The 113,175-nt window shown below is 67.7% G+C and carries 96 protein-coding genes and 2 pseudogenes; 53 read left to right on the top strand and 45 right to left on the bottom strand.

What is annotated here, in order from left to right; translation table 11 throughout:
- Window positions 1-445, bottom strand: a 445-nt coding sequence (locus GORHZ_RS28625) for an SLC13 family permease (protein ID WP_006339461.1), incomplete at its 3' end; no start/stop codon positions are given.
- A gap of 169 nt (window positions 446-614) precedes the next feature.
- Complete coding sequence (gene dinB, locus GORHZ_RS28620) at window positions 615-1,823, bottom strand: DNA polymerase IV (protein ID WP_040533944.1); 1,209 nt, start codon at window positions 1,821-1,823, stop codon at window positions 615-617.
- A 44-nt stretch (window positions 1,824-1,867) separates the two neighbouring features.
- Between dinB and GORHZ_RS28615 the strand changes: the two genes are divergently transcribed.
- A complete protein-coding gene (locus tag GORHZ_RS28615; RefSeq protein ID WP_006339458.1) occupies window positions 1,868-2,539 on the top strand; it encodes a class I SAM-dependent methyltransferase in 672 nt (223 codons plus the stop codon).
- 6 nt (window positions 2,540-2,545) lie between these two features.
- Here the strand turns inward: GORHZ_RS28615 and GORHZ_RS28610 are convergent, their stop codons facing one another.
- Complete coding sequence (locus tag GORHZ_RS28610) at window positions 2,546-3,820, bottom strand: GAF domain-containing protein (RefSeq protein WP_006339456.1); 1,275 nt, start codon at window positions 3,818-3,820, stop codon at window positions 2,546-2,548.
- 178 nt (window positions 3,821-3,998) lie between these two features.
- Between GORHZ_RS28610 and GORHZ_RS28605 the strand changes: the two genes are divergently transcribed.
- The gene (locus GORHZ_RS28605) at window positions 3,999-5,798 is read left to right on the top strand and encodes a DUF2207 domain-containing protein (protein WP_040533942.1); all 1,800 of its coding nucleotides are present in this window, start codon (window positions 3,999-4,001) and stop codon (window positions 5,796-5,798) included.
- A 76-nt stretch (window positions 5,799-5,874) separates the two neighbouring features.
- On the top strand, window positions 5,875-6,441 hold the full coding sequence (locus GORHZ_RS28600) for a LemA family protein (protein ID WP_006339452.1): 567 nt from the start codon (window positions 5,875-5,877) through the stop codon (window positions 6,439-6,441).
- 18 nt (window positions 6,442-6,459) lie between these two features.
- Here the strand turns inward: GORHZ_RS28600 and GORHZ_RS28595 are convergent, their stop codons facing one another.
- Window positions 6,460-7,305 (bottom strand): helix-turn-helix domain-containing protein, encoded by an 846-nt coding sequence (locus GORHZ_RS28595; protein WP_006339449.1) that lies wholly within the window; start codon window positions 7,303-7,305, stop codon window positions 6,460-6,462.
- Between the two features lie 37 nt (window positions 7,306-7,342).
- Here GORHZ_RS28595 and GORHZ_RS28590 point away from each other — a divergent pair, with 37 nt between their 5' ends.
- Window positions 7,343-7,921 (top strand): TIGR03086 family metal-binding protein, encoded by a 579-nt coding sequence (locus tag GORHZ_RS28590; protein ID WP_006339447.1) that lies wholly within the window; start codon window positions 7,343-7,345, stop codon window positions 7,919-7,921.
- A 43-nt stretch (window positions 7,922-7,964) separates the two neighbouring features.
- Here GORHZ_RS28590 and GORHZ_RS28585 read toward each other — a convergent pair whose 3' ends face one another.
- Complete coding sequence (locus GORHZ_RS28585; RefSeq protein ID WP_006339445.1) at window positions 7,965-8,210, bottom strand: hypothetical protein; 246 nt, start codon at window positions 8,208-8,210, stop codon at window positions 7,965-7,967.
- Window positions 8,211-8,388: 178 nt separating this feature from the next.
- Here GORHZ_RS28585 and GORHZ_RS28580 point away from each other — a divergent pair, with 178 nt between their 5' ends.
- The 7 genes from GORHZ_RS28580 to GORHZ_RS28550 all read left to right on the top strand — a co-directional run bounded on the left by GORHZ_RS28580 (window position 8,389) and on the right by GORHZ_RS28550 (window position 14,698).
- Window positions 8,389-8,793, top strand: a complete 405-nt coding sequence (locus GORHZ_RS28580; RefSeq protein ID WP_040533964.1) for a YccF domain-containing protein — start codon at window positions 8,389-8,391, stop codon at window positions 8,791-8,793.
- 52 nt (window positions 8,794-8,845) lie between these two features.
- Entirely contained in the window at window positions 8,846-10,186 is a 1,341-nt protein-coding gene (locus tag GORHZ_RS28575; RefSeq protein WP_006339443.1) for an NAD(P)/FAD-dependent oxidoreductase, read from the top strand.
- A gap of 188 nt (window positions 10,187-10,374) precedes the next feature.
- On the top strand, window positions 10,375-11,169 hold the full coding sequence (locus GORHZ_RS28570) for a DUF1365 domain-containing protein (RefSeq protein ID WP_051999121.1): 795 nt from the start codon (window positions 10,375-10,377) through the stop codon (window positions 11,167-11,169).
- The gene (locus GORHZ_RS28565; RefSeq protein ID WP_006339440.1) at window positions 11,166-12,467 is read left to right on the top strand and encodes a class I SAM-dependent methyltransferase; all 1,302 of its coding nucleotides are present in this window, start codon (window positions 11,166-11,168) and stop codon (window positions 12,465-12,467) included. Before GORHZ_RS28570 ends, GORHZ_RS28565 begins: the two co-directional genes overlap by 4 nt.
- The gene (locus GORHZ_RS28560) at window positions 12,464-13,279 is read left to right on the top strand and encodes a DUF1295 domain-containing protein (protein ID WP_006339438.1); all 816 of its coding nucleotides are present in this window, start codon (window positions 12,464-12,466) and stop codon (window positions 13,277-13,279) included. Before GORHZ_RS28565 ends, GORHZ_RS28560 begins: the two co-directional genes overlap by 4 nt.
- Complete coding sequence (gene sigK / locus GORHZ_RS28555) at window positions 13,276-13,938, top strand: ECF RNA polymerase sigma factor SigK (RefSeq protein ID WP_006339436.1); 663 nt, start codon at window positions 13,276-13,278, stop codon at window positions 13,936-13,938. Before GORHZ_RS28560 ends, sigK begins: the two co-directional genes overlap by 4 nt.
- Window positions 13,931-14,698, top strand: a complete 768-nt coding sequence (locus GORHZ_RS28550; protein ID WP_006339434.1) for an anti-sigma factor — start codon at window positions 13,931-13,933, stop codon at window positions 14,696-14,698. Before sigK ends, GORHZ_RS28550 begins: the two co-directional genes overlap by 8 nt.
- 7 nt (window positions 14,699-14,705) lie before the next feature.
- Here GORHZ_RS28550 and GORHZ_RS28545 read toward each other — a convergent pair whose 3' ends face one another.
- From GORHZ_RS28545 to GORHZ_RS28510, 8 genes and pseudogenes are all read right to left on the bottom strand, one after another.
- Window positions 14,706-16,226: an ATP-dependent DNA ligase gene (locus tag GORHZ_RS28545; RefSeq protein WP_006339432.1), complete on the bottom strand. Its 1,521-nt coding sequence runs from the start codon at window positions 16,224-16,226 to the stop codon at window positions 14,706-14,708.
- Window positions 16,223-17,986, bottom strand: a complete 1,764-nt coding sequence (locus GORHZ_RS28540; protein WP_006339430.1) for a SulP family inorganic anion transporter — start codon at window positions 17,984-17,986, stop codon at window positions 16,223-16,225. The genes GORHZ_RS28545 and GORHZ_RS28540 overlap by 4 nt, the downstream gene beginning before the upstream one ends.
- A 53-nt stretch (window positions 17,987-18,039) precedes the next feature.
- The gene (locus GORHZ_RS28535) at window positions 18,040-18,672 is read right to left on the bottom strand and encodes an MBL fold metallo-hydrolase (RefSeq protein WP_006339428.1); all 633 of its coding nucleotides are present in this window, start codon (window positions 18,670-18,672) and stop codon (window positions 18,040-18,042) included.
- Window positions 18,669-19,764: pseudogene (locus GORHZ_RS28530) on the bottom strand (S-(hydroxymethyl)mycothiol dehydrogenase). Before GORHZ_RS28530 ends, GORHZ_RS28535 begins: the two are co-directional and overlap by 4 nt.
- 186 nt (window positions 19,765-19,950) lie before the next feature.
- On the bottom strand, window positions 19,951-21,267 hold the full coding sequence (locus GORHZ_RS28525) for a helix-turn-helix transcriptional regulator (protein WP_006339424.1): 1,317 nt from the start codon (window positions 21,265-21,267) through the stop codon (window positions 19,951-19,953).
- Window positions 21,268-21,339: 72 nt separating this feature from the next.
- Window positions 21,340-22,404 (bottom strand): NAD(P)-dependent alcohol dehydrogenase, encoded by a 1,065-nt coding sequence (locus GORHZ_RS28520; protein ID WP_006339418.1) that lies wholly within the window; start codon window positions 22,402-22,404, stop codon window positions 21,340-21,342.
- A gap of 14 nt (window positions 22,405-22,418) precedes the next feature.
- A complete protein-coding gene (gene acmB, locus GORHZ_RS28515; protein ID WP_006339416.1) occupies window positions 22,419-23,624 on the bottom strand; it encodes a methyl acetate hydrolase AcmB in 1,206 nt (401 codons plus the stop codon).
- 42 nt (window positions 23,625-23,666) lie between these two features.
- The gene (locus GORHZ_RS28510; protein ID WP_006339414.1) at window positions 23,667-25,268 is read right to left on the bottom strand and encodes a flavin-containing monooxygenase; all 1,602 of its coding nucleotides are present in this window, start codon (window positions 25,266-25,268) and stop codon (window positions 23,667-23,669) included.
- A gap of 193 nt (window positions 25,269-25,461) precedes the next feature.
- Between GORHZ_RS28510 and GORHZ_RS28505 the strand changes: the two genes are divergently transcribed.
- A complete protein-coding gene (locus GORHZ_RS28505; protein WP_006339412.1) occupies window positions 25,462-27,246 on the top strand; it encodes a sigma-54-dependent Fis family transcriptional regulator in 1,785 nt (594 codons plus the stop codon).
- 23 nt (window positions 27,247-27,269) lie between these two features.
- Here the strand turns inward: GORHZ_RS28505 and GORHZ_RS28500 are convergent, their stop codons facing one another.
- Both GORHZ_RS28500 and GORHZ_RS28495 read right to left on the bottom strand, forming a co-directional pair.
- Window positions 27,270-27,974 (bottom strand): hypothetical protein, encoded by a 705-nt coding sequence (locus GORHZ_RS28500; RefSeq protein ID WP_006339410.1) that lies wholly within the window; start codon window positions 27,972-27,974, stop codon window positions 27,270-27,272.
- Window positions 27,975-28,065: 91 nt separating this feature from the next.
- A complete protein-coding gene (locus GORHZ_RS28495) occupies window positions 28,066-29,232 on the bottom strand; it encodes an LLM class flavin-dependent oxidoreductase (RefSeq protein WP_006339408.1) in 1,167 nt (388 codons plus the stop codon).
- 190 nt (window positions 29,233-29,422) lie between these two features.
- Here GORHZ_RS28495 and GORHZ_RS28490 point away from each other — a divergent pair, with 190 nt between their 5' ends.
- The gene (locus tag GORHZ_RS28490; RefSeq protein WP_006339406.1) at window positions 29,423-30,196 is read left to right on the top strand and encodes a helix-turn-helix transcriptional regulator; all 774 of its coding nucleotides are present in this window, start codon (window positions 29,423-29,425) and stop codon (window positions 30,194-30,196) included.
- A 28-nt stretch (window positions 30,197-30,224) separates the two neighbouring features.
- Here the strand turns inward: GORHZ_RS28490 and GORHZ_RS28485 are convergent, their stop codons facing one another.
- A complete protein-coding gene (locus GORHZ_RS28485; protein WP_006339405.1) occupies window positions 30,225-31,040 on the bottom strand; it encodes a LuxR C-terminal-related transcriptional regulator in 816 nt (271 codons plus the stop codon).
- A gap of 133 nt (window positions 31,041-31,173) precedes the next feature.
- Here GORHZ_RS28485 and GORHZ_RS28480 point away from each other — a divergent pair, with 133 nt between their 5' ends.
- The gene (locus GORHZ_RS28480) at window positions 31,174-32,751 is read left to right on the top strand and encodes an AMP-binding protein (RefSeq protein ID WP_040533941.1); all 1,578 of its coding nucleotides are present in this window, start codon (window positions 31,174-31,176) and stop codon (window positions 32,749-32,751) included.
- An 87-nt stretch (window positions 32,752-32,838) separates the two neighbouring features.
- Window positions 32,839-33,390: a DinB family protein gene (locus tag GORHZ_RS28475; RefSeq protein ID WP_006339403.1), complete on the top strand. Its 552-nt coding sequence runs from the start codon at window positions 32,839-32,841 to the stop codon at window positions 33,388-33,390.
- A 29-nt stretch (window positions 33,391-33,419) separates the two neighbouring features.
- Here GORHZ_RS28475 and GORHZ_RS28470 read toward each other — a convergent pair whose 3' ends face one another.
- The 3 genes from GORHZ_RS28470 to arsD form a co-directional block, all read right to left on the bottom strand.
- The gene (locus GORHZ_RS28470; RefSeq protein WP_006339402.1) at window positions 33,420-35,666 is read right to left on the bottom strand and encodes a molybdopterin-containing oxidoreductase family protein; all 2,247 of its coding nucleotides are present in this window, start codon (window positions 35,664-35,666) and stop codon (window positions 33,420-33,422) included.
- 149 nt (window positions 35,667-35,815) lie between these two features.
- Window positions 35,816-37,708: an arsenical pump-driving ATPase gene (gene arsA, locus GORHZ_RS28465; RefSeq protein ID WP_006339401.1), complete on the bottom strand. Its 1,893-nt coding sequence runs from the start codon at window positions 37,706-37,708 to the stop codon at window positions 35,816-35,818.
- Between the two features lie 33 nt (window positions 37,709-37,741).
- On the bottom strand, window positions 37,742-38,140 hold the full coding sequence (arsD, locus tag GORHZ_RS28460; protein WP_006339400.1) for an arsenite efflux transporter metallochaperone ArsD: 399 nt from the start codon (window positions 38,138-38,140) through the stop codon (window positions 37,742-37,744).
- Window positions 38,141-38,290: 150 nt separating this feature from the next.
- Between arsD and GORHZ_RS28455 the strand changes: the two genes are divergently transcribed.
- The 3 genes from GORHZ_RS28455 (at window position 38,291) to GORHZ_RS28445 (ending at window position 40,599) form a co-directional block, all read left to right on the top strand.
- Window positions 38,291-38,707, top strand: coding sequence for an arsenate reductase ArsC (locus GORHZ_RS28455; protein ID WP_006339399.1), 417 nt, complete (start codon window positions 38,291-38,293; stop codon window positions 38,705-38,707).
- Between the two features lie 117 nt (window positions 38,708-38,824).
- The gene (gene arsB / locus GORHZ_RS28450) at window positions 38,825-39,916 is read left to right on the top strand and encodes an ACR3 family arsenite efflux transporter (protein WP_006339398.1); all 1,092 of its coding nucleotides are present in this window, start codon (window positions 38,825-38,827) and stop codon (window positions 39,914-39,916) included.
- Between the two features lie 14 nt (window positions 39,917-39,930).
- Window positions 39,931-40,599 carry an arsenate reductase ArsC gene (locus GORHZ_RS28445; protein WP_006339395.1) on the top strand — a complete coding sequence of 223 codons (669 nt, stop codon included), beginning with the start codon at window positions 39,931-39,933 and terminating at the stop codon, window positions 40,597-40,599.
- A 113-nt stretch (window positions 40,600-40,712) separates the two neighbouring features.
- Here the strand turns inward: GORHZ_RS28445 and GORHZ_RS28440 are convergent, their stop codons facing one another.
- A complete protein-coding gene (locus tag GORHZ_RS28440) occupies window positions 40,713-41,279 on the bottom strand; it encodes a TetR/AcrR family transcriptional regulator (RefSeq protein ID WP_245551545.1) in 567 nt (188 codons plus the stop codon).
- Window positions 41,280-41,618: 339 nt separating this feature from the next.
- Here GORHZ_RS28440 and GORHZ_RS28435 point away from each other — a divergent pair, with 339 nt between their 5' ends.
- From GORHZ_RS28435 to GORHZ_RS28395, 9 genes are all read left to right on the top strand, one after another.
- Window positions 41,619-43,175 carry a flavin-containing monooxygenase gene (locus GORHZ_RS28435; protein ID WP_006339391.1) on the top strand — a complete coding sequence of 519 codons (1,557 nt, stop codon included), beginning with the start codon at window positions 41,619-41,621 and terminating at the stop codon, window positions 43,173-43,175.
- Between the two features lie 34 nt (window positions 43,176-43,209).
- Window positions 43,210-44,712 carry a carboxylesterase/lipase family protein gene (locus GORHZ_RS28430; protein WP_006339390.1) on the top strand — a complete coding sequence of 501 codons (1,503 nt, stop codon included), beginning with the start codon at window positions 43,210-43,212 and terminating at the stop codon, window positions 44,710-44,712.
- 122 nt (window positions 44,713-44,834) lie between these two features.
- Window positions 44,835-45,488 carry a fasciclin domain-containing protein gene (locus GORHZ_RS28425; protein WP_006339388.1) on the top strand — a complete coding sequence of 218 codons (654 nt, stop codon included), beginning with the start codon at window positions 44,835-44,837 and terminating at the stop codon, window positions 45,486-45,488.
- Between the two features lie 209 nt (window positions 45,489-45,697).
- Window positions 45,698-46,051: an L-rhamnose mutarotase gene (locus GORHZ_RS28420; protein ID WP_006339386.1), complete on the top strand. Its 354-nt coding sequence runs from the start codon at window positions 45,698-45,700 to the stop codon at window positions 46,049-46,051.
- 84 nt (window positions 46,052-46,135) lie between these two features.
- The gene (locus GORHZ_RS28415) at window positions 46,136-47,494 is read left to right on the top strand and encodes an MFS transporter (RefSeq protein ID WP_006339384.1); all 1,359 of its coding nucleotides are present in this window, start codon (window positions 46,136-46,138) and stop codon (window positions 47,492-47,494) included.
- A gap of 99 nt (window positions 47,495-47,593) precedes the next feature.
- Window positions 47,594-48,769, top strand: a complete 1,176-nt coding sequence (rhaI, locus tag GORHZ_RS28410; RefSeq protein ID WP_006339383.1) for an L-rhamnose isomerase — start codon at window positions 47,594-47,596, stop codon at window positions 48,767-48,769.
- Window positions 48,770-48,809: 40 nt separating this feature from the next.
- Window positions 48,810-50,849 carry a bifunctional rhamnulose-1-phosphate aldolase/short-chain dehydrogenase gene (locus GORHZ_RS28405; protein ID WP_006339382.1) on the top strand — a complete coding sequence of 680 codons (2,040 nt, stop codon included), beginning with the start codon at window positions 48,810-48,812 and terminating at the stop codon, window positions 50,847-50,849.
- On the top strand, window positions 50,846-52,324 hold the full coding sequence (locus GORHZ_RS28400; protein WP_006339381.1) for a rhamnulokinase: 1,479 nt from the start codon (window positions 50,846-50,848) through the stop codon (window positions 52,322-52,324). The genes GORHZ_RS28405 and GORHZ_RS28400 overlap by 4 nt, the downstream gene beginning before the upstream one ends.
- A gap of 74 nt (window positions 52,325-52,398) precedes the next feature.
- Window positions 52,399-53,397 carry a LacI family DNA-binding transcriptional regulator gene (locus tag GORHZ_RS28395; RefSeq protein ID WP_040533940.1) on the top strand — a complete coding sequence of 333 codons (999 nt, stop codon included), beginning with the start codon at window positions 52,399-52,401 and terminating at the stop codon, window positions 53,395-53,397.
- A 75-nt stretch (window positions 53,398-53,472) separates the two neighbouring features.
- On the opposite strand, the gene GORHZ_RS28390 is transcribed toward GORHZ_RS28395, so the two are convergent.
- Window positions 53,473-54,174, bottom strand: coding sequence for an NUDIX hydrolase (locus GORHZ_RS28390; protein WP_006339379.1), 702 nt, complete (start codon window positions 54,172-54,174; stop codon window positions 53,473-53,475).
- Window positions 54,175-54,320: 146 nt separating this feature from the next.
- Here GORHZ_RS28390 and GORHZ_RS28385 point away from each other — a divergent pair, with 146 nt between their 5' ends.
- Both GORHZ_RS28385 and GORHZ_RS31905 read left to right on the top strand, forming a co-directional pair.
- The gene (locus tag GORHZ_RS28385; RefSeq protein ID WP_006339378.1) at window positions 54,321-55,826 is read left to right on the top strand and encodes an ArnT family glycosyltransferase; all 1,506 of its coding nucleotides are present in this window, start codon (window positions 54,321-54,323) and stop codon (window positions 55,824-55,826) included.
- A 480-nt stretch (window positions 55,827-56,306) separates the two neighbouring features.
- Window positions 56,307-56,633, top strand: a pseudogene (locus tag GORHZ_RS31905) (phosphatase PAP2 family protein); the annotation flags it as partial.
- Window positions 56,634-56,849: 216 nt separating this feature from the next.
- Here the strand turns inward: GORHZ_RS31905 and GORHZ_RS28375 are convergent.
- From GORHZ_RS28375 to GORHZ_RS28340, 8 genes are read right to left on the bottom strand one after another with little or no spacing between them, the layout of a single operon-like run.
- Window positions 56,850-57,830: a 2-hydroxyacid dehydrogenase gene (locus GORHZ_RS28375; protein WP_006339375.1), complete on the bottom strand. Its 981-nt coding sequence runs from the start codon at window positions 57,828-57,830 to the stop codon at window positions 56,850-56,852.
- Between the two features lie 15 nt (window positions 57,831-57,845).
- Complete coding sequence (locus GORHZ_RS28370) at window positions 57,846-59,180, bottom strand: enolase C-terminal domain-like protein (RefSeq protein ID WP_006339374.1); 1,335 nt, start codon at window positions 59,178-59,180, stop codon at window positions 57,846-57,848.
- A 28-nt stretch (window positions 59,181-59,208) separates the two neighbouring features.
- Complete coding sequence (locus tag GORHZ_RS28365; protein WP_040533938.1) at window positions 59,209-59,925, bottom strand: sulfite exporter TauE/SafE family protein; 717 nt, start codon at window positions 59,923-59,925, stop codon at window positions 59,209-59,211.
- Complete coding sequence (locus GORHZ_RS28360; RefSeq protein WP_006339372.1) at window positions 59,922-60,956, bottom strand: ABC transporter ATP-binding protein; 1,035 nt, start codon at window positions 60,954-60,956, stop codon at window positions 59,922-59,924. Before GORHZ_RS28360 ends, GORHZ_RS28365 begins: the two co-directional genes overlap by 4 nt.
- Window positions 60,949-61,968: an ABC transporter ATP-binding protein gene (locus tag GORHZ_RS28355; RefSeq protein ID WP_006339371.1), complete on the bottom strand. Its 1,020-nt coding sequence runs from the start codon at window positions 61,966-61,968 to the stop codon at window positions 60,949-60,951. The genes GORHZ_RS28360 and GORHZ_RS28355 overlap by 8 nt, the downstream gene beginning before the upstream one ends.
- Complete coding sequence (locus tag GORHZ_RS28350; RefSeq protein WP_006339370.1) at window positions 61,965-62,963, bottom strand: ABC transporter permease; 999 nt, start codon at window positions 62,961-62,963, stop codon at window positions 61,965-61,967. Before GORHZ_RS28350 ends, GORHZ_RS28355 begins: the two co-directional genes overlap by 4 nt.
- A 24-nt stretch (window positions 62,964-62,987) precedes the next feature.
- Window positions 62,988-63,914, bottom strand: a complete 927-nt coding sequence (locus tag GORHZ_RS28345) for an ABC transporter permease (RefSeq protein WP_006339369.1) — start codon at window positions 63,912-63,914, stop codon at window positions 62,988-62,990.
- A gap of 17 nt (window positions 63,915-63,931) precedes the next feature.
- The gene (locus tag GORHZ_RS28340) at window positions 63,932-65,506 is read right to left on the bottom strand and encodes an ABC transporter substrate-binding protein (protein WP_006339368.1); all 1,575 of its coding nucleotides are present in this window, start codon (window positions 65,504-65,506) and stop codon (window positions 63,932-63,934) included.
- Window positions 65,507-65,874: 368 nt separating this feature from the next.
- Between GORHZ_RS28340 and GORHZ_RS28335 the strand changes: the two genes are divergently transcribed.
- Together GORHZ_RS28335 and GORHZ_RS28330 are read left to right on the top strand one after the other, a co-directional pair.
- Complete coding sequence (locus GORHZ_RS28335; protein ID WP_006339367.1) at window positions 65,875-66,912, top strand: 2-hydroxyacid dehydrogenase; 1,038 nt, start codon at window positions 65,875-65,877, stop codon at window positions 66,910-66,912.
- A complete protein-coding gene (locus GORHZ_RS28330; protein ID WP_006339366.1) occupies window positions 66,912-67,307 on the top strand; it encodes a universal stress protein in 396 nt (131 codons plus the stop codon). Before GORHZ_RS28335 ends, GORHZ_RS28330 begins: the two co-directional genes overlap by 1 nt.
- A gap of 21 nt (window positions 67,308-67,328) precedes the next feature.
- Here GORHZ_RS28330 and GORHZ_RS28325 read toward each other — a convergent pair whose 3' ends face one another.
- Window positions 67,329-68,222, bottom strand: coding sequence for a LysR family transcriptional regulator (locus GORHZ_RS28325; RefSeq protein ID WP_006339365.1), 894 nt, complete (start codon window positions 68,220-68,222; stop codon window positions 67,329-67,331).
- Window positions 68,223-68,461: 239 nt separating this feature from the next.
- Between GORHZ_RS28325 and GORHZ_RS28320 the strand changes: the two genes are divergently transcribed.
- Complete coding sequence (locus GORHZ_RS28320; RefSeq protein ID WP_217998365.1) at window positions 68,462-69,646, top strand: APC family permease; 1,185 nt, start codon at window positions 68,462-68,464, stop codon at window positions 69,644-69,646.
- A gap of 62 nt (window positions 69,647-69,708) precedes the next feature.
- On the opposite strand, the gene GORHZ_RS28315 is transcribed toward GORHZ_RS28320, so the two are convergent.
- The 5 genes from GORHZ_RS28315 to GORHZ_RS28300 form a co-directional block, all read right to left on the bottom strand.
- Window positions 69,709-70,974: a glucarate dehydratase family protein gene (locus GORHZ_RS28315; RefSeq protein ID WP_006339363.1), complete on the bottom strand. Its 1,266-nt coding sequence runs from the start codon at window positions 70,972-70,974 to the stop codon at window positions 69,709-69,711.
- Window positions 70,974-71,909 (bottom strand): 5-dehydro-4-deoxyglucarate dehydratase, encoded by a 936-nt coding sequence (locus tag GORHZ_RS28310; protein ID WP_006339362.1) that lies wholly within the window; start codon window positions 71,907-71,909, stop codon window positions 70,974-70,976. Before GORHZ_RS28310 ends, GORHZ_RS28315 begins: the two co-directional genes overlap by 1 nt.
- A gap of 32 nt (window positions 71,910-71,941) precedes the next feature.
- Complete coding sequence (locus GORHZ_RS28305) at window positions 71,942-73,552, bottom strand: aldehyde dehydrogenase (NADP(+)) (protein ID WP_006339361.1); 1,611 nt, start codon at window positions 73,550-73,552, stop codon at window positions 71,942-71,944.
- A gap of 114 nt (window positions 73,553-73,666) precedes the next feature.
- Window positions 73,667-73,801 carry a hypothetical protein gene (locus tag GORHZ_RS32050; protein WP_280986666.1) on the bottom strand — a complete coding sequence of 45 codons (135 nt, stop codon included), beginning with the start codon at window positions 73,799-73,801 and terminating at the stop codon, window positions 73,667-73,669.
- A 16-nt stretch (window positions 73,802-73,817) separates the two neighbouring features.
- The gene (locus GORHZ_RS28300) at window positions 73,818-74,315 is read right to left on the bottom strand and encodes a Fic family protein (RefSeq protein ID WP_051999120.1); all 498 of its coding nucleotides are present in this window, start codon (window positions 74,313-74,315) and stop codon (window positions 73,818-73,820) included.
- Between the two features lie 252 nt (window positions 74,316-74,567).
- Between GORHZ_RS28300 and GORHZ_RS28295 the strand changes: the two genes are divergently transcribed.
- The 8 genes from GORHZ_RS28295 to GORHZ_RS28260 all read left to right on the top strand — a co-directional run bounded on the left by GORHZ_RS28295 (window position 74,568) and on the right by GORHZ_RS28260 (window position 83,887).
- On the top strand, window positions 74,568-76,268 hold the full coding sequence (locus GORHZ_RS28295; RefSeq protein WP_040533952.1) for an aldehyde dehydrogenase family protein: 1,701 nt from the start codon (window positions 74,568-74,570) through the stop codon (window positions 76,266-76,268).
- A 31-nt stretch (window positions 76,269-76,299) separates the two neighbouring features.
- Window positions 76,300-77,121: a FadR/GntR family transcriptional regulator gene (locus GORHZ_RS28290; protein ID WP_006339357.1), complete on the top strand. Its 822-nt coding sequence runs from the start codon at window positions 76,300-76,302 to the stop codon at window positions 77,119-77,121.
- Between the two features lie 198 nt (window positions 77,122-77,319).
- A complete protein-coding gene (locus GORHZ_RS28285) occupies window positions 77,320-77,838 on the top strand; it encodes a flavin reductase family protein (protein WP_040533937.1) in 519 nt (172 codons plus the stop codon).
- A 45-nt stretch (window positions 77,839-77,883) separates the two neighbouring features.
- Window positions 77,884-79,089 carry an acyl-CoA dehydrogenase family protein gene (locus GORHZ_RS28280; RefSeq protein ID WP_006339355.1) on the top strand — a complete coding sequence of 402 codons (1,206 nt, stop codon included), beginning with the start codon at window positions 77,884-77,886 and terminating at the stop codon, window positions 79,087-79,089.
- 31 nt (window positions 79,090-79,120) lie between these two features.
- Window positions 79,121-79,990, top strand: a complete 870-nt coding sequence (locus GORHZ_RS28275; protein WP_006339354.1) for a fumarylacetoacetate hydrolase family protein — start codon at window positions 79,121-79,123, stop codon at window positions 79,988-79,990.
- A 12-nt stretch (window positions 79,991-80,002) separates the two neighbouring features.
- Entirely contained in the window at window positions 80,003-80,926 is a 924-nt protein-coding gene (locus GORHZ_RS28270; protein WP_006339353.1) for a VOC family protein, read from the top strand.
- 29 nt (window positions 80,927-80,955) lie between these two features.
- Window positions 80,956-82,953 carry an acetoacetate--CoA ligase gene (locus GORHZ_RS28265; RefSeq protein ID WP_006339352.1) on the top strand — a complete coding sequence of 666 codons (1,998 nt, stop codon included), beginning with the start codon at window positions 80,956-80,958 and terminating at the stop codon, window positions 82,951-82,953.
- The gene (locus GORHZ_RS28260; RefSeq protein WP_006339351.1) at window positions 82,946-83,887 is read left to right on the top strand and encodes an amidohydrolase family protein; all 942 of its coding nucleotides are present in this window, start codon (window positions 82,946-82,948) and stop codon (window positions 83,885-83,887) included. Before GORHZ_RS28265 ends, GORHZ_RS28260 begins: the two co-directional genes overlap by 8 nt.
- A gap of 79 nt (window positions 83,888-83,966) precedes the next feature.
- Here the strand turns inward: GORHZ_RS28260 and GORHZ_RS28255 are convergent, their stop codons facing one another.
- From GORHZ_RS28255 to GORHZ_RS28240, 4 genes are read right to left on the bottom strand one after another with little or no spacing between them, the layout of a single operon-like run.
- A complete protein-coding gene (locus GORHZ_RS28255) occupies window positions 83,967-85,631 on the bottom strand; it encodes a thiamine pyrophosphate-binding protein (RefSeq protein WP_006339350.1) in 1,665 nt (554 codons plus the stop codon).
- The gene (locus tag GORHZ_RS28250; RefSeq protein WP_006339349.1) at window positions 85,628-86,425 is read right to left on the bottom strand and encodes a cyclase family protein; all 798 of its coding nucleotides are present in this window, start codon (window positions 86,423-86,425) and stop codon (window positions 85,628-85,630) included. Before GORHZ_RS28250 ends, GORHZ_RS28255 begins: the two co-directional genes overlap by 4 nt.
- Before the next feature lie 45 nt (window positions 86,426-86,470).
- Window positions 86,471-86,968 (bottom strand): hypothetical protein, encoded by a 498-nt coding sequence (locus GORHZ_RS28245; protein ID WP_006339348.1) that lies wholly within the window; start codon window positions 86,966-86,968, stop codon window positions 86,471-86,473.
- A 39-nt stretch (window positions 86,969-87,007) separates the two neighbouring features.
- Window positions 87,008-87,622, bottom strand: a complete 615-nt coding sequence (locus GORHZ_RS28240; protein ID WP_006339347.1) for a TetR/AcrR family transcriptional regulator — start codon at window positions 87,620-87,622, stop codon at window positions 87,008-87,010.
- A gap of 126 nt (window positions 87,623-87,748) precedes the next feature.
- Between GORHZ_RS28240 and GORHZ_RS28235 the strand changes: the two genes are divergently transcribed.
- The 4 genes from GORHZ_RS28235 to GORHZ_RS28220 all read left to right on the top strand — a co-directional run bounded on the left by GORHZ_RS28235 (window position 87,749) and on the right by GORHZ_RS28220 (window position 94,214).
- Window positions 87,749-89,191 carry an MFS transporter gene (locus tag GORHZ_RS28235; protein WP_006339346.1) on the top strand — a complete coding sequence of 481 codons (1,443 nt, stop codon included), beginning with the start codon at window positions 87,749-87,751 and terminating at the stop codon, window positions 89,189-89,191.
- Window positions 89,188-89,886, top strand: coding sequence for an SGNH/GDSL hydrolase family protein (locus tag GORHZ_RS28230; RefSeq protein WP_006339345.1), 699 nt, complete (start codon window positions 89,188-89,190; stop codon window positions 89,884-89,886). Before GORHZ_RS28235 ends, GORHZ_RS28230 begins: the two co-directional genes overlap by 4 nt.
- A 132-nt stretch (window positions 89,887-90,018) precedes the next feature.
- Window positions 90,019-91,290, top strand: coding sequence for a vWA domain-containing protein (locus tag GORHZ_RS28225; protein ID WP_006339344.1), 1,272 nt, complete (start codon window positions 90,019-90,021; stop codon window positions 91,288-91,290).
- Between the two features lie 713 nt (window positions 91,291-92,003).
- On the top strand, window positions 92,004-94,214 hold the full coding sequence (locus tag GORHZ_RS28220; RefSeq protein WP_006339343.1) for an HIRAN domain-containing protein: 2,211 nt from the start codon (window positions 92,004-92,006) through the stop codon (window positions 94,212-94,214).
- Window positions 94,215-94,357: 143 nt separating this feature from the next.
- Here the strand turns inward: GORHZ_RS28220 and GORHZ_RS31170 are convergent, their stop codons facing one another.
- Window positions 94,358-94,510 (bottom strand): hypothetical protein, encoded by a 153-nt coding sequence (locus tag GORHZ_RS31170; protein WP_006339342.1) that lies wholly within the window; start codon window positions 94,508-94,510, stop codon window positions 94,358-94,360.
- Window positions 94,511-94,742: 232 nt separating this feature from the next.
- On the opposite strand from GORHZ_RS31170, the gene GORHZ_RS28215 reads away from it, so the two are divergent.
- Entirely contained in the window at window positions 94,743-98,066 is a 3,324-nt protein-coding gene (locus GORHZ_RS28215; RefSeq protein WP_006339341.1) for an ATP-binding protein, read from the top strand.
- A 20-nt stretch (window positions 98,067-98,086) separates the two neighbouring features.
- Here the strand turns inward: GORHZ_RS28215 and GORHZ_RS28210 are convergent, their stop codons facing one another.
- Entirely contained in the window at window positions 98,087-99,739 is a 1,653-nt protein-coding gene (locus GORHZ_RS28210) for a nuclease-related domain-containing DEAD/DEAH box helicase (RefSeq protein WP_006339340.1), read from the bottom strand.
- Window positions 99,740-99,881: 142 nt separating this feature from the next.
- On the opposite strand from GORHZ_RS28210, the gene GORHZ_RS28205 reads away from it, so the two are divergent.
- The 5 genes from GORHZ_RS28205 to GORHZ_RS28190 all read left to right on the top strand — a co-directional run bounded on the left by GORHZ_RS28205 (window position 99,882) and on the right by GORHZ_RS28190 (window position 103,677).
- On the top strand, window positions 99,882-100,796 hold the full coding sequence (locus GORHZ_RS28205) for a phosphatase PAP2 family protein (RefSeq protein WP_157205393.1): 915 nt from the start codon (window positions 99,882-99,884) through the stop codon (window positions 100,794-100,796).
- An 80-nt stretch (window positions 100,797-100,876) separates the two neighbouring features.
- Window positions 100,877-101,857 (top strand): ketopantoate reductase family protein, encoded by a 981-nt coding sequence (locus GORHZ_RS28200; protein WP_006339338.1) that lies wholly within the window; start codon window positions 100,877-100,879, stop codon window positions 101,855-101,857.
- A gap of 64 nt (window positions 101,858-101,921) precedes the next feature.
- Window positions 101,922-102,167, top strand: a complete 246-nt coding sequence (locus tag GORHZ_RS32045; protein WP_040533934.1) for a hypothetical protein — start codon at window positions 101,922-101,924, stop codon at window positions 102,165-102,167.
- Entirely contained in the window at window positions 102,164-102,286 is a 123-nt protein-coding gene (locus tag GORHZ_RS32040) for a hypothetical protein (protein ID WP_280986662.1), read from the top strand. The genes GORHZ_RS32045 and GORHZ_RS32040 overlap by 4 nt, the downstream gene beginning before the upstream one ends.
- Window positions 102,283-103,677 carry an amidohydrolase family protein gene (locus GORHZ_RS28190; RefSeq protein ID WP_006339337.1) on the top strand — a complete coding sequence of 465 codons (1,395 nt, stop codon included), beginning with the start codon at window positions 102,283-102,285 and terminating at the stop codon, window positions 103,675-103,677. Before GORHZ_RS32040 ends, GORHZ_RS28190 begins: the two co-directional genes overlap by 4 nt.
- 39 nt (window positions 103,678-103,716) lie before the next feature.
- Here GORHZ_RS28190 and GORHZ_RS28185 read toward each other — a convergent pair whose 3' ends face one another.
- Complete coding sequence (locus tag GORHZ_RS28185; protein WP_040533933.1) at window positions 103,717-104,061, bottom strand: hypothetical protein; 345 nt, start codon at window positions 104,059-104,061, stop codon at window positions 103,717-103,719.
- A gap of 483 nt (window positions 104,062-104,544) precedes the next feature.
- Between GORHZ_RS28185 and GORHZ_RS31160 the strand changes: the two genes are divergently transcribed.
- The 3 genes from GORHZ_RS31160 to GORHZ_RS28170 all read left to right on the top strand — a co-directional run bounded on the left by GORHZ_RS31160 (window position 104,545) and on the right by GORHZ_RS28170 (window position 109,584).
- Window positions 104,545-104,760 carry a hypothetical protein gene (locus tag GORHZ_RS31160; RefSeq protein WP_157205392.1) on the top strand — a complete coding sequence of 72 codons (216 nt, stop codon included), beginning with the start codon at window positions 104,545-104,547 and terminating at the stop codon, window positions 104,758-104,760.
- Window positions 104,761-104,940: 180 nt separating this feature from the next.
- Window positions 104,941-106,104 carry an epoxide hydrolase family protein gene (locus GORHZ_RS28175; RefSeq protein ID WP_006339334.1) on the top strand — a complete coding sequence of 388 codons (1,164 nt, stop codon included), beginning with the start codon at window positions 104,941-104,943 and terminating at the stop codon, window positions 106,102-106,104.
- A gap of 156 nt (window positions 106,105-106,260) precedes the next feature.
- Complete coding sequence (locus tag GORHZ_RS28170) at window positions 106,261-109,584, top strand: ATP-binding protein (RefSeq protein ID WP_006339333.1); 3,324 nt, start codon at window positions 106,261-106,263, stop codon at window positions 109,582-109,584.
- Between the two features lie 44 nt (window positions 109,585-109,628).
- Here the strand turns inward: GORHZ_RS28170 and GORHZ_RS28165 are convergent, their stop codons facing one another.
- The 3 genes from GORHZ_RS28165 to GORHZ_RS28155 all read right to left on the bottom strand — a co-directional run.
- A complete protein-coding gene (locus GORHZ_RS28165) occupies window positions 109,629-110,195 on the bottom strand; it encodes a dihydrofolate reductase family protein (protein WP_006339332.1) in 567 nt (188 codons plus the stop codon).
- Between the two features lie 70 nt (window positions 110,196-110,265).
- On the bottom strand, window positions 110,266-110,988 hold the full coding sequence (locus GORHZ_RS28160) for a flavodoxin family protein (RefSeq protein ID WP_040533930.1): 723 nt from the start codon (window positions 110,986-110,988) through the stop codon (window positions 110,266-110,268).
- A gap of 237 nt (window positions 110,989-111,225) precedes the next feature.
- Window positions 111,226-113,175, bottom strand: a 1,950-nt coding sequence (locus GORHZ_RS28155) for a DEAD/DEAH box helicase (RefSeq protein ID WP_006339330.1), incomplete at its 5' end; no start/stop codon positions are given.

Genomic DNA, 113,175 nt, shown 5'->3' with positions numbered 1-113,175 from the left:
TGCCGTTGGCCAACCCGGCGACGACGGTCAGCACCACCGGGCTCACACCGAGCTTCAGATACAGCGGAAGCAGTGCGGCGGTGGTGATGATGAAGGTCGTCGAGCCGTCGCCGTCGAGGGAGACGACGCCGGCCAGCACCGCGGTGCCGACCACCAGACGCGCCGGGTCGTTGCGGACCATGCGGACCACGAACCGCACGATCGGGTCGAAGAGACCCACGTCGATCATGATGCCGAAGAAGATGATCGCGAAGAACAGCATCGCCGCGGTGGGCGCGAGGTCTTTGATGCCGTCTTTGATCATGTCGCTGATGTCGAGACCCGCACCGGCGAACAAGCCGAACGCGACCGGCACCAGGATCAGCGCGACCACCGGGGTCGCCCGTTTGGTGATGATCAGGAACATGAAGGTGGCCACCATACCGAGGCCGAGTGCTACCAACATTGCCGTGCTCTTTTCTGCGTGTGGGGAACGGCCGGGGCTCGTGCCATGTCGGACGTTGCGGCCGTTACAGAGGAAGTCTTCGGGTAAGCCACATCACAGTCACGCTTGTGCGCATTAGTCGTCTTTTGCGCATTTCGCTCACGCGCAGAACCCCGCCGGGCCTGCCCGTTCAGTCCGGGAGCATCGGCGCGTCGTCGCCGTGATGACGCCCGACGAGGACCGCGCGGGTGACCGCGTCGCGGCCGAACCGGTTCCGAAGTCGGTCCATCGCGATGTCGAGGTCGGCGCCGTGGTCGGCCTCGAACGGCAGCGTGAGCTGGACGCAGTTGTGGTCGTCGAGGTTGGTCAGCGACAGTCCGATCAGAGTGCAGCCGCGGTCGCGGATGATCGGCATCGCGTCGTCGAGCAGCCCGCGCGCAACGGCCATGATGATGTCGGTGCGGTCGGTGGACTCGAGGAACGAGCGCGACCGGGTCGCCCGGCCGAAGTCGTCGAACCGCAGACGCAGCACGACCGTGCGGCAGACGCGGTCGGCTCCACGCAGCCGCTTGCCGAGCCGTTCGACAATCGCTAGGAGCGTCGCCTCGATGTCGGCCTCGGATTTCGGGCGGCGACCCATCGCCCGCTGCGATCCGATCGACCGTCGTCGTCGGCCGGTCTCGACGCGGCGCGGGTCGCGGGCCATCGCCAGCGCATACAGGTGACGGCCGGAGCCCGGACCGAGCAGCGAACTCAGACCGCGCTCGCCGAATCCGGCGAGGTCACCGATGGTGGCGATCCCGGCGTCGGCGAGTTTCGCCTCGGTGACCGCCCCGACACCCCACAGCCGGCGCACCGGGAGCGGATGGAGGAACTCGAGTTCGGTGCCCGGCGCGACCTCGATGAGCCCGTCCGGCTTGGCGACCGCGCTGGCGACCTTGGCGAGGAACTTGGTGCGGGCGATGCCGACGGTGATCGGCAGCCCCACCTCGGTGGCGACCCGCTCGCGGAGCCGGGCGGCGATCTCGACGGGTGTCCCACTGATCCGTCGCAGCCCGCCGACATCCATGAACGCCTCGTCGACCGAGATGCCCTCGACGACGGGTGTGGTGTCACCGAAGATCTCGAATACCGCCTGGCTGGCGTCCATGTAGGCATCGAACCGTGGCTTGACCACGACCGCCCGCGGACACAACGCCAGCGCCTCACGCCCCGGCATCGGGGTCCGCACGCCGAAGGCCTTGGCCTCGTAGCTGGCGGCGAGCACCACCCCACCGCCGACGATGACCGGCCGCCCCCGCAGCGCGGGATTGTCGCGCTGCTCCACCGAGGCATAGAAGGAGTCGAGGTCGGCGTGCATGATCGTCGCCTCCAACCGTTCCTTCCGCTCGATCCGCATAGAACATATGTTCGCATGAGGATCCGACAGGATACGGTCGAGTCATGAACGAGCACATGCATGGTCATGCACACGGTCACACCCACGGGGATATCGACGGCGCCGGGAGCGGAGCGAGCGGGCCGAATGATCACGGCGCCGCCGAGTGGGATGAGCGGTACAGCAGCGCGGACCGGCTGTGGACCGCCGACGTCAACCCGGCGCTGGTGGCCGAGGCGTCCGGCCTGCAGCCGGGCACCGCACTCGACGTCGGTTCCGGTGAGGGCGCCGACGCCCGGTGGCTCGCCGACCGCGGGTGGCGAGTGGTTGCCGTCGACATCTCCCAGGTCGCCGTCGACCGGGCCCGGGAGATCGACCCCCGCGACGCGATCACCTGGCTACGAACCGACGTCACCGTCGACGAGATCCCCGGCCACGATTTCGGCCTCGTCTCGCTGCAGTACTTCCCCGTCGCCAAGTCCGACGACGCGACGGTGCGCCGGATCCTCGACGCCGTCGGCCCCGGCGGGCACCTGCTGATGGTGGCCCACGAGGCCGAGGGCGTGCGCGCCCACGGCCGCAACCCCGACGACTACTTCCAACCCGACGACGTCGCGGCCCTACTCGACGACAACTGGACGGTGCTCACCCACGAGACACGGGAACGCGGGGTCGCCGCGGGCGGCGGCGTGCACACCCACGACGTGGTGCTGCACGCCCGACGCAATCCTGCCTGACCCGGGCTAAACTCCGTAACGCTTGTCCAACAACCGGATTCGTCCGCCGACCACCGCGCGGTCCGGATGACCCGGCGGCAGCCGGTGCTCGAGGCGACGCCACGCGACCAGGTCATCGCGACCGAGTACCGAAGACGTCCACTTGCGCAACGCCCCGACCTCACCCTCGGCGATGACCCGCGACCGCACGTCCTCACGGATCTCCTCGAACAGGTCGGCGATGCCCGGCGCCGACGACTCGGCCAGCAACCCGCCGCGTCCGAGCTCGTCGATGGCCGCGGACAGGTCGCCGTGCTCGGCCACCCGACGCCGAATGTCGGAGACGTCCGACCGCAGGTCGACGGTCAGCCGGTAAGGCCGGGATTCGACCACATCGTTGCCCAGATCTCTCCTCAGGCGAGAAATCTCGGCACGAACGGTGACCGGGTCGAGGCCGTCCTCGGCGAGCAGCAGGGCGAGTTGTTCGGTGTTGAGGCCTTCGGGATAGGCCTGCAGCAGGATCAGGATCTCGGCGTGCCGGCGCGACAGGGTCCGCTCGCCGGTGGCATCACCCTCCCGACGCCACCGGTAGGCGCCACCCAGGACGGTGAGCGTCGCCCCCTCGGCCACGGCGAAGGTGGCGGGGTCGCCGAGGTCGACGGCCCTGGACTGCAGTTCGCGTTCCACGGCCGCGACGACGGACCGGACCGCGGCCAGTGCGAAGGGGGCGGCCACCTCGCGACCACCTGTCACGTCGATGACGCCGATGACGTGTCCGGTGGCCGGGTCGTGCACCGGGGCGGCCGCGCAGCTCCACTCCTGCACCGGGCCGGCGAAGTGTTCGGGCCCCACCACCTGCACACTCTTGTCGACGGCCAGCGCGAGCCCGGGTGCGTTGGTGCCCACCACGTCCTCGCTCCACAGCGAACCCTCGACGAAGTTGATGTCGGCCGCCTTGTCCCGCGCATCGGTGGCACCCTCGACCCACAGCAACCGGCCCGCCTGGTCGGTCAGCGCGACGACCACACCCGAGTCGGCGATGTCGTCGAGCATCAACGACTGCACGAGCGGCCGCACGGCGGTGATCGGATGCGTGTCGCGGTACTCGGCGAACTGGGCGGCGGTCATCTCCGCGCCGCCGTTGTCGGGAACCGCGTCCCCCGGATTGACTCCCTTGCTGACCGACCGGGCCCAGGACTCACGGACCACCGACCGCACCGAATCGTCGGGCGGGGTGATGCCCGACATGAAGTCTTCCCAGGCCTGGCGGACGCGCGAGGACGCCGAGGCTGAATCGGTCATGCGCCCTCCATCGATCTTGCGGCATCCTGCCCGGGTTGGGATCGGGTCGGTTGTGACCCGAGCAACACCACGTGTTCATGTCAGGTTAGCGCGCCCTGCCCTGACGGATCGGCCGAGACCGGGTCGAGGTGCTCGGCAGAACCCCGCATGAGCACCACAGATCGTTTACGCTTCGCTCGTGAAGCGCGTTCTGTTGTCGATCGCAGCTCTCGTGCTGACCGTCATCGGTCTCGTCCTTCCGATGTCGCTGTTCCCCGGCTCGACCGAGACCGTCGGCACCGACCCGGTGACGATCACCGACTACCGGGCGACCTACGACGTCTCCGCCGACGGGCGTATGGCGGCCACCGAAACCATCACCGCCGATTTCCCATACGGCCGTCACGGGATCTTCCGGTTCTGGGATGTCACCGATGCCACCGACTCCTCGATCCGCTACCTGCCCCAGGACATCCACGTCGCCCTCGACAACGGTCGCGTGCCCGTCGAGATGAGCTGGCAGAAAGGCAAACGTTTCCGGGTCGCAAAGATCGGCGATCCCGACAGCTATCTGACGCCGGGGCTGCACGTCTACACCATCAGTTACGTCATCGACGGGGTGCTCGCCCCGGCCTCGGGCACACCCGACGGCCAGAACTCGTCGTCGAGCTGGAGTGGAGGCGCGGCGTCGCGATTCAGTTGGCGCGTCGTCGCCGACGGGTGGCAGATGACGATCCTGAAGAGTTCGACGACGGTCAACCTGCCCGACGACCCGATATCGACGTCGTGCTCGACCAGCGACGACACCGCCTGCCAGATCACCGCGAACGGCCAGAACTCGCGCACCATCACCACCGGCGAGCTCGCCCCGTCGACCGGGGTGGCGATCCGCGCCGACCTGCCTCTCGCCGCACCCGACCGCGTCCGGCTGCCGTGGCCGCCGGCGCTGGACCCCGTGCTCGGCCGGTCGGTGCCCATCGCGATCGTGCTGATCATCCTGTCGGCGGTCACCTTCACCCTCGGACTGCTGTGGGCGTTGCGTTCCCGCGAGTCGATCCCGCTGCTGCCGGTGATGTACGAGCCGCCCGCCGACCCGGCCGACCCGTCGACGCGGCTCGGGCCGGTGCGGACCTATTACGTGACCCGGGAGGCGATGCCGTCGAAGGCGCTGGCCGCCACCCTGCTGCACATGGCCGACCGCGGAATCGTCGGCCTGCGACGACACGGCGACGACTGGACCATCACCTCCAAGATCTCCACCGACGAGTGGGGACGCATGGATCCGGTGGCCGATGCCGTCGCCATGGAACTCGGGATCCGCGGCACCGATCGGTCGTTCGAGGCCGACGGTTCGGTCAGCGCAGGCAAGAAACTCAAGTCCGCGCAGGAGGGAATCGCCGCCGCGACCAAGGCGTGGGCGCGGTCGTCGGGCGCCGTCACACCCAGCGGCCTCGAGCAGCTCGGCCGCCTCGCGGTGGGGTTGGCCTTCATCGCCGCGGCCGTGCTGTTCGCGTTCCAATGGCTGCCGTTCTCGCTGTGCGTGCTGCCGATCGCGGCTTTCGTCATCGGCGGGGCCGGGCTGTTCACCACCGGCGTCGGCACCCGGCGGACCCTTCTCGGCCGCGACGTCTGGTCGCGGGCGGGCGGTTTCGAACGTCTGCTGTCGACCACGTCGAATCAGGAGCGTCTGGACTTCAGCGCCCGCGAGAACCTCTACACCAGCTACATTCCCTACGCCGTCGCGTTCGGCTGCGCCGACAAGTGGGCCGAGAAGTACCGCACCGCAATGGGTACCGAACCGCCCACGCCGATCTGGTTCGTCGGTGGCTATGGTTCCGGGTCACCGGGGTTGTTCGGCGCCGGCGGCATCGACAGCTTCGAGGCCAGCCTGTCGTCGTCGTTGTCCGCCTACGCCGCCAGTCAGCGGTCGTCATCGTCGAGTGGCGGGGGCGGCGGCGGATTCAGTGGCGGCGGTGGCGGCGGTGGCGGATCCTGGTGACCGACCGGGCAGATCCTGACCCGGCCCCCAACTCTGACAGCCCCATGGTCAACCTCCGGAGAAAGGCACCCACCCCATGGCCCTGATCATCCTCATCATCGTCGTGGTGCTCGTCGTCGCGCTGATCGGATTCGGCATCGTCGGCTTCAACAAGCTGCGGCGTGCCGACATCGCCGCCCAGGAGGCGCTCGGCGGCATCGATGTGCAGTTGACCCGCCGCGCCGACCTGATCCCGAACCTGGTCAACACTGTCAAGGGCTACGCCACCCACGAGCGCGAGGTGTTCGAGGAGGTCACCGCGGCCCGCGCCGGACTGCGGCAGGCCGCGCAGGGCGGCTCGGTGGAGCAGAAATCGGCCGCCGAGGCCCGCCTCGACGGTGCGCTGGGCCGGCTGTTCGCGGTGGCCGAGAACTACCCGGACCTCAAGGCGTCGGCGAACTTCACCCAGCTGCAGAGCGAATTGTCCGACACCGAGAACAAGCTCTCGTTCGCCCGGCAGTTCTACAACGACGCGGTCGCCCGGCTGAACAATCTCGTGCACACGATCCCGTGGATGTTCTTCACCGGTTGGGCCGGGGTGAAGGCGCGTGAGTTCTACCGTGCGCCCGAAGGGCACGCGGAGCCGCCGCAGGTACAGTTCTGACCTTTCCGATCTGCGGTTTCATTCGAATCGCGCCGAGAACCGGCCTGGCGTCATCCCGGTGACGGTGCGGAAGTCACGCACCAGGTGCGGCTCGTCGGCGTAGCCGAGTTCGGCCGCGATCGTCGCGAGGGTGACGCCGGATTCGCGGAGTCGCTCGGCGGCCTCGTGCAGGCGGCGGCGCTGGATCAGCCATTTCGGCGTCAGACCCAGCCGTCGGCGGGTCAGGCGCTGCAGGCTGCGTTCGGTGAGGTGGAAACGCTCGCAGATCTGGGTCACGGAGGTGACCGACGAATCGTTCTCGACGAACTCGACGATCGCATTGACGAGGTGGCCGTCCTCGTCGACGGGTCCGAACCCACGCATCCACGTCTCGACGATGGTGGTGGCCTCGTGTTGTCTGGCGACGTCGCGCGGATCGGGAGCCATCGTCTCCCGAATGCGGGTCGTCAGGCTCTGGCCGGTGTCGCCGATGGCGTCGGACAGGTCTGCGAACCGGTCGGTCCAGTCCGCGACCGGGCCGCCGGTGACCAGGGCGCCCGCGGCGGGGGCGAACATCGTGCCGACTCCCCACCCTTCGCCGGCGAGGGTGACCTCAGACAGTCCGGTGTTGACGCCGTAGAACCGCGCATAGTCGGCGGTGACGATCAGCAGGCACACGGGATACTGCAGCACCCGTTGCGGCGTCGCGCGATCGTCGGGAACCGACCAGACCGGTACCCAGAACCGGCGGATGAGGTCGGCGAGATCCGGTGACGGCGCCCAGCGGCCGATGCTGACCGGGGTGTCGGCGGGGTCGACCAGATGTGCGCGCTCAACATCGTCGAACCGCGTCCCTGCTGCCTCGCTGGATCTGTCGGGTTTCATCAATCCTCGCTCGGGTCGTGCTCAGTACGGTTCCATCATGACCACTTCCACTGACACCTCGTACATCAACAATTCCGACGTCGCCGGCCGCTTTCGGGTTCTGGCCGACCGATTTGCCTCCGTCCTCGACACCGCCCCGCCCTCGGCATGGGGCGCACCCTCACCCTGCGACGGCTGGACGGCCCGTGACGTGGTCGGCCACGTCATCGAATCCCAGCGTGACTTCTTCGCCCGACACGACATCGACCTGGGCGGCATGCCCGACCTCGACGACCCGGCGGCGGCCTGGCACGCCCACGCATCCGTCGTCGAGGAACGCCTCGACGACCCGGCCGTCGGTAGCAAGGCCTTCGACGGACATTTCGGTCCGACGACGGTCGGCGACACGATTCTGAGCTTCTACGGCTTCGACCTGGTTGCGCACCGCTGGGATGTCGCCACGGCGGTGGGTGTCGACCTCCGATTCACCGACGACGAACTCGAGTTCATGGAAACGGCCGCCGACGGATTCGGGGCGGCGCTCTACTCCGACGGCGTCTGCAAGTCCGGGGTCGAGGCCCCCGCCGGCTCCGATCGTCAGACCCGGCTCCTGGCCCGACTGGGCCGGACGTCCTGACCGTGTCGCGTTCCCGGCGCTAGGTGGTCCTGAACAGGACCACCTAAGGAATCCACCCGTTGCGCCGGGGATAACGCGCCCGCAGGAAGCTGTAGAGGTAGGTCGACGCGAGCAGGACGGCTCCGCAGATCACGGCCGGCCACAGGAAAACGTTGAAAATCGAGTCCCGGACGGCCGCGACTCCCCATCCGATGACCAGCAGCACCAGGGCGATCGTCGACAGAATGCGCACGGCGACGACGACGGTCGTTGCGACCGTCCACAGCGCTTCTCGTCCACGGCCCGCCATGGCGCCAGGGTAACCGGGTGTCCTTCGAATAGACGATTCGCCGTCGATGGCCCGAATGACGCCCGTGATCCTTGAGCTGAGGTGCGAGCGCAGCGGCCGGGTCGAGCTTGTCGACATCGAGCCGCGATGGGAGCAGGTTCTGCTGGCACCCGTCGCCTCCACCGCGGACAATGTCGGTATGAAGATCGTTCTGAACGTGATCTGGCTGCTGTTGTGCGGGCTGTGGATGGCTCTCGGCTACGTCATCGCCGGGATCATCTGCTTCATCCTGATCATCACGATCCCGTTCGGCATCGCCTCGTTCCGGATAGCCAACTACGCGCTGTGGCCGTTCGGGCGGACCGTCGTCCGCAAGCCGACGGCGGGGGCGATGTCGGTGATCGGAAACATCATCTGGCTGGTCTTCGCCGGCGTCTGGCTCGCGATCGGGCACATCGTCACCGGGATCGCGCTGTGCCTGACCATCATCGGCATCCCGCTGGGGATCGCGAGCTTCAAGATGGTGCCCGTCTCCCTGCTCCCGCTCGGCGCCGAGATCGTCTCCACCGACGAGTACATGCCGACCGGGCCCAGCCGCATGTGACGAATACTCTCCGGTCACCCATCCGCTCGACGGGCGGCTCCGAACACCGGGCATGAACCTTGCATCGTCCCGGTCCATCGCGATCGTCGGCAGTGGTGTCGCGGGCCTGACCGCGGCCCACCTGCTCGCCGAGCATCATCGCGTGACGCTGTTCGAGGCCGACGACCGGCTCGGCGGTCATGCCCATACTCACGACGTCACGATGCCCGACGGTGCGGTGTTGTCGGTGGACACCGGTTTCATCGTGCACAACGACCGCACCTATCCGACGCTGCTGCGTCTCTTCGACGACCTGGGTGTCCGCACGCAGGAAACCGACATGTCGATGTCGGTGCGTTCGGAGATCACCGGCCTGGAATACGCGGGTGCGCTCGGTCCTGGTGGGCTGTTCCCGACCGCGCGAACGTTGACCCGCGGCCGGTATCTGCTGATGCTCGGCGAGGTCGTGCGGTTTCACCGTTGCGCCCGCCGCTTGCTCGACACCTCCGACTCCGATGAACCGCTCGCCGAGTTCGTGGTGCGGGAGGGATTCTCGGACTACTTCGTCGACAATTTCCTCCTGCCGCTGGTCGCCGCGGTGTGGTCGTGTGACGCGGACTCGGCGGGCGACTACCCGGCCCGCTATCTGTTCAGGTTCCTCGATCATCACGGGATGTTGTCGGTGTTCGGATCCCCGACCTGGCGCACCGTGGTCGGCGGATCACGGCGCTATGTGGACAAGGTCGCCGCCGGTGTGGTCGCGTCCGGTGGGACGGTGCACAAGCGGGCTCCGATCCGGGCGGTCACGCCGGATGTCGACGGCGGCGGCGCCGTGGTGCAGGCCGACGGGGTCGGCACGGCCAGGTTCGACGCCGTCGTCGTGGCCACCCATCCGCATCAGGCGCTGGCCATGCTCACCCATCCGACGCCCGCCCAGTCACGCGCGTTGTCGACCATCCCCTACCAGGCCAAACATGCTGTCCTGCACACCGATACATCTCTCCTTCCCCGCGCCCGCCGAGCCCGGGCGTCGTGGAACTACCAGATCCGCGACGACGGCTCCGAGGTCGCGGTCACCTACGACCTCACCCGGCTGATGCGACTGCCCACCGAGCAGCCACGAATGCTGGTGACGATGGGGCGCACCGACCTCGTCGACGCGGACACCGTCATCGACGAGATGATCTACGAGCATCCGCTCTACACCGCCGAGTCTGTCGCCGCCCAGGCGCTGCTCCCGGAAGCGAACACCGACACCATCGTCTTCGCCGGCGCCTACCACGGTTGGGGTTTCCACGAGGACGGCGCGCTGGCCGGTGCGCGCGCCGCCGCCCACCTCGACACCGCCGCCCACCTCGGCACCGGTCGGCCCCTCCCCGACCGTCCCGCCCGTGCCGAGCAGGTCACCTCATGACCCGCCACCACCCCGTCGACCGTGCGCGGTTTGGCGTCGACCGTGCGCGGTTTGGCGTCGACCGTGCACAGATTCTCGTCCACCGTGCGCGGTTTGGCGTCGACCGTGCGTTTCGCTCAGCGCCAGCGCGCGCTCGACGTTCCGACGCGCACGATCGACGGTGGGGCGCGCACGATCGACGTCTCGACGTGCACGGTCGACGGGGCGGGTGGGGACGGCACGGCAAGCCCGGAGCACTGCCCGCCGTGGTGTGGACGCGGATCACCCATCTCCGGAGATCGCCGGTGCGGCATGGGTTCAGCTACCGCAGCGCGTCATGGCTCATCGACATCGACGCTCCGCCAACCCTCCCCCCGACGATGCGCACCCTCGCGGTGTTCCGTCCCGACGACCACTTCCCCGAACCCGCGACACCCGCGCAGACCCTGCGCGATCGGCTGAACACACACCTGCGATCCGTCGGCGTCGAACCACCCCGCGGCCGGGTCGTCGCGCTCCTGTCGCCGCGAGTCGCCGGCTACGTCTTCAACCCGCTCAGTGTGTTCTGGTGCCATGACCCCGACGACACGCTCGCCTGCGTCGTCGCCGAGGTCCACAACACCTACGGCGAACGACACTGCTACGTCGTCAGCCCCGACGAACACGGGAATGCGCAGGTAACCAAGGCGTTCTATGTTTCGCCGTTCAACCCGGTCGACGGCACGTACCGATTGCATGTGCCGCCGCCCCGCGACAACGGCTGCATCGACGTATCGGTGACGCTGCACCGCACCGACGAAGCGCCGTTCACCGCCACTCTGTCCGGACAGGCGCGCCCGGCCACACCACGACGCATCCTCGCCACTCAACTCGTGGCGCCGTTCGCACCGCTGGTCGTCGCCGCCCGCATCCGGCGACACGGTATCCACCTGTGGCTCAGACGACTTCCCATTCGACCACGACCCACGCGCACCGCGACCCCGAGCCCACAAGGAGCACGATGAACGCCCCACTCCGCGACCGCGCCGGCCAGTTCACCGACGACGAAGCCGCCCGCTGGCCCGACATCGCGCACATCCCCCATGGCCCGACCACGAAGGTTCGTGCCGCCGCGGCCGCCTGGCTGTTCCGGCATGCGTCCCGCCACCTCGACGTGCGCATCGAGTACCCCGACGGATCGATCAGCGGCGATGACACGTCGTACGTGCTGCCCCGCATGATCATCCGACGACCCGACGACTTCGCGCGGCGCGTCGGCACCGCCGGCCTGATCGGCTTCGGCGAGGCGTTCATGGCCGGGGACTGGACCACCGACGACCTGGTCGGCGTCCTCACCCCGTTCGCCGAACGGATGGCGCATCTCGTCCCCCGCCCACTCCAGGTCCTGCGCTCTGCGGTGCTGCCCAAACACCCTCCGTCGGAGGACAACTCGACGGCCAACACGAGGTCCAACATCGCCCGCCATTACGACCTGTCCAACGATCTGTTCGCCACCTTCCTCGACGACACGCTGACCTACTCGAGCGCGCTCTTCGACCACGTCGACCACTACACCCGACGACCCTGGTCCGAACTCGCCGACGCGCAGCACCGCAAGATCGACCGCCTCCTCGACCTCGCCGGTGTCGGCCCCGGAACCCGGCTTCTCGAGATCGGAACCGGTTGGGGTGAACTGTGTCTGCGTGCGGCGCAGCGGGGCGCGACCGTGCGTTCGGTGACCTTGTCGACCGAGCAACAGGCCCTGGCGCGGCGGCGGATCGACCAGGCGGGCCTCACCGACCATGTGCAGATCGACCTCCTCGACTACCGCGACGTCGACGGCACCTACGACGCCGTCGTCTCGGTGGAGATGATCGAGGCGGTCGGCGAAAAGTACTGGCCCGTCTACTTCCAGACCATCGACCGTGTCCTCGCTCCGGGTGGTCGGGTCGCGATCCAGGCGATCACCATGCCGCACGACCGGATGCGCGCGACCCGCAACACCTACACCTGGGTGCACAAGTACATCTTCCCCGGCGGACAACTCGTCTCGCTCGAGGGCCTCGACCGGGTGACCCGCGCACACACCACGCTGCGCCTGACCAACCAGCGCGCGATGGGCATCCACTACGCCGAAACCCTGCGGCTGTGGCGTGAACGGTTCACCGCCAACCACTCCCGGATCGCCGCACTGGGTTTCGACACCACCTTCATGCGGATGTGGGAGTTCTATCTGGCCTACTCCGAGGCCGGTTTCCGCTCCGGTTACCTCGACGTCCATCGCGTGCTGTTCACTCGGCCCACCAAAGAGGCAGCCCGATGACCTCCGCCATCGACTTCCTCGTCATCACCGCGGTCTCCCTGGTGTTCCTGGCGGTGCTGCAGGGTGTGACGATGGCGATCGGTCACCGTATCGGCCGCTACAACGTGGTCGACGTCGCCTGGGGTTTGGGTTTCGTCGGCGTCGCGTGGCTGGCATTGGCACTCGGCCCGGGCGACCCCACCCGCCGTTGGCTGCTGGCCGTCCTCGTCGGGATCTGGGGTCTGCGCCTCAGCTGGCATATGCACGTCAAGTCGGCGGGCAAGGGTGAGGATCCGCGATACACCGATCTCCTCGCCCGCTCCGGCGGCAACAACCCGAGCATCGTCGCCCGCAAGATCTTCGCCACCCAGGGCGCCGCACAGTGGTTCGTATCCCTGCCGATCCAGGTCTCCGCGGTCACCGGACCGACCACCGGAGTGTGGACCGCGATACTCGTCGCCGGCATCGCCGGGTGGGTACTCGGTTTCGGCTTCGAGACCATCGGCGACGCCCAACTACGCCGCTTCAAGGCCGATCCCGCCAACCGGGGTCGGATCATGGACCGCGGCCTGTGGTCGTGGACCCGGCACCCCAACTATTTCGGCGATTCGTGTGTGTGGTGGGGCCTGTGGCTCATCGCGGCGAGTAGCTGGCCCGGTGTCCTCACCGTGGCCTCCCCCGTGCTGATGACCTGGTTCCTCGTCTACGCGACGGGCGCGCGGTTGCTCGAACAGTCGATGAGCACCCGCCCCGGCTACCCCGAGTATCAACGCCGCACCTCCTACTTCCTGCCCCGGCCGCCGCGCGCGGCGCAACGATCGCCGTCGCCATGACCTCCCTCTCGGTCATCCGGCCGATCTCGTTGAGGCCGGACGCCACTGCCGATAGGCTGGGCGACGATGACTACCGAGGGCCCGTGGTGACCACCGAGTCCGCGTCGACGCTCGCGGCGCTCCCCGCGCTGCTCGATCGCATCGCGTCCGGTGACGCCGATGCCTTCGCCCGCTTCTACGACCTGACGTGCGCCCGCGTCTACGGCATGGTGCTGCGTGTGCTGCGCGATCCCGGCTACAGCGAGGAGACCACCCAGGAGGTCTTCCTGCAGGTGTGGCGGTCGGCGGGGTCCTTCGATCCGCAGGCCGGGTCGGCGCTGTCCTGGTTGATCACCATGGCGCATCGTCGTGCGGTGGACCGGGTGCGGTCCGAGTCGGCGGCCACCCGCCGCGACCTCGCCTACGGTACCGACGACACACGGTCGACCTTCGACGAGGTCACCGAACAGGTCGCGTCCCGGGAGACCTCCCGTGAGGTGATCAATTGTCTCGGCACCCTCACCGACATCCAACGGCAGTCGGTGGGCCTCGCCTACTATCACGGGCTGAGCTATCGGGAGGTGGCCGAGCAACTCTCCGTCGCGCTCCCCACCATCAAGTCCCGCATACGCGATGGCCTGCAGCGACTGCGGGACTGCCTGGGAGATCGTGATGCGTGACGACGAACTCCTCGACCTCGCCGCGACGATGGGCCTCGACGCGGTCACCGGACCCGACCTCGCCGAACTCGACGAGGCCCTCGAATCGGCGACACCAGAGGTCCGCGACGAGTTCGAGCGACAGGTCCGAGCGACCCGCGAGACGATGGCGCAGGTCAGCGCGGCCACCGCGGTTCCCCCGCCCGCGACCCTTCGTGAGCGGGTGTTGGCCGCCGCCCGTGCCGAATCCTCGGACACCTCGACCGGCGGGCCCCAATCCGATCAGGCACCCGCGCCGGACGACGATGCCACGGTGATACCCCTGCACCCCCGACGACGACGCTTCCTGTATGCCGCGGCCGCCGCGGTGATGGCGGTGGCGATCGGCGCAGTCGGCTGGGTGATCGGCGTGTCGTCGAATCCGTCGGAGACCCAACCGCCCACCGCCGAGCAGGTCTTCACCGCGAGCGACGTCCGCACCACGTCCGGCGATGTCGCCACCGGGCATGCCACCGTCACCTATTCGCCGTCGGAGGATGCGGGGGTGCTCGTCATGAACGACGTGCCACCACCCCAAGCCGGCACCGTCTACCAGATGTGGCTGGTCGGCCCCACCGGGAACACGTTGGCGGGCACGATGACCGACAAGGACGTCGCCCCGTCGACGACAGCGGTGATCCCGCACCTCGGCGATGCCACCGCGTTGGCGTTCACCGTCGAACCGGCGGGCGGTTCGACGCAGCCGTCCGGGCCGTTCGTCGCCGAGTTGCCGCTGAGCTGAGTATCCTTCACGGCAACATCGCGCGGATCGCGTCGATGGTGTCGGCCTCGGCGGCGGTCTTGTCCGGCCGGTAGCGGACGACGCGGGCGAAACGGAGTGCGACACCACCGGGGTAGCGCGAGCTGCGTTGCACACCATCGAGTTCGATCTCGACGACGATCTCCGGCCGCAGGTACACGGTGTGCCCGTCGCGGCCACTGGAGTGTTTCGGGAACTCATCGGTCTGCCAGGCGAGCAACGCGTCGGTGAGCCCCTTGAAGGTCTTGCCGACCATGATCGGCGATCCCCCGTCGGGGTCGCGGGCGCCGAGATGCAGGTTGGACAGCAACCCGGTCCGGCGACCCGACCCCCATTCCGCGCCGAGGACCACCAGGTCGACGGTGTGGGTGGGTTTGATCTTCTGCCAGGCCTTTCCACGCCGGCCGGCGGCGTACACCCCGTCGAGCGACTTCGCCATCACTCCCTCGTGCCCGGCGGCCAACGCATCGTCGAAGAAGCGCTGGGCCGCGTCGACATCGGGGCTGCGGACCGACGGTATCCGCAGCGCCGCGGCCACGGTGTCCAGTGCGGCGAGCCGTTCGGCCAGTGGACGGTCGATGAGATCGACACCGTCGAGATGAAGACAGTCGAAGAAGAACGGCCGCAGCAACCCGGCCGGGTCGTCGCCGTGCTCTGCGGCCGACCCGAAACGACTCATCGTGTCCTGGAAGGGGCGTGGCCGACCGTCGGCGTCGAGGGTCAGCGTCTCACCGTCGAGTATGACGGTCTCGCAGTCGAGTTCACGCACCACCGCCACGACGTCGGGTACCGCGGCGGTGATGTCGCGCAGGCTGCGGGTGTAGACGGCGACGTCGTCGTGGCGTCGGTGGACCTGGATGCGTGCGCCGTCGAGTTTGTAGTCGATCACCAGCTCCGGTCCGAGCGAGGTGACCGCGTCGGCCAGCGAGTCGGCCGGGGTGGCCAGCATCGGCGCCACCGCGCGACCCACCTCGAGGCCCACCGCGCCGAGAGCCTCCGCACCGCCGAACACCGCGAGCGCCGCCGTCTGCGGGAGCGATCCGGTCAGCATGTGCGCCCGCCGGACCAGATCGATCGGCTGCCCCGCCGCATCGGCGATCGCGTCGGCCATGACCCCGGCCAGTGCGCCTTGCCGCAGTTCGCCGGTGAGCAGGCGGCGCAGGAAGTGTTGTTCGGATTCGTCTGCCCCGCCGAACAATTCGAGTAGCAGCTGTTTGCGTTCCGCCACCGACCCCGGCCCGGTCGCCGCCGCCAGCCGGGTGAGCAGATCGTCGACACCCGTCACGGTCAACGTCGGTTCCCCGGCGGGTGCGGCGTCGAGCGCCATGAGCGAACGCCACCCCACGCCGATCCGGCCCTGCCGGGTGACCCCGGTCAGCCACGCCACCACGGTGGGGATCTCATCGGGTGCGCAGTCCCTCAGCAGCGCTCCGAGTTCGGTCGTCTTCTGTTTGCGGGATCGGGTCGCGGCGACCGCCGCCGACGTCGCGACAATACGTGCCAGCCTCATCGGGACTCCCCGGTGTCGGGCTCCTCGGCCACCGCGTCCGGGTATGCCGCCTCGAAGGCACGGACCGCGGCGCCGACGGTGGGGAACACGTGATCGGGATCGAGGTCGGCGAGCAGTCCCTCGGTGAACAGGGTGCTCTGCAGCTCCGGATCGACGCCGGCGAGGATGAAATGCGCGTGATGGGAGTGCACGTAGGAGATCAGATCACCGAGCACCGACGATGCGGAGTAGTCGACGTCGCTGATCGCGGTGCAGTCGAGTACCAGCCACCGCACCGGGTCGGGCGCCGCACGGATGAGGTCCATGACATCGTCGGCGAATCGTCCGGCGTTGGCGTAGAACAGGTCCGCGTCGTAGCGGAAGAGGATGAGCCCGGGCAACGACTGCAGTCCGGGCCGGGCCGGCTGGTAGTGCCGGGCGCGGCCGTGCTCGCTGACGCCCACGACGAATCGTTCGGGCCGATACTGGCGGCGGATCATCTCGAGCAGCGAGACCACCATCGCGGTGAGGATGCCGGTCTGTACACCGAAGAGCACCACGACGACGGCACTGAACACCGCGATGCCGAACTCGATCTTCCGGATTCGCCACATGCGGCGGTAAGCATGCAGATCGATGAGGTTGACCGCGACCAGGAACACGATGGCCGACAGGACCGCATGCGGTAGGTCCTCGATCAGCCCGGCGAGGAAGATCACCACCAACAGGGTCACGCCGGCCATGGTGATGTTGGCGACCTGGGTGCGGCCCCGCTCCTCATCGAGCAGTTGGGTCTTGGTGGGACTGCCGTTGACCACGAAGGTCGAACTCAGGCCGGCGATCAGGTTGGCCGCCGACAGCCCGACGATGTCCCGGTTGACGTCCGCGATATCGCCGTGTTTCTGCGCGAAACTCCGTGCGGTCGCGGCGCTTTGGGCGAGGATCACGATCGCGCAGCCGACCGAGACGGTGACCGCGCTTGCGATGTTGTCCCACGACAGTCCGGTCGGCAGCCCCAGATGTGGCAGCCCGCCGTCGAGGGGGCCGACGACGTCGAGGTCGTCGGCCCACCCGAACGCCGCAACCAGGATGATCGACCCGGCGACCACCATGATGGCGACCGGGAATCGGGGCGCGAATCGCCGCGCCCCGATCAACGCCACCAGGGTGACGGCAGCAAAAGCCGCAGAGCCCCAATCGATCGACCCGAGCTCGGACAGGAACGCCGACCACCGATCCCAGACGTGCCCGTCGCTACCGGGCACGCCGAGCATTCCCGGGATCTGGCCGGTGAGCACGCTGATCCCGGTGCCGGTGAGGAAGCCGACCAGGACCGCCGTCGATAGGAAATCGCCGAGGAAACCCAGCCGCAGCAGCCGCGCCACCACCAGGATCCCGCCGGTCACCAGGGCGACGATGCCCGCCCACGCCAACCATTCCGGTGAGCCCGGTGTCAATCCGGAGATCCCGAGTCCGGCGATGCCGGATGCGAGCAGCGCGGCCGTCGCGGAATCGGCGCCGACGACAAGCAGCCGCGACGACCCCAGCAGCGCGAAGGCGATGGTCGGCAGGATGATCGTGTACAGACCCGCCACCACCGGGACCTTCGCGATCGAGCTGTAGCCCATGCACTCCGGGATCGCCACGGCCGCCAGCGTCACGCCCGCGACGATGTCGGTCCGCAACCACCGCCAGCGGTACCCGTGCAGCCACGGCGGAACCACCAGCTGAAGTGCCCGCGGCCGGGTGGCCTCGACCGACACCGGGGCCGATCCGCTCATTGCGGCAACGTTACCGGCTCACCCGGTGAGGCCACCGGCAATGCCGCACGGTTTCAGTGCCCGCGCTTGATCCACTCCTCGAGATGCGGGGCCTCCTCGCCGACGGTGGTGCCGTCGCCGTGCCCGGTGTAGACCTTGGTCTCCGGGTCGAGGGTGAGGATCTTGTCGCGGATGGAGTCGATGATCGTCGGGAAGCTCGAGAACGAGCGACCTGTCGCACCGGGACCACCGTGGAACAGGGTGTCGCCGCTGAACAACACACCCGCCTCGGGTGCATAGACCACACACGATCCGGGCGAGTGGCCCGGGGTGTTGATGACCTTCAGCGACGTACCCGCGACATCGATGGACTCGCCGTCGAACAGCTCCCCATGTGCGACACCGGGATGCGTTTCGTTCCACAGCATGTCGTCGCCAGGGTGCAGCAGGATCGGCGCACCGGTGGCCTTCGACAGTTCGGGGGCGACGGTGATGTGGTCGTTGTGCCCGTGGGTCAGCACGATCGCCTTCACCGTGCGGTCCCCGACGGCGTCGAGGATCGGCTTCGCCGAATGCGCGGCGTCGATGATGACCACCTCGTCGTCGTTGCCGACGAGCCAGATGTTGTTGTCGACATCCCACGTGCCGCCGTCGAGCGAGAACGTACCCGAGGTGACGACGTTGTCGATGCGGATCTTCGCGGTCACGACTTGATCTCCACCACCGAGCGCAGCACGTTACCGGCCTTCATCGCGTCGAAGGACGCCTCGACGTCCTCGAGTCCGACCCGCTCGGTGACGAACTTCTCCAGCGGCAGACGACCCTGTTCGTAGAGGTCGATGAGCATCGGGAAGTCACGCTCGGGCAGGCAGTCGCCGTACCACGACGACTTGAGCGCTCCACCGCGGGCGAAGAAGTCGATCAACGGCATCTCGAGTGTCATCTCCGGGGTCGGCACACCCACCAGCACCACGGTGCCCGCCAGGTCACGCAGGTAGAACGCCTGCTTGTAGGTTTCCGGGCGACCCACCGCGTCGACCACGACGTCGACGCCGTTGCCGTCGGTCAGGTCCTGCACCGCGGTCACGACATCATCGACCTCGGTGCCGTTGACGGTGTGCGTCGCGCCGAGATCCTTCGCCCACTCGAGCTTGGCCGCGTCGCGGTCGATGGCGATGATGGTGGTGGCGCCGGCCAGGCGTGCACCGGCGATCGCGGCGTCGCCGACACCGCCGCAGCCGATCACCGCGACCGAGTCACCGCGACCGACGTTGCCGGTGTTCATCGCGGCACCGAGTCCGGCCATGACGCCGCAGCCCAGCAGTCCGGCGACGGCGGGATCGGTCTCGGGATTGACCTTGGTGCACTGTCCCTCGTGGATGAGGGTCTTCTCGATGAACGCGCCGATGCCCAGCGCCGGGGTCCAGTTCGGTGCCGTCGGTCAACGTCATCGACTTGCTCGCGTTGTGGGTGTTGAAGCAGTACCAGGGACGGCCCCGCTTGCAGGCGCGACATTCACCGCACACCGCGCGCCAGTTGAGGACGACGAAGTCCCCGACCTCGACATGGGTGACCTCGGAGCCGATGGTCTCCACGATGCCCGCGGCCTCGTGGCCCAGCAGGAACGGGTATTCGTCGTTGATGCCGCCCTCTTTGTAGGCCAGGTCGGTGTGGCACACGCCGCAGGCCTGGATCTTGACGATCACGTCCCTGGGCCCGGGGTCGGGCACCACCACATCGACGACCTCGGTGGCAGCGCCCTTGCTGCGGGAGATGACTCCCTTGACCGTTTGCGACATTCCGCTTCAAACCTCTCCGTAACGCCCGGTCACCGGTGGGTGACCCGTACCCAACACAGTGTTGTGGCACAAAACCACCCGTGCATCCGTCCGAAGGGATGGTTTTACCTAGCCGAAAGTACAACTGCCGATCGGTGCCGGCCGAGGCGCGCTGACCGTGGGATTTCGCCGACGGCACGCAATCGGTCAGCTCGCGGTGATCCCGGCACGCGCCGCCAACAAACCCGCCTCACCGCGATTCGTCACCCGCAGTTTCTGCAGGATGGCCGCGACGTGGAACTTGACGGTGCTCTCGCTGACGCCCAGATCGGTGGCGATCTGTTTGTTGCGACGGCCGAGTGCGAGGTGGCCGAGCACCTCGACCTCCCGCGGGTTGAGCGCGGACAGCAGATCCTCGCCCGGCCTCGCGCCGGGAATCGCCAACGGCAGGTGGACGGCGACACGGCTCCCCCAGCCCGGGATCGACTCCACCTCGAGACGGCCGTCAAGGGTCTGGAGTCGTCCCGCGAGCTGTCGCGCAAGGGCGTCGGAATCCACCTCACCGGCGCCCTGGTCACGGACGTCGAGAACCAGTTCGTCGGGCCGGCAATCCCAGGCGATGCGGAGTCGGGCGAGTCGGCGCTCGGCGCCGAAGGCGACCGCCGCCGCTCGGACGATCGCCCGTGCGGCGTAGGCGATCTCGCCTGGCAACGACCGGTTCTCGCCGGTGGGCGGGACATACTCGACGTCGATGTCCAGATGCCGGAGGACGGGTTCGAGTTCCTCTTGCATCCGCCCGAAGGCCGTGGCGAGGGCCTCGGTGGCCAACTTGCGGTCGGTGTCACCCACCCCGCGCAAGGCGATGAGCGCCGACGATGCGGCGTCGGCGGCGGCGCTGCGAGCCGTCCGATCATCGAGGTCGCGGGCACGGAGGGTGCCGAGGATCGATGCCAGGGTGTCCTCGTGGGCTTCGGTGAGCTGCGCGATCGTCCGGGCGCGTTCGCTGGAGGCGGCCCGCGATTCCGCAAGGTAGTCCGGACTGGCCTGCGACACCTGCTGCCGGATCGAGGTCGCGACGATTGCGAACCACGACCGCATCAGATCCTCGGATACGCCCACCGCCAGACCCGCGGTCCGGGCCGGCCGGACCGCGGTCTTCGGCAGCACGACGAGCAACGTGTCGGTGTCGTCGAGCACCGCCCGGATCGGACGTCGAGCCCCGCCGACCACGGCGTCGATCCGGGTGATGGCGTCCCGGCGCGCATCGCCCTTGACCACTTCGAGCTCATCGATGGTCACCCGCTCGACGATGGCCGAATCACCGGCGACCTTGCGCGGCCGGCCGGTGCATTCACGGGTGAAGATGATCAGCGCGTCGTGAGGCCACACCCGGGTGAGGAACCGGGAGAAGCGCGTGGCGATCTCGGGCAGTGGGCCGTCGATCACCGCACGCAACTCCTGCCACTGCCGGATGGCGGGATCGACGACCTCGTCGGCTCCCGCCTCGACCACCGCGTCCGACACCCGCTGTCCTCCGCTCCTAGGTTCTCCCAGAATCCGAGGGTACCGGCGTCACCGACGGGCTCAGTGGTCCACTCAGTAGGTGATCAGCGGCTTGACGATGTGGTCCTCCTTGTTCGACATCATCTCGAACGCCCGCTCGACGTCGGCGAAGGCGAATCGATGCGTGGTCATCGGGGTCGGATCGACCTTTCCGGTGGACATCAGCGTGAACAGCCGCCGCATGCGGTCGCTACCGCCAGGACACAGGCCGGTGCGGATCGTCTTGTCCCCCATACCCAACCCGAACGCCGGCAGGTCCAGCTGCAGCGGCGCCGGGTTTTCGCCGTGATAACCGATGTTCGACAGGGTGCCGCCGGCCTTCAGGCACGCCAGGGCGGCCTCGAAGGTCTGGGGGAAGCCGAGGGCTTCGATGGCCCCGTCGGCTCCGATACCGCCGGTGAGATCCATGATCTGCTCCACCGGGTCGCCCTTCGTGAAGTCGACGATGTCGTCGGCGCCGTAACGCTTGGAGAGTTCGATCCGTTCCGGTATCGACTCGACGGCGATGATACGGCCCGCACCAAGCAGTTTCGCACCGATCGTCGCGCACAGTCCCACCGCACCCTGGGCGAAGACCACCACCGTGTCGCCGATGCTGATCTGCGCATGCTCGGCACCCATGATCCCGGTGCTCAGCATGTCGCACGCATAGACGGCGGCCTCGTCGGCCAGGTCGTCGGGGATGGGTGCGAGATTGGCCCGCGCAGCAGGCACCAAGAAGTACTCGGCCATGTTGCCGTCGACCTGAGCGGTGTACTTGTAGCCACCGAGCATGCCGCCGCACTGGCTGGTGAATCCACGCTGGCAGTAGGAACATTCGAAACACGGGGTCACCGCGTTGACAGCGACGCGCTGACCTTCGGTGAATCCGGTGACCGCGGACCCCAGAGCGGCGATGACACCCACCGATTCGTGTCCGAGGGTCCGCCCGTTCTCCACCGGGAGCGCACCCTTCACGGTGTGCACATCCGAGGTGCAGATCAGCGACGCAGTCGTCTTGACCAGCGCCTCGTTGGCACCCGGTGTGGGAATGGGCTTTTCGATGATCGATGTCTTGCCGATGTCGAGCATCGTGAAGGTGTTCATTGTTCCGGACATCGATGTCCGTCCTTTCAGCTGTTCAAATTCTGGTAGAACGCGGTCTCGAACTCCATGTACTTGGTGAAGGATGTCGCGTCACCGAACGGCAGGATCTGCGTCGCCCAGAAGCCGCCGTACCCGTTTGCGCGGTCGATCCAGTAGAAGAGGTTGGCCAGGCCGGCCCAGCCCTGCGCACCGGCCGGCCGACCCGTCGGCGCCTCCTCGTTGTTGATCATGAAGGCCAGAGACCACGATTTCGATTGCCCGGGAAAGAATTCCGCATCGTTCGACAGCGACGGGATCACCCCGGGCAACATCGTGACCGACAGATCGCCGAGGTGATTCTGCACGGCCATCTGGACCGTCTCGGGTTGCAACACCCGACCATGTTCTCCTGCACCGTCGTTGAGCCACATGCGGATGAATTTCATGTAGTCGCCGACGGTTCCGTAGAGCCCGTGCCCGCCGAAGTCCACCTCGGGCGGCGACGGCAGTTCCAACCCCATCGGAGTCAGTGACCCATCGGCGTTGCGCGCGTGGATCTCGGCCAGCCGCGACCGGAAATCTTCTCGCAGGATGAAACTCATGTTCTCGATACCGAGCGGTCCGAAGATCCGCTCGTCGAACACATCGCCGAGTCGCTTGCCGCGCAACCCCTCCACGACCTGCCCCACCCAGTCGATGTTGGTGCCGTACTGCCAGCGTTCACCCGGGTCGAACAGCAATGGAGTGGTCAGCGCGGCCATGGTGGCCGTTATGACGCTGGGCTGACCTTTCTCCTCCGCGAGGCGCAGGTAGACCTCGTCGAAGAAGTCGTAGCCGAAGCCGCCGGTGTGTGTGAGGAGTTGACGCGTCGTCGGCACCGATTTCGGCGCGCGGAGGATGGGTTCCCCCGAGCCGTCGAAACCGTCGATCACCTGGAGTTCACCGATCGCGGGCGCGTAGTCGCTGGCCGGCCGGTCGAGGTCGAGTTTGCCCTCCTCCACCAATTGCAGCGCCGCGGTCGCGGTGATCGCCTTGGTGGTGGAGAAGATCGCGAACACGTCGTCGACGGTCATCTCCGCCGGCCCGTCGATGCGGCGCAGTCCCGCGGCACCGGTGTAGATGTTCTGCTCTCGGTCGGTGACCATCGCGACGACGCCGGGGACGCGCGCGTCACCGGTGGTCGCGGCGGTCAGGATCGAGTCGGCGGCCGCGCCGAATGCGGCCCTGTCCACGGCGGGAGATGTGCTGGTCATTCTGACACCACTTTCTTGGAGTGTGATCTGCATCATAGTTGTTCAGGAGAGCGCGAAACCCTTGTATCCGGCGGCCGCTGCCTCGAGAGTGGCCTCGCGATACGCGCCGACACCACCGACGTAGGAGAGCACCCGGCGTGGTTTGCCCGGCACATTCGACCCGACGTACCACGACGACGTCTTCGAGATGAGGTTCTCGTCGGCGAGTTCGTCGTGGTGGGCGACCCACGCATCCTGCCCTTCTTTGGTGGCTTCGATGACGGATTTGCCGTTGGCCCGCAGGTGGCGGATGGCCTCGTCGATCCACTCGGTCTGCTGCTGCAGACACGTGGTCATGTTGCACAGTGCCGCCGACGGCGCGAGCGGCACAGCGGTGGTCAGCATGTTCGGATATCCGTGCACCATCAGGCCCATCGTCGTGCGGATGTCGGTGAACCAGTCCTCCTTGAGCGACCGGCCGCCGCGGCCCCGGATGTCGATCCGCGTCAGGGCACCGGTGCCGGCGTCGAAACCGGTCGCCATGATGATCACGTCGAGTTCGTGCAGAGTGCCGTCGGCCAGCACGATGCCTTCCCGCACGATGCGCGCGATCGGGTTGTTCTTGACCGCAACCGGGGTCACGTTGTCGCGGTGGTAGACCTCGAGGTAGTTGGACTCCAGGGGCACGCGGTGGGTGCCGAACCCGTAGTCGCTCGGGATGAGCAGTTCGCACAGTTCGGGGTCCTGCAGCCGTGCGCGCATCTTCTGCCGGACGAATTCCGAGACCTCTTCGCTGACCTGCTCGTCGGAGAAGATCTCCGCGAACGACGCCAGCCACAGCTTCAGCGATCCGTCCTCGTAGCAGTCCTCAAGCCTGGTTTGCCGCTGTTCGGGGGTGAGATCCGCCCAGGCGTCGGTGAAGTCGTATTCGAACCCGGTGAAGGTGGTGGGCAGGTTCTGCTGCAACTCGTCGAACCGCGACTTGTACCACTGCACCTCGCCGGGTCCATAGCTCGGATTCTTCATCGGCAGCGCGTACTGCGGGGTTCGGATGAACACCTTCAGGTCGCCTACCTCGTCGGCGATGGTCTGGATGACCTGGATGCCGGTGGCGCCGTTGCCGATCACGCCGACGCGTTTGCCGGCGAGGTCCACCTGCTCCTTCGGCCAGCGCGCGGTATGCCAGATGTCGCCCGCGAAATCGCTCTGCTCGTCGAAGAGATCGGCCATGGGGGCCGACAGCATGCCGCAGCAGGTGATCAGGAACTGGGTGTCGATGGTCTCACCCAAGTCGGTGGTGACCGTCCAGCGGTTGGTGTCCTCGTCGAACACCGCGCGCTCGATGGTGGTGTCGAACTGGATGTCGCGTCGCAGATCCAGCGAATCCGCGACGTAGTTGAGCCAGTGCTCGATCTCGGCCTGTCCGGGAAAGCGTCGGCTCCAGCTCCAGCCTTTGTACAGGTCCTCGTCGAACAAGTACTGATAGATGTAGGCCTCGGAGTCGAACTTCGCGCCGGGGTACCGGTTCCAGTACCACGTGCCGCCGACTCCGCTCGCGGTGTCGTAAGCGCGAACGTCGAGCCCCTGTTCGCGCAGCATATGCAGTTGATACAGGCCGGCCACCCCGGCCCCGATGACGAGTGCGTCGAGAGTTCTGGTTGCCATGGGAGATCTCCTTGCGGTGTGACGTCGAACACGTGGCAGACATTGTTGGTGCTGTCCCAAGAGGTCTCGACGTCCCAAATTGGGACAGTCGACCTGACCGGTGAGCGCTGGTCGACCACCGTCGGGTTCTGGATAATCGACTGTGGCCCGCCTCACAGGAGGCCGGTGACCGGCGAAAGGAGTTCCGACGACGATGTCCGACCTGCGGGAGCTCCAACTTCGAATCGCCGCAGCTCGAGCCGACTTCCTGGAGTACGGCCCGTTGGGTGCCGCAGGCGTCGGGGACGTGGTCGCCGCGTCCTGGGCGCGCAGTCAGTCGGCCGGCGTCGACGCGGACCGGTATCGCGTCATCTATCACGAGGACATTGATTTCGATTCGCGGCTGGCGCGATGCGCGCGACCGGTGATCACCCGACTGACCGACGACATGTCCGACGTCCCGGTGACCATCGCGTTGACGGATTCGCAGGCTCGGATCATCGACCGGCGCGATTGTTCCTCGGCGGTCGGCCGGGTCCTCGACCGTGTCGACTTCCAGCGCGGATTCTCGTTCGAGGAGAGCGGCTGCGGCACCAACGGGGTCGGCACCGCATTCGAGATCGGCGGTCCGGTCAGCGTGGTGGGCTGCGAACACTTCAATCAGTCATTGATCCAGTTCGCCTGCACCGGCGCGCCGATCTTCGATCCGCTGACCGGTCGCGCGGTCGGCGTCCTCGACGTGAGCATGCTCGCCGAGAGCTGGACGACGCTGGTCGAGGCACTCGTCCGGTCGGCGGCCGCCGAGATCAGCCGCAACCTCCTCCTCGACCGCAGCCAGGCCACCCGTGCGCTCTTCGAGACGTACCTGCGCGCCGACGCCCGCCCCCGACAGTCCGTGATGGCCATCGGCGACACGCTGATGGTTAACGAGCATGCCCGCGAACTGCTCTCCCCGGACGAGCAAAACACTGTCGCGCAGTACGCGGAGTTCCTGATGTCCAAGCAGGATCGTGGAGTTCACACGGTGACACTCGAGACCGGGCGGACCATTCGCATGCGCACCAACTGCATCACCTGCAACGGGGATGCGGTGGGCATGGTGCTGCTTCTCGACGAGGTGCGGGGGGCCTGCGGTCTGGGCGCCCCGTCGGCCGTTAACCGACCCGGCCGAATCGCGCTGCCCGTGGCGTCGTCGCGCGAGATGCGCAGCCCCGCCTGGGCCAAGGCCCTGGCCGAGACCACCGAGGCGCTGGCGGAGCGCACGGCGGTCCTGGTGCTCGGCGAACCCGGCACCGGACGGTTGTCGCTGATCTCCGACGCCTTTGGCGAACTGCACGGGTCGTCGCCCGTGGTGATCGTCGATGCCGTCCGGGTGGAACGGGGCGAACAGGTAGCGATGCCCGCGACGGACATCGACGGACCGGCACTGCTCGTGGTCCGCCACCTCGACCGGATCGGGCCGTCCGGACATGCCGAGATCGCGTCGATGATCGCGCGGGCGACCGAGACCGGCCATCACATCGCAGCGACAGCCGAGCCGATCGACGGTGAGGTGGTGGGCTCCTTCGCCGACCTGCTCCACCACTTCGGGTGCTCGGTCACCATCCCGCCGCTGCGGCTACGCGGCCCCGACCTTCCGCATATCACCGACCGGATCATGAAGATCCTCTCGCCACATCGGCATGCACGGATCAGCCCGCAGGCGTCGCGAATCATCGCCGCGTTCTCGTGGCCGGGGAACATCACCCAACTGCGGGAGGCACTCGAGACCGCACTTCGTCGCCGACCGGTTGGCGAGATCCAGGCTGCGGATCTTCCGGGGTTCTGTCGCAGCAGCACAACCCGCGCGCTGACCCCGCTCGAGGCCACCGAACGCGATGCGATCGTCAACGCCCTCGAGGAGGCCGACGGCAACCGCATGCGGGCGGCGCACGCGGTGGGGATGTCACGTAGCTCGCTCTACCGCAAGATGCACACGTACGGCATATCCGGGATCTGACCCGGCTGACATGCCGACCCAGTCTAGTGGTCGAGCGCCTGTCGCAGCTGCGCCTTGTTCATCGTCGAGTAGCCCTTGACCCCTTGGGCTTTGGCCTGCGCCTTGAGTTCGGCGACGGTGGGTCCGCTGCGGGTCGACTTCGCCGACGGAGCTTCCGGCGCGGGTCCGGCGGTGTCCGTGGTCGACCGTGACGTGGGGGAAGTATCTGCGGCGGGCCAGTTCGCCACGGCTTTCTTGGCCGGCGACTCCGACTCTGCCGCGACCTTCTTAGCGGCGGCAGGCGGTGGGACCGCGGGTTTCGGGGCCGCGGGTTGTGGGGCCTTGGATTCTGGGACCGCGGGTTTCGCTGCCGGGGTCTTCGACGCAGCGGTCCTCGGGGCCGCGGGTTTCGGTGCGGCCGAGCGTGGTGCCTCGGCTCGCGGAATGACCGGTTTGGCCGGTTCGGTGACCCGGTGCGACGGATGATCCTTCTGCTGCGTCGGTTTCGGATGATCCGTTGACACGGGCTTCGTGTCGGAGTCCTTGTCACCCGAGCCTTTATCGCCCGAGTCCTTCTTGCTCTTGCCCCGCTGCCCGATGAACTTCAGTAACTCCGCACGCGCCGACGCGGCCTCCCGCTCGGCCCGCTTGACTCGTTTTCGAAGCTGCTTGTCGACGTTGGCGAGCTCGTTGGTCAACATTTCGATCTGCGCCTCGAGCTGACCGATCAACTTGTTCTTCTTCGCCATGTCAGGCTCCGTTCGTCGTGAGCACCTGGGTGAACAGGGTAGTCAGCGAAACACTCGGGATCGGGCAGCAACACGACAGATCGGACGCTCCTCAACCCTGGGCCGCGACCTCCGCCTGGTATTTCATCGTCATGTGCTCGACCGCCTCCATCTGTTTGGCGGCGTGACCCTCACGGACCTGGCGCGCACGTGAGGCCGCGTCGAGCAGCGGCTGTGCCTGCCCCTGGAAGTGCGGGAACACCTCCTGGGTGAACAGTTCCAACGATCGCTTCGTGTTCGCCGGATTCGCCCAGTCGTGGCCCATCAGCAACATGCATCCGAAGCCCTTGGACTGATCCCACAGTCGCTGGACCTGTGCGCGCGCCTGCTCCGGGGTCCCGATCACCCCGATGCCCGACTCCTTGATGAAATCGATCATCTCGCTGAGTCGACTCCCGGACACCGCCATCTGCGGAAACGCCGCGACGTGCTGGAAGTAGTCGAACCACTCCTCGATGCCGTACTCCACCTGCTTGACGGCCTCGGCCTCGGTCTCCGCGATGTGGAACGGGCCGACGAGGCGCCACTGCGAACGGTCGACAGTGGTGTTGTGCACGGTGGCGCGCTCCTCCATCACGTTCCAGTGATGGGCAAGAGCATCAAAACCGTCGGCGGACAGCGTGGCACCGATCGACAGGAGGCCGAGGCCGTAGGAGCCGGCAAGCCGCGGCCCGGTGGGTGAGGCGACCGCGGCCAGCGCGATCTCGATGCCGTCGGCCGAATACGGCGCCAGTTGCAGCTGGGCATCGATCAACTCGTGAGTCCGGGTCTTGGCGCTGACGGTCTCACCGCGCAGCAGGCGCACGACGATGTCGAGGTTCTCCGACAACAACTCACGGGTGTCGGTGGGATCGAGCCCGATCATCGCCGAGTCGGTGGGCAGCGAACCCGGGCCGATACCGAACACCGTGCGGCCACGCGTCAGGTGATCGAGTTGCATGATGCGGTCGGCCGCCCACAGCGGGTTGTGATACGACAGCGACGTCACGCCGGTGCCGAACGTGATGCGTGGTGCCCGCTGTGCCGCGGCGGCGATCATGATCTCCGGCGACGCGATGATCTCGCTCCCGGCCGAATGGTGTTCGCCGTACCAGACCTCGTCGAACCCGAGGACATCGAGATACTCGGCCATCTGGAGGTCGCGCTCGAGTGCCGCGGTCGGATTGCGGCCGGGGACGTGAAACGGGGCCATGAAGTAGCCGAAACGAAGCCTGCTCATCGGTGGATATCTCCTGCTGGTTCGCGATCTGGCGTCGTCTCGGCCAGGTCGATCGGGTGAAACGGATCGGGCACACCATAGACAGAGGTGTGACGTGAGACACAGTGCACCAAAGTGGACAGTTGAGCCCCTGTTCACGTCGGCCGCTATATTGGTCAGGGTTATGACGTGGCTCACACCAGGAAGCGCGATGGGTGCGGTGGCGACACGGCCGTCCCTGCCCAGCGACGAGTACGACCACATCTTCGCCGTGCTCGACCACTGCGGCACGGCGAGAACGCTCGATGAGTTCAAACACGCTTTGATGGATGCGCTGCACACCGTCTATGGCTTCCCGAACACCACGTTCCTGACCGGCCCGACCTTCCGGACGGCCTTCGCCGACCCCGACCCGGTGACCACCGGCCGCATCCCCGCGATCATCGACGAGTACCAGTCGGGGTGGTATCAGACCGACGTGTTCGCGACCCCGGAGTCCTTCGCCGCGCTGTCGTCGACCCACGCGATCGCGCACACCGAATTGCCGAGCATCCCGTCGTCGGCGCGCGACTACCTCGACGGATTCCTCTACCGCAGGTCCTTGCGCAGCGCGTCGGTGATGCACCTGAACCTCGTCCACGACTGCCATGCCCTCGTCGGCATCTTCGACTCCGCGGGCAAGGAGGTGGCACCCGTGCGCGTGCAGGCGCTCGGCCTGCTGGCCCGCCAGCTGTCGACCCTCGCGCGCACACTGCCCGGCAATCCCTGCCCGTCGTGGTCGGCGCGGCTGACCCCACGGCAGTGCGAGCTCGGCGAACTGCTCGCCGACGGGCACACGAACGAGGAGATCGCCTCGATCATGGCTCTCGGTGTGGACACGGTGAAGAAGTACGTCAGCCGGATCTTCTCGATCACCCGTGTCCGCAACCGCGCCGAGTTCGTGAAGCTCGTCTACACCGAGCGTCTCGCGGCACTCACCGCCTGACCTGCCCGGTTCTTCCCCGGCGGCTTTGCTACGGCAGCAGGCCCTGGCGCCGCGCGGACACCACCGCTTCGAGTCGGGTGGACGCGCCGAGCTTGTTCATCGCGTCCTTCACATAGCCCTTGGCCGTCTGCACACCGATCCCGAGTTCCTCGGCGATGCGGGCGTTGCCGTGTCCGAGCGCGGCCAGTGCCAGCACATCCTGTTCGCGTCCGGTCAGCGACACCGCCGGTACGGTGGCGCCCACGTCGTCGAGCAGCGTCTCGGTGATGCGCTCGAGCTCCGACGCCAGCGTCTGGTCGTCGACGGTCCGCTCCAGCAGCCGCAGCCGGCTGTACGCCTGCGTCAGTCGATCACGCAGTTCGTTCATCTCCGACGACGACCCGGCCGCCGCGGTCACGCGCGCGGTCACGATCTGCTGTTCCAACGCCCGCGCCTCCGCGGCGAGCACGTCGAAGGTGCGGCTGCCGATCGGATCGTCGGTATGCAGCGCACCGTAGAGCACGGCGACGGGCCGACGGTCCACGATGACCGGTGCGGCCGCCATCGCCCGCAGTCCCTCGGCGGCGATGATCGCGTTGTAGCGATGGGTGATGTTCGGGGTGCGGAGGTAGTCGTCGACGACGACGGGCCGGTTGACGCTGATGACCTTGCCGCCGAGACCGTGCCCGATGTCGACCGACACGCCCGACAGCGCACCGACCGTGTTGCCGACGAAATGCTCGAGCCGCACCGCCTGCCGACCCTTCGTCGCGCCCGCCGACACCATGCCCGCGAAGGCCAGGGACACGCCGCTGACGCGCCGCACACGACGCAGTGCGTCCACGACCAAGGTCGCCTCGCTCATGTCGCCTCCCGTCGCCGCCCCCTCTTCAGGGGGTGTTCTGTGCACTGTCCAGATCGCACAATGTGACCCAGCTTACCTGCCGACCAGCGACAATAGGGACCTGCTGCCCGGCCGCACAAACCGAGGATCAACGATGACGCAGACCGCACCCACGCCCGCCGACCACGCCTCCATCGACGAGATGCTCGCGAACTGGCTCACCACCTTCGGCGGCCCCGACGCGAACGCCGCCGAACTGCTCGTCGACCGTCACGACCCGACTACGGTCGCGTTCACCACCATCGACGTCGACGGCGACGATCTCGTCACCGTCGATCTGACCTACGGCGAACTCGCCGAGGCGTCCAAACGGTTCGCCACCGCGCTGGCCGGGATGGGTGTCGGGCGCGGCGACACCGTCGGTGTGCTGATGGGCAAACGCGCCGAACTCGTCGTCTCGCTGCTGGCCATCGCACGACTCGGCGCCGTCTACATTCCGCTGTTCACCGCGTTCGCGACACCCGCGATCGAGATGCGGCTCACCGGTGGCGGTGCCCGCGTCGTGATCACCGAACCGAGCCAGGTCGCCAAGCTCGACGGCATCGAGGGCATCACCACCGTCGTCGCCGGCGAGCAGTTCGACGGCTTGGTCGCCGGTGCCGAGCCGATCGCCGAGTCCGTCGCGGTGGGCGGCGACGGCACGCTCATTCTCCTCTTCACCAGCGGTACCACCGGCGCGCCGAAGGGGGTGCCGGTGCCGGTGCGGGCGCTGGCGGCCTTCTGCTGCTACATGCATTACGGTCTCGACGTCTCCGCCGACGACGTGTTCTGGAATGCCGCCGATCCGGGCTGGGCCTACGGCCTCTACTACGGGGTACTCGGGCCGATGGCCATGGGTCGTCGCAACCTGTTGCTGCACGCCGGTTTCTCGGCCGAACTCACCGCCCGCATTCTGCGCGAGCTGGGTGTCACCAACTTCGCCGCCGCACCGACCGTCTACCGCACGCTGTCCAAGGACGTCGCGTTCTCCGGGTTCGATCTGCGGCGCGCGTCGTCGGCGGGTGAACCCCTCACCCCGGACGTCATCGACTGGGCACGCGACGCCCTGAACTCCGAGGTGCGCGATCACTACGGGCAGACCGAGCACGGCATGTTCGTGAACAATCACTGGCACCCGGACGTCGCCGAACCGCTGGTGCCGGGTTCGATGGGCAAACCGATGCCTGGGTTCGCGGTCGGTATCGTCGACGGGCAGATCGCGATCGACGTCGAGAACAGTCCGCTGATGTTCTTCACCGGCTACCTCGACGCCCCCGACAAGACCGCCGCACGGTTCACCGAGGACGGCCGCTGGTATCTCACGGGCGACACCGGCCGGATGGACGACGACGGCCGCTTCTTCTTCACGGCCCGCGATGACGATGTGATCATCATGGCCGGCTACCGGATCGGCCCGTTCGACGTGGAGAGCGTCCTGATCACCCATCCGTCGGTGGTCGACGTCGCCGTCGTCGGCCGGCCCGACGATCTGCGCGGCGAGGTCCTCGAGGCGTTCGTGGTGCTCGCCGAGGGGCTCGTCGGCGACGACGACCTCGAACGTGAACTGCAGCAACTGGTGAAGACCGGCTTCGCCGCGCACGCCTACCCGCGGACGGTGCACTTCGTCGACGCGTTGCCCAAGACGCCCAGCGGCAAGATCCAGCGGTTCATCCTGCGCAAACAGGATTCCTGAGGCACGGACAATTGCGGACCGGAGTTGTCCGCAAGCCTGCCTATTGTGGTCCTCAGCAGGCATTGAACCGGCGGCGAGAGGACCACGATGGCCGGCACCTACACCCACGTCACGCTTTCGGTCGCGGTCAGCGGCGAGAAGGAGGATGTGCTCACGCTGCTCGCCGATCAGCGGGCGATGTTCAAGATCACGCTGCGCGGGCTGACCGAGGAACAGGCCCGCCAACGCACGACGGTCAGCGAACTGACCCTGGGTGGGCTGCTCAAACACCTCACCTGGGGTGAGCAGGCCACGCTGAAGGATCTGCGGGAACGCGACGAGAACGCCGAGATCGACCTGAGCGAGCTGGCGGGCAACCACGAACTGCTCGATGGCGAGACCGTCGCGCACTACCTGGCCGAATACGACCGAGTCGCAGCCGAACTCGAGGCCTACGTCGCCGAGACGAGCCTCGACGACCTGATCCCGCAACCGACCGCGCCGTGGCAGCCGGAACGTGAATGGTGGACGGTCCGCAAGATGCTGCTGCACCGGCTGCGGGAGACCGCACACCACAGCGGGCACGCCGACATCATCCGGGAGTCCCTCGACGGGCAGACCACGATGGCCGCACTCTTCGAGGAGACTCCGTCGTCATAGGTCCTCGGTGTGGCGGCCTCAGCTCAGACCTAGCCGACTCCCGAGGCCGCCGACTCGCTGCGGTCCCCGGTGTCGGCGCCGGTGTCCAGCAGCGACACCTCGATCGGGACACCGGTCATGTTGGCCATTCCCGCCAGCCGCTCGAGATCCTCCGGGTCCGACGAGATCAGGGCGTTCACGTTCGCGCCGCCGCTGCCCAGGTCGGTGGCGGCCGCGGCGTTGGCGCGGGTCCAGCCGCCGGATCCGTTGTGGCCCCAGCCGTGCGGGATCGCGACGACGCCGGCCTTCATCTCGTCGGTGATCGTCACCGGCAGCTCGATCTGACCGTACGCCGACCGTACCGTCACGAGGTCACCCTCACCGATGCCGCGCTGCCGGGCGTCGTCGGGGTGCATGCGGGCGGCGTGTCGTCGCCCGCCGCGCAGCAGCAGCGGGGCGTTGTGCTGCCAGCTGTTCTCCGAGCGGATCTCACGCAATCCGATGAGCCGCAACGGAAGCCGCGGATCTTCGACCGGCTCGAGGCGGTCGAGTTCGGCGAGGATCTCGGGGGCGTCGAGGCACACCCGGCGGTCGCGGTGGGTGATGAGCTTACGTAACCGTCCCGGGGTCAGATGGTCGGCGACGATGACGCCGTGCGGGTTCTCCTCGACCAGACGACGGTAGGTGAGGCCACCGCGCCGCAGACCGAATCGATTGCCGCCCTGACTGATCCGGACCACGAGATCGGAGAGCCGCTCCGGCGTCCACCGGGCACCGAGCTTCGCCGACGCGACGTCGAGGGCATGCAACGCACCGATGAGCGGGGAACGCCGACCGATCGCGCCCATCAGCTCGGTGACGACCGTCCACTCCTCGCGTGCCTCTCCGCGCGGTGAGATCACCGGATCGGTGGCCTGCCGGAACGGAGTGGTGAACAGCATCTGGAACGGCAACAGGAAGTCGCCGCGTTCGTACATCGTGGTCGCGGGCAGGATGTAGTCGGCGTGGGCGTTGGTCTCGTTGCGATAGATATCGAGCGACACCATGAGATCGAGTCCGTCGAGCGCCGAACTCAATTCGGCGCCGTTGGGCACCGAGAGCACCGGGTTTCCCGCGCTGACGAACAGAGCACGCAGCTGCCCCGTTCCGGGCGTGGTCATCTCCTTGGCCATCACCGACGCCGGCGCGGTGCCCAGCACTTGCGGCAGGTCACCGACCCGGCTGCGTCGTCCCGCCCAGGTGAACCCCGGGAATCGTTGCAGGGCAGAGATACCGAGTCGTTCGCCGGGGACACCGAGATCGCCGAACATCGACCCGCCGACGGTGTCGAGGTTGCCGGCCACCAGATTGACGATGTCGAGCAGCGCCGTGGTGAGCGTGCCGGTGCGGCCCAAGGAGGTACCGATGCGGCCGTAGATGGCGGCGCGTTCGGTGGTCACCAGGGTGCGCGCCATGTCGCGGATCGTCTCGGCGGGTACGTCGGTACGGTCCGCGACGTCCTCCGGAGCGAACCGGGCGACCACACGTTTGAGGGTCTCGATGCCGGAGGCCTGCTTGGTGATCCGGTGTTCGTCGGCCAGACCCTCGTCGAACATCACGTGCAGCAGCGCCAGCAGTAGCAGGGTATCGGTGTCGGGGACGATGGGCAGCCACTCGAATTCGCGGGCGGTCTCGGTCCGCCGCGGATCGACGACGACCACCCGGCCGCCTCGGGCTTCGATCGCCTTGAGCCCGTCGCGGATTCGGGGTGAGCTCATCACGCTGCCGTGCGACACGATGGGATTGGCACCCATGATGACCAGATAGTCGACCCGGTTGATGTCCGGGATGGGCGCGGCGACGGGATTGCCGTAGAGGAAATGGCTGGCCGCGAAGCGGTTGTTCACGTCCTGCGATCCGGCCGAGTAGACGTGTGGGGTACCCAGCAGGGTCGTGAAGGTCGCGGTCCACATGGTGTGGCCGGTCGAGAAGGTCGCCGGGTTGCCGAAGTACCAGCCGATCCCCGATTTGCCGTGCCGGTCGTACACGGCACGCAGCTTCGCCCGGATCTCGGTGAGCGCGGTCTCCCAGGAGATCTGTTCGAACCCACCGTCGGCGGTCTTGCGCAGCGGGTGCAGCACCCGGTCGGGGTCGTTGACGATCTCGGCGAACGCGATGCCCTTCGGGCAGGCGAAACCCTTCGACAGCGGATGCTGTTTGTCGGGGCGCAGTTCGATGAGCCGATCGTCCTCGACGGTCGCGATCATCCCGCAGAGCGGTTCGCAGATCCGGCAGTAGGTGACCTTCTCCTCGCGCATGAGTGCTCCCTGGTCGTGCGGCTCACATCTGACAACAAGTGTTGCACGATAGCTGCGCCCTCGGAAAGTCCGTTCCTCCCCCGGTTCCCTGTTCGTCCGCTGGCTGCAGGGCACGGATGAACGCAGGTCCGGGGGAAGAACGCGGAGGCTCAAACTCGCTCTTCGCGGACCTCGTCCAGCAGCGTCGACATGTTTCCGTGGGGCAACCGATCCGCTCGGATGTCGCGCAATGTGCCCGGCTCCTGTGCGGGCACCAGAGGGTTACGCCGTAGCTGCGCTGTCGTGAGCACCTCGAGAGCGGGTATCCCAACCGGTTCGTCGGCCAGCAGCGGAATCACCGCATAGCGGGAGGCGTGGCGACCGCGCACCCTGTCGATCTGATCGATCTCGGCGGCGGCCCGCCGTCGAAGCAACGGGGTCGCGGGTGCCGCGGCGGCCACCGAATTGTTGATCACCCACGCCCAGGGACGGATACCGGCTCGTTCGAGATCGCCCTGGAGTTCGGCGGCTTCGAGGACCGGCGTGGTCTCGGCGAGGGTGACGAGCAGAACCTTGGTCTGCCTCGGGTCCTGCAGGCGCATGAGCGGCGTGGTGAAGTGCGCACCGTCGCCCATCTGACGGGCGATCTCGCGATGGTAGGAGCCGGTGGCGTCCATCAGCAGCAGGGTGTGCCCGGTCGGAGCGGTGTCGACGACGACGAACTTGCTGCGCGATTCGTGGATGACCCTCGAAAAGGCCTGGAAGACGGCGACTTCCTCGGTACAGGGCGAGCGGAGATCCTCGGCGAGGGTGGCTCTCCCCTCCTCGTCGAGGTGGGCGCCCTTGGTCGCCATCACGCGGTCACGGTAGGTGCGGCTGGCCTCGGCGGGGTCGATCCGCGACACATGCAGGTGCTCGACACCACCTTGCAGCGTCTCGGCCAAATGTGCGGCGGGATCGGTGGTGGTCAGGTGGACGTCGTGGCCCCGTTCGGCGAGAGCGACCGCGACCGCGGCGGCGACGGTGGTCTTACCGACCCCACCCTTGCCCATACACATCACCAGGCCATGGCCGTCGCGCTCGATCTCGTCGACCAGCGCACGCAGCGGTGCGTCGGCCACGTCCGGCACCGCCGCGGGGTCGGCGTCGACGAACTCGGGAACCGCGTCGGCGTCGAACAGCGTCGACAGGGCATCGACGCCGACCATGTTCGCGGGCTTGAGTTCGATACGGTCCTGCGGCAGCGCACTCAACGCCGCGGGCATGTCGGCGAGTGCGGTCTGCTCGCGCCGGCGGACCGCCCCGGACAGCGCATCGTCGGAGCCGCTCGGGGCGGGCATGACCGCGTTCACGACGACGAAGGGGCGGGTCATCCCGAGGGCGGCCAGTTCGGTGTGGGTGCGTTCGATCTCCCGCAACGACGACGGCCCCGGACGCGCGACCAGTACCAGGCGGGTGCGCTCGGGATCGGCGAGGGCGGCCACCGCGGCGGCGTAGGTGGCCTTCTGCTTGTCCAGCCCGGCCAACGGACCGAGGCACGACGCGTCGCCCTTACCCGTCTCCAGAAATTCGGTCCAGTTGCCGGGAAGCTGCAGCAGCCGGATGGTGTGCCCGGTGGGCGCGGTGTCGAACAGGATGTGGTCGAAGCCGGCGATCGCGCCGTCGTTGTCGGTGAGCAGTCCGGTGAACTCGTCGAAGGACGCGACCTCGGTGGTGCACGAGCCCGACAGTTGCTCGGTGATCGATGCGAGTGCGGATTCGGGCAACAGACCTCGCACCGGGCCGATGATGCGTTCGCGGTAGTCGTCCGCGGCCTGCTCGGGGTCGATCTCCAATGCCGACAACCCGGGAACCGACCCGATCTCGGTGATCGTGTTGCCGATGGTGACGCCGAAAACCTGTCCGACGTTGGAGGCCGGGTCGGTGGAGACCAGCAGCACCCGCTTGCCGGCGCGGGCCAGCCGCAGTGCGGATGCGCAGGCGATCGACGTCTTGCCGACCCCGCCCTTGCCGGTGAAGAACACGAACCGCGGCAGATCGCTGAGGAACTGCGGGGCACTCATCGGACTCAACTCCTCGAACTCGGCGTCAGCGGATCAGCAACAGTCGGATTGGCCGGACCCGCGGCACCCCGACGACGCCGTGTCGGAGAGACCGAGGTCCACCGCGCCGGCCGGGATCACGACGGGTGCGTCGATTCCGGCCCAGCGGGCCAGTTCGGCACGGGTGGGATATCGGCCGGTCAGCACCGTCACACCGTCGACGAGGACCAGCGGCAGCCCGTCGGAGCCGGCGACCTCCAGGAAGCCCTTGACCGCCGGGATGCGGGCGAAGGCCAGCGGATCGTTGGCCAGGTTGTGGCGGGTGATCGTGGCATCCTGCCCCGTCAGCCATGCCATGTCGGCGGTGAAGGTGACCAGACTCTTGTCGACATCCTCTCCGCAGACGCCGGTGTTGCAGCACAGGGCGGGCTCGAAGACGGCGATCACAGGCATGTTGTCCTCCTACGACGGTCCATTTGACGGCTATTTCAATGGTTATCAATATAGACGGGTGTAGATGAAAGCGGCGTCTGAGGGCACACTCAGTGTGTTCCGTCGGCCGCCGATCACCCGTCAGACCACCAACCGCGAAGGACTCCATCCATGAGCACGAAACCGTCGGTCCTGTTCGTCTGCGTGCACAACGCCGGACGGTCTCAGATGGCGGCCGGCTTCCTGGCCTCGCTCGCCGGCGACGCGATCGAGGTGCGTTCGGCCGGCAGCGCCCCCGCCGATCAGATCAACCCTGCGGCCCGAGAAGCCATGGCCGAGGTGGGCATCGACATCTCCGATCAAAGCCCGAAGATCCTGACCGTCGATGCCGTCGAGGCCTCCGACGTGGTGATCACCATGGGTTGTGGGGACACCTGCCCGATCTTCCCGGGCAAGAGCTACCGCGACTGGGTTCTCGACGACCCGGCCGGTAAGGGCGTGGAGTCGGTGCGCCCCATCCGCGATGAGATCCGCTCACGCGTGGAGGACCTCATCGCCGAACTGCTCCCCGCAACCCCGCCGACCTGACGCGTACCCTCGCCGAGGCCGCGATGAGTTGTTTACCTACCGTTCGCTTGCGCTAGCCATCGACGAACGTGAATATAGATGAGTGTCGATACGATCAAGGCATCCTGAGGTGGACACGTGACCCGCTCCATACCGGCGACACACCCTGAGGTCGTTGGCAAACTCTCGACCCTCGACCGTTTCCTGCCGGTATGGATCGGTCTGGCGATGGCCGCGGGGCTACTGCTGGGCCGGTGGATACCAGGCCTGAACACCGCACTGGAACGCGTTCAGATCGACGGGATCTCACTGCCGATCGCGTTGGGTCTGCTGATCATGATGTACCCGGTGCTGGCCAAGGTCCGCTACGACCGCCTCGACACGGTGACCGGCGACCGCCGGATGCTGATCTCCTCGCTCGTACTGAACTGGGTGGTCGGGCCGGCACTGATGTTCGCCTTGGCCTGGCTACTGTTGCCGGACCTGCCCGAGTACCGGACCGGGCTGATCATCGTCGGGCTGGCACGGTGCATCGCGATGGTCATCATCTGGAACGACCTGGCCTGCGGCGACCGCGAAGCCGCCGCTGTACTGGTCGCGCTGAATTCGATCTTCCAGGTCGTCATGTTCGCCGTACTGGGCTGGTTCTACCTGTCGGTGCTGCCCGGCTGGCTCGGCCTGCAACAGACGACCATCGACAGTTCACCGTGGCAGATCGCGAAGTCCGTGCTCATATTCCTGGGCATCCCGCTGGCGGCCGGGTATCTGTCGCGGCGCCTCGGTGAGCGCGCCCGGGGCCGCGAGTGGTACGAGAACCGCTTCCTGCCGAAGGTGGGGCCCTGGGCACTCTACGGACTGCTGTTCACCATCGTGATCCTGTTTGCCCTACAGGGCGATCAGATCACCAACAACCCATGGGACGTGGCCCGCATCGCACTGCCGCTGCTGGCCTACTTCGCCATCATGTGGGGCGGCGGCTTCGCACTGGGCGCCGCGCTGCATCTCGGCTACCAGCGGACCACCACCCTGGCGTTCACCGCCGCCGGCAACAACTTCGAACTGGCCATTGCCGTGGCGATCGCCACCTACGGGGCCACCTCCGGTCAGGCCCTCGCCGGCGTCGTCGGTCCGCTGATCGAAGTGCCCGTCCTGGTTGCACTCGTCTACGTCTCCCTGGCCCTGCGAAAACGCTTCTTCCCCAACATCACACCGTCACCCACACCCCTCTGACCCGGAGCGCAACGATGACCAACTCCCCTGTCACCCGTCCGACCCGTGACCTCTCCATCGACCAGCAGCAGGCGTTACGGACTGCCGCCACCCGGTTGCAGACCGACTTCCGGGACACCTTTGGTACCGAGACCATCGAACGCTTCCTGCACTCGTCGTACGACGAGTTCGCCGGCCGTGCCACCGTCCCCAACTTCCTGCCCCTGCTGGCCGAACGCTTCGCCCGGCAACGCCTGAAGGCACTTGCCCGGGTCGAGGGCAAGGTGACAGACGGCAAGCCCACCGTGCTGTTCCTGTGCACGCACAACGCCGGACGCTCCCAGATGGCTCTGGGATACTTCACACACCTCGCCGGCGACAACGCCGTGGCCTGGTCCGGGGGATCGGAGCCCGGTAACGAGGTCAATCCAGCAGCGATCGAAGCGATGGCCGAGGTCGGCATCGACATCACCGGCGAGTTCCCCAAACCCTGGACCGATGAGATCGTGCAAGCCGCCGACATTGTGATCACCATGGGCTGCGGTGATGCCTGCCCCATCTTCCCGGGCAAGCGCTACGAGGAATGGACCCTCGCCGACCCAGCCGGCCAAGACCTCGACACCGTGCGACCCATCCGCGACGAGATCGAAGAGCGCGTCCGGCGCCTGCTCGCCGAACTCGACGTCACCGCCGAGGTTCGATAGGCACGCCGCGCACCTGCGCCCGCCACCACACCCGAAAGTTCTTCCCCCGGAAGTGAATTCGTTCCCCCAGATGCAGACGGGGACGATCACTGACCGGGGGACGAACGCTGGCGTCAGCGCGACGGGGCGACCGTCTTGCCGAAGGTGAGCTGCGCCTGGGCGCGCGCATCGTCGAGGGTCATCGCGCCACGCTCGACGAGCCCGACGACACCGGCGACCAGCAGCGTGACCTGCGCGGCGAGGAACACCGGGTCGAGCCGAGGGTCGATCTCGTCCTGCCGCTGTCCGCGCTTGATCGCGCGGATCACCGGCACTGTTGCCTTGGCCTCCGCCTCGAACATGCGGGGGTCGGTCCGCCGGTACATCAGGATGAACCGGTAGCGCTCGCCGATGGTGACAGCGTCGTCGAGATAGCTGCGCAGGGCCGGCACCACGGGACCCTCGGTGGGTAGCTGCCCGCTGAGCGCCTCCGCGTCGGCGAGCGCCTCCTCGTGCAACGCGGTGACCAGCTGTTCGCGATTCGTGAAGTGCCGGTACAGCGTGGCGCGATTGACCCCGGCGGCCTGGGCGATCTGCTGCATCGACGCATCCGGCGAGTTGCCGAGAAGCGTGATCGCGCCGGAGATGATCGCCGCCCTGTTCCGCTCCGCGTCGACTCGTACTTGCGTGGCGACAGCCATGGGCATAGCCTACCTGCAACACGGATGTCGCACTTTGCCGCGGCGTTCGTCGGTGAAAATGACTGCTCTCCTGCAGGGGTCGGGGCCGCATGACAGCACAGCGCACAGCACCGGCGAACGCCCGCGTCTCGGGGGCGCCGGCACCGGGTGATCGGGCTCCCGGTCACCCGGTGGTCGTCGCCGGCGATGGGTCCGCCGGATCGGCGACCACCATGGCGCTCGCTGATTCCGGCGACGGGCCTTCCTTCGACGATGGCAGCCGTCGCCGACAGCGCCGAGCGTGCAGTATCAGAGGTTCTCTCTCACCTGCGCACAGGCGGATCTCGATGAGGAGGTTTCATGAACACCCCGACTCCCCAGCACGATGACGTCGACCGGCCCGGCGACGACGGTGAGCTGTTCGATGTCATCATCATCGGCGCCGGCCTGTCCGGCATCGACGCGGCCTACCGGCTGCAGGAGGAGAACCCGGGCGTCCGTTATCTGATCATCGAGCGGCGTGACCAGGTCGGCGGGACGTGGGATCTGTTCCGCTACCCCGGGGTCCGCTCCGACAGCGACATCTACACGCTGAGCTTCCCGTTCGAGCCGTGGCGCCGCAGCGAGGCTCTCGCTCCGGGCGATCACATCCGCGAGTACATCGACGAGACCGCACACAAGCACCACATCGATTCCCGTATCCGTTTCGGCCGGCGGGTGCGCAGCGCCGATTGGGATTCCTCGACCGACGTCTGGACGCTGACCGCCGAACGGGACATCGACGGTGAGGTCGTCGAGGAGACCTTCCGGGCCCGCTTCGTCGTGTTCGCGACCGGCTACTACGACTACGACAATCCGTACACCCCGGAGTTCACCGGCATGGAGGATTTCCGGGGCGAGGTCGTGCACCCCCAGCACTGGCCGGAGGGATTCGATCACAGCGGCAAGCGCATCGTCGTGATCGGCAGTGGCGCCACCGCGGTCAGCATGATCCCGTCGCTGGCCAAGACCGCCGGTCATGTGGTCATGCTGCAGCGCTCACCCTCCTACATCTACTCCGCGAAGCAGAAGGAATACCTCACCCCGGCCATCCGGAAGGTCCTGCCGCCCAAGGTGGCTCACCGAGTCGTGCGGAGCCGCTACGCACTGCAGACGGCGGCACTCGTCCACGCGGCCCACCGGTTCCCGAGGTTCGGCAAGAAGATGATCCGGTCGGGCCTCGAGGAGTATCTACCCGAGGACTATCCGATCGACGTGCACTTCACCCCGGACTACAACCCGTGGGAACAGCGGGTGTGCATGGTGCCCGACGGCGACCTCTTCACGGCTGTCACCGAGAAATCGGTGGAGATGGTCACCGACCACATCGACCACATCGATGCCACCGGTGTCGTGCTGAAATCGGGACGCCACCTCGACGCCGACGTGATCATCACCGCGACGGGCCTGCAGCTTCAGGCCTTCGGCGGCACGGTGATCCGCGTCGACGGCGACGAGGTCAAGCCACAGGATCGGTTCGTCTTCAAGTCTCACCTCATCGAGGACATCCCCAATCTGGCGTGGTCGGTCGGCTACACGAATGCGTCCTGGACCCTGCGCGCCGACATGACCGCCCGATCGGTCGCAAAGCTGGTGTCCTACATGCGGTCCCACGGATACACCCACGCCTACCCGCATCTGGGCGCCGAGCCGATGGCGTCGAAGCCGGCGTGGGATCTGCAGGCCGGGTACGTACTGCGGTCGCCGGATGCCCTGCCCAAGTCGGGCACCCGGCGTCCGTGGGTGGTCCGGCACAACTATGTCCGCGACGCCATCGATCACCGATTCGACAAGATCGAGGAGTCGATGGTGTTCGGCCACGCGACCACTCAACGCGACGACGCCAAAACCGCGTTGGACGCCCCGCCCCGAGCGTAACCTCACGGCCATCACGACTAGGTGAGGAGTCCTGATGGCCGAATCGATCCAACGCCCGACGGTCCCGACGTCCGGAGGCGCGGTGCAGGGGCAGGAGCTCGCCAACGGTGTGCTCCGATTCCTCGGTATCCCCTACGCGGCACCACCATTCGGTCCCAACCGGATGCGACCGCCGCAGCCCGCCGAGCCATGGGACGGCATCCGCGACTGCTCCTCGTTCGGGCCGACGGTCCCCAAGGAGGACTATCCGCCGGCCTTCGCCCACCTGATGCCCGAGGTGCAAATCCCCGGCGACGACTGCCTGAACGTCAACATCTGGACCCCCGACCTCGAGAACTCCCACCCGGTGTTGGTCTGGATTCACGGCGGCTCGTTCACATACGGCTCCAACTCGATCGCCGAGTTCGACGGCGCCGCATTCGCCCGCGACGGAGTGGTGCTGGTGTCGATCAACTACCGGCTCGGCGCCGAGGGATTTCTGTTCCTCGGTGACGAGTTGGCCAACGTCGGCCTGCAGGACCAGATCGCCGCACTGGCGTGGGTGCGCGACAACATCGCGGCCTTCGGCGGTGATCCCGACCGAGTGACCGTGGCCGGCCAGTCGGCCGGCGCGATGAGCGTGAGCACGTTGCTCGCGATGCCCGCCGCACAGGGCCTCTTCACGCAGGCGATCACGCAGTCCGGCGCCACGGCACACACACTGAACACCGACACCGCGGTGTCAGTCGGGCATTTTCTTGCCGAGGCGCTGAACGTCGAACCCACCCGGGACGCGATCGCCGCCGTCGACATCGACAAGCTGGTACGGGCCGTAGCCGATCTGGTCACCGAGGTCCAGAGCGGAGGCGATCCGGCGAAATGGGGGGCGTTGGCGCTCAGCCTCCTGCCCTTCGCACCCGTCATCGACGGCGAGACGCTCCCCCGCCATCCACTCGACGCCATCGCCGCCGGGTCGTCCAGCTCGGTGCCGGTGCTGACCGGAACGACACGCGACGAGGCACGGCTGTTCTTCGTCGCGCCGCAGACCATCGGATTCATCGACGACGACGCACTGGTGGCCGGGGCAGCGGCGTACGGAGCTGACGCCGACGCCGTCCAGGTCTACCGACGCGTCCGCCCCGACGGCACTCCCGGGGACGTTCTCGCCGCAATCGTCACCGACTGGTTCTACGCCATCCCCGCGCTGCGCGTCGCCGAGACCCGCATCCGCGCGGGAGCCGCCCCTACCTGGATCTACCGATTCGATTACCCCGATCCCGCCGACAGCGCCGGTTTCGGCGCGGCGCACACCGCCGATATCCCGTTCGTATTCGACACCCTGCACGTGCCGAGCGTGCGGCATCGCCTCGGACAGCACCCGTCCCAGGCCGTCGCCGACACCGCACACCGGATCTGGGTGGACTTCGTGACCTCAGGTGATCCGGGGTGGCCGGCCTACGACCTCGGCCAGCGCCACGTCGGGCTGATCGGCGAGACCGTCGCCGACGTCCCGGACCCGGCCCGCGACGAACGCCTCGTCTGGGAGGGCATCCGCTGACCGCCTCCGAAAAGATCCGACATTTCCGGTAATTCGCACCCATCCGGATCGTCCGCTGCCCCGAATGCCCGTATGAGACCTGCTGATCGGCGGGTCGGGACATTCGACAGATGGGATAGATCATGGCTCTCAGGCGAATTCAGCGACTCGCGGTGGCGGCATCGGGCATCGCACTCACGGTGGGCCTCGTCGCCGGGTGTTCCGACGACGGCGACTCCAGCTCGGAGGCGACCACCAGCATGGCCCCGATGAGCACGATGGCCAGCGAAAGTGCCGTTGCGGCAGCGGCTCTCGTCGGTCCCGGGTGCGCGGCCTATGCGGAGGCCAACCCGACGGGACCGGCGTCGGTGGCGGCCTTGGCGTCGCAACCGGTGGCGACAGGGGCATCGAACATCCCGGTGCTGACGACGCTCACCCAGGCGCTGTCGGGTCAGCTCAATCCGGATGTGAACCTCGTCGAGACGCTGAACAACGGTGAGTTCACGGTGTTCGCGCCGACCGACGATGCCTTCGCGAAGATCGACCCGGCGACGATCGAGACACTCAAAACCGACAGCGATCTGCTGACCTCGATCCTCACCTACCACGTGGTGCCCGGTCAGGCCGCTGCCGATCAGGTCGCCGGCGAGCACGAGACCGTGCAGGGCGGCACCGTCACCGTCACCGGATCGGGTGACGACCTCCAGGTCAACGACGCCGCGGTCGTCTGCGGCGGAGTGAAGACCGCGAACGCCACCGTCTATCTGGTCGACACGGTGCTGATGCCCCCGCAGTGATCGCGTATGGTTGAAGACGCCCTTCCATCCGCCTCAGACCCCCGACCCGAGGCGGATGGGAGGGCCTCTTTGTCTTCCGGGGTCGATTCCCGCACTTGACGCACTCACACGGCATGGCTTAATGTCACCGCAATCACATTTTGAAACGTTTCAAAACTGCGGTTCAAAACTATGTGGTTCGCAGAACGATCACCGAAAGCGAGGCGACCATGCCGGACACCCAGCGCGTCTGCTTCCTGATGCACCTCAAGCCCGAGCGGGTCGACGACTACCTCGAGGCCCACACCGATGTCTGGCCCGAGATGCTCGACGCACTCCGGGAGACCGGGTGGCGCAACTACTCACTGTTCCTGCGCCCCGACGATGGGCTCGTCGTCGGATACCTCGAGACCGACGACTTCGCACGCGCCACCTCGGAGATGTCCACCAAGGTCATCAACGAGAAGTGGCAGGCCCGCATGGCCGAGTACTTCCAGCCCGTCGACGCCGAGGAGAACCCCGACGCCGGCGCCAATCCCGACACCATCCGCAACCAACTCGTCGAGTACTTCCATCTCGAGTGAGGCAGGTGACCCCGTCCCCCACCATCCACTTGACCGCGACAACCCCGACGCTCTCTACTGAGACCTGAACACCGAGGAACACCCATGAAAATCGGAGCACGCTCCACCACCGGATGGCGAGCGACCATCTCGGTCGCGATGTCGAACTACATCGAGGCCGGCTCGATCATCGCCATCGCGACCAGCCTCACCTTCTGGCAGGACGCCTTCGGCATCAGCAACTTCGCCGTCGGCCTGCTCGCCGCCCTGAGCGCCAACGCGTTCGGCGCCGCGATCGGCGCGGCCGTCGGCGGTCCGCTGTGCGACCGATTCGGACGTAAGGCGATCTACACCTACGACCTCCTCGTCTACATGACCGGTGTGCTCATGGCCGCCTTCGCCCTCAACTTCGGCATGCTGCTCGCGGCGTTCGTCATCACGGGTATGGCCGTCGGCGCGGGTGTCCCGGCCTCGTGGACCTACATCGCCGAACAGGCACCCACCACGGCACGCGCCAAACACGTCGGTACCGCCCAGCTCGCCTGGTCGGTTGGCCCACTGATCGGGTTCGCGCTCGCCGCCGCGCTCGCGCCCCTCGGCCTGCTCGGGTCGCGCCTCATCTTCCTGCACCTGTTCATCGTTGCTGCCATCGTGTGGTGGATCCGGCAGGGCCTGCAGGAGTCGAAGATCTGGAAAGAAGAGGGCCGCGACGAATCCCGTGAGCTCAAGTCGTCGGTCGGTGCTCAGGGCCTGCGCGGCCTGTTCTCCCGCAAGGTGAACATCACCGCATTGCTGTTCCTCGGCGGCATCTACCTCTTCTGGAACACCGTCGCCGGTCAGGCGGGCATCTTCATGCCTCGCGTCTACGAGACCGCCGGGCTGGAGAGCGCCGTCCAGCAGGACCTGCTGCAGGTCCTCGTGTGGGGCTGCACCGTGGCCGCCACCTACTTCGGCTTCATGCGCTACGCCGACCAGATGTCGCAGCGACTGCTTTACGTCATCGGCGCGGCGCTCGGCATCGTCGGATGGATCGTCCTGGTCGCCTTCACCGACGGCGGTGTGGCCACCATGCTCATCTTCGCGGTGCTGTGGGGCGTCTCCAGCGGTATCGGCGCCCAGGCCTTCTACAGCCTGTGGGCCAGCGAGATGTTCGCCACCCCGTACCGGGCCAGCGCCCAGGGCGTCATGTTCTTCGTGGTCCGCAGCTTCACCGGTCTGCTGAGCTACTTCTTCCCGACCCTCCTCGCCGCCACCGGCCTGCCCGTCGTCGGCTCCCTGCTCGTCGGCCTGCTCACCGTCGCGCTCATCATCGGCGCGGTCTGGGCACCGAACACCCGCGGCAAGACCCTCCAGCAGATCGAGGTCGAGCGTTACGGCGCCCCGATCGACCCCGCGGTGACCACCGCGATCGCCACCGCCGACGTCCCGGTCGCGGCGCCCGCGAACGCCCGCAGCGTCGTCTGACACCCACCTCCTCGATCCCGCCGGATTGAAACGTTTCACTCGGGCGATGCCGCCCCAAGCCGTCGCCCGAGTGAAACCCCACAACCAAGGACTTCCACGATGACCCCCAACACGATGACCACCGACAATTTCTCCCTCCTCGACAACCTCGCCATCGAGCTCCCCTCGTGGGCCTTCGGCAACTCCGGCACCCGCTTCAAGGTGTTCGGCACGCCGGGAACGCCCCGCACCGTCGAGGAGAAGATCGCCGACGCCGCCACCGTCAACCGTCTCACCGGGCTGGCCCCCAGCGTCGCCCTGCACATCCCGTGGGACCGGGTCGACGATTACGCCGCACTGGGCCGCTTCGCCGCCGACCAGGGAGTGGCGCTGGGCACCATCAACTCCAACACCTTCCAGGACGACGAGTACAAGTTCGGCAGCCTCACCCACACCGACAAGACCGTCCGCCAGAAGGCGATCGATCACCACCTCGAGTGCATCGAGATCATGGGGCAGACCGGTTCGCAGGACCTGAAGATCTGGCTCGCCGACGGCACCAACTACCCCGGCCAGGGTGACATCCGCGGCCGGCAGGACCGTCTCGCCGAATCGCTGGCCACCATCTACCAGCACATCGGCGAAGACCAGCGACTGGTCCTGGAGTACAAGTTCTTCGAACCGGCGATGTACATGACCGACGTGCCGGACTGGGGTACCTCCTACGCGCAGGTGACCGCGCTCGGTGAGCGTGCCGCGGTCTGCCTGGACACCGGTCACCACGCGCCGGGCACCAACATCGAGTTCATCGTCGCGCAGTTGCTGCGCCTGGGGAAGCTCGGCTCCTTCGATTTCAACTCGCGTTTCTACGCCGACGACGACCTGATCGTCGGGGCCGCCGATCCGTTCCAGCTGTTCCGCATCATGTTCGAGGTCATCCGTGGCGGCGGACTCGACGCCGACTCGACCGTCGCGCTGATGCTCGACCAGTGCCACAACGTCGAGGAGAAGATCCCCGGCCAGATCCGGTCGGTGCTCAACGTGCAGGAGATGACCGCCCGCGCGCTGCTCGTCGACACCGACGCGCTGACCGCCGCACAGGAGGCTGGGGACGTGCTGGGCGCCAACGGAATCTTCATGGACGCCTTCTACACGGACGTCCGTCCGATGCTCGCCGAACGGCGCGCGGCCAAGGGCCTGCCGGCCGACCCGATGCGCGCCTACGCCGAGTCCGGCTACGCCGAGTCCATCGCCGCCGTACGAGTCGGTGGCACCCAGTCGTCCTGGGGCGCCTGAGCTCACCGCCCACCAACCCTTTTCGAGGAGATATCCACTCATGAGCACCAATCCCACCGTCGCTGCGCTGATCGCCCGCTCGAACGCGCTCGGCTCCGATCCGAAGAACACCAACTACGCCGGCGGCAACACGTCGGCCAAGGGCACCGAGGTCGATCCGGTCACCGGTGAGAACGTCGACCTGTTGTGGGTCAAGGGGTCCGGTGGCGACCTCGGCACCCTGACCGAGAAGGGTCTGGCCGTGCTGCGTCTGGACCGCATGTGCGCGCTGGTCGACGTCTACCCCGGCGTCGAGCGTGAGGACGAGATGGTCGCCGCCTTCGACTACTGCCTGCACGGCAAGGGCGGGGCCGCACCGTCGATCGACACCGCGATGCACGGCCTCGTCGACGCCGCGCACGTCGACCACCTGCATCCCGACTCCGGTATCGCGATCGCCACCTCGGTCGACGGAGAAGAACTGACCCGCACCATCTTCGGTGATCGCGTCGTGTGGGTACCGTGGCGCCGTCCCGGATTCCAGCTGGGCCTGGATATCTCGGCGATCAAGCAGGCCAACCCGCAGGCCATCGGCTGCATCCTCGGCGGCCACGGCATCACCGCGTGGGGCGACTCGTCGGAGGAGGCGCAGGCCAACTCGCTGGAGATCATCCAGACCGCCGAGAAGTACATCAGCGCCACCGGCAAGGCGCAGCCCTTCGGCTCCCCGGTCGACGGCTTCGGTGCACTGCCCGAAGACGAGCGCCGCGCGAAGGCCGCCGCGCTGGCCCCGTTCATCCGTGGTCTCGCCTCCACCGACAAGCCGCAGGTGGGTCATTTCACCGACACCACCCCGGTGCTCGAGTTCCTGTCCGCCAGTGAACATCCGCGTCTGGCCGAGCTCGGCACCAGCTGCCCGGATCATTTCCTGCGCACCAAGGTCAAGCCGATGGTGCTCGACCTGCCCGCCTCGGCGTCGATCGAGGAGTGCAAGGAGCGTCTCGCCGAGCTGCACGAGGCCTACCGCGCCGACTACGCGGCCTACTACGAGCGCCACGCCACCGCCGACAGCCCGGCCATGCGCGGCGCCGACCCGGCCATCGTGCTGATCCCCGGTGTCGGCATGTTCAGCTACGGCAAGGACAAGCAGACCGCCCGCGTCGCCGGCGAGTTCTATCTCAACGCCATCAACGTGATGCGCGGTGCCGAGGCCGTGTCGAGCTATGCGCCGATCGACGAGTCGGAGAAGTTCCGCATCGAGTACTGGGCGCTGGAGGAGGCCAAGCTGGCCCGCATGCCCAAGCCCAAACCGCTCGCCACGCGCATCGCGCTGGTGACCGGCGCCGCTTCCGGGATCGGCAAGGCGATCGCCGCCCGCCTGGCCGCCGAGGGTGCCTGCGTCGTCATCGCCGACCTCGACGCCGCGAAAGCCCAAGCGGCAGCAGAAGAAATCGGCACCACCGACGTCGCGATCGGCGTCGCCGCCGACGTCACCGACGAGGCCGCGGTGCAGGCCGCGATCGACGCCACCGTGCTCGCGTTCGGCGGCATCGATATCGTCGTCAACAATGCCGGTCTGTCGCTGTCGAAGTCGTTGCTCGACACCACCGCCGCCGACTGGGATCTGCAGCACAACGTGATGGCCCGCGGCTCGTTCCTGGTGTCCAAGGCCGCGGCCCGCGCGCTGATTGATCAGAAGCTCGGTGGCGACATCCTCTACATCTCGTCGAAGAACTCAGTGTTCGCCGGCCCCAACAACATCGCCTACTCGGCGACCAAGGCCGACCAGGCCCACCAGGTCCGCCTGCTGGCCGCCGAGCTCGGCGAGCACGGCGTGAAGGTCAACGGCATCAACCCCGACGGTGTGGTCCGCGGGTCGGGTATCTTCGCCGGCGGCTGGGGCGCCAAGCGCGCCGCCGTCTACGGTGTCGCCGAGGAGGACCTGGGCAAGTACTACGCCCAGCGCACCCTGCTCAAGCGTGAGGTGCTGCCGGAGAACATCGCCAACGCCGCGTTCGCGCTGTGCAGCTCGGACTTCAGCCACACCACCGGACTGCACGTGCCGGTCGACGCCGGCGTCGCCGCCGCCTTCCTGCGATGAGCACCCGCATCCGCTCCGGCCAGGTGGCGGCGATCGACCTCGGCGCCACCAGCGGCCGGGTCATGGTCGCCGACTTCGGGCCCGGCCGCCTCGAACTCGAACAGGTCGCCCGGTTCGCCAACGATCCGGTGCACCTGTTCAACGGACAGCGGTCCGCGCTGCACTGGGACCTCCCCGGTCTCTACGGCAGCGCGAGCGCGGGTCTGGCCGAGGCCGGCCGGCAGTGCGACAACCTCGTCGCCGTCGGGGTCGACTCGTGGGCCGTCGACTATGCGCTCCTGCGTGAGGGCCGCATGCTCGGACTGCCCCACCACTACCGCGACGACCGCACCGCGGCCGGGGTGGATGCGGTGCACGATCAGCTCGGCCCGGTGGACCTGTATCTGCGCAACGGGCTGCAGTTCCTGCCGTTCACCACCGTGTATCAGCTCGCCGCGGAGAAGGCGTCCGGCCTGATGGACGTCGCCGACTCGGCGCTGCTGATCCCGGATCTGATCAACTACTGGCTGACCGGCGAGCGGGGTACGGAGCGGACCAACGCGTCGACCACCGGACTGCTGCGCACCGACGGGCAATGGGACACCGCGATGCTCGAACGGCTCGGCCTGCCGGCCGACCTGTTCCCCGGCATCGTCGAACCCGGCACCACCCGCGGCACCCTGCTGCCCGACGTCGCCGACCGGCTCGGGCTTGATCGGTCGATCTCGGTGACATCGGTGGCCTCGCACGACACCGCATCCGCGGTCGCGGCCATCCCGATGGACCCCGACTCCGCCGCCTACATCTCGTGTGGCACCTGGGGTCTCGTGGGTGTCGAGTTGCCGTCGCCGGTGGTGTCACGGGAGAGCTGGAAGGCCAACTTCACCAACGAGGTCGGCGCCGACGGACGAATCCGATTCCTGCACAACGTGATGGGACTGTGGTTGCTCAGCGAGACGCTGCGCCAGTACGAACGTGACGGATACCGGGCCGATCTGGGCGAACTCCTCGCCCAAGCCGCCGAGATCACCACACCGTTCGCCGTGTTCGACACCGACGATGCGATGTTCCTGCCGCCGGGGGACATGCCCGGCCGCATCCGCAGTTGGTACACCGAACGCGGGCTGCGGGCCCCGGCCACCCACGCCGAGGTCGTGCGGGTCATCGTCGAGAGCCTCGCCTCCGCATTCGCCGCCGCCGTCCGGCAGGCCGCCGAACTGTCGGGCACCGCGGTGAAGCGGGTACACATGGTCGGCGGCGGATCGCAGAACCGGCTGCTGTGTCAGCTGACCGCGGACCGTCTGGGCCTGCCGGTGCTCGCCGGTCCGGTCGAGGCCACCGCGCTCGGGAACGTGCTGATCTCGGCGAGGGCCCATGGCCTCGTCGAGGGCGACCTGCAGGGGCTGCGCAGCCTCGTCGCCGATCGCTTCCCGCCGCAGCAGTACCACCCGCGTCCGGCGCGCGCTCGTCGCGAACCCGAACTCGCGTCGTCGTGACCCTCACCGTATCGGGGGCGACGACGTCACGTCGTCGCCCCCGATCTGGTGAGATGAGATCCGTGAGCGTGAGCATGCGGGACGTCGCCGCATCGGCCGGGGTGTCGGTGGGGACGGTGTCCAACGTGCTGAACTCGCCCGAGAAGGTGGCACCCGCAACCGTGCAGCGGGTGCACGCGGCGATCAACGAACTGGGCTTCGTCCGCAACGACGCCGCGCGGCAACTGCGGGCGGGACGGTCGCGCTGCGTGGGACTCGTCGTCCTGGACGTCGGCAACCCGTTCTTCACCGACATCGCGCGTTCCGCGGAACGCCGTGCCGGCGAGCACGATCTCACCGTGCTGCTGGGCACCTCCGACGAGGACCCGTCCCGTGAACGCGCCTACGTCGACGCCTTCGACGAGCAGCGGGTCTACGGGCTGCTCGTCTCCCCCGTCGGCGACGATCTCCGGCGCCTCGTCGCCCTGCACGATCGCGGTGTGCCGATCGTGCTCGTCGACCGCGACGGTACCGGCACCCCATTCGACTCGGTGGCCGTCGACGATGTCGCGGGCGGCCGACTCGCGGTCGACCACCTGTTGGAGACGGGTCGTCGTCGCATCGCCTATGTCGGCGGGCCGTCGACGCTGCGGCAGGTTCGCGACCGTCGCCGCGGGGCCGAACTTGCCATCGCCGACGTCCCCGGCGCCACCCTCGAGGTCATCGACACCCCCGCCTTGAGCGTGCTGGCCGGCCGGGACGTCGGCGAGATGCTGGCGCGACGACCCGCAACCGAGCGTCCGGACGCGGTGTTCTGCGCCAACGACCTCGTCGCGATGGGGGTGCTGCAGGCGCTCACCATGCTCGGCGACATCCGCGTCCCCGACGACATCGCACTGATCGGCTACGACGACATCGACTTCGCCCGCTCGGCCGTCGTCCCGCTCTCGTCGATCCGCCAGCCCACCGGCCGAATCGGCGAAACCGCCATCGACCTGCTCATCGCCGCCACCCAGGGCGCGCGCGAACGGCACGAACCGTCGAACCCGGTCTTTCAGCCGGAACTCGTCGTGCGTGCAAGCACCTCACGCTGACCCCGGCCCTGGAATCCACACGTCAGCCGAACACAAACGCACGCGTGTCGATGGCAACCCCACGGCGTGAGGCCTTCAGGGACCGGGTTCGACGCTCGGCAACCGCCACCCGAAGCTCGACGGTTCCTCGGGCAGCCGGAACAGCCGAGCCGGACGGCCGCCGCCCACCCGGGTCAGCGGCTTTCCGTCGGCGTCGGTCTCCACCTCGAGTAACGGCTCGACCCGACGATTGAACGAGTCACGCATCAACTTCCGGCCGAGCACCGCCTCGTGAACCTCCCGCAGATCGGTCAGCGTGAACGGCGGACGCAGGAGCCCGTCGGGATCGGGCCGGTCCTCATAGTGATCCCGGAGGTCGGCGACGGCCGCGGCGACGATGGCGTTGTGGTCGTACAGCAACGTCTCCCCGGATTCCAGGCGGCCGTCGGGGGTGAGCGGCGCGAGTTCACCGTCGACGTCGGTGAGCGCGTCGACCGGCAGGGCAACCGCGTGCGCGACCGACATCGTCCAGCCCCGCGGGTCTCGGTTGGGGTCGCTGAAGACCGCCAGCAGATGCGGCGCGATATCCGTCCCCGCCAGCCCGAGCTTGCGGTCGAGCACCTCCCGCACGGTCTGTTCGACGGTGCGCTTCTTGCGCACGAATCGTCCCGGGAGCGCGGCGTGGCCGTCGTCGTCGCGCTTGAGAACCACACAGAGCCGCCCGCCGGCGACGGTGAGCACGGCGATGTCCACCGCGACGTTGGGTCGGGGATAGTCCGCGAGCTTGTCCTTCGGCACCCGCCAACCCTATGCGAATGTCTGCGCAAAGTGTCGTTGCGACTCCCGCTCACCCAATCGACTCCCGCTCACCCAATCCGGTCTGAACGGGTGAGCAGGAACGCAAAGGGTGAGCGGGAGCCTCGATCGGACACGATGATGGGAGGGTGAACCCGGCGACCGGCGCGACGGCCCCGACGCGGACGCGTGGACTACCGGCATTTGCGGCGCGTGAGGTCCTCGTCATCGCGGCGGCGATGGCGGTCGTGCTGGTGGCGCTGTCGGGGCGGTACGGCTATCACCGCGACGAGCTCTATTTCCTGCAGGCGGGTCGTCGGCCGGCGTGGGGCTATGTGGATCAGCCACCGCTGACACCGATGTTGGCGCGGCTGTCGACCGCGGTCTTCGGTGACACGACGGTGGGCCTGCGGGTGGTGCCGATGCTGCTGACCGTGGTGACCGTCATCGTCGCGGCGCTGATCACCCGTGAACTGGGCGGTGGGCGCGGCCCGCAGATCCTGACGGCGGCCGCGGTGGCGACGTCGTCGATGGTCTTGTCGGTCGGGCACATGCTCGCCACCCCGACGACCGACACCCTCATTTGGCTGGTCATCTGCCTACTGACGTTGCGACTGCTGCGCACCAAAGACCCGCGGTGGTATCTCGCGATCGGTCTCGTCGTCGGGGTCGGCGTGCTCAACAAGGTGCTGGTGTTGCTGCTCGCCGCGGGGTTGGTGGGGTCGATCCTGGCGGTCGGTCCGCGTCGGGTTCTGGCGTCATGGTGGCTGCTTGCCGGTGTGGGCGTCGCGCTGCTCGTCGCCAGTCCGACGATTCTGTGGCAGGCGGCACACGACTGGCCGCAGTTCACCGTCGCGCGCGGCATCTCCGAGGACGATGGCGTCGAGAACCGCATCATGTTCGTCCCGGGCCAGTTGATCTACCTCGCGCCACCGTATGCCGTGCTGTGGCTCGCCGGGATGTGGCGGTTGTGGCGCGACCACGAGTTCCGCTGGGCGCGGGCCCTTCCGGTGACGTATGTGCTGCTGGCGGTACTGATGCTGATCGTCGGCGGTAAGCCCTACTACCTCATCGGCCTACTGATCGCGCTGCTGGCCGCGGGTTCCGAACCCGTCCTGGGGTGGTTCGGGCGACGCGGGTTGACCTGGGTTGTCGTGGCGGCGGTGGCGGTCTCGGCGGTCATCAGCGCGGCCGCGACCCTGCCCGTCTGGCCCCGCACGGCGGTGAACCCGGTGAACGCCATCAACCGGGAGCAGGGCGAGCAGATCGGCTGGCCGGAACTCACCCGATCGGTCGCTGAGGTGTTCGACGGCTTGCCGGATCGGTCTCACGCGGCGATCTTCACCTCCAACTACGGGGAGGCCGGCGCCATCGATCGCTTCGGGCCCGACCTCGGCCTGCCGCGCGCCTACTCCGGCCACATGAGCTACGCGGATTGGGGCTCCCCCGACGACGCGATGACCGGACCGGTCGTGATCGTCCGCTTCCCCGACAACACGGAGATCGTCGAGGACTTCACCGACTGCCATACCGTCGCGCACGTCGACAACGGCGACAACGTGGACAACACCGAACAGGGCGCCGCGGTCGATGTGTGCACCGGCCCGCACGCCCCCTGGTCACAACTCTGGCCCCAGCTGCGCCACTTCTACTGACCCTCCACCGACACGGTTCCCGCTCACGCAATCTGCTCCCGCTCATCGAATCGGACCTGATTGGGTGAGCGTGAGCGCAGACGGTGAGCGGGAAGGATATGGGTGAGCGGGAACCCGCACCGGAACCGCGGCGGCGCTCAATTTCTCAGGAACACTCAGGTTTCGTGCAGGACGTTCCCAGATTCCGGGCCTAACGTAAGGACTGTGACCGGATCCAGCGCTGCGTCGCCCTCTCTCTCCCTCTCACGCGCAGCGCTGGTGACGGCCGCATTTCTCTCCGCCGCGGCCGCCGTGTTCTGGGTGTTCGTATGGACGACCGACGGTCAGCGCATCGACCAGTGGCTGTTCGACCGGCTCGGCCTCTTGCCGCAGGCGATCGATCTGCCGCGGCTCGTGCAGGTGTCGACGGAAACCGATCCCCGTCTGTGGATCGCACTTGCCGTCGTCGTGGTGGTCACCGTCCAGATCGGCCGGGTGCGGATGGGCGCCACGATGACGCGTGCCCTGGTCACGACGGGTCTGCTGCTGATCTTCCCGGTGCTCGCCATCGTCGGCGCCCGACTGCTGCGCGACGACGTGCTCATCCGCCCACAGATCCACGACTGGATCACCCAAACCGTGAACTCCGCGCCGAGCGGGCACGCCGCCGCCGCGACCGCCGCGGTCGTCGTCCTCATCCGCGCCACTCCGCCACTGCTGCGCCCGTGGATCGCCGCGGTCGCCGGCACGTGGGCGGCGCTGGTCGAGTTCGGGCTCATCGCGGTGGGCTGGCATCGCCCGAGCGACGTGATCATCTCGACGTTGCTCGTCGTCGGTGCGGGCCTGCTGCTGCCCGATCCGTGGCCCGCGACCCGGTCGGCCGGCCCGTTCGCGCTGCCCTTGGTGGCGGTCGCGGTCACGGTCGCGGTGCCGGTGATCGTCGGGCTGCACTACCCGGCCGCCGGCCCCGTCGGCGTGGCTGCCGTGATCGCCGGCGTGATGGGTTTGTCCGTCGCGATCAGCTGTGTCGGACGGCGACGTGTGTCAGCGGCGGGGCCACACCACCCGCTCGAGCGGTCGTCCCTGCACCAGCCGGGTGATGTTGTCGGCGATGTCGTGGACGCGTCCGACGAACGTCTCGCGGGTGACCCCCGACGTGTGTGGCGTCATCAGAACGTTCGGCAACTCGTGGAAGGGCAGGTCTGACGGTTCGGCACGGTCGCCGCCCTGCGGATAGCGGTACCAGACGTCGATCGCGGCTCCCCCGATGACGCCGTCGCGCAGCGCAAGGTAGAGATCCTGTTCGACGACGAGCGGACCGCGCCCGACGTTGACGAGGATGCCGTCGGCGCCGAGCCCGGCGAGTTCGGGTGCACCGATCATCCCGGCCGTGCGGTCGGTGAGCGGCGCCGACAGCACCACCACGTCGGATTCCTTCATCAGTCGCCCGAGGTCGGAGACGTCGGCGTGCCAGTCCAGGCCGGTGTCGTCGCCGACGCGCCCGGAGCCGGTGACCGCGCATCCGCGTGCCCCCAGCGCGCCGAACAGATCCGCGGTCCGTCGTCCGATGTGCCCGAACCCCACGTAGCCGACCATCGCGCCGCGCACACTGCGTGGCTGCGAGATGCGGTCGGAATAGACCGACGACGCCCACACGCCCGTCCGCAACGCGGCATCCTGGCGGATCAGGCCGCGCCGCAACATGACCGCCGACGAGACGATGTACTCGGCGATCGAGTCCTCGTGGTGAAAGGTGTTGGCCACTTGTGTCGCGGGCGCAAGGTCGGCGAAGCTCACCTTGTCGGTCCCGGCACCTCCGGTGTGCACCAAACGCAACTGCCGTCCGGCGCGCGCCATGCGCGGGGTCATCCGCCCGCCGACGTGCACGTCGGCATCGGCGAGATCGGCGACCAGCGCGTCCTCGTCGAATCGTCGATGCCAGGACAACTCGACGTCCGCGGGCAACAGCGATTCCAGGAGTTCGGCGTGCGGCAGCAGGTTCGGTTCCTCGATGACAACCTTCAACTTCTCTGCCCACCCTCAACTGCGCACCAGCGCGGGACGCTTGCTGTCGAAGGACCAGTTCGGGATGAGGAACTGCATGCAGACGGCGTCGTCACGGGCGCCGAGACCCTCCGAGAGGTACAGCTCGTGCGCGGCCTCCACCTGATCCATGTCGAGTTCCACCCCGAGGCCGGGACGATCCGGCACGGTGAGGTGGCCGTCGACGATCTCGTAGGGCTCGGTGGTGAGCCTCTGACCGTCCTGCCAGATCCAGTGGGTGTCGATGGCGGTGATGTCGCCCGGAGCGGCGGCGGCGACATGGGTGAACATCGCCAGCGACACGTCGAAATGGTTGTTGGAGTGCGATCCCCATGTCAGACCCCACGCGTCGCAGATCTGCGCGACGCGAACCGAGCCGGCCATCGTCCAGAAATGCGGGTCGGCGAGCGGGATGTCGACGGCGCCGGTCCGGATGGTGTGGCCGAGTTCGCGCCAGTCGGTGGCGATCATATTCGTGGCGGTCGGCAATCCGGTGGCCCGTTTGAACTCGGACATGATCTCACGTCCGGAGAACCGGCCCTCGGGTCCGCACGGGTCCTCGGCGTAGGCGACGACCCCACGCAGCCGCCGTCCGATCCGGATGGCCTCCTCGAGCAGCCAGCCGCCGTTGGGGTCGAGCGTGACCCGCGCCGACGGGAAACGTTCGGCCAGCGCGGTGACGACATCGGCTTCCTCGTCGGGGGCGAGCACCCCGCCCTTCAGCTTGAAATCGGCGAAACCGTAGCGCTTCTGGGCGGCCTCTGCCAGGGCCACCACACCGTCGGCGTCGAGGGCCTCCCGATGGCGCAGCCGCAGCCAGTCATCGGTCTCGCCGGCACCGTCGGCGTAATCGAGGGTCGTCTTGGTGCGGTCGCCGACGAAAAAGAGGTAGCCCAGCGCCTGCACACGATCGCGTTGTTGCCCCTCCCCGAGCAGCGCGGCGACCGGGACCTGCAGGTGCTGCCCCAGGAGATCGAGCAGCGCGGACTCCACTGCGGTGACGGCATGGATGGTGACGCGCTGATCGAAGGTCTGGTCGCCGCGGCCGCCCTTGTCACGGTCGGCGAAGGTTCGGCGGATGTCCTGCAGGACTCCGTGATGATCGCCGATGCGTCGGCCCAGAACCAGCGGGCGGCTGTCGTCGAGGGTGATGCGGATCGGCTCACCACCGGGCACCTCGCCGACCCCTTGGTTGCCCTCGGAGTCGGTGAGGATGAGGAGGTTTCGGGTGAAGTAGGGTGCGTGCGCGCCGGACAGGTTGAGCAGCATGCTGTCTCGGCCGGCGACGGGCACCACCCGCATCTCGGTGATCACCGGGGTCGTGGTCGTCATGGGAGTACCTTTCTCGAAAGTATATGGGTCACAAGAACTGTTGACCGATGAGCAGCACCGCGCCGAGGGTGGACACGGCGATCGACACCGTGCGAAGCCGGTCGCGGTCGAGGAACCGGTTGACGTGGCGCGATACCACGTAGCCGAGAATGACCGCAGGCACAAGCGCCACGAACACCACGGCGGTCCCGGCGTGCACCTTCCCGGTCGCGGCGAGCGCGACGATCGACATCAGGCTGCCGACCAGGAAGAAGGCACTCAGGTTGCCGCGCACCTTCGCCGACTCCGCGCCGGAGAACACCACCGCCATCGGCGGTCCCCCGATCGAGGTCGCGGTGCCCAGCAGCCCCGAGGCGGCGCCCGCGGTCGCGAGATTGCGCCGCACCGGAGCCGGCTGCCACCCGAGGGAGGCGAACAGCACGCCACCGAGCACCACCGTCGCCAGCAGTAGCGCCAGACCACGTTGGGGCAGCCACACGAGCAGCAGCGCACCGGCGATGGTGCCGGGCACCCGGCCGACGAGCGCCCATCCGGTGCCGCGCAGGTCGAGGCTCTCCCGTTCGCGGATGACCACCATCAGCGTGACGACGGTCGCGGACATGATGAGGGTGCCGGGCAGCAGTTCCGGTTCGAGCAGCGCGACGACGGGGGCCGCGAGCATGCCCATGCCGAAGCCGATCGACGCCTGCATGCACGAGGCAAGGCAGACGGCGACGGCAATGGCGGCGAAGGTCACCGTGCTCACGCCACGGCGGGCATGCCGAGCGACACCCGTCCGCGGGGATGGAAGCATTCGACGATGTGACCGGGCTCGGCCTGGTCGCTGACCGTCGGCGGGACGGTCGTGGCGCAGATGTCGGTGGCGTGCGCACAGCGGGTACGGAACCGGCAGCCCGACGGCGGGTTCAGCGGTGAGGGCACCTCCCCGCTCAGCAGAATGCGTTCGCGGCGCGTCGCGGGGTCCAGGGTGGGTGCCGCAGACATCAGCGCCTCGGTGTACGGATGGGCGGGATGGTCGAAAACGGCCTCGGTGCTGCCGGTTTCGACGATCCGTCCGAGATACATCACGGCCACCCGGTCGGCGACGTGGCGCACCACCGACAGGTCGTGGGAGATGAAGATGTAGGAGATGTCCAGTTCGGCCTGCAGGTCGTTGAGCAGGTTGAGCACCTGTGCCTGCACCGACAGGTCCAGCGCCGAGACCGGTTCGTCGCAGATGATGACCTCCGGGTTGAGCGCCAGCGCGCGGGCGATACCGAGCCGCTGCCGCTGGCCGCCGGAGAACTCCTGCGGGCTGCGGTGCTCGTCGCTGGGCCGCAGCCCGACGAGGTGCAGCAGTTCGCGGACCCGGGCGGCGCGGTCCCGTTTGCGTGGATAGATGTCCTTGTGGGTGCGCCACGGTTCGGAGATGATCTCGGCCGCGGTCATCCGGTTGTTCAGCGACGCGTACGGATCCTGGAAGACCATCTGCACCTTGCGCCGCAGCGCCAGCAGGTCGTTGCCCTTCAGCTGGTACGGGTCGGTGCCGTCCCAGCGGACGGAGCCGGAATCGGGTCGTTCCAGCATCATCAGGGTGCGGGCGAGAGTGGACTTGCCGCAGCCGGATTCGCCGACGAGGCCGAGGGTCTCACCGCGGCGCAGGTCGAGGTTGATGCCGTCGAGGGCGCGTAGTTGCCTGCGGCCGCCCTTGCCGGGGACGGTGAACGTCTTGCCGACGTCGCGGACCTCGAGGACCTGGGCCGGCGTCGTCGCCTGAGCTGGGGTTGTATCAGACATTGCTGGTCTCCTCGGAGAAGTGGCAGGCGGCGGCGCGGCCGGTGCCGACGCTGAGCAGGGCGGGCCGTTGCTGCACGCACAGGTCGCGGGCCAGCGGGCAGCGCGCCTGATACACGCAGCCCGACGGGATCGAGTGCAGATCCGGTGGGGTGCCGCCGATGGACTTGAGGTCCGCGCCGCGTTCGGCGCTGACCGGCACCGAATCGAGCAGCCCCTTGGTATAGGGGTGGCGCGGGTTCGCGAACACCTCGGCGACCGGCCCGGTCTCGACGACGTTGCCGGCGTACATGATCGCGACCCGGTCGGCCTGCTCGGCCACCAGCGCCAGGTCGTGCGTGATGAGGATGACGGCCATGTCGTGTTCTTCGCGCAGACGGGCCAGCAGCGCCATGATCTGTGCCTGCACGGTGACGTCGAGCGCGGTGGTCGGTTCGTCGGCGAGGAGCACCGACGGGCTCAGCGCCACCGCCATCGCGATCAGCAGACGTTGCCGCATACCTCCGGAAAACTGGTGCGGGTAGGAGTCCACCCGGGTTTCCGGTTCGGGGATGCCGACGTGGCGCATCAGTTCGATGGCCTCCTGGCGGGCCTGCTTCTTCGACATCTTGCGGTGGATGCGGAAGGGTTCGGCGAGCTGGGTGCCGACGGTGTACACGGGATTGAGCGCGGTCAGCGCGTCCTGGAAGACGATGGCGAGTTCCGTGCCGGCCATGGCCCGTCGGGTGGAGTCACCGGCCGAGACGAGGTCGACGTCGTCGAGGGTGACCGAGCCGTCGGTGATCGACGCGATCGGTTCGAGGAGCCCGACGAGCGCCTGTGCGGTCATCGACTTGCCGCAGCCGGATTCGCCGAGCAGCGCGAGGGTTTCGCCGCGGCGGGCCACGAACGAGACATGGTCGACGGCTCGCACGGTGCCGGTCGGGGTGCGCAGGTCGACGGTCAGGTCGGCGACGTCGAGCGCGACCCGGTCGTCGGTGTCGGCGGCGGAGCGGTCGAGGGCTGGTGCGCTCATCGGACGGCCTTTCGGGAGGAGAAGAAGCGCTTACGGGCGTTCGGGGTGGTCAGCCGCCAACGCTGTCCGGGGTCGGTGGCGATCCGGGCCCAGGCGGCCAGGATGGTCGCCGACACGGTGGTGATCACGATGGCGAGGCCGGGGAAGAACGACAGCCACCACGCGGTCTGCAGGTAGCCGCGACCCTGGGCCACCATCAGACCCCAGCTGATCTCCGGAGGCTGAATCCCGATGCCCAGGAACGACAGTGACGACTCGGCGAGCATGACGTAGCAGAAGTCGAGGGTCGCGACGGTGAGCAGCGTCGGCAGCAGGATCGGCAGCACATGACGGCGGATGATGGAACCGCTGCTCGCACCGAAGGTGCGGGCCGCGTCCACGAACACCCGGCTCTGTAGTTCCGACGACTCGGCGCGGGCGGTGCGCAGGTAGACGGGGATGCGGGTGATCGCCAGCACGGCAACGATGTTGGCGGCGCTCGGCGAGAACACGTACAGGATCACGACCGCGAGCAGCAGCGACGGGAAGCTCATGATGACGTCGGCGACACGCATCGCCGTCGTCTCCCGCCAGCCGCGGTGATAGCCCGCCCACATGCCGACCGCGGCGCCGACGACGCAGGAGATCACCACCGCCGGGATCGACACCATCAGCGTGGTCTGGCAGGCGACGATCAGTCGGGCGAGCATGCTGCGGCCGAGTGGATCGGTGCCGAGGATGTTCATGAAGCCGGTGTCGAGATGGAAGGGCGGCAGGTTGGATTCGTCGAGGTTCTGCTCGGTGGCGGCGTCCCCGACGATCCACGGACCGAAGATCGCGATGAACAGCACGACGCCGAGGATCACCGCGGCGACGGTCGCGAACTTGTCGCGCAGCAACAGCTTCCACAGCGGCAGCTTGCCGGAGGGGACCTTCTTGGCGGCGACCGAATCGCCCATGGGGTCGGTCGAGGCGACGGGGCTGGTCGTGTCGAGGGGTTCGGTGACGATGGACATGGTGTTGTCTCCTGTATCCGGCCGTTAGACCGTGGCCTTGTCCCGGACTCGCGGATCGAGCAGGGCGAGCCCGGCGTCGATCACGATGTTGAGGATGAAGATGCTGACGGCGGTGAGCAGCACCGCTGCCTGCAGGACGGCGAAGTCGCGTTGCAGGATCGAGTCGATCATCAGTTTGCCGATGCCGGGCCAGCCGAAGATGGCCTCGACGACGACCGCACCGTTGATCAGGCCGACGGCGATGTCACCGGCGACGGTGAGTGCGGGGGCGGCGGCGTTGCGCAGCGCGTGGTGGGTGACGACTCGCAGGTCGCCGGCTCCCTTGCTGCGCGCCACCTTCACGTAGGGCGCCGAGAGCGCCGACACCATCGCGCCGCGGACGACCTGAGTGAGCACGCCGAGGGGGCGGATCATCAGGGTCGCGATCGGCAGCACCCAGGCGAGCACACCGCCGGTGCCCGACGTCGGCAACCAGCCCAGCATGACGGCGAAGACCAGGATGCCGGTGATGGCGAACCAGAAATCGGGAACGCTGGCTGCGGTCATCGACAGCAGGCTGGAGAAGCGGTCGGCCAGCGAGTTGGGGCGGTAGGCGGCCCAGCAGCCGATGACCACCGCCGCCACGATCGATATCAGCAGGGTGACGAACGCCAGCTGCAGGGTGGCCGGGAAGGCCTTGAGCGCCATGCCGGCCGCCTCCTGGCCGGTCTTGAGCGACTCGCCGAAGTCGAGGTGGATCACCCCGGACAGGTAGTCGATCATCTGCTGCCAGACGGGCTTGTCCAGGCCGTGTGCCGCGGCGAACTCGGCGCGCTGGTCGGGGGTCGCCGAGACCGGCAGGTAGAGGTTGGTGGGGTCACCGGTGAGGCGAGCCATGAAGAACACGCCGAACAGGACGACGATCAGCGGGATCAGGCTGGTGTACATCCGGCGTCGGAGGAAGGTGAACATCGGTCATCGCCTCGTTTTCAGTCGTTACGCGAGGTCGCGTGGGTCATCTCGGACAGGCGCATCTCGTCGCCGGTGGCCGAATTGGGCTGGTAGGAAACCTTGTTCGATTTCGCGAGCACCGCCTCCATGTGTGCGATGTAGGCGTACTGCCGGATCTTGACCGGCTCGTCGGCGAGCACCGTGGCCAGCGCGGCCTGCCGGGCATCGCCGGTCATGGCCTCGGCGGCCTGGATCTCCCGGTCGTAGGCCGCAGTGCCGTAGGTGCTCTGGTAACCGTCGGACAGCATGTACTGGTCGAGGGTGAACTGGGAGTCACCGGCCTGGTTGCCGTGCTGCACCATCAGCAGCACCGGACCGGAGCCGGCCACGAACGGCCGAACCTGATACTGCATCTGACCGGAGGTGTCCATCATCTCGATCTTGACGTTCAGGCCGATCTTGCTCAGCGAGTACTGGATGGCCTCGATCGTCTCGTTGATCTTGGGGAACTGTCCGGTCCGGCCGATGAGCCGGATCGTCGTGTCCACCGGGACACCGTCGGCGCGGGCTTCGTCGACCAGCTTGCGGGCCTTGTCCAGGTCGTAGGGAGTCGGGGTGAGCTGGTCGTTGTAGCCGACGATGCCCTTGCCGACGAGTTCGGCGGCGGGGCGGCCGAGGCCCTGGAAGAGTGCCTTGACGATGCCGGCGCGGTTGATGGAGTAGTCGATGGCCTCGCGGACGCGAATGTCGTCGAGCGGGGCGTCCGTGGCCTGCATCCGCAGCGCGGTGGTCTCGTTGTTGACGTAGGCGATGCCGAGATCACCGGCTCCGTCCTCGGGTCCGAGCGAGGTGGCGATGTCGGCCTCGTCGTTCGCGACCATCGCCGCGCGGACGCTGCCTTCGGTGCGCCACTGGTAGATCGCGCGGGTGTATGCCGGGGCGGTGCCGTGATAGTTCGGGTTCGCCTTCAGCGCGATCCGCTGACCGGAATCCCAGAAGTCGACCATGTAGGGTCCGGTGCCGATCGGCTCACGGACCTTGTTGTCCGGATCGGTGGTGCGCGGAACCATCTCGATGAAGGAGACCCGCAACGGGAGGATGGGGTCGGGCTGCTCGGTGCGCATCTGCACGGTGTGGTCGTCGAGCGCCTGCACGTCGATCGTGCTGTCATCGAAGACGTAGCCGTTGACGTCGCATCCGATCGCGCCGTTGAAGGTGCGCTGGATGGAGAACGCGGCGTCGTGGGCGTCGAAGGTGGCGCCGTTGCTGAACTTCACCCCGGAAGCGGTGGTGAACTGCCAGACGTTCGGTTCGACCTGACGCCAGGAGCTGGCGAGTTTGGGCTGCAGGGCGCCGGTGTTCGGGTCGCGTTCGATGAGCGGTTCGGTGATGTTGGACCGCACGACGACGCCGGTGGCGGTGAGCGACGCGTCGCACGGCTCCAGGGTCGGCGGCTCCTGCGGGAGGACGATGCGCAGTGTGTTGGGGCTCGCGCTCTCACTCTGGGTGGTGTTGGCGACGCTGCAGCCGCTGACGGCCAGGATCGCTGCCGCCGAAGCGGCAAGCGCGCCGGCGACGCGGCGTCGCGGGGATCGCTGAAACGCGATCTGCATGGGGACCTCCGATGACGAAAGACTGCGAGTGACTCGCGGGGCTGTGGACCGCGGTTTGTGACGGTAAACACACGCTAAGAGCGCCCGATTCGGAACGTCAACAGCACAAACCTGCAGGAAACGGCCGTTTTCGTGGTTTTCGGCGCCCTCCGGGACACCGCCGCGGGATCGTCGTCGGCGCCGGAAACCGTGCCTGACCTGTCGGTTCCCGCCGAGAGCCACGAGCCGTCCGAACGGACCATCCGACGTCAATACAGTTTGGGTATCGATCCATGTTATTTGCGTGTTGGACAGGTATTCCCAGGTCGCCTTACGGTGGGTTCATCCCACCAGGACACCCGTCTGTCCCGACCGGTCGAGGAGGACCGATGAGCAGCAGCCTCACCAAGACCTCAGAAACACCTGATGACCTTGCCGCACAAGAAGTTTCGTCATTCACCGGAAAGGTGCTGCGGGTCGGCCCGCTGAAGCCCTCCCTGGAGCAGGCGCTCTCGGACGGCTACGACGCGCCCCAGCTCCCCGACGGCGACGACCGCGCGGCCTTTCTCGCCGACAAGGCCGCCGGAGTCACGGCCGTGGTCACCTCCGGCCGGACCGGGGTGGACGCCGAACTGATGGCGCAGCTGCCCAACCTCGGCGCGATCGTCCATTTCGGGGTCGGCTACGACACCACCGACGTCGACCGGGCCGCCGAGCTGGGGATCGGGGTGAGCAACACCCCCGACGTGCTCACCGACTGCGTGGCCGACACGGCCGTCGGACTCGTCCTCGACACCATGCGCGGCTTCGCCGCGGCGGATCGCTTCGTACGTGCGGGACGCTGGCCGGTCGAGGGCAACTTCCCGCTGATGCGTCAGGTGTCCGGAGCCAAGGTCGGCATTCTCGGTCTGGGGCGTATCGGCTCGGCCATCGCCCGTCGACTGACCGGGTTCGGATGCGAGATCGCTTATCACAACCGTCGGGTCGTCGCGGATTCGGAGTATCGGTACGCATCGTCGCCGGCCGAACTCGCGGCGTCGGTGGATGTGCTCATCGTCGCCGCCGCCGGCGGGGCAGCCACCCGCCACCTGGTCGACCGCGACACGCTCGAAGCCCTGGGCCCCAACGGGTTTCTCATCAACGTGGCACGCGGCAGCGTCGTCGACGAGGACGCTCTGGTCGACTTGCTGACGGCCGGACGCCTCGCCGGTGCCGGCCTGGACGTGTTCGCGCACGAACCGAATGTCCCCGGGCCACTACTGGCCTTGGACAACGTCGTACTGCTCCCTCATCTCGCGAGCGGCACGGAGGAGACGCGCGCCGCGATGCAGGACCTGACCCTGCAGAACCTGTCCACCTACCTGCGCACCGGGGACCTCGTCACCCCGGTCGTCGCCCCCGATCCCAACCTGCGCAAGGAGTCGTGATGACCGTCGTGATGAGCTATGTGGCCACCATCGAGGGCCGCGGCGCCCTGCCGTTCGGGTTCCGCGAGGCGCGGATGCGGGACACCGATCTCGTCATCGTCGCCGACGGCGAGAGCGCGTCGGACCCGGAGTTCCTGGTCGATCTCGAGACCGCGCGGAAGACCGCGGACGCGTGCGACGTCAAATACCGTGTCGCGGAGACCGATTCGGCGCTGTCGCATGCCGATCAGCTCATCGACGCGTCCTATGACGACTCGATCGAACTCCTGGTCGTCGGCATGAAGCGGCGCTCACCGGTCGGCAAGCTGCTCACCGGCAGCTTCGTGCAACGCGTCCTGCTCGACGCCCAGTGCCCCGTCGCCGCCGTCAAACCGCCGGTGCGGGCCGCCGTCTGACACGCCCGGTTTCGCTGGCAGCTAGATCCATTCCCGCTCGGGCAGCACGTCTTTCATCAGGCGCGCCAGGGCGGGATTCGGGTTGTCGGCGCGCCAGGCGACGTTCATCTGCACGGGCCGGTCGCGGATGGCGGTGACCTCCTTGAAGACGACACCGTCGGGGTGCATGGTCATCGCCGACTCCGGCACCAGCGCCATGCCGAGCCCGGAATGCACCAGCACGAGCATGGTGTGCACTTGCGTGACGTATTGGACGTAGCGCGGTGACGCACCGACCGCGGTGAAGGTGCTGATGAGCAGCTCGTTGAAATAGCGGGCATCGACCGGCGAGTACATGATGACCGGCTGGCCGTCGAAGTCCTCGATCGCCAGATGTTCCACCGTCGCCAGTTCGTGGTCGGCCGGCAACGCGGCGACCAGCCGTTCGTGATGCAGCGCCCGGGTCCGGATCCCCGGACGCGATACCGGGGGACGCACGATCCCGAGATCGAGGTCGCCGGCGGCGAGGGCCTCGATCTGCGCCGCGGTGACCATCTCCCGCAGCACGAGCCGCACATCCGGAAGCTTCTCGCGGGCGTGCTGCATGAGCCGCGGCAGCACCGCGCGGGCCGATGCCCCGGTGAACCCGACGTTCACCGTGCCCAGGTCACCGGCCGGGACACGACGCACGGTGAGTTCGGCGCTCTCCGCCAGCGCGACGATGCGCCGGGCGTCGGGCAGGAACGCGACGCCCGCGGCGGTCAGTGAGACCGCCCGGCTGCTGCGTTCGATCAGCGTGACGCCGAGTTCGTGTTCGAGTTGCTGGATCTGCCTGCTCAGCGGCGGCTGGGTCATGTGTAGACGTTCGGCGGCCCTGCCGAAGTGCAGTTCCTCGGCGACCGCGATGAAGCAGGAGAGGCGCGACAGGGAGAACATCGATCCACTTTCGGCATCGTGACCGCACGATCTGCGTCGGTCGGTAAATCACGCTAGCGCACCGCTGAGCCGTCCACCTACCGTTCACCACCACCGATTACCGTGGCGTGATTCGATCGGCTCGCCAGGGCACGACGAGGGCACGACGAGGAGGAACGGTGGCGACATCCGGCGGTTCGGCGGCGGAGCTGAGTCGACGACTTGGGGTCGGTGACGCGGTGACGATCGGGCTCGGCTCGATGATCGGAGCCGGTGTGTTCGCCGTGCTGGCGCCCGCGGCGCAGGCCGCCGGCAGCGCGCTGCTGATCGGCCTGGCGGTCGCCGCGGTGGTCGCCTACTGCAACGCCACGTCGTCGGCGCGGCTGGCGAGTCTCTACCCGGTGTCCGGCGGCACCTACGTGTACGGCCGCGAACGCCTTGGTGAGGTGTGGGGCTACCTCGCCGGCTGGTGTTTCGTCGTCGGCAAGACCGCGTCGTGCGCGGCGATGGCCCTGACCGTCGGGGTGTACGTGTGGCCCGACTACGCGCACGCCGTCGCGGTCGCCGCGGTCGTCGCCGTGACGGCCGTCAACTACCGCGGGATACAGAAGTCCGCACTGGTGACCCGGGTGATCGTCGCGGTGGTGCTGGCCGTCCTCGCGGCCGTCGTGGTGGTCGCGTTGTCGTCGTCGGCGGCCGGCGCGGAACATCTGTCAATCGGCGGCGACGTGTCCGTGCACGGGGTGTTGCAGGCCGCCGGACTGCTGTTCTTCGCGTTCGCCGGGTACGCGCGCATCGCGACACTCGGCGAGGAGGTCCGCGACCCGGCCCGCACCATCGGGCGGGCGATCCCGGTGGCGCTGGGCATCGCCCTCGTCGTGTACGTGGCGGTCGCGGTCGCCGCGTTGGCGGTGGTCGGCCCGACCACGCTGGCCACCGCCGCCGCGCCGCTGGCGGAAACCGTCCGGGTTGCGGGTGTACCCGGCCTGGCACCGGTGGTCCAGGTCGGCGCCGCGGTGGCGGCGCTGGGATCACTCCTGGCGTTGGTCCTCGGCGTCTCCCGAACCACGCTGGCGATGGCCCGCGACGGACACCTCCCGAGGTGGCTGGCCGCGGTGCACCCGCGCCACAAGGTGCCGTACCACGCGGAACTCGCGGTCGGGGTGGTCGTCGCGATCCTCGCCGCGACGGTCGACGTGCGCTCCGCGATCGGCTTCTCGTCGTTCGGCGTGCTGTTCTACTACGCCATCGCCAACGCGTCCGCGGCCACGCTGACACCCGAGGAGCGTCGGCCGCCGCGGTGGCTGCCCGTCGTCGGCGTCGTCGGGTGTGTGGTGCTGGCCGTTTCCCTGCCGTTGGTGTCGGTGATCAGCGGCACCGCGGTGATCGCGGCGGGTGTCGTGGCGTACTTCCTGCGTCGCCGATACACGCAGAACTCCCGGTAACCCGAAGCATCGGGTGTTCTGGGAGTTCTACGTGTCCCGGCGGGCCGCCGGCGACCCTCGGCTCACCAGCGCGGGCTGGTGTTCTCGAAGGTCGGATCGATGGACTGCATGTAGCCGGTGTCGTCGCGGTCGCGGATGCCGCAGTCGAGGTACTGCTGATTCAACCGCTCCAACTCCGCCTCGTCGATCTCGACGCCCAGGCCCGGGCCGGTGGGCACCGGGACGGCGCCGTCGACGAACCGCAGCGCACCCGGCTTCACCACATCCTCGGTCTTCCACGGCCAGTGGGTGTCGCAGGCGTAGGTGAGGTTGGGGGTCGCGGCGGCCAGGTGCACCATCGCGGCGAGGCTGATGCCGAGGTGGGAGTTGGAGTGCATCGACAACCCCATGCCGAAGGTGTCGCAGATGCCGCCGAGCAGCCGCGAGCGTTGCAGGCCGCCCCAATAGTGGTGGTCGGAGAGCACGACCGACACCGAGTTCTTCAGTACGGCGGGCTTGAGGTGGTCGAACGCCACGACGCACATGTTGGTCGCCAGCGGCATCTTCGCCTCGGCCGCGACCTCGGCCATGCCGTCCAGACCGGGCGTCGGGTCTTCCAGGTATTCCACGATGCCGTCGAGTTCGGCGGCCACCCGCACCGACGTGTCGACGGTCCACGCCGCATTCGGGTCGAGTCGCAGCGGTATGCCGGGGAACTCCGCGTGCAGCGCCTTGATGGCGGCGACCTCCTCGTCGGGGGCGAACACACCGCCCTTGAGTTTGATGGCCGTGAAGCCATAGTCGTCGATCATCCGGTGGGCCTGACGGATGAGGCCGGCGGGGTCGATCGCCTCACCCCAGTCGTCGTCTGCGGCGCCCGGGTGACCGGCCCACTTGTAGAACAGGTAGGCGCTGAACGGCACCCGATCGCGGACGGCGCCGCCGAGCAGGTCGGAGACCGGGCGGTCCAGCGCCTTGCCCTGGATGTCGAGGCAAGCCACCTCGAACGGGGAGAAGACGCGGTCAGTGGTGCTGGCGGTGGTGATCATGCCGGCGACGCCGTCGCCGCCGGTCACGGTCAGCTGCGCGATGCGGTTGTCGATGGTGTCACGAATCCGGTTGAGCGCGAACACGTCGAGGCCGATGATGGCCTCGGCCGCGGCCTCCATGCGGGTGATGTGCGCGGTGTCGGCGTAGGTCTCCCCGATGCCGCGCAGGCCGCCGTCGGTCTCGATCTGGATGATCGCACGCAACGCGTACGGCTGGTGAACGCCGACGGTGTTGAGCAGCGGCGGGTCGACGAACGCGACCGGGGTGACGGTGACCTTGGTGATGGTGGTGGGGATCATCAGACGCTCGCATTCGCGGCGAGCGAGCCGGCCAGTACGGAACGTCCGGCCGCGGTGATGCGTTCGAGTTCGGCCTGATGCTCGACGGTCGGTGGCACCAGCGGCGCGCGCACCGCACCGGCGTCGATGCCCTCCATGGTGACGCCGTGTTTGATCAGCGAGACCGCGTAGCCGGGCACCTTGTTGCGCAGGCGCACCAGCGGATGGAAGAAGTCGCGCAGCAGCGCCTCGGTGAGACCGTTGTCGCCGGTCTCCAGCGAGTTGTAGAACGCCAGTGCCAGTTCGGGGGCGAACGCGAAGGTCGCCGAGGAGTAGAGCGTGACGCCGATGGCGCGGTAGGCCTGCTGGGTGATCTCGGCGGTCGGGAGCCCGTTGAAGAAGAGGAACTCCTTGCCCGAGTTGGCCAGGGCGTCCTGCACGGCGATGACGATTCGTGCGACGTTGTCGAGATCGCCGGTGCCGTCCTTGAATCCGATGACGGTCGGCAGCTTGGCGACGGTCACCGCGGACGCCTCGTCGAAGACCGCGTTGCTGCGGTTGTAGACGATCACCGGCAGGTCGGTGGTCTCGGCGACCGCGCGGGTGTACTCGGCGAGACCTGCCGGCGGCATGGTCACCAGGTACGGCGGGAGCAGCAGGATACCGTCGGCGCCATGGGCTTTCGCGCTGAGGGCGAACTCCTTGGCCTGCACGAGCGACCCGCCGGCGCCGGCGAACACCGGGACCCGTCCGGCGACGGTGTCGACCGCAGTTGCCACGATCTTGCCGAACTCCTCGAGGCCGAGTGCGTGGAACTCGCCGGTGCCGCAGGCCACGAAGACGCCGCCCGGACCGGCCGCGACCCCGCGGGCGATGTGTTCGGCGAGACGGTCGTGGTCGACCTCGCCGTTGCTGTCGAAGGGGGTGACGGGAAAGAACAAGACGCCGTTGAGCATCGGAGGACTCCTTGGATGGGGGTTCGGGGGGTTCAGTCGCGGGTGAGTTCGCCGTCGACGCGGCGCCAGATCTGTTTGGGGTTGCCGTCGGCGAGCGCCGTCGGCAGCAGGTCGGCCGGCACGTTCTGGTAGGCGACGGGCCGGAGGAACCGCTCGATCGCGAGCGATCCGACCGAGGTGGTGCGGCTGTCCGAGGTGGACGGGTAGGGGCCGCCGTGCACCATCGCGTGGCAGACCTCGACCCCGGTGGGCCACCCGTTGAACAGGATGCGTCCGGCCTTCAGTTCGAGCAGCCCCACGAGGTCGGCGGCCGCGTCGTGGTCGGTGTCGTCGGCGTGGACGGTCGCGGTGAGCTGGCCCTCGAGCTTGGCGGTGACATCGCGGACCTGCTGGGCGTCACGGCATTTCACCACGAGGCTCGACGACCCGAAGATCTCCTGCTGCAGGGTCTCCGAGCCCAGGAAGGTGTCGGCGTCGGTGGTGAACAGCGCGGCACGGCACGCATTGGGGGCCGAGGTCTCGGCGGCACGGGCCACCACAGTCGCGGCGCCGTCGAACTCGTCGACCCCGCCCGCGAATGACTTCGCGATGTTCGGGGTGAGCATGGGGGTCGGAGTGGTCGCGCTGACCGCCTCGGCGGCGGCGTCGATGAAGGTGTCGAGGTCGGGGCCGTCGACGGCGATGACCAGACCGGGGTTGGTGCAGAACTGACCCGACCCGAGTGTCAGCGACCCGACGAAGGCGCGGCCGAGGTCGGCGGCCCTGGCCTTCAGCGCACCGGGCAGCGGGTAGATCGGGTTGATCGAGCTCATCTCGGCGTAGACTGGGATCGGTTCGGGTCGCGACGCCGCAGCCTGCACGAGGGCGGTACCGCCGGATCGTGATCCGGTGAAACCGACCGCCTTGATGCGCGGATCGGTGACCAGTGCGATGCCGAGTTCGCGGCCGCTGCCGTAGAGCAGCGAGAAGGTGCCGGCGGGCATTCCGGTCGACGCGATCGCGGCGGTGATGGCGCGGCCGACAAGCTCGGAGGTGCCGGGGTGGGCGTCGTGGGCCTTGACCACCACGGGGCAGCCGGCGGCGAGCGCCGACGCGGTGTCACCACCGGCGACGGAGAATGCGAGCGGGAAATTGCTGGCACCGAACACCGCGACCGGGCCGAGCGGGATCTTGCGCTGACGGATGTCGGGACGCGGCAGCGGGGTGCGGTCGGGCAGCGCGGTGTCGATGCGGGCGCCGTTCCAGCTGCCCTCGCGCAGGACCGCGGAGAACAGGCGCAGCTGCCCCGAGGTGCGCCCGACCTCGCCGGTGATACGGGCAACCGGCAACCCGGTCTCGGCGGTGGCGCGGGCGACCAGGTCGTCGACGGCGGCGTCGATGTTGTCGGCGATGGTGTCCAGGAAGGTGGCTCGTGCGGCCGACGAGGTGTTGCGGTAGATCGCGAACGCTTCGGCGGCGGCCGCGGCGGCGCGGGCGACGTCGGCGGCGGTGCCGTGCGCATAGGCCGGCTGCAGTCGTTCGTCGGTCGCCGGGTTGATGGCGTGCACCGCCGTGCCGGTGCCGGTGACGTGGTCACCGGCGATGATCATCTGGCCGGTCAGTGTCGGCGTCGTCAGCGATCCTGCCCGTTGCGCGGTGGTCATTGGAGTCCATCCTTGAATCGGCTACTGGTGGAACGGCTCCGATCACGTGGGGATCACCCCACGCGACCCGAGCCATGTTCTGACCGTAGAACCGCCGATCCATTCATGTCCAAGTCAATTCTTCACGCCATCGATGCGGATCAGGCATCGTTCCTGCATGAGCGAGTACTGGCGGTCGCCGTCGAACTCCAACCCAACGACGACGACGAACCGCGCGGCGATCGACGGGTCGCCGGAGGGCTGACTCACCCCGCGATTCGCGCGGTCAATCACCCTCGTCCTGTCGGAGCACATCGAGCATTTCACGGTTGATGAACAGCCGGTCTCGGCCGATCTTCACATCCTCGAGCAGCCCCGCCTCCGCCAATGCGGTGAGCCAATTCGTCGCTGTTGGCCGTGATACCGCGCATCGCTCGCGCACCGTGGAGATCCGACAGTAAGGCTGCTCGAACAGGACGGCCAGCAACTCGATGTCAGATCCATCTCGTGTCGCAGCTCGAGCCCGCACGGCGAACCGATCCTGTAGGTCACGGATGGCGTCGATCGGGTGGATGGCCTCGAACTGGTAGTGCGCTACCGCCATCCGGATCAACGGATCGAGCCCGTCGTCGGCGTGAACGAATTCCTCCCACTGGCGCAGCTTTTCGATGATGACATCGCGACCCTCCGGCGGGCTGTAGGTAACGGCACCGGTGACCGGGTGCGCCAGACGCGTGCCCGGTAGATCGCGGACACGCATCTCGCGTCCCTTGATCGTGCTCACACCTTCAGTGCCGTCGACGCCGTCAGGGTGCGAGACATCGTCTCCTCGAAACCCACCCGCAGGGCGGTCCGATAGCGGAGCGCCTCCCGCGTCGCGGGATCCGCGGCATCGTCGTCGTCCAGTTATGTAAAAATTCTCGCCATAACTTTACACGTTTCGGAGACGTGTCAAGATCTTTGACACGTTCGCCAGCGCCGGACGATGACGTTCGACCCTCCCGATTACCTGTGATTGGTGTCACACTTGATGGATATGACCACCATTTCGCAACCTGTGGAACATGCGGAGCTCGACCGGATGATCGGCGAGCTCGGGGTGGGGGCCCGCGCGTGGGCGATAACCAGTCTCTATGACCGCGAAGCACTACTGCTGCACGTCCACGAGTCGGTGCGCCGGCACGCAGCGGAGTGGGCCGAGACCGCGATCCGGATCAAGGGCACGCCGCCGTCGGTGGCCGGGGAGGAATGGCTCGCCGGTCCCTACGTCACGATGACGGCTTTGACGGAGATGGCCAGGACGCTGGCCGCACTCGCCTCCGGCGGTAACCCGCTCGACGGGATTCCGGTGACCCAGGCCCCCGGCGGACGGATCGCGTTACAGGTGGTGCCCCACGGGAGGCAGCAGAAGGTGCTGCTGAACGGATACACCGGTGAGATCTGGATGCCGCCCGGTGTCGGGATCGACGCGGCACGTGCGACCGCAGGCCTCGGTGCGCGGCATCTCGACGAGAACGGCGGGGTCGGACTGGTGCTGGGCGCGGGAAACGCGACGCTGATCGGCCCGCTCGACGCCCTCTACGAACTCGTCGCGTTCAACCGGGCGAGTGTGCTGAAACTCAATCCGACATTCACGGAACTGCTGCCGGTCTACCAGAAGGCGTTCGCACCCCTCATCAGCCGCGACCTGCTGCGAATTATCAACGGGGACATCGAGACCGGCACCTACGTAACACACCATCCCGACATCTCGCATGTGCACATCACCGGCAGCGAGGCCACGCACGACGCGATCGTGTGGGGTACCGGACCCGAGGCGCAGCATCGCCGCGCGAACCGGGATCCGCTACTGACCACCCCGATCACCAGTGAGCTCGGCGGCGTCTCCCCGATCATCGTGGTTCCGGGAAAGTGGTCCAAGGCCGACATCGCGTATCAGGCACGGCAGGTCGCCACCCAGAAACTGCACAACAGCGGCCACAACTGCATTGCGTCGCAGACGTTGATCCTGAGTTCCTCGTGGCCGCAGCGCGAGCAGTTCCTCGACGCGATCCGTGCCGTGTTCGACACCCTGCCGCCCCGCGACACGTGGTATCCGGGCAGCGAGCGCAAGATGGCGCACGCCGAACACGCCTACCCGGCGGCGGAACGGCACAGCGGGCGGCTCCTGATCAAGGTCGACGACGCGGCGTCCGACGATCTGTTCCGGACCGAGTACTTCTCACCTGTCCTGGGATACACCATGATTCCGGGTACCGGGGCGAGTTATCTACGCGCTGCGGTCCGGTTCGCCAACGAGCGTCTGGTCGGCACCCTGGGCGCCGGTGTCATCGTCGCACCGCGTGATCGGAAGAAGATGGGGGCCGCGTTCGATGCCGCGATCGCCGACCTGCGCTACGGCGCCATCGGCATCAACTGCTGGTCGGCGACCGCCTACCTGTCCCCGGTGATGACGTGGGGCGCCTATCCTGGCAACACGATCGACCACGTCGGCAGCGGTATCGGGGTCGTACACAACACCCGGCTCCTGGCGAACACCGAACGCTCGGTGATCCGCGGGCCGTTCCGGCCGTTCCCACGGTCGTGGTTCGGTGGCGAGGCGTCGATGTCACCCGAGCCGCCCTACCTGGTGACGGCGAAGGCAAACACATCGGCGGCGAAAGCGCTCACCGACTACGCCGCCCGTCCCGGCTGGGGTTCCTTACCCGCGGTGTTCAAGGCGATGCTGTTTCCGTAACCGGTCCGCACAACCCGTGACCGGATTGATCATGATCGATTCGGTTACGATCGAAGCCGTGTCCGCCGATGTCTCCGATCCGGAACCGCCCGACATTCCGGCCTACGCACCGGAGCTGTGGCGCCGACCGCTGAACCTGCCTGGAACGGTGTCGGTGGGTCTGTCGCGCGCCGAGCAGGCCGCCGATCAGATCGCGCGACTCTCGTCCGGCATCCCCTCCGGCGAGCGGATCGGTAGCAAGGACGAGATCCGACAGATCTGTGGGGTGTCGGTCGGTACGGTCAACGAGGCGATCAAGCTTGCCCAGGAACGCGGCGTGATCACCTCGCGCCCCGGCCCGGGCGGTGGCATCTTCGCCTCGGACCCGTCACCCGCATCAAAGATGAACGGATGGTTCCGGTCCGCGGCCGCCGACAGCGCGGCGCTGCGTCAGTCCATTCAGATCCGCGACGCCCTCGCCCCGCTGCTGGTGTCCGAGGTGCTGGCCGGACTGACCGACGACGACCTGAGCGAGTTCGACACCCTGCTCCTCGAGCTGCGACGCACCCGCGCAGGCCGTGATGTCGGTGCCTTCATCTGGGCCACCTGGAATGTCCACGAGTACTTCGCCGGCATCGGCAACAGCCAACTGCTCAACAGCCTCTACCTCAGCATCATGGACGTCGGTACCTCGCATCTGCGAGCTCGGCTCGAGGCGAGCGACGAACGGATCCCGCTCTACTTCGACGGCCTCGCTCAGGTGGTCGAGGACCTCGTCGCCGCCCTGAAGGATCGGGACGCCGACGCCGCGGTCGACGCGCTCCGCAACACGGATCCGACGATGATCCTCCGGCCCGAACCGGCCTCCGACTAGACACCGCCCGCCGCGCAGTGCCATTGGCCGGCTTGCGCGGTCGTTCCATCTCGCCTCTGACCTGCATCTTTCCGCGGCATGCGCGGCGTTCCAGAAATAAACATGATCAATATGGTGATTTCCCTTGACAGGTGCACCACATCTCGCGCACTCTGTGATCTACGTAATTAATCATGTTTTATTCGGAGGTGTCCGGTGATGCTCGACCAACAGTTCCGTGACCTCATGGCTGGTGTGTGCGCACCGGTCAGTGTGGTCACCACGGCCGACGACGACGGGCCGCACGGCGCGACCGTCAGCTCGCTGGCGTCGCTCTCCCTGCGGCCGGCGCTGCTGTCGATCGCGCTCGACCGGCGCTCGAGCCTGCTGTCCCGGATTCTCGCCACCGGACGCTTCGGCGTGAACGTGCTGAGCTCTGCGCAGGACGACGTCGCCCTGACCTTCGCCTCCCGCGGCACCGACCGCTTCGCCACAACGGCGTGGCGGATGACCGGCGGTCTCCCCCGTCTCGACGAGGTCGCCGGCTGGGCTGCGTGCGAACTCTCACAGACCGTCGAAGGCGGCGATCACCTGCTGCTGATCGGGTCGGTGACCAACGCAGCGTCCACCCATCGTCCGCCACTCATCTACGGCCACCGCACCTTTGGCACCCACTCCAACTTCGCCGTCCGCAGGCGTCCACCCATCATCGATCAGATCACCGCCTGCGCAAGCTGATCCCCAACCGACCCAGATCCCACCCCCCATCCGAGGAGAACAACAATGACGATCACCACGCCGACGCCCACCGCCGTCGTCCCCACCGACGCCGAGCTTGTCGCGCGCGCCCGCGAACTCAAGCCGCTGCTCGCCCGCAACGCGGCACAGGGTGAGAAGGACCGCCGGGTCGTCGAGGAGAGCATCCAGGCACTCACCGACGCCGGACTGTTCAAGATCTCCGTGCCCAAGCGGTACGGCGGCTACGAGACGTCGATGCGCACCATGTTGGACGTCTCCGCGGCGGTGGCCGAGGCCGACGGCGGCACGTCCTGGGTGGTGACGCTGACCAATGTCTGTAACTGGCTGGTCGGCCTCATGCCGGAGAGGGCCCAGGACGAGGTGTTCGGTGCGGACCCGGACGCGAAGGTGTCCGGCGTGCTGGCGCCGACCGCACAGACCCGTAAGGTCGACGGCGGCTATCGCGTCACCGGCAAGTGGTACTACAACTCCGGCTCCCACCACTGCACCTGGGCGGTCATGGGCATCCCGATCACAGACGCCGATGGCAACGTGGTCGACCAGGGCTGCGCGTTGATCCCTCGCTCCGACATGGAGTTCGAGGACACCTGGTTCGTCGCCGGTATGCGCTCCTCGGGCAGCAACTGCCTCATTGCCGACGACGTCTTCGTACCCGATCACCGTGTCCTCAGTGTTCCGCCCGCGATCGGCGGCGACTATCCCACCGAACACACCGACGAAGTCCTCTACCGGTCCGCGCTCATCCCGGTGCTTGCGTTGGTCCTGATCGGTCCGCAGCTCGGCATGGGCCGTGCCGCACTCGACTTCGTCATCGAGAAGGCCGCGAAGAAGCCGATCTCGTACACCTTCTTCACCGCGCAGAAGGAGTCGACGGCGTTCCAGCTGCAGATCGCCGAGGCGGCCCGGCTGATCGATACCGCACATCTGCATGCCTACCGGGCCGCCGCCGACATCGATGAGGCCGCCCTGCGCAACGACTACCCCGACCATCTGGCCCGCGCCCGCGTGAAGTCCGACACCGGGTACGTCGCCGACTGCATCACCCGCGCCATCGACATTCTGTTGTCCGCACACGGTGCCGGATCGTTCGCCGAAGTCAGCCCACTGCAGCGGATCTGGCGCGACTCCGCCACCGCGGCACGCCACGCCATCGTCGCCCCGGCGGTGAGTTACGAGATCTACGGCAAGGCGCTGCTCGGCGTCGACGAGCCGATCACCCCGATGGTGTGAGCACACCCCACCACGAAAGGAAGAATCTCACATGCGTATTGCCAACCATGCCGGCCGCGCAACCCTGGTGATCGGGGACGCGGGCGTAGAGCGGGGTATCGACCTCGCCACGGCCTCCGATGGCCGGTTCGGCCCCGACCCGGCCCCCTTGTACGACCTCTGGCCCGACCTGTGCCGGTGGGCAGCAACTTTCGACACCGACAGCGCGGAGACCATCGGCATCGATCGCGCCGAACTGGGCGCGCCATCGCCATCGCCGCGCCAGGTCTTCGCGATCGGGCTCAACTATCACGAGCATGCCGCGGAGTCCGGATTCGAGTCACCGGCGAACCTCCCGCCGGTGTTCACCAAGTACGTGTCGAGCTTCTCCGGTCCCGACACGACCGTCGTGATCCCCGACGGCGGTGCCGTCGACTGGGAGGTCGAACTCGTCGCCGTCATCGGTCGCCGGGCCACAAACATCGGCGAGGACCAGGCATGGGGTCACATCGCCGGCCTCACCGTCGGACAGGACATCTCCGAACGGATCACCCAGACCCGCGGTCCCGCTCCGCAATTCGGCCTCGGCAAGTCCTATCCGGGATTCTCCCCGCAGGGTCCGTGGCTGGTCACCCCCGACGAGGTGCCCGATCGGGACGACCTCGAACTCGGCTGCACCATCGACGGCGAACAGATGCAGAAAGGCCGCACCCGCGATCTGATCTTCCCCGTCGCACGGCTCGTCGCGGAATTGTCACGCAACGTCACGCTCTACCCCGGCGACGTGATCTTCACCGGCACCCCGTCCGGCGTCGGCGCGGGACGCGACCCGAAGCGTTTCCTCGCGCCGGGCGAACACCTCGACAGCTGGATCACCGGGATCGGTGAACTGCATCAGACCTTCGTATCCGACTCTGAGTAAGGAACTTCGATCATGACACTGCATCGTCTGGCGTCGGTCACCATCGGTGTACCGAACGTCGCCGACACCTCCGCCTACTACACCGAATTCGGTCTGACTCCCGGGGCCGACGGCTGGTTGTCCACCACCGACGGTGGGCGCCAACTCCGTATCGTCGACGCGCCGTCGCGGCGACTCGTCGCGCTGACCGTCGGCGCCGACGACCCCGACGACATCGACCGGATCGCCCACAATCTCGACGGTCTGGGAATCCCGTTCCAGCGCAACGCAACCACCATCGCGGCGTTCGAGGCCGCCACCGGCATCGAAGCGACCGTCGAAGTGCAGCCACGGATCACCCAGCCCCGGGTCGAGGCGACACCGTACAACGGGCCGGGCCGGCTCGAGCGACAGACGCGCCGGGCACCGGCCGTGCTGCGCGAGACCCCCGTGACGCCCCGCAAGCTGGGCCACGCCGTCATCGGCAGCACCGATCACGCTGTCACCCAGCGCTTCTTCACCCACGGACTCGGCTTCAAGATCAGTGACGAGGTACCCGGTCTCGCGGCCTTCCTGCGTTGCTCGACCGATCATCACAACATCCTCGTGCAGCAGGCCCCGGTGACCTTCCTGCATCACACGTCGTGGCAGGTCGACGACGTCGACGAGGTCGGGCGCGGTGCCATGCGGATGCTGGAGGCCGATCCCGACCGGCACGTGTGGGGGCTGGGCCGTCACTACGCCGGCTCGAACTTCTTCTGGTATCTCAAGGATCCGGCCGGCAATTTCAGCGAGTACTACTCCGATATGGATTCCATCGTCGACGACCAGCTGTGGACACCCGAGGTGGTCGAGGGAGCCAAGGGTCTGTTCAGCTGGGGCCCGCCGCCACCCCCGTCGTTCCTCGCGCCCGAGGATCTCGCCGCTCTGATGACCGGCGCACACAGCGCGGCCTGAACCGATCACCGCACCACAGAGGAGCATTCATGACCGTCCACCAGGAGTCGGTGTCGGAGATCTGCGCGCCGATCTGGGCACCCGACCCGGCCGCCACGGCCACCACCCAGATCACCGAGTTCACCGCGCTCATCTCCGCGAGGACCGGCGAGACATATCCCGGGTATCGGGATCTGTGGAGGTACTCGGTCGGCCGCCCAGCCGATTTCTGGTCGGCGGTGGTCGACTACTTCGACGTCATGGTCGACGATGTGCCCGTCGATGTCCTGCCGAGCACCGCCATGCCGGGAGCTCGTTGGTTCCCCGATGCACGGATCAACTACGCCGAACACGCCCTACGTCACAGCGGTCCGGATGCGGCGATCATCGGCATCGACGAGCACAGATCGATGACGGAGGTCTCGTGGGATACGTTGCGCGGGCATGTCGGCGCCCTGCAGCGGTGGTTGCGAGCGCGGGGTGTGGGTCGCGGTGACCGCGTCGTAGGGTATCTGCCCAACACCGTGCACGCCGTCGTCGGGCTGCTCGCGACGACCGGCATCGGTGCGGTGTGGGCGGTCTGCGGCCAGGACTACGGTGCCGCGGGTGCGCAAGCACGGCTGGGGCAGCTCGAGCCGACCGTCCTCCTCGCCGCGGACGGCTACCGCTGGAACGGCACGGAGCACGATCGGCGCGACGAGGTGTCACGACTCCGAGATGCGATGCCGACGGTGCGGGCGGTGCTGCGGGTGCCGGTGCTGGACCGATGGGCCGACGCCGATGCTCCGGCGGGCGAGGCCGAGTGGGCCGAAGTCGTCGCCGAATCAGTGGAACCGGAGTTCGTGCGGGTGGAGTTCAACGACCCGCTGTGGGTACTGTTCTCGTCCGGCACCACTGGGGTCCCGAAAGGGATCGTGCACTCGCACGGCGGCGTGGTGATCGACCATTTCAAGGTCATGGGCCTGCACAACGACCTCCGCCGCGGTGACCGGTTCTTCTGGTACACCACGACGAACTGGATGATGTGGAACATGGTGGCCTCCGGGCTGCTGGTGGGCGCAACGGTCGTGCTGTACGACGGCAGTCCCGGCTATCCGGGGCCGCAACGGCTCTGGGAGATCGCCGCGGACCATCGCGTGTCGGTGCTCGGCGTGAGTCCCGGATATCTGGCCGCCGGGGCCGCGGCCGGACTGCACCCCGCCACGCAGTTCGACCTGTCTGCGCTGCGCGCCATCGCTTGTACCGGCGCCCCGCTTCCCGCCCAGAGCTATCACTGGATACACGACGAGGTCGGCGCACACATCCAGGTCGCGTCGACCAGCGGTGGCACGGATGTGGTCAGTGGATTCGCCGGCTGCGCACCGACGACGCCGGTGTGGCCCGGGGAGATCTCCGCGCCGCTGCTCGGGGTCGACCTGCAGGCATGGGGAGCCGATGGACGGGCCGTCGTCGACGAGGTCGGCGAGCTGGTGATAGCCACACCGATGCCGTCGATGCCGATCGGCTTTTGGCACGACCCCGATGGAACCCGCTATCGGGAAGCCTATTTCGACACGTTCCCGGGCGTGTGGCGCCACGGAGACTGGATCACCGTCACCGAGCGGGGCTCGGTGATCATCTCCGGCCGTTCCGACGCGACCCTGAACCGTCAGGGCGTTCGGCTCGGTAGCGCCGACATCTACGACGCCGTGGAGACGCTCCCGGAGATCCGCGAAGCGCTCGTCATCGGCGCCGAGCTCGGTGAGTCCCGCTATTGGATGCCGCTGTTCGTGGTTCTCGTCGACGGAAGTGTGCTGGACGATGCGCTGCGAGCCCGTATCGTCGCCGCCATTCGGTCGGAAGCGTCGCCGCGGCATGTACCCGACGACATCATCACGGTGCCCGCCATCCCGCACACGCGGACCGGCAAGAAGTTGGAGGTGCCGGTCAAGCGACTCATCCAGGGTAGGCCGCTCGGTCAGGTGACCGGGGTCGACACCGTCGACGACCCGGATGCGCTGCAGTACTTCGCCCGGTTCGCCAAGGGATTCGGAGGCTCCGATGCCTGAGGGTCTGGTCGACGTCCACGCACATGTCGTGCCGGACTGGTATGTCGAGGCGGCCAAGGCCGCGGGACACACGACGCCGGATGCCATGCCGGCATGGCCCGACTGGTCGGCCGATGCACACCTGGAGATGATGGATCAGATCGGTATCGATCGGTCGATCCTGTCGATCTCCTCTCCGGGAGTTCATTTCGGCGACGACGCAGTGGCTGCTGAACTCGCCGGCGAGGTGAACGGCTTCCTGGCGCATCTGGCCGGCGTACATGCCGCCCGGTTCGGGTTCTTCGCGGCGCTCCCACTACCCGACGTCGGGGCCGCGATCGCCGAGGCGCGGCGCACGGCCACGGTCGCCGGGCGCTGCGGTGTCGGCATCGAATCCAACGCGCACGGGCTGTATCTCGGCGATCCCACCCTCGAGCCGCTGTGGGAGGAACTCTCCGCGCAACGCGCGGTCGTGTTCGTTCACCCCACTGCGCCACCCTCTTTCGATCCAGCGCTGACCGGCTTTCCCGCGCCGTTGCTCGAGTACCTGTTCGACACCACCCGCACGATCGTGCATCTGGCGATGGCGGGCGTGATCGTCCGTCATCCGGAGATCCGATTCGTGGTTCCGCATTGCGGATCGGTCCTCCCCGCGATCCTCAGTCGTACCGATCTGTTCCGGCTTGCCGGTCTGGTGCACTCCGTCGAGGGCGATCTGGGTTGGGATCGACTGTGGTTCGACCTCGCCGGCGCCCCGATCCCCGATCAACTCGGCGCGTTCACCCGGCGTTTCGGCACGGATCACCTGCTCTACGGCAGCGACTTCTGCTTCACCCCGGCGTTCGCGGTGGATCTGCTCGCGAAGCAGTTGGATGCAGAATGGCCCGATGCGGGTCAATCCTGGCGGGAGGTTGTCGCCGAAAACGCGGCGGCCTTGTTGAGCGAGAACGGGTGACAACGCGCTGCTCGCCGGTCGACCGCGCGGTTCCGGGCACGATCGACCGCGTGGTGCGCATCCTGGTCGACGACGCCGATCAGTGCCCGGCGAACGCCTCCGCCAGCCACCACGAGCCGCCGTCGCTGGTGATCTTGGCGTCGACGACGAGCGGACGCATCGTCTCCCCAGCCGCATACCGATCAACCCACGCGCGCACCGAGTCGAGATCGCCGACGGTGCGCACCGTGACTCCGGTCGCGCCGAATCCCTCGGCGATGGCGGCGATGTCGGTGTCCGGGAAGGTCACCGTGGCCATGTCGGCGCCGACGAAATGATGGACCTCCGCACCGTAGGCGGCGTCGTTGTAGACGATGACGACCAGCGGCAGACCGATGCGCACCGCGGTCTCCAATTCGCTGATCGCCATGAGGAACCCGCCGTCGCCGGTCCCGAGCACCGGCAGCCGGTCGGGTTGGGCTATCGCGGCGCCGATCGCGGTGTGCAAGCCGAGGCCGATGGACTGGAAGGCCTGGGTGAAGCAGAAGCCGTTCTCGTCGGGCACCGACAGGTGTGTGGACGGATAGCCCATGAAGTTGCCGGAGTCGATCGACAGTATCCGATCGGCGGGCAGGATCTCGTCGAGCGCGATGGACAGTGCCCGCGGATCGATGTGATCGGCCGTCGACGAATCGGCGACCGGAACATCCTGCCAGCGTGATGATTCCGCGATCCGCGACTTCACCTCCGCCGTGCGGTACCCGATGAGCCGCTCTCGGCCCGACAGTTCCGCCAGCACATCGGCTGCCGTCAGCCCACAGTCACCGATCACCCCCAGATCGACGGGACGATGGGCACCGATCGCGTCCACGTCGTCGTCGACCTGGACGACCACCGCGTCGGGGTTGATGAGCTTGCCGTGCCGCATCGTCCACATGTTGAGCGCACATCCCCAGCCGACGATGAGATCGGCAGACGCGATCAGCTCCGCTGTCGTCGGCGACGAGAACCCGCCGGAGATGCCGAGGGAGAACTCGTCGTCGGCGAACAGTCCGTTCGCGACCGCCGACGTGGCCAGCAAAGCGCCACTGGCCGAGGCGAGTTCGGCGATCTGCGGCCCGGCACCGCGTGCCCCGCGGCCGGCCACGAACACCGGCCGGCGCGCCGCCCCGATCATCTCGACGAGCCGGGTCACCGATTCCACCGTCGGGCGGACCCGCGGCACCTCGAAGAAGTCACCCGCAACCGGCCCCTCGACGGTCGCCGGGGCGGCCGCCACGTCCAGCGCCACATTGAGCACCACGGTGCGTCGCCGGGTGACTGCGGTGCCGTAGGCGCGCTGAACGTCGGCGACAACGCTTGCCGCCGAATAGACCCGCTCGCTGACCGCGCCCACGCTGGAGACGAGGGCGTCCTGTTCGATGCGAAAGTTGTTGCGCAGGGCCCCAGCCGGGCTGTCGGCGGTGAGCACGATCATCGGTGTGCGGCTCTTGGCAGCCTCGGTGATCCCGGTCATCGCGTTGGTCAGGCCGCACCCCTGATGCAACGACACGACCCCCACCCGCGACGACATCCGCGAATACGCGTCGGCCATCGTCGCGGCACCGCATTCGTGGCGGGCGGCGGTGTACGGGACACCACCGTCGCGCAGCGCGTTGGTCATCACGAAGTTGCCGCTGCCGACGACCCCGAAGACGTGCCCGACGCCGATGTCGGCGAGCACGCGCCCGACGACATCGGCGACGGTGGGACCGTAGGTCGTCACGCCCCCGCCCCGTCGACCACCGCGAGCACCCGCGACGGGCTGCCGGTGCCGCCGACGATGGGCAGCGGACACACGACCAGCATCGCGCCGGTGGCGGGGAGGCGTCCGAGGTTACGAAGCGACGTCAGGCCGTACTTGTCGTTGCCCAGGAAGTGGTAGTGCACCGGGAACGGCGGCTCGAACCCGCCGGCCATGCCCGCGTCGACTCCGACGGTTTCCACACCCAGACCGGCGATCTCCCGCTCGGTGGCCAGCCACTCGGCGCAGCCGACCTCGACACCGGGGGTGTGCGAGCCGGTCTCGTCGGCGTTGAGGAACTCCGCCTCCGATCCGCCGCGCGTCTCCCATCCGGTGCGCAGCAGCAGCCACGCGCCTGCGGCGAGACGACCGTTCGTCGCTTCCCACTCCTCGACGTCGGCCACCGTCAGCAGGTAGTCGGGGTTGTCGGCGACCTTGGCGGTGAGGTCGAGGACGGCGGCGGGCCCGATGAGGCGCTTGACCGGGATCTGCGAGACATCGTCGCCGTCGCGGCCGCTGATCCAGTGGGCGGGCGCGTCGACGTGGGTGCCGATGTGTTCGCCGGTGTGGATGTTGTTGTGCCGCCAGAACGGTCCCGGCTCGTTGAAGGCACTGACCTCCTCGAGGCTGAAGTCGATGAGGTTCGCGAACGGCGCCGGCAGCCGCAGCGCGGGCGTGGAACTGCTCAGCGGAGTGGTCAGGTCGACGACCTCCAGACGGCCGCCGGCGATGGCGTCGAGGAAGGTGGGCACAAGGGCCGTGTCGGGGGTGGTCATGTCGCTACCTCTCGTCGATGTCGGGTCGTGCGCTGTTCTATCAGGTCAGTTGATCTGCTGGTGCGTCACCAGGACCGTGCCGTCTTTGAACACCACGGCGGTGCAGTCGAATCGGTTGAAGGGGCCCAGCCGGGCGGCGCTCGGCAGATCGCCCGGGATCTCCACCTCGCCGTCGACCGCCCAGTCCCGGGACACGTCGTCGCGGGTACGCCCGGAATCGCGCAACAGCGTCAGGTCGTCGTCGCTGAGGCTCGTGGCGTGGGCGTCGACCTTGGCGAACTCGGCATGCTCGGCCTGCTTCGCGGCCTCGGAGGCCGACGTCCCGGCGCCTTCGAGGCGCTCGCGAATGTCCGCGTGGATCGCGTCGAGACACTGCTCGATCGCCTCGGATTTCTTGTGCTCACGGTCCTGGACCGCGACGTAACCCCGCCAACCGGCGAAGGCCAGGATCACCGCGACGACGACACCACCCGCCACCCGCAGGAGCATGCGGCGTTGCCGGGGTCCGGATGACTCACGCGCAGTCGGGTCCGGCGCAGTCATCTGGCCCCCTTCGTCACGAAACCTGGTCCGGGTTGCAGACTACGCGCCGTCTCCGAGCAGATTCTCGATGATGGACCGTGCGGTGGGTAACGCGGACTCGTCGCCCATCCGCGCGCCGGTGTTGGCCGCCCCGACAATGGCGTCGAGGGCGAAGGCCACGGCATGCGGTTCCCGCCCGGTCAGGTGGCCCTGGGTCTGCGCGGCTCGAATCTCTTTCTCCAGGAACGCCTGCCAATCCTTGCGATCGGCGTCGATCGCGTCGTGCACCGGGCCGGTGCGGCTGTCGAACTCGACGGTGGTGGCGACGCGGAAGCACCCTCCCGGCATGACGGGATCGCTGACGTAGGCCAGCCAGTTGTCGACGAGCGCGCGCAGCCGCGGCATACCCGTCGGCTCGGGCAGCGCGGGGACGATGACGTGGTCGACGAACACCTCGCGAGCCGCCTCGATCGCGGCCAGCTGCAGGTTCTCCTTGCTGCCGAACAGGGTGGACACGCCGCTCTTGCTGAGCCCGAGGTCGGCGGCCAGCTTGCCGAGGCTCAGACCGGTGAGACCGTCGACCGAGGCGACGTCGGCGGCATGGCGCGCGATGGTCGCGCGGGCCTTTGCACCCTTCAGCAGGCGCTTGTCCGAGATCTCCGTCGGTCCGGTCATGAGTCCATCGTGGCACCGCCCTCTTGAAAAGTCGAACGATCGGTCGTACGGTCATCTCACAACTAAACGCACGACCGTCCGTTCACTTTGTAGTCCATGCCCCGCCTCGACTCCAGGAGGAGTCCCATGACCAAGGCACTCGAGTCGGACACCCTGCCGACTCACCCACCCACCGTCGACCCCCGATCGGCACGGCTCGCACTGCTCGTCGCCTGCGGTGCCGCGTTCGTCGCGTTCCTCGACCTGTCCGTCGTCAACATCGCCTTCCCATCCATCGCCGACGACTTCACCTCCGTGCCGACGACGACCCTCACCTGGGTGGTCAGCGGCTACGCGGTGGCGTTCGCGGCCTTTCTCACCCCGGCCGGCCGATTCGCCGACACCATCGGCCGCAAACGCGTATTCCTGGGTGCACTAATCGGTTTCGCACTCACCTCCCTGCTGTGCGCGCTGGCCCCCGACGTCAGCTGGCTCATCGCCGGCCGCATCCTGCAGGGCGCATCGGCATCGTTGATGATCCCCGCCGGCCTGGGCCTGGTGCTCGGTGTCACCGCCCCGGAACGGATCGGGACCGCGATCGCGGCATGGACCGCGGCCGGCGGATTCGCGGCGACGGTCGGCCCCGGCATCGGCGGTGCGCTGGTCGATTGGTTCGGCTGGCGGTCGGTGTTCATGATCAACGTCCCGGTGGTCGCTGCCCTCGTCACGGTCGGCGTGTTGATCGCCGCCGACGTGCCACGCGGCGGTCGCGGACTGCCCGATCTCGTCGGCACGGTCGCCACAGCACTGGGTATCGGCGCCGTGGTCGCGGCCGTCACCGAAGGGCAGCAATGGGATTGGGACTGGCGGACGTGGCTGTGCGTCGGCGCCGGCGCGGTGCTGTTGGCGGTGGCGCTGGTGCGCTCGCGCCGTCATCCGCGTCCGGCCATCCCGGTGGGCCTGTGGCGTAACCGCGAGTATGCGTTGACCAACGCCGCGTCGTTCGTCTTCGGGGTCACCATGTTCGCCTGGCTGCTCGCCGGACCACTGTGGCTCGATGCCATCTGGGGATTCACGGTCCTCGAATCAGCCGCGGCGATGAGCGTCGGCGCAATCGCCGCCATGGTCGGTGCGGTCGTCGCGGGCCGCGCATCCGCGGACACCCAACGCAGCCTCGGCGTCATCGGCGCTCTGCTGTTCGCCGCGTCGACGCTGTACATGAGCACCGGCGTGTGGGGCGCCGACCCCGCGCTCTGGTCGGCGTGGGTGCCGGCCGGCGTGCTCGGCGGCACCGGTATCGGCATGGCGATCACGGTGCTGGGCACCTCGGCCGCGAGTTCGTCACCGCCGCAACAGTTCGCCGCGGGAATCGGGATGAACCTGACGTCACAGCAGGCCGGTGGCGCGCTGGGTGTCGCCATCCTCGCCGCGATACTCGCCGCCGATCCCGGCCGACCGCTGACCGCCTTCCACACCCTGTTCGCCGTGTGCGCCGCCGTCGCTCTGGCCGCGGCCGCCTGCATCGCCATCCCGACCCGACCCAACTCCACCGCAATCATCAACACCCCCGCCGAGGAGACGAACCGATGACCATCAACGACATCGCACCCATTTACTCCGAGTCCGACGACCCGCTGGTCCTGTCCCCGGCCACCGCCCGGCAGTTGCTGGCCGACACCGGGTGGCGGCGCTACGCGGTCATCGGCGACTCCATCGCCGCCGGTGTCGGCGACCCGTGGCCGGGGTACGCCGACATCTCGTGGGCCGATCGGGTGGCCGATGCCCTCGGGTCGCGCCCGGACTTCGCCTACCTCAATACCGGCCGGATCGGCGCCACGATCCTCGACGTCGAAACCGAGCAGCTCGGCAGCGTCCTCGATTTCCGGCCGGATCTGGTGCACATCTCGTGCGGCGGCAACGACCTGTTTCTGCACGGTGCCGACCCACGCGACGTGGAGGACGACCTCGACACCTTGTGCTCGATGGTGGCCACGACCGGGGCCACGCTGTCGATGTTCACCCTCGCCGACGTCTTCGTCGACGAGTTTCGCTCGCTGCGCCCCCAGTTCGTCGAGTTCGCCGACATCGTCCGCCGGGTCGCCGCCCGCTACGACGCGGTGCTGACCGAGTTCTGGGATCATCCCGCCCGGCTGCGGGGGAACTGGCTCAGCAGCGACCACATCCACCTGACCATGGCCGGGCAGGCGGTGGTCGCCTCGGAGGTGACGAGGTCGCTCGCGGGGTATGGCGCGGTCGCTGACGCCGGAATTGTCGGTACCGCCTGAGACGATGTGGGCATGGTCGGTTGACCGACCAAACGCCGCCAACCGACTATGCGAGATTACGCGCAAAGAGGTAATCTCGGAAACACGTAAAGTCTCCTCGGTGCGACGCCGGGGCACGAGAAAGGGTTCGCGATGAAATTCTCTGCCGCACTCGACGTCAACGTCCTGGCCCTCGAGGCCACCGACGAGGTCACCGTTCTGCTGGAGTTGCAGGCCCCCGAAGGTCCGCAGGTCGACCGCGCCCCCACCGCCCTGCAGGTGGTGCTCGATCGCAGCGGTTCGATGTCCGGGCCCCCGCTCGCCGGGGCGCAGAAGGCCCTCGCGGGGGTGGTCGCGCAGCTCGATCCGTCCGACGTGTTCGGGGTCGTCACCTTCGACGACGCCGCTCAGGTGGTCATCCCGGCCGCGCCACTGTCCGACAAAGCCGGCGCCGTCGATCTCATCTCCACGATCACGCCCGGCGGATGCACCGACCTGTCGTCCGGGTACCTGCGTGGCCTGCAGGAACTCCGACGCGGCGCCCGGAAGGCCGGGGTGCGCGGCGGCACGGTGCTGGTGATCTCCGACGGCCACGTCAACGCCGGGATCCGGGACCACGACGAGTTCGCCGGCATCACCGCGAAGGCGGCCGCCGACGGTATCGTCACCTCGACCCTCGGCTACGGCCGCGGCTACGACGAGTCGCTGCTGTCGGTGATCGCAAGGGCGGGCAACGGCAACCACGTGTTCGCCGACGATCCGGACGCCGCCGGCGCAGCGATCGCGGGAGAGGTCGCCGGCTTGCTGGCGAAGTCCGCGCAGGCGGTGACGCTCACTGTGCGGTGGGTGCCGCAGGTGCACGAGGTGTCGCTGTACAACGATCTACCCGCGCACCAGATCGGCGATACCGAGGTGATGATCGAACTCGGCGACCTGTATGCGCTCGAGGCGCGCAAGCTGTTGCTGCGGATGAAGGTCGACGGGCTGGCCGCGCTGGGGTTGGCGCAGGTCGCGGAGCTGGAGCTGCTGTATGTCGAGACCGCGACGCTGACCGAGCACACGGTGTCGCTGCCGATCTCGGTGAACGTGGTGCCCGGTGACGAACTCGGCGAGCGGGTGCCCGATCCGAAGGTGCAGTCGGAGAAGCTGTATCAGGAGGGGCAGGCCGCGAAGCTCGAGGCGTCGCGCGCGTACGAGTCCGGGGATGTTGTTGCCGGCGAGGCCTACCTGCAGGCGTCGCGGGAGCGGTTGCGGTCCGCGGCGCAGATGGCCGGCGAGGAGGATCGGGCGGTGATCGAGGGCGAGATCCGGATGATCGAGGGGCTGTCGGCGAGCGTGCCGGTCGCCGGTGCCGCCTACGCGTCGAAAATGACGCGGGATTCGTACCACAGTGGCAACCGCAAGCGCGGTCGGCGCGAAGAATGACGACGCGCAGCGGCGACGCGGAACTGATGCGGGCAGTCAAGTCTCGGCAGGGAGACTTGACTGCTGCCGACCGGCTACACCACGACCCGATCGACAGGCAGGGCCGGACTGGTGCAGGCCCGGCAGCGCATTCATGCTCGGCAGCACAGCTTTTCGATCGAGTGGCTGCACGGTCACACCGGCCACTCAACGAGGGCGCCGACGGGTTGGCCCGACTCGCATCACGCTGCGCCCTGCACGGCAGCGGGCTCTTCCGCGACGAGTATGTGCGTCGCGCCTTGAGTTCGCCGAAGCGTCACCGCCAAGTTCGGGGAGACGACTTCCGAGGCGTAGCACTCGGGTCCGGAGGAGCACGCTCGCCGAACCTCGGCAAGACCCTGAGAACCGAGCATGCAAAGGTCCCCGCTCCATGAGGAGCGAAGCGCCAGCAAGCGACGGTCCTCATGGCATCGGGTGGTCATGCCTCAGACAATCACCCGCGACGACCTCCTCGCGCGGGGCGAGAGCCGGCCCGCGCGTCGTTCTTTCCGCATGGCCCGCCTGCGCACCGCGATCGCACAACCTGAGTTTCATCGCCACAGCGGTGTACGGATTGATCGAGTAGCGGCGTGAACGTGACGGGTGTCGCACCCCGCCGATATTCTCGCTCCTGCACGATGACCAAGGGACCGGACGCACGAGAGAGGCATCAGCCGATGAGGCGGGTTGCGTAATTGAACACATGGGACACCCCAACAACCAGCTTTGAGGGCCACGGCGCTCGATTCGACGTCGATAGGACCTCGATCGCAAAGGTCAACGGAACCCTCACCGCCGCAGCGTTCGGCACGGGAATTCGTGTTCCGCTGGAGTCTGTGGTTGGGGTTCAGTACAGGGCAGCCACTCGTCTGGTCAATGGCCATCTTCAGGTAGTGGTCGCTGGCGCGAGTCCGACGAAACCGGTAGCTGGCGACCCATTTACCGTGGTCTTCACCAGAAAGAAGCAGCCCGCGTTCGAGCAGTTGCGGGACTGGCTGGTGCACGTCGCCGAGATCAATCGATCTCGCCCCGACGTGATTGTGCCGGACACCAACGCAGCGGCAGCACCGGTCCCGAACAACGCAGAAACCATCACGCCCAGAGGCAGTTCGCTGCGCCCCGATTTCCCCTCGAACTCGCCCAACGTCCCGCAATCTCCGGCAGACCAGCGGCTGAGCAACGCTCGTACCGGCCTGCAGGTCGAACGAGGGCGACGCGTTGCCGACGCCGGGGCGCCACAGGTCTCGAAACCCCGTGAAGCCGCGCGCCTGTCCGTGAAAGACATGGAGGTCGCTGGCGAGAGCTATCAGCCGAAATCCTTCGCACGACTTTTTCACCACGCGGGAAAACCGTTGGGCGGTCAGATCTGGCGGGAGGCCGAACTCGTCGCTGAGCCCAAGAATCCTCACGATCGCCACGCCGTTGCGGTTTACGTCGAAGAACACAAGGTCGGGTACGTTCCGGCGGAGCGCGCATCTGCCGTGCAAGCGCAGGTTCTGCGCGCAAAGAAGGCACGCCAGCGAGCGGTCGTAGACGCGCGGATCTGGGCGACCAACGACCACGATGAATGGTCGGCGCGAGTCACCCTCGACCCCACCGAGGAACGCGAACCAGACTGGGCGTACGTCGACCGACCAAGATGGCCGGGCCGACAAAGCCCCGACGGTAGCGAACGGCTGACCGATGTCGGGTTGTTGCGTCAGATGGAAGAGGCAGACGCAGCAAAGCTCATCAACGGCCGCGACTTCGAGACATACCGCCCCGACGTGGCCCAAGCTCGTGCCGATGGAGACACCGAACGCGCGTTGGCACTACTCGACGCTTGCATCACAGCGGCTGAACATTATGCGGCCGTGTGGTTTTCCTGCCCAGTCTCATGGCCCACCGAGCAAACTGCGATCATCTACCGCTCACTCAAGAACTACGAAGGCGAGGTCGTCGTACTCGAACGCTACTTCCGCGCCGATCCGTCACACGCAGGCACGAAGAGTCTGCGGACCCGGTTGGCTCGGGCCCGTGAACTCGCCGGGCTGCGGGGACCCTCGCCGGCTGTCGCGGTGAATGCAGAACGTGAGCCGGGGAACGATCCGAAGCAGACCGTGCTGGTCGATCCGCTACCGACACGTGAGGTCGTACTCCCCGAGGCGGCCGAACTCGCGCGCGAGAAAGACTACATGGACGTCATCATCGCGATCCTTAACAAGGCTCAAGTACCCAGGGGACAGGCCTATTACACAAAGGCGGTGGTCCGCGAGCTTGACCACCATCCGCGAGGTCGGGGCCGCGTCGCGGTCTATGTCGATCAGCGCCTGGTCGGCGTTGTCGGAGCGTTTGAGTCGGACATCGTCCGCGATGTCATCCGTCGCGATGACCATCCAGGGCATGACGTCGAGATCCGCTGCCGTGTCTACCTGTCCGACGGCTCCACGCCGCACGCCAGGATCACCCTTGGGCCCTACGAACGCGTCGTCGCGCGCGAGGATGAGACCGAGGGAGCAGCGCGAGCACGACAAGACGCCGAAGATCAAGCTCAACTCCGACGTGAACGACTGGCCGCGGGCGGACGCGAAGCCGAGGACCAGAGACGCCGGCTGGTCCGTGGGCAGGATCTCGTCGAATGGGTCGAACCGATCAACGAACTCAAGCGTGCAAACCGGTATGAGGACGCGCTATCCCTCCTACACGAATGCATCGACGCCGCCGAACAAGACGCGCGCTTTCACGGCGACTCGCCTGCTCCCTGGTTCACAGAGCAGGCCGCAATTCTGCATCGCAAGGCCGGGGACATCGCGGCCGAAATCGCCGTTCTCGAGCGATACCAACGGGCATGCCCAGTCGGTGGACGGAGCACCTCGATCGATGAGCGGTTGGTCAAGGCAAAGGCAAGATCCAGATACAACTCGTGACCAGACGGTCACTTCTGAGCCTGGCGCTACTTCGTGGGCGACTACGCGACGACGCCCGAGAACTCATTGAACAACTCAGCTCCATCCGCCAGGGGCGCAGCTGGAACCCCTCGCCAGCAACATTCGGTGCTCGGTCCATCACCTCAGTCCATCGCCGGCGGCACGTTGGGTGAGGAATCCTCCTCCTGCTCCTCCCAGGCCTCCGGATCCTCCGGCTGACCGGCGAACTCGTGGGGAGACTTCCGACGCCAATAGTCGGGATCCTCCGGTTGTCCGGCCGCCGGATTCTCACGCATGTACTCGCCCTCCGTCGCTCAGCACCGGTGCCGTGGTGCGACCACGATGGTATCGACGGCCGGCCACAGGCGCGCCGCGAATGCCGGATATTCGCCGGGCGGTATACATCCGGTCACCCGCTCCCCGACTCCGTTTCTGCGGCTAGGCAGGTCCGACGAGACTCAACCATCACCATCTCGTCGTGCGCGCGCTACGCTCTGCGAGTCAGGGCAGCCCGTAGGAGCGTGAACGATGGCGGAGGGCGTCGAAGACCAGGCGCACCCTCACTCGGTGCGGGTGTCGATGCTCGGTGCCATCGGTCTGGAGATGGACTCCCAGCCAACCGACCTCGGGCCCCGCGGGCAGCGCGCCGTGCTGGCCCGGCTGGTGGCCGCCGGCGGTCACGTGGTGTCCACGGACCGGCTCATCGATGACTTGTGGAATGGTGAGCCGCCGCCCAAGGCGCTGTCGAGTCTGCAGGCGCATATCTCCAATCTGCGGCGCGTCGTCGAACCGGATCGGCCTCCCCGTGCACCCGCCCGCATCCTGGTCAGCGAGCCGCCGGGCTACGCGCTGCGACTGTCGCGCGACAGCGTGGACGTCTGGGAGTTCGAAGATCTCGTCGACGACCCCGGCCCCGACGCGGTCACCCGCCACCAACGACTCACCAAGGCCCTCGGCATGTGGACAGGGGAACCGTACGGCCCATACGCAACCGAGGCATGGGCGATCCCCGAGGTCGCCCGGCTCACCGAGCGGCGGATGACCGCGGTCGAGCAGCGTGCCGCCGCCGCCCTCGACCTGGGTCGGCCCGACGAGGTCGCCGCCGCGCTTCCCGCCCTGTGCGGCCAGTACCCCACCCGGGAGGAACTGTTCCGGCTGCTGGCGCACGCGCAGTATCAGCTGGGCCGGCAGGCCGAGGCGATGGACACGCTGCGCCGCGTGCGCACCTACCTCGCCGACGAACTGGGTGTCGACCCCGGGCCGGCGATCGGACAGCTCGAGCAGGCGATCCTGCGGCACGATCCGGCCCTGCTCACACCGACCAGGTCAGTCGTGGCCCCCACAGTGCCCTCGGCCACCGCCACCCTGAGCGACACCACGGAGGCACCCGACATCGAGCAGGCCGACCGCGAGACCGCGAGTCGCCACCAACCCGCCGGCCGCGAGACCGAGCTGGAGAAGCTCGACGAACACGCCCGCACCGCCGCCGAGACCGGCCTGCGCATCGTATGGGTGACCGCGGAAGCGGGCGGCGGGAAGACCACTCTCGCCCAGACATTCTCCGAGCGCCTCCGGGCACAACGGTGGACGACGGCGGTCGGGCACTGTCCGGAGGTCGACGGGGCGCCATCGGCCTGGGCATGGCGGGAGATCCTCGAATCACTCGGCGCTGCGCACAACGCCGACGATCCGTTCCAGCTGGCGCGGCGCGTGGTCGCAGCGGCCGAGCAGACCACCGGAGAAGGTCTGCTGCTCGTCCTCGACGACGTCCACCGTGCCGACAGCGCGACGCTGCAGGTGTTGCGGCAGGTGGTCACCTGGATGGCGCAGCGTCCGGTACTGGTGGTGGCCACCTACCGGCCGTCGGAAGCCGGGGCCGAACTCCTGGCGTCGGGAGCCTCGCTGGTCGCGGTGACCGTGGATCTGCTTGCATTGCAAGGATTATCGGATGCCGGGATCGAGGACATCGCTCACTCGGTCGGGTTGTGGCCGTTGACCCCGGGCACGCTGGACCTGTTGCGCAGCCGCACCGACGGCAATCCTCTGTTCGTTCGGGAGTTGGCCAAGCTGGTCGCGTCCCGGGGCCCGCAGGAGGCGATGACCTCGGTGCCGGTCGGGATTCGCGACGTGCTGCTGCGCCGCATCGACCGGCTGCCACCGGACACCGCGTCGATGCTGCGGCTGGCCGCGGTGTGCGGGCGTGAGGCGGAGATCGACACCTTGGTGACCTTGTGGCCGACGTCGGATGAAACCGATTCGGACACCGAGGATGTCGTTCTCGACGCGATCGACTCGGCAGTGGTTGCGGGCCTGTTGACGGCCACCGTCGACCGGGTGCGTTTCAACCACGTCCTCGTCCGTGACGCCGTCTACGACGCGATCCCGGCGCTGCGCCGCCGCCGGATGCACTGGCGGACCATGCTGACGCTGCGGGCACGTGCCCGCCACGACCCCGACGAACTCGCCCACCACGCAGCCCTCGGCGCGGGCACCTCGACCGCCGTCGAAGCACTCACACTGGTGGAACCCGTTGCACGCCAACGGTTCGCCTCAGAGTTCAAGGCCGACTCCGTGTCGCTGTGGCAGGCCGGTGTCGACCTCCACCGGATGGCCGGTCACGACCATCCCACCGCCGACGTCGCCGACCGCATCGGCCTCATCGACGCCATGCGGAATCTGGTCACCGCGTTGGCCTACAAGGGCGATGTCAACGAGGCCCGGGCTCGTCGGAACGATGCGCTCGGGTTGGCGCAGGCACTGGGTGACCGCGATGTCATCCTCGATGTGCTCACGTGCTGGCGCACTCCGCACATCTGGACGACCCGACCCCAGGGTGGTGCGGACCCCGTGATGACGTCCGCGGTCTTGGAGATGCTGCCCTCGGTCTCCGGCGCCGCCCGGACGCGGTTGCTCGTGACGGCGGCAATGGAGTTCGAGGGCAACGACCCGGGGTTCGCGATCGCCTGCTCGGGCGAGGCGGTCGATCTGGCCCGGGCCGGAGACGATCTGGAATTGCGGTGCGCGGCGCTCAACGCCCGAGCCTTCACCGCCCTCGGCCCCGACCTACGGTTCGAATTGCCCATCGTCGCAGCGGAATCTCTTCGCGCAGCAGAGGAGTTGGGAAGTCTCGCATATCAGGCGGCCGCCCATTGGGGCATGTTCCAGGCACGCAGCGCCGAGACGGACCTCCCCGGTGCGGTCGCAGCCATGGACCGCGGCCTGCAGACCGCCAGCAGCGGCCGGGTCGGCGAGCTCGTGGTGGTGTTGTCCGCATACAAAGCGGTTCTCGACGTACTGAGCGGCGACCTAGAGGCAGCCGAGATCGCCTATGCCACCTTGTCGGCCAACCTGATTGCGGCCGGCCTGCCGAACGGCGCCGACCTCGGCCTGATCGGGAAACTCGTCGTCGCGTGGCATAGGGGTTCGTTCGCGCATCTCATCGACGAGCTGCTCGCCCTGTACCGGCAGGCACCCGCGCGGGCCGGGTGGGTCTATGTCGTGGGGCTGCTCGATGCAGGGCGTACCGAGGAGGCCCGCGTCATCGCCGAGCTCCGCCCGCCGTCGCATCGCGACTACTACTGGACGGCGATGGAGGCATTCCACGCCCGGGCACTGGCCCGGCTGGGCTTGGTCGAGGAGGGTCGGGAGCTCTATGCGGAGCTGTCCGAGTTCTCCGGCACCGTGGCCGGACTCAACTCGGGCAGTGTGACTTTCGGGCCGATGGATGTCGTGCTCGCGGAACTGGCCGAACTGATCGGCGATCACGAGGCCGCGGCCCGGCACCGGGAGGTCGTCGTCGAGGTGGAGGAGAAGATCCGACGCGGGCTGGCCGAGATAGGGCGGTTGGGGTGAGCGCGGCTGCGTTGCTATCACTACAACCCCAACCGCCGCGCGACGTCCTGCCCACCGACCTCCCGCACGAACTCCGGGTCACCACAGATGACCAGCTGGTCGCGGGCGCGGGACAGGCCGACGTAGAGCCGCTCGGTGGACCGATCCCGCGGCTTGGACTCGTTGAGCGCCAGCACGACGACGCGCCGCTCCAATCCCTTGAACCCCAACACATGTCCGTAGAAGACCTGCTCCTTGTCCCAGAACGTGGCCCAATACGCCTCGTTGCCGTCGTCCTGACGCTCGATCTGTTCGGGGTGACGGCTGCCGGTGGTCAATAGCGCGATGTCCTCGGGCCGCCAGCCCTCCTCGAGGAGCGGGTCGATCTGATCGTCGGCCACGTCGAGCGCGTCCTCGGGACTGCATGCGACGAACCGGACCGCGGGGCCGTCCCCGCCACGCAGTTCCATCCGCTGCCCGACGAGCGGCTTGAACGCGGTCGCGATCTGGCGGGTGTTGCGCAGGTTGTGGTCGAGCACCAGCGGGACGAGCGGCACCGGCGGTGACCCCTGCCGGTCGAAGACGCGTTGCGCCTCGTCACTGAACACGTAGATACCGCCCTCGTCGGGATCGCGCAGGCAGGCGAGCATCGGCCGCCACCATTCGTCGGCGAAGTCCTGCGCCTCGTCGACGACGATGGCGTCGAACCGCTTCCCCAGCGGCAGTCGTTCGGCGAGGTCGAGCATCTGCCGCGGCAGGTCGTGTTCCCAGAACTGCGCTGTCTCCTTCGACCGCTCCAGTTCGCTCGGCCCGGCGGGCGCACCCCACTCGATGCCGAGGGCGTGGAACTCGCCGACGTAGGCCGGGCAGTCGCGGCGGTTCCATGCCGCGGTGAGCCGTTTGAGGTACGACGCCAGGCCGTGTGAGTAGCAGACCAGCGCCACCCGCCGGCCGGCGTGGGCGAGTCGTCGCGCCTGTTCGGTCGCGAGGTAGGTTTTGCCGCTACCCGCGCCACCGCGGATCTCGACGCGGTTCAGCAGGGTGATCGCGCGCAGGATGATCGCCTGGTCGTCGGTGAGCGTGTCGGCGACGCTGTCGTTCTCCAGAGCACGCGCGACGACGTCGCGCTGCGGTAGACCGCGCCCGCTCAGCGCGGTGCGGAGCTGGTCGATGCCCTTGGCGGTGAGGCGCGGCTCGTCGCCGGTCCGCTCCAACGGCACCCGACGGATCAGCGGCAGCAGCTGGTCGAGCTGGGTACGGTCGATGATCTTCCAGCGCGGGCAGTCGGGCAGCGCGAAGTCGCTCGGGATCTCGGTATGGGGCAGCACCACCAGGTGATCCCACCGCAAACGGCCGACCGTCCAGCGGGGGTCGGCCTCCACGAACTCGCGCAGCGCGTAGCAGGCATCGCGTGCCTGGGCCACGGGGTCGATCTGTTTCGGCGGCCGACCGTGCACGGCCTGCAGCCAGGTGGTGCCGTCGTGCCAGACCTCGCCGCCCTTGACCTCGATACTCACGATGCCGGCACCCTCGATGGCGACGAGGAAGTCGATCTCGAAGTCCTTGTCGTGATTGGTGACGCGCTGACCACAGACGACGAGATCCTCGTCGAACAGCTGATCACGCAGCAGAGTCCAGATCAGTTCCTCACTGGTCGTCGCGAACCGCGGGGCGTCCGGGTGAAACTGCGGCATCGTCGCGCTCCTCGTCGTCGGTCTGCTTCGACGGTCGCACATCGCCCCGACATCGCCGGGCGCGTCGGCCGAATGGAGGACTTCCGGACCATTTCCCGACGAGAATTCGGGATTCGTCATGGTTACCCACTACCCTCTCCCGGTGACCACTGCGACGACGCCTCCCACCGGACCCCGGCGACGGGTCCGGTCGTGGGTGTGGGCTGTCGCGTCGGTGCTGGTCGCCGGCGTGGCGTTCGTGTTCGCGGTGCGGACCGCGCTCGGGCAACGGATCGACCAGGCGTTGTTCGACACGTCTCGCAGCGTCGCACCGGCCTCTGAGGTGCCGACGATCCTCGACTATCACGTGGTGTCGAATCCCTCGTTGTGGATCGGCGCGGCGGCAGCGGTGGTCGTGCTCTCCCAGATCCGGTGGGGTCCGCAGCGTGGGCGGTCGACGGCCGGGCGTGCCGGGGTGGCGGCGGTGCTACTGCTGTTTCCGCCGGTGGTCGCGTTGGTCGCCCGGGTTCTGCGCGATGACGTGCTGGTCCGCCCGCAGCTCCACGACTGGATTCCGGAGACCATCAACTCGGCGCCGAGCGGTCACGCGGCCGCGGCGACGGCGTTCGTGGTTGCGTTGATACTCGCCACGCCCACCCGCGTGCGGCCGATGGTCGCGCTGATCGCCGGCAGCTGGCTGGTCGTCATCGAGTTCGGGGTGATCGCCGCCGGATGGCATCGGCCCAGCGACGTGGTGATCTCGACGATCCTGGTCGCCGGCGTGGGCGCGCTGCTGCCCGATCCGCACCGCGGCGAGGTCGGGACGATGCCGTTCACCCGCGTCCTCACGGGCGTCGGGATAGTGATCGCGGGACCCGTCATCGTCGCCATGTACTACCCGGAGCTGTGGCCGGTGACGACGACGGTCGGGATCGCGACGGTCGCCGCGGTCATGCTGGCCGTGTTGCTGCCCGGTGCGGGTACACAGCCTGTTCGGGTGGCGTCGGAGGACCTGCCGGATGCGATGGTGCTGCCCGGCGTGGGTGACCACGGGATGGATCGCGCATCGGTCAGCTGAGACTGCGTCATCGTCACCCGGGGTCTGGTGGCGTGAGGCTTGCCGGCCAAAACGCAGGCCACCTGCCTACCCTGGATGCCATGCACGTCGTCGTCTACGGCGCCGGCGCCGTCGGCGGTGTGGTCGGTGCGGAGCTGTTCCGATCGGGCACGCCGACGACGCTGATCGCTCGTGGTGCTCATCTGCAGGCAATCCGGGACAACGGGCTCGTCCTCGACGCCGCCGACGGCCGACACACCCTGCCGATCCCGGCGGCGGCAAGCGCGGCCGAGATCGACTGGACCGACGACACCGTCGTGCTCCTCTGTGTGAAGTCGCAGCAGACGACCACCGCGCTCGACGACCTGCGCGCCCACGCCCCGCGCACGACGCCGATCGTGTCGGCTCAGAACGGTGTGGTGAACGAGCGGGAGATCCTGCGCCGGTTCCCGAACACCTACGCGATGTGCGTGATGATCATGGCCCTGCATCTCGCACCCGGCGTGGTGATCCAGGGCTCCTCCGCCGTGCCCGGCATCCTCGACGTCGGGCGATTCCCCACCGGTGTCGACGAGGTCACCGACGCCATCGCCGCAACTCTGCGCAGTGCCGGGTTCCTCGCCGAACCGCGCGACGACATCATGGCGTGGAAGTACCGCAAACTCGTCCTGAACGTCGTCAACGGAATCGACGCCTGCTACCGCCCGGATGGTCAGGCCTTCGGTGAGCTGATCCATCGTGCGCGCCGCGAAGCGGAGGCGGCGATCACCGCGGCCGGAATCGAGATGGTCGGCAAGGAGGTAGACCGGGAACGCCGCGACCACCACATGGTGCGCCGCGACACCGGGGAGCACAGCCTCGGCAGCTCCACGTGGCAGAGTCTCCAGCGTGGACTCGACGACGTCGAGATCGACTACCTGGCAGGGGAAATTGTGCTGCTTGGCCGGCTGCACGGCATCCCCACCCCGGTCAATGAGCTGGTGCAGACGGAGACGGCACGGCTCGTGCGTGAACATCTGCCGGCCGGAAGTCTGGACGCCGCAGACGCACTGCGCGTGCTGGATAGGGGCCGACCGGCCTGAGGTCGGTCTTTCGAGCAGCCCGTCGGACCGCGCTCAGGAACGCTCGCGACGAACCAACAGACCGTTGAGCTCGCTCGCCAATCCCCTCGAATCCGCGATCAGCAGTCCCGTCACGCATCACCCATCGTCCACCCACCATCACATCGCGGGGGCGGCGACCAGGACTCGCCCACAGCAGACCGTCGAGAGAATCCGGCGCTCCAGCGCAGACGGCGGCATCAGTGAGAAGCTGTTCGAGGAGCGGGTCCGGGAGGTGGTGGCGGCACTCGACGACATCTCCACCTTCGATCCAGGAAGAGTACGTTCATGATTACAGGCAGCGCGGGATTCGACATCAACGTGTTGCTCAGCGAAGCCGACGGGCCGTCGCAGCGGACCCGGTTCCGACGCGACGGCGACGCCTGGACCTCCGAGGTCCTGCCCAGATGACCACAGCGACCTACCACAACGCGCTCGTGTTGCCGGTGAGCGGCGACCAGCCCTGGTTCTGGGGCTGGTTGTCGGTCGACGACGGCGGCCGGATCTCCGGGATGGGTGAGGGTTCGCCGCCCGCCGATGCCCCGCTGCCGCACCACGATCTGGAAGGTCGTTTTCTGGCACCGGGATTCGTGTCGGCGCACAGCCACATCTACACCGGCGGCATGCGCGGCGTGGCAGCGAGCAGCCCGCTCTACGAATGGGTGTCGCTCAACAGTCAGATGCTGCTCGGCGCCGAGCCCGACGACCTGTACTGGATGACGCTGGCCGGCGGGCTCGATCACCTGTCGTGTGGCATCACGTCGGTGTACAACTTCACCCAGTCGCGTGTGATCGCGATCTTCGACTACGAGCGCTCGGTGCTGCGGCCGGAGCGAGTGCACTCCGCGGAGTTCGTCACCCGTCAGGTCGACGGCCTCGCCGAATCGGGTATCCGGTTCGTCACCAGCGTACGGCTCGACGACGAGCAGCTCCCCGAAAGCGACGCGTTGGCCGGCTTCGACGCAGTGATGCGCCACCTCGACACGGTGCCTGCGGACCAGAATCTGGGTGGTTCGGTGTACGGAGCCGTGCAGACATCGTCCTCGCCGGTGACCGCAGACCGCGAACGCACGCTGATGAACCGCTACGGCATCACCAATCAGGCGCACTTCGTGGAGACCGCCGAGCAGATCGACGTCCAGCAGGCCAAGTTCGACTGGTACGACGCCGCCGGCGTGCTGGGCCCCGATTTCGCGTTCGGCCACTTCGTCCATCCCACCGAGACGATGGTGTCCCGGGTCCGTGAGACCGGTTCATCGGTGGTGTGGCAGCCGATGTCCAACGGACGGCTCGGTTCCGGTATCGCCGACATCCCGCGCCTCCTGCACGACTCGGTGACCGTGGGTATGGGTGTCGACGACCAATCCTGTACGGACGTCTCGGATCCGTTCGAGAACATGCGGACCGGGCTGTTCCTACAGCGCGGGCTGCACAGCGACGCGTCGATTCTGACGCCTGCGACTGTGCTTGCGCTGCACACGATCGGTTCCGCAGCGGCCATCGGCGTCGCCGACCGGGTGGGTTCGCTGGAGGTCGGTAAGTTCGCGGACCTGTTGGTGGTCGATCCGTATGCCCCGCACTCCGGCCCCATCTGGGATCCCGTCGCGACCTACGTGCTGGGTTGCGGGCTGCGGAACCTGCGTGAGGTCATCGTCGGCGGCACCTCGGTATGGAGCCGCAAGGCCGACCATCCGCTGCGCGCGCAAGCGGATCACGAACTCACACAACGCATGATCGCCTCGGCGGCGGCGTCGGGTATTCACCCCGCGTGGCCGCCGTCGGTATCAAAGAAGGGGAAGTAGTGTCCGACGCACCCGTCGTGGCCTCGCCTGCTGAATGCGTCAGCGATCCCGGTCCAACAGTGCATACCCCAGGATGATGAACGCCATCAGCGACGACATCGCCACCAGAAAGCTCGTCCCGGCGACGGCGGTGCCCGACATCGACATCGGCACCACCGCACCGAGCACCGAGATTGCGACCATCAGCAGACACAGGCGGCTGACCAGCCCCCAGACGATGGGCGCGCGCGCCGCGAGCAGGACCAACGCGACATAGCCGAAGGTGTTCACCGACCCGACCATGGCGACCACGACGGGACTGCTGTCCACACCGATCGTCATCGGAATCGCCGACAAGACGATCGTGGAGATTGCGCCGACGAGCCCGAGGCCAGCAATGAGCATTCTGTCGAGGTAGCCCCGATCATGCGTCGGGCCATGAAGCGAACTGTCACCGGGCACCGCACACCTCTTCGCCGAACTCGCCACGCTGCGCGCGGCCGATCATCACCGTTGACGATCGTCTCCTCAATTATCCACCCGACGACGCCGAGGCGTGGCTGTTCCGTGGGAAGAAAGAATCGGAAAGTAGCCGGATTCAGACCGACGATCCGCGGGCACCACATTGCCCGGGGCGTCACCCTTCCTCAGTGTCGACTGAATACTACTGTGGTGCTGCAATATTCATATCCAATGATGCAGTATCGATTCGAAACACCCACCAGCCGTGCATGATTCGGCATGGTCGATGCGGCACGCGCCAGCCATCAGCAGGGCGCAGGCACATTCGATGAGAAAACATACATCCTTCTCAGCCGGTTTTCACATTGGTCAGCGATTCTATACGTGGCCGCAATCACACAGAACGTAACCCGGAAGGTGCACACAATGCTACGAACCGCCCCGCTGAAGGCAATCATCCTCGGCGCCGCGATATCCGGCCTCACCGTGGTGGGTGCCGGAGCCGCAACGGCGGACACCGACATGTCACGCAGCGGGGACGGCACCACCATCAGCGCCACCGCGACCACCACCGGCACCGATTACGGCCGCGGCACGACCCGCTCGGACAATTCTCCCGGGACCGCCGGCGGATTGTCCTGATAGGGGCCTGCCCGAACTGACCGGTCTGGCGCCGCGGCGTACCTGACCAAGGCCGCCGCCCAGGGCGTACCGCACCCCGCTGATCACTCTGGCCCGCAATTTGTTTGCGGCTTCGTTCGTCGACGACGAGCCTCGAACACAGTGGCTGACCGAACTCGACGACCCGCGTAGCCTGAGACCATGAGCGACAGCGGCGGCATACCTCAGGAGTTCGTCCTGCGGACGGACCCCGCGGTGATCGATGACCTCCGGGCGCGCCTCCGCGCGACCCACTGGCCCGAGGGGGCCGATGGGTTCGGCTGGACACTCGGTGTCGACGTCGCGTACCTGCAGGAGCTCGTCGCCTATTGGATCGACGAGTTCGACTGGTATGCACAGGAATCCGCGATCAACCGGCTTCCCCACTTCCTCGTCGAGGTCGGCGGCCTGCACATCCACGCGATGCACGTGAAGTCGGCGAGTCCGGCTCCCGCACTGCCGTTGCTGCTCAACCACGGTTGGCCCGATTCGTTCTGGCGCTATCTCAAGGTCATCGACCTGTTGACCGATCCGGCCGCGCACGGCGCGGACCCCGCCGACGCGTTCGCCGTCGTCGTGCCCGACATGCCGGGGTTCGGGTACTCGGATCGGCCGATCGGCGCACCGCTCGACACGCGGGCCGTCGCCGGGCTGTGGGCCGACCTCATGGGCGCGTTCGGCTACGACCGGTTCGTCACCGCCGGCGGCGACATGGGCAGCCACGTCAGTCGTTTCCTCGCCCTCGACCATCCCGATCGCATCACTGCGGTGCATCGCACCGATGCCGGTGTGCCCGTATTCACCGGCGACCCGGCAGACCTCACCCCCTCCGAGCGCGCCTGGCTGACCGGCGCCGCCCAGTGGGGTGCCGTCGAGGGCGCGTACGCGGCGATGCAGCGCACCAAGCCGCAGACCGCCGCCGTCGGGCTGACCGATTCACCGGCCGGTCTGGCCGCCTGGATCGTCGAGAAACTGCACGGGTGGAGCGACTGCGGCGGCGTCGTCGAACGCGCCTTCACCAAGGACGAGATCCTGACACTGGTCACGCAGTACTGGGTGACCGGCACCATCGGCTCGTCGATGCGGACCTATCACGCGAACGCCGCGATCCCGCTCGAGCAGCATGCGCGCCGCGTCGAGGTGCCGTCCGGGTTCTCGATCTTCGGTGGCGACGTGGTGCGTCCTCCCCGCGCCTGGCTCGAACGCGTGGCCAACACCGTCTACTTCTCCGAACCCGAACGCGGCGGTCATTTCGCACCGTTCGAGGAGCCCGAGCTGTACGCGCAGGAGTTGCGGACCTTCTTCCGGCGCTACCGTCAGGTGTAAGAAAGCGCCAACCAACTCAGGGCTGATGCGACGGCACGCCTCGCCATCCCCAGCGCGGCACCGGCGCTTCGGCCACGACGACGTTCAACACCACGAATCGGACGTCCGCGCGCTACGCTCTGCGAGTCAGGCAGGGGCCCCGAGGAGCGTGACACGATGTCCGAGCGCCGCGATCAGGCGCACCCCGCGTTGGTGCGGGTGTCGATGCTGGGTCCGATCCGTCTGGAGATGGAGTCGCAGCCGGCCGAACTCGGTCCGCGCGGTCAGCGGGCCGTCCTCGCCCGGCTCGTGGCCGCGGGCGGTCACGTGGTGTCCACCGACCGGCTCATCGACGATCTGTGGAATGGCGAACCGCCGCCGAAGGCGCTGACCGGTCTGCAAGCGAATATCTCGAACCTGCGCCGTGTCGTCGAGCCCGATCGTGCGCCGCGCACGCCCGCCCGCATCCTGGTCAGCGAACCACCCGGTTACGCGCTGCGGCTGCCCCGCGACAACGTGGACGTCTGGCATTTCGAGGACCTCGTCGGCGACCCGGGCGCCGACCCGGCCACTCGCCACCGGCGGCTCACCGCTGCCCTTGATCTGTGGTCGGGCGAACCCTATGGAGTGCACGCCACCGATGCGTGGGCGATCCCCGAGGTCGCCCGTTTGACGGAGTTGCGGATGACCGCGCTCGAGCAGCGCGCAGCCGCGGCCCTCGACCTGGGGCGGCCCGACGAGGTCGCGGTCGCATTTCCTGCGCTGTGCGATAGCTACCCGACCCGCGAGGAACTCTTCCGTCTGCTGGCGCACGCGCAGTATCAGCTGCGACGGCAGGCCGACGCGATGGACACGCTGCGCCGGCTGCGGACCTACCTTGCCGACGAGCTCGGCGTCGATCCGGGTCCGGCGATCGGACAGCTCGAGCAGGCCATCCTGCGCCACGATCCGGCGCTGCTGACAAGAACCGACGCGAGGCCGACCGCGATCTCCGTGGTGGCCGAACCGGCCGTCTCGCGCGACACCACGGACGCACCCGAGACAGCGCAGTCCTCCCGCACCATCGTCGCGCGCCGGCAACCGGCCGGCCGTGAGACCGAACTCGAGAAACTCGCCGAGCACGCCGGCACCGCCGCCGAGACCGGACTGCGCATCGTGTGGGTCACCGCGGAGGCCGGCGGCGGCAAGTCCACACTCGCCCAGACGTTTACCGAACGCCTCCGCCTCCAAGGGTGGGCCACGGCGATCGGGCATTGTCCGGAGGTCGACGGCGCGCCGTCGGCGTGGGCGTGGCGAGAGATCCTCGAGGGCCTCGGCGCGGTCCACGACGCCGACGATCCGTTCCAGCTGGCACGCCGTGTGGTCACCGCGGTCGAGCAGACCAGCGGCGACGGCCTGTTGCTCGTCCTCGACGACGTGCATCGCGCGGACAGCGCGACCCTGCAGGTGCTGAGGCAGGTGGTCACCTGGATGTCGGAGCGTCCGATCCTCGTGGTGGCCACCTACCGGCCGTCGGAGGCCGGCACGGAACTGCTCGCGTCCAGTGCGTCGCTCGTGGCGGTGACGGTGGATCTGCTGGCTCTGCAAGGTCTGTCGGATGCCGGGATCGAGGGTATCGCCCGCTCGGTCGGCTTGTGGCCGCTGGACCCTGGCACCCTCGAACTGCTGCGCAACCGCACCGACGGAAACCCGCTCTTCGTACGTGAGTTGGCCAAGCTGGTCGCCTCTCGCGGTTCGCGGGAGGCGACCACATCGGTGCCCGACGGCGTGCGGGACGTCTTGCTGCGCTGCATCGACCGACTCCCCGCGGACACCGCGTCACTGCTGCGGCTGGCCGCGGTGTGCGGGCGCGAGGCCAACATCGACATCCTCGTGACGCTGTGGCCCTCGCCGAATGGAAACGATGCGGACACCGAGGACGCCGTGCTCGATACGATCGACACTGCGGTGGTCGCAGGTCTGCTGACCACCACGGTCGACCAGGTGCGCTTCAACCACGTCCTCGTCCGGGATGCCGTCTACGACGCCATCCCGGCACTGCGCCGACGCCGGATGCATTGGCAGACCATGCTGACCCTGCGCACGCGGTCACTCCACGATCCCGACGAGCTCGCCCACCATGCGGCGCTCGGCGCTGGCACGTCGACCGCCGCGGAGGCCCTCGCTCTGGTGGAACCCGTGGCACACCAGCGTTTTGCCACCGAATTCAAGGCCGACTCCGTGCCGTTGTGGCGGGCGAGTATCAACCTGCACCTGTTGGCCGGCCATGATCGTCGGACTGCCGACGTCGTCGACCGCGTCGCGCTCATCGACGCGATGCGGAATCTGGTCACTGCGCTGGCCTACAAGGGCGACGTCATCGAGGCCCGGGCACGTCGCAACGAGGCACTCGCCTTGGCACAGGAGTTGGGCGACCGCGATGTCATCGTCGACGTGCTCACGTGCTGGCGCACCCCGCAGATCTGGTCGACCCGCCCACAAGGCGGATCCGATCCGATCATGACGACCGCCCTGTCGGAGATGTTGCCGTCCACGTCCGGCGCCGCCCGTGCGCGGTTGCTGGTCACGGCGGCATTGGAACTCGAAGGCAACGACGTCGACGGTGCCGCCGCCTGTTCGCGGGAGGCCGTCGAGCTGGCACAAGAGCTCGACGATCTCGAGTTGCGTTGCGCGGCACTCAATGCCCATTTCTACACCGCCCTCGGACCGGATATGCGCACCGACATGCCGGTGATTTCCGCCGAATCCCTCAGAGCTGCACAGGAGTTGGGTAGTCTCGCCTATCAGGCGGCCGCCCGGTGGGGAACGTTTCAGGCGCGCAACGCCCAGACGGACATACCCGGTGCGGTCGCCGAGATGAATCACGGGCTGCAGACCGCGAGCAGCGGTCGGGTCGGTGAACTGGTGGTCGTGCTGTCCGCGTACAACGCCGTTCTCGACGTGCTGAGCGGTGACCTCGAGGCCGCCGAGATCGGCTACGCCACGCTGTCGGCGAACCTGATCGCGGCCGGCCTCCCGACCGGCGCCGATGTGGGACTGGTCGGAAGACTCGTCATCGCGTGGCATCGGGGGTCGTGCGCGCACCTCCTTGACGAGGCTCTCGCCTTCTACCGACGAGCCCCCGGGAGGGCGAGCTGGGTCTATGTTGTGGCGCTCCTCGACGCGGGCCGAACCGAGGAGGCCCGCATCCTGGCCGAACAACGCCCAGCGTTGAATCGTGATTACTGGTGGACCGCGATGACCGCATTCCACGCCCAGGCCCTGGCCCGCCTGGATATGGTCTCCGACGGCCGCGAACTCTACGCGGAACTCGCCGCATTCTCCGGTACGGTGGCCGGACTCAATTCGGGCAGCGTGACTTTCGGGCCGATGGACGTCGTACTCGCTGAACTGGCCGAGCTGGTCGGCGATCATGAGGCTGCTGCCCGGCACCGGGAGATCGTGGTCGAGGTGGAAGAGAAGGTCCGACGGGGACTGGAGGAGATCGGCCGGGTGGGGTGACAGGTGGGCGCTGTCCCTCGATCCGCCGCCAGGTTGGAGTGCGATCAGTCGTGCTTCGCCTCGTAGCGCAGCAGGACCGTGCCACCCGGGAAGGTGCGGTTCTCCAACAGTCGCAGCGAGATCCAGGACGGCAGGGTCGGGAAGAACGGGGTGCCGCCGCCCACGGCAGTGGGCGCGATGACGATCCGGTATTCGTCGACAAGTCCGGCCTGCACGATCGGCGCGGCCAGCGTCGCGCCGGCCACCTCCAGCTGGCCGTCGGTGTCGGCTTTCAGCTTCGTCACCACCTCGACCGGGTCGCCGCGTTCCAGGCGGGAGTTCCAGTCGACAGACTGCAGGGTGTGCGAGAACACGACCTTGGGCATGTCGCGCCAGATGCGGGCGAAGTCGACGATCAGTGGGGCGGCGTCCGGGTCCTGGTCGGCAGTCGGCCAGTACGCAGACATCAGGTCATAGAGCCGCCGACCGTAGAACGACAGGGCGGTCTCCCGCTCGAAGTCGTTCCAGTACTGGTGCAGTTCTTCGGTCGGATCGGCCCACTCGATGCTGCCTTGTGCATCCGCGATGTAGCCGTCCACCGACACGTTGAAGCCATAGATGAGTTTGCCCATACAGGTCAGACTTCACCTGAAGGCAAAACTAATCGCGACGCCACGAGCTGTTGCCACGTCGTTGCGCGACCTACCGGTATTCCGGATTCTGATAGTCGTAGCGGCAGCCTGCATCCCAGCCCGAGCGGATATTGCCGTACGCCGGGACGCCGCCGGCATCTTTGAGCAGACGGGCAAAATGGATCAGGTTCCAGGTCATGAATGTGGTGTTGCGATTGGTGAAATCGTTCTCCGGGCCGCCCGACCCCGGGTCGAGGTAAGACGGGCCGGGTCCGGCCTCACCGATCCAGCCGGCGTCGGCCTGCGGCGGAATCGTGTAGCCGATGTGCTGCAGCGTGTACAGCACGTTCTGAGCGCAGTGCTTGATGCCGTCCTCGTTGCCGGTGATGAGGCATCCACCCACGCGGCCGTAGTACAGGTATTGTCCGGCGTCATTGAGGAGATGCGATCCGCCGTAGAGCCGTTCGTGCACCATCTTCATCACGGAACTGTTGTCGCCCAACCAGATCGGGCCAGCCAGGACGAGAATGTCCGACGCGAGCACCTTCTCGAAGATCTCGGGCCAGTCGTCGGTCGCGGCGCCGTGTTCGCGCATATCGGGCCAGACGCCGGTGGCGATGTCGTGGTCGGCGGCCCGTATGACCTCCACGTCGACGCCATTGGTGGCCATGATGTGCGTGCTGATATCGATCAGGCCCTGGGTGTGGCTCAACTCGGGCGACGGCTTCAGAGTGCAGTTGATGAATAGCGCCCGCAGGTCGCTGTAGTCGGCGGGCGGTTTCGGCTCGGACATACGCTCAGTGTCCCGCTCGGGGGCGCGCGACATGCCGGTCTTCGGACAAGCCCTGCCCGAATGGGCAGCGGCCACCCCCACCGCTGGTCGAGTAGCCGCGCGAGCCCGCGAGCCCGGCATATCGAGACCACCCCCACCGCCGATCGAGTAGCCGCGCGAGCCCGCGAGCCCGGCATATCGAGGCCACGCCTGGAACGGATTTCGTCGTCACTACGCGAACCGCACCGGTCACGACCCCTACGCCAGCATCTCCCGAATATCCTCGGCATTCAACGCGGTACCGAACAGCTCACCGTCGTCGACGACCGCGTCGAACAACGCCCGCTTGCGGTCCTGTAGACGCACCACCCGTTCTTCGATGGTGTCCGCGGACACCAGCCGATAGACGTTGACCGGGCGCTGCTGCCCGATGCGATGCGCCCGGTCGACGGCCTGCGCTTCGGCGGCCGGGTTCCACCATGGATCGCACACGAAGCAGTAGTCGGCCTCGGTGAGGTTGAGCCCGAATCCGCCGGCCTTGAGACTGATCAGGAACACCTGGGTAGCGCCGGAGGTGAACCGTCGGATCGCCGCGTCGCGCTGTTTCGCCGACATCGACCCGTCGAGATAGCTGTACGGGATACCCGCCGCGTCGAGGTGGGCCCGCACGATGTCGAGGAACCCGGTGAACTGGCTGAACACCAACGAACTGTGCCCCTCGTCCACCAGCGCGGGCAGCTGCTCGGCCAGATAATCCACCTTCGCCGAGTTCACCGCGTTGTGCGACGAATCCACCAACGCCGCATGCAAACTCAACTGCCGCAACATACTCAACGACCGGAACACCTGGAAACGGTTCTTCTCCCAATCCCCCAACAAGCCGAGCACCTTCTGCCGCTCCCGGGCCAGGCGGGTGTCGTAGATCTTGCGGTGCTTCGACGACAGATCCAGCACCATCGCCTGCTCCTGCTTCGGCGGCAGATCGACGGCCACCTGCTGTTTGGTGCGCCGCAGCATCACCGGCTTGATCCGCCGGCGCAGCGTGGCCAGCCGATCCGGAGCCGCCCCGGACTCGATGGGCTTGCGGAAGTAGTCGGTGAACGCGGTCGGCGACGCGAACAGACCGGGCGCGGTCACCGACAACAGCGACCACAACTCCATCAGATTGTTCTCCATCGGCGTGCCGGTGATGGCCAGCTTGAACGGCGCATCCAGGCGCCGCGCGCACTGGTGGGTCTTGCCCGTGTGGTTCTTGATGAACTGCGCCTCGTCGAAGATCGCGCCGTCCCACCGGAACTTCTCGAAGTCGTCGAACAGCAGTCGCAACAGCGTGTAGGAGGTGACCACGATGTGCGCGCCCTCGACCTGCTCGGCGACCGAGAGACCGGACTTGGCCTCGGTCGCGGTGATCGCCGCGACCCGCAACCCGGGCACGAACGTGCCGCACTCGGCCACCCAGTTCGGCACCACGCTGGTGGGTGCCACCACCAGGAATCGGGTGTCGCGGTTGGCGTCGACGGCCCGCGCCACCAGCGCCAGGGTCTGCACCGTCTTCCCCAACCCCATGTCGTCGGCGAGGATCCCGCCGAGCCCGTTCTTCCACAGAAACGTCAACCAGTTCAGACCGTCATGCTGATAGTCACGCAAGTCCGCCTTGAGCCGCCGTGAGGGTTTCACAGGCCGCGGCGGGGTGGCTGTGGCCAACCGCGCCATGCGTGTGCGCCACTGTGCCAGCTGTCTGTCGACCACACCGAGGGCGAGCAGTTCCTCCCAGAAGGTGGCGTTGAGGCTGTGCGTGCTGACCCGGCCGGAGTCGATCTCACCGAGTGAGCGGGCCTCGGCCAGCAGGTCGGCGAGCTTACGTAGCTCCGGGGTGTCCAGCGCGAAATACTCGTTGTTCGGCAGGAGCATATGGGTCGCGCCGGAAGATAGTTCAGCAATCAGGTCGGCGATCGGTACGTGAACATCACCGACGGTGACGGTGACCGCGAGCCCGAACCAGTCATTGCCGGCCTCCTCGTCGGCCGAGCTGAACGCGATCTCCGGATCGAACTCGGCAGGCCGGAACTCGTCCGCGCACTGATAGTCGACGCGGATGTCGGGATGTTCGCGTAGGTCGGGTAGGAACTCACCGCAGATCACGGCTGTCTCCGGCAGGGACAGACTGATGGTCTGGCGCAGTGCCGTGAAGGTCGCGGCGGCCACCGC

It is taken from the genome of Gordonia rhizosphera NBRC 16068 (assembly GCF_000298195.1).
Lineage (GTDB): Bacteria > Actinomycetota > Actinomycetes > Mycobacteriales > Mycobacteriaceae > Gordonia > Gordonia rhizosphera.
This window is presented reverse-complemented; position numbering and strand designations above follow the sequence as displayed.

What these genes read in the sequence shown, in the direction of transcription:
- GORHZ_RS28585 (WP_006339445.1), bottom strand. Translation starts at nt 8,210, where the DNA reads ATGGCGGGCCGTGGACGAGAAGCGCTGTGGACGGTCGCAACGACCGTC.
- GORHZ_RS28435 (WP_006339391.1), top strand. Translation starts at nt 41,619, where the DNA reads ATGAACACCCCGACTCCCCAGCACGATGACGTCGACCGGCCCGGCGAC.
- GORHZ_RS28355 (WP_006339371.1), bottom strand. Translation starts at nt 61,968, where the DNA reads ATGAGCGCACCAGCCCTCGACCGCTCCGCCGCCGACACCGACGACCGG.
- GORHZ_RS28510 (WP_006339414.1), bottom strand. Translation starts at nt 25,268, where the DNA reads ATGGCAACCAGAACTCTCGACGCACTCGTCATCGGGGCCGGGGTGGCC.
- GORHZ_RS32040 (WP_280986662.1), top strand. Translation starts at nt 102,164, where the DNA reads ATGATTACAGGCAGCGCGGGATTCGACATCAACGTGTTGCTCAGCGAA.
- GORHZ_RS28480 (WP_040533941.1), top strand. Translation starts at nt 31,174, where the DNA reads ATGACGCAGACCGCACCCACGCCCGCCGACCACGCCTCCATCGACGAG.
- GORHZ_RS28170 (WP_006339333.1), top strand. Translation starts at nt 106,261, where the DNA reads ATGTCCGAGCGCCGCGATCAGGCGCACCCCGCGTTGGTGCGGGTGTCG.
- arsD (WP_006339400.1), bottom strand. Translation starts at nt 38,140, where the DNA reads ATGCCTGTGATCGCCGTCTTCGAGCCCGCCCTGTGCTGCAACACCGGC.
- GORHZ_RS28520 (WP_006339418.1), bottom strand. Translation starts at nt 22,404, where the DNA reads ATGTCCGGAACAATGAACACCTTCACGATGCTCGACATCGGCAAGACA.
- GORHZ_RS28230 (WP_006339345.1), top strand. Translation starts at nt 89,188, where the DNA reads ATGACCATCAACGACATCGCACCCATTTACTCCGAGTCCGACGACCCG.
- GORHZ_RS28580 (WP_040533964.1), top strand. Translation starts at nt 8,389, where the DNA reads ATGAAGATCGTTCTGAACGTGATCTGGCTGCTGTTGTGCGGGCTGTGG.
- GORHZ_RS28600 (WP_006339452.1), top strand. Translation starts at nt 5,875, where the DNA reads ATGGCCCTGATCATCCTCATCATCGTCGTGGTGCTCGTCGTCGCGCTG.
- GORHZ_RS28315 (WP_006339363.1), bottom strand. Translation starts at nt 70,974, where the DNA reads ATGATCCCCACCACCATCACCAAGGTCACCGTCACCCCGGTCGCGTTC.
- sigK (WP_006339436.1), top strand. Translation starts at nt 13,276, where the DNA reads ATGACCTCCCTCTCGGTCATCCGGCCGATCTCGTTGAGGCCGGACGCC.
- GORHZ_RS28280 (WP_006339355.1), top strand. Translation starts at nt 77,884, where the DNA reads ATGACGATCACCACGCCGACGCCCACCGCCGTCGTCCCCACCGACGCC.
- GORHZ_RS28560 (WP_006339438.1), top strand. Translation starts at nt 12,464, where the DNA reads ATGACCTCCGCCATCGACTTCCTCGTCATCACCGCGGTCTCCCTGGTG.
- GORHZ_RS28190 (WP_006339337.1), top strand. Translation starts at nt 102,283, where the DNA reads ATGACCACAGCGACCTACCACAACGCGCTCGTGTTGCCGGTGAGCGGC.
- GORHZ_RS31170 (WP_006339342.1), bottom strand. Translation starts at nt 94,510, where the DNA reads ATGCGTGAGAATCCGGCGGCCGGACAACCGGAGGATCCCGACTATTGG.
- GORHZ_RS28565 (WP_006339440.1), top strand. Translation starts at nt 11,166, where the DNA reads ATGAACGCCCCACTCCGCGACCGCGCCGGCCAGTTCACCGACGACGAA.
- GORHZ_RS28345 (WP_006339369.1), bottom strand. Translation starts at nt 63,914, where the DNA reads ATGTTCACCTTCCTCCGACGCCGGATGTACACCAGCCTGATCCCGCTG.
- GORHZ_RS28430 (WP_006339390.1), top strand. Translation starts at nt 43,210, where the DNA reads ATGGCCGAATCGATCCAACGCCCGACGGTCCCGACGTCCGGAGGCGCG.
- GORHZ_RS28400 (WP_006339381.1), top strand. Translation starts at nt 50,846, where the DNA reads ATGAGCACCCGCATCCGCTCCGGCCAGGTGGCGGCGATCGACCTCGGC.
- GORHZ_RS28200 (WP_006339338.1), top strand. Translation starts at nt 100,877, where the DNA reads ATGCACGTCGTCGTCTACGGCGCCGGCGCCGTCGGCGGTGTGGTCGGT.
- arsA (WP_006339401.1), bottom strand. Translation starts at nt 37,708, where the DNA reads ATGAGTGCCCCGCAGTTCCTCAGCGATCTGCCGCGGTTCGTGTTCTTC.
- GORHZ_RS28550 (WP_006339434.1), top strand. Translation starts at nt 13,931, where the DNA reads ATGCGTGACGACGAACTCCTCGACCTCGCCGCGACGATGGGCCTCGAC.
- GORHZ_RS28440 (WP_245551545.1), bottom strand. Translation starts at nt 41,279, where the DNA reads ATGGCTGTCGCCACGCAAGTACGAGTCGACGCGGAGCGGAACAGGGCG.
- GORHZ_RS28540 (WP_006339430.1), bottom strand. Translation starts at nt 17,986, where the DNA reads ATGAGCGGATCGGCCCCGGTGTCGGTCGAGGCCACCCGGCCGCGGGCA.
- GORHZ_RS28340 (WP_006339368.1), bottom strand. Translation starts at nt 65,506, where the DNA reads ATGCAGATCGCGTTTCAGCGATCCCCGCGACGCCGCGTCGCCGGCGCG.
- GORHZ_RS28305 (WP_006339361.1), bottom strand. Translation starts at nt 73,552, where the DNA reads ATGACCACCGCGCAACGGGCAGGATCGCTGACGACGCCGACACTGACC.
- GORHZ_RS28295 (WP_040533952.1), top strand. Translation starts at nt 74,568, where the DNA reads ATGACCACCATTTCGCAACCTGTGGAACATGCGGAGCTCGACCGGATG.
- GORHZ_RS28335 (WP_006339367.1), top strand. Translation starts at nt 65,875, where the DNA reads ATGAGCAGCAGCCTCACCAAGACCTCAGAAACACCTGATGACCTTGCC.
- GORHZ_RS28370 (WP_006339374.1), bottom strand. Translation starts at nt 59,180, where the DNA reads ATGACGACCACGACCCCGGTGATCACCGAGATGCGGGTGGTGCCCGTC.
- GORHZ_RS28250 (WP_006339349.1), bottom strand. Translation starts at nt 86,425, where the DNA reads ATGACCACCCCCGACACGGCCCTTGTGCCCACCTTCCTCGACGCCATC.
- GORHZ_RS28360 (WP_006339372.1), bottom strand. Translation starts at nt 60,956, where the DNA reads ATGTCTGATACAACCCCAGCTCAGGCGACGACGCCGGCCCAGGTCCTC.
- GORHZ_RS28590 (WP_006339447.1), top strand. Translation starts at nt 7,343, where the DNA reads ATGACCACTTCCACTGACACCTCGTACATCAACAATTCCGACGTCGCC.
- GORHZ_RS28185 (WP_040533933.1), bottom strand. Translation starts at nt 104,061, where the DNA reads ATGCTCATTGCTGGCCTCGGGCTCGTCGGCGCAATCTCCACGATCGTC.
- GORHZ_RS28470 (WP_006339402.1), bottom strand. Translation starts at nt 35,666, where the DNA reads ATGCGCGAGGAGAAGGTCACCTACTGCCGGATCTGCGAACCGCTCTGC.
- GORHZ_RS28330 (WP_006339366.1), top strand. Translation starts at nt 66,912, where the DNA reads ATGACCGTCGTGATGAGCTATGTGGCCACCATCGAGGGCCGCGGCGCC.
- GORHZ_RS28485 (WP_006339405.1), bottom strand. Translation starts at nt 31,040, where the DNA reads ATGAGCGAGGCGACCTTGGTCGTGGACGCACTGCGTCGTGTGCGGCGC.
- GORHZ_RS28350 (WP_006339370.1), bottom strand. Translation starts at nt 62,963, where the DNA reads ATGTCCATCGTCACCGAACCCCTCGACACGACCAGCCCCGTCGCCTCG.
- GORHZ_RS28420 (WP_006339386.1), top strand. Translation starts at nt 45,698, where the DNA reads ATGCCGGACACCCAGCGCGTCTGCTTCCTGATGCACCTCAAGCCCGAG.
- GORHZ_RS28610 (WP_006339456.1), bottom strand. Translation starts at nt 3,820, where the DNA reads ATGACCGATTCAGCCTCGGCGTCCTCGCGCGTCCGCCAGGCCTGGGAA.
- GORHZ_RS28475 (WP_006339403.1), top strand. Translation starts at nt 32,839, where the DNA reads ATGGCCGGCACCTACACCCACGTCACGCTTTCGGTCGCGGTCAGCGGC.
- GORHZ_RS28395 (WP_040533940.1), top strand. Translation starts at nt 52,399, where the DNA reads ATGCGGGACGTCGCCGCATCGGCCGGGGTGTCGGTGGGGACGGTGTCC.
- GORHZ_RS28405 (WP_006339382.1), top strand. Translation starts at nt 48,810, where the DNA reads ATGAGCACCAATCCCACCGTCGCTGCGCTGATCGCCCGCTCGAACGCG.
- GORHZ_RS28215 (WP_006339341.1), top strand. Translation starts at nt 94,743, where the DNA reads ATGGCGGAGGGCGTCGAAGACCAGGCGCACCCTCACTCGGTGCGGGTG.
- GORHZ_RS28225 (WP_006339344.1), top strand. Translation starts at nt 90,019, where the DNA reads ATGAAATTCTCTGCCGCACTCGACGTCAACGTCCTGGCCCTCGAGGCC.
- GORHZ_RS28495 (WP_006339408.1), bottom strand. Translation starts at nt 29,232, where the DNA reads ATGAGCAGGCTTCGTTTCGGCTACTTCATGGCCCCGTTTCACGTCCCC.
- GORHZ_RS28175 (WP_006339334.1), top strand. Translation starts at nt 104,941, where the DNA reads ATGAGCGACAGCGGCGGCATACCTCAGGAGTTCGTCCTGCGGACGGAC.
- GORHZ_RS28425 (WP_006339388.1), top strand. Translation starts at nt 44,835, where the DNA reads ATGGCTCTCAGGCGAATTCAGCGACTCGCGGTGGCGGCATCGGGCATC.
- GORHZ_RS28320 (WP_217998365.1), top strand. Translation starts at nt 68,462, where the DNA reads ATGATCGGAGCCGGTGTGTTCGCCGTGCTGGCGCCCGCGGCGCAGGCC.
- GORHZ_RS28260 (WP_006339351.1), top strand. Translation starts at nt 82,946, where the DNA reads ATGCCTGAGGGTCTGGTCGACGTCCACGCACATGTCGTGCCGGACTGG.
- GORHZ_RS28285 (WP_040533937.1), top strand. Translation starts at nt 77,320, where the DNA reads ATGCTCGACCAACAGTTCCGTGACCTCATGGCTGGTGTGTGCGCACCG.
- GORHZ_RS28415 (WP_006339384.1), top strand. Translation starts at nt 46,136, where the DNA reads ATGAAAATCGGAGCACGCTCCACCACCGGATGGCGAGCGACCATCTCG.
- GORHZ_RS28455 (WP_006339399.1), top strand. Translation starts at nt 38,291, where the DNA reads ATGAGCACGAAACCGTCGGTCCTGTTCGTCTGCGTGCACAACGCCGGA.
- GORHZ_RS28310 (WP_006339362.1), bottom strand. Translation starts at nt 71,909, where the DNA reads ATGCTCAACGGCGTCTTGTTCTTTCCCGTCACCCCCTTCGACAGCAAC.
- GORHZ_RS31160 (WP_157205392.1), top strand. Translation starts at nt 104,545, where the DNA reads ATGCTACGAACCGCCCCGCTGAAGGCAATCATCCTCGGCGCCGCGATA.
- GORHZ_RS28490 (WP_006339406.1), top strand. Translation starts at nt 29,423, where the DNA reads ATGGGTGCGGTGGCGACACGGCCGTCCCTGCCCAGCGACGAGTACGAC.
- GORHZ_RS28270 (WP_006339353.1), top strand. Translation starts at nt 80,003, where the DNA reads ATGACACTGCATCGTCTGGCGTCGGTCACCATCGGTGTACCGAACGTC.
- GORHZ_RS28325 (WP_006339365.1), bottom strand. Translation starts at nt 68,222, where the DNA reads ATGTTCTCCCTGTCGCGCCTCTCCTGCTTCATCGCGGTCGCCGAGGAA.
- GORHZ_RS28210 (WP_006339340.1), bottom strand. Translation starts at nt 99,739, where the DNA reads ATGCCGCAGTTTCACCCGGACGCCCCGCGGTTCGCGACGACCAGTGAG.
- rhaI (WP_006339383.1), top strand. Translation starts at nt 47,594, where the DNA reads ATGACCCCCAACACGATGACCACCGACAATTTCTCCCTCCTCGACAAC.
- dinB (WP_040533944.1), bottom strand. Translation starts at nt 1,823, where the DNA reads ATGCGGATCGAGCGGAAGGAACGGTTGGAGGCGACGATCATGCACGCC.
- GORHZ_RS28595 (WP_006339449.1), bottom strand. Translation starts at nt 7,305, where the DNA reads ATGAAACCCGACAGATCCAGCGAGGCAGCAGGGACGCGGTTCGACGAT.
- GORHZ_RS28245 (WP_006339348.1), bottom strand. Translation starts at nt 86,968, where the DNA reads ATGACTGCGCCGGACCCGACTGCGCGTGAGTCATCCGGACCCCGGCAA.
- GORHZ_RS28160 (WP_040533930.1), bottom strand. Translation starts at nt 110,988, where the DNA reads ATGTCCGAGCCGAAACCGCCCGCCGACTACAGCGACCTGCGGGCGCTA.
- GORHZ_RS28615 (WP_006339458.1), top strand. Translation starts at nt 1,868, where the DNA reads ATGAACGAGCACATGCATGGTCATGCACACGGTCACACCCACGGGGAT.
- GORHZ_RS28505 (WP_006339412.1), top strand. Translation starts at nt 25,462, where the DNA reads ATGTCCGACCTGCGGGAGCTCCAACTTCGAATCGCCGCAGCTCGAGCC.
- GORHZ_RS28240 (WP_006339347.1), bottom strand. Translation starts at nt 87,622, where the DNA reads ATGACCGGACCGACGGAGATCTCGGACAAGCGCCTGCTGAAGGGTGCA.
- GORHZ_RS28500 (WP_006339410.1), bottom strand. Translation starts at nt 27,974, where the DNA reads ATGGCGAAGAAGAACAAGTTGATCGGTCAGCTCGAGGCGCAGATCGAA.
- GORHZ_RS28235 (WP_006339346.1), top strand. Translation starts at nt 87,749, where the DNA reads ATGACCAAGGCACTCGAGTCGGACACCCTGCCGACTCACCCACCCACC.
- GORHZ_RS28165 (WP_006339332.1), bottom strand. Translation starts at nt 110,195, where the DNA reads ATGGGCAAACTCATCTATGGCTTCAACGTGTCGGTGGACGGCTACATC.
- GORHZ_RS28275 (WP_006339354.1), top strand. Translation starts at nt 79,121, where the DNA reads ATGCGTATTGCCAACCATGCCGGCCGCGCAACCCTGGTGATCGGGGAC.
- acmB (WP_006339416.1), bottom strand. Translation starts at nt 23,624, where the DNA reads ATGACCAGCACATCTCCCGCCGTGGACAGGGCCGCATTCGGCGCGGCC.
- GORHZ_RS28575 (WP_006339443.1), top strand. Translation starts at nt 8,846, where the DNA reads ATGAACCTTGCATCGTCCCGGTCCATCGCGATCGTCGGCAGTGGTGTC.
- GORHZ_RS28290 (WP_006339357.1), top strand. Translation starts at nt 76,300, where the DNA reads ATGATCGATTCGGTTACGATCGAAGCCGTGTCCGCCGATGTCTCCGAT.
- GORHZ_RS28265 (WP_006339352.1), top strand. Translation starts at nt 80,956, where the DNA reads ATGACCGTCCACCAGGAGTCGGTGTCGGAGATCTGCGCGCCGATCTGG.
- GORHZ_RS28445 (WP_006339395.1), top strand. Translation starts at nt 39,931, where the DNA reads ATGACCAACTCCCCTGTCACCCGTCCGACCCGTGACCTCTCCATCGAC.
- GORHZ_RS28545 (WP_006339432.1), bottom strand. Translation starts at nt 16,226, where the DNA reads ATGAGGCTGGCACGTATTGTCGCGACGTCGGCGGCGGTCGCCGCGACC.